At 68.1% G+C, this 115,343-nt stretch carries 92 protein-coding genes (2 of these 92 running past the window's edge); 35 read left to right on the forward strand and 57 right to left on the reverse strand.

Going from position 1 to position 115,343, the window contains the following annotated elements; all coding sequences use genetic code 11:
* On the forward strand, positions 1–169 hold the 3' portion of the coding sequence (locus P7L68_RS04090) for an SGNH/GDSL hydrolase family protein (protein WP_371999944.1). Its footprint begins 791 nt before the window's first position; only the last 169 of its 960 coding nucleotides appear in the window; its start codon lies beyond the left edge, outside the window; the stop codon is at positions 167–169.
* 16 nt (positions 170–185) lie between these two features.
* The gene (locus P7L68_RS04095) at positions 186–1,541 is read left to right on the forward strand and encodes an MBOAT family protein (RefSeq protein ID WP_371999946.1); all 1,356 of its coding nucleotides are present in this window, start codon (positions 186–188) and stop codon (positions 1,539–1,541) included.
* Here the strand turns inward: P7L68_RS04095 and P7L68_RS04100 are convergent.
* From P7L68_RS04100 to P7L68_RS04115, 4 genes are all read right to left on the reverse strand, one after another.
* Positions 1,526–2,554, reverse strand: coding sequence for a hypothetical protein (locus tag P7L68_RS04100; RefSeq protein WP_371999948.1), 1,029 nt, complete (start codon positions 2,552–2,554; stop codon positions 1,526–1,528). The two genes, P7L68_RS04095 and P7L68_RS04100, sit on opposite strands and share 16 nt — an antisense overlap.
* An 8-nt stretch (positions 2,555–2,562) precedes the next feature.
* Complete coding sequence (locus P7L68_RS04105) at positions 2,563–4,413, reverse strand: carbamoyltransferase (protein WP_371999255.1); 1,851 nt, start codon at positions 4,411–4,413, stop codon at positions 2,563–2,565.
* Between the two features lie 10 nt (positions 4,414–4,423).
* Positions 4,424–4,825 (reverse strand): SxtJ family membrane protein, encoded by a 402-nt coding sequence (locus P7L68_RS04110; protein WP_371999256.1) that lies wholly within the window; start codon positions 4,823–4,825, stop codon positions 4,424–4,426.
* A 104-nt stretch (positions 4,826–4,929) separates the two neighbouring features.
* Positions 4,930–5,961, reverse strand: coding sequence for a hypothetical protein (locus P7L68_RS04115; protein WP_371999257.1), 1,032 nt, complete (start codon positions 5,959–5,961; stop codon positions 4,930–4,932).
* Between the two features lie 108 nt (positions 5,962–6,069).
* Between P7L68_RS04115 and P7L68_RS04120 the strand changes: the two genes are divergently transcribed.
* The 4 genes from P7L68_RS04120 (at position 6,070) to P7L68_RS04135 (ending at position 7,818) form a co-directional block, all read left to right on the forward strand.
* Positions 6,070–6,261: a DUF3008 family protein gene (locus P7L68_RS04120; protein ID WP_371999258.1), complete on the forward strand. Its 192-nt coding sequence runs from the start codon at positions 6,070–6,072 to the stop codon at positions 6,259–6,261.
* 21 nt (positions 6,262–6,282) lie between these two features.
* On the forward strand, positions 6,283–6,552 hold the full coding sequence (locus P7L68_RS04125) for a hypothetical protein (RefSeq protein ID WP_371999259.1): 270 nt from the start codon (positions 6,283–6,285) through the stop codon (positions 6,550–6,552).
* 7 nt (positions 6,553–6,559) lie between these two features.
* Positions 6,560–7,072 (forward strand): CinA family protein, encoded by a 513-nt coding sequence (locus P7L68_RS04130; RefSeq protein WP_371999260.1) that lies wholly within the window; start codon positions 6,560–6,562, stop codon positions 7,070–7,072.
* Between the two features lie 134 nt (positions 7,073–7,206).
* Positions 7,207–7,818 (forward strand): gamma carbonic anhydrase family protein, encoded by a 612-nt coding sequence (locus tag P7L68_RS04135; protein ID WP_371999261.1) that lies wholly within the window; start codon positions 7,207–7,209, stop codon positions 7,816–7,818.
* 17 nt (positions 7,819–7,835) lie between these two features.
* On the opposite strand, the gene P7L68_RS04140 is transcribed toward P7L68_RS04135, so the two are convergent.
* Complete coding sequence (locus tag P7L68_RS04140; protein WP_371999262.1) at positions 7,836–9,197, reverse strand: integrase-like protein; 1,362 nt, start codon at positions 9,195–9,197, stop codon at positions 7,836–7,838.
* 221 nt (positions 9,198–9,418) lie between these two features.
* Here P7L68_RS04140 and P7L68_RS04145 point away from each other — a divergent pair, with 221 nt between their 5' ends.
* Entirely contained in the window at positions 9,419–11,662 is a 2,244-nt protein-coding gene (locus P7L68_RS04145; protein WP_371999263.1) for an ATP-binding protein, read from the forward strand.
* A gap of 42 nt (positions 11,663–11,704) precedes the next feature.
* Complete coding sequence (locus P7L68_RS04150; RefSeq protein ID WP_371999265.1) at positions 11,705–12,418, forward strand: LuxR C-terminal-related transcriptional regulator; 714 nt, start codon at positions 11,705–11,707, stop codon at positions 12,416–12,418.
* 21 nt (positions 12,419–12,439) lie between these two features.
* Here P7L68_RS04150 and P7L68_RS04155 read toward each other — a convergent pair whose 3' ends face one another.
* The 4 genes from P7L68_RS04155 to P7L68_RS04170 all read right to left on the reverse strand — a co-directional run bounded on the left by P7L68_RS04155 (position 12,440) and on the right by P7L68_RS04170 (position 16,405).
* Complete coding sequence (locus P7L68_RS04155) at positions 12,440–13,402, reverse strand: hypothetical protein (protein WP_371999267.1); 963 nt, start codon at positions 13,400–13,402, stop codon at positions 12,440–12,442.
* A 15-nt stretch (positions 13,403–13,417) separates the two neighbouring features.
* Entirely contained in the window at positions 13,418–14,710 is a 1,293-nt protein-coding gene (locus P7L68_RS04160; protein ID WP_371999269.1) for a TRAP transporter large permease, read from the reverse strand.
* A complete protein-coding gene (locus P7L68_RS04165; RefSeq protein WP_371999271.1) occupies positions 14,707–15,237 on the reverse strand; it encodes a TRAP transporter small permease subunit in 531 nt (176 codons plus the stop codon). Before P7L68_RS04165 ends, P7L68_RS04160 begins: the two co-directional genes overlap by 4 nt.
* 160 nt (positions 15,238–15,397) lie before the next feature.
* Entirely contained in the window at positions 15,398–16,405 is a 1,008-nt protein-coding gene (locus tag P7L68_RS04170) for a TRAP transporter substrate-binding protein (RefSeq protein ID WP_371999273.1), read from the reverse strand.
* Positions 16,406–16,668: 263 nt separating this feature from the next.
* Here P7L68_RS04170 and P7L68_RS04175 point away from each other — a divergent pair, with 263 nt between their 5' ends.
* Complete coding sequence (locus P7L68_RS04175) at positions 16,669–17,451, forward strand: enoyl-CoA hydratase-related protein (RefSeq protein WP_371999274.1); 783 nt, start codon at positions 16,669–16,671, stop codon at positions 17,449–17,451.
* Positions 17,452–17,577: 126 nt separating this feature from the next.
* On the forward strand, positions 17,578–20,232 hold the full coding sequence (locus P7L68_RS04180) for a M66 family metalloprotease (RefSeq protein ID WP_371999276.1): 2,655 nt from the start codon (positions 17,578–17,580) through the stop codon (positions 20,230–20,232).
* Positions 20,233–20,275: 43 nt separating this feature from the next.
* Here P7L68_RS04180 and P7L68_RS04185 read toward each other — a convergent pair whose 3' ends face one another.
* The 5 genes from P7L68_RS04185 to P7L68_RS04205 form a co-directional block, all read right to left on the reverse strand.
* Positions 20,276–21,949 (reverse strand): AMP-binding protein, encoded by a 1,674-nt coding sequence (locus P7L68_RS04185; protein ID WP_371999278.1) that lies wholly within the window; start codon positions 21,947–21,949, stop codon positions 20,276–20,278.
* A gap of 62 nt (positions 21,950–22,011) precedes the next feature.
* Positions 22,012–23,118: a tetratricopeptide repeat protein gene (locus P7L68_RS04190; RefSeq protein ID WP_371999280.1), complete on the reverse strand. Its 1,107-nt coding sequence runs from the start codon at positions 23,116–23,118 to the stop codon at positions 22,012–22,014.
* 144 nt (positions 23,119–23,262) lie between these two features.
* Entirely contained in the window at positions 23,263–23,853 is a 591-nt protein-coding gene (locus P7L68_RS04195; protein ID WP_371999282.1) for a nucleotidyltransferase family protein, read from the reverse strand.
* A 288-nt stretch (positions 23,854–24,141) separates the two neighbouring features.
* Entirely contained in the window at positions 24,142–25,011 is an 870-nt protein-coding gene (locus P7L68_RS04200; protein WP_371999284.1) for a sulfotransferase domain-containing protein, read from the reverse strand.
* A complete protein-coding gene (locus P7L68_RS04205; protein WP_371999286.1) occupies positions 25,008–25,820 on the reverse strand; it encodes an Hpr(Ser) kinase/phosphatase in 813 nt (270 codons plus the stop codon). Before P7L68_RS04205 ends, P7L68_RS04200 begins: the two co-directional genes overlap by 4 nt.
* A 138-nt stretch (positions 25,821–25,958) precedes the next feature.
* Between P7L68_RS04205 and P7L68_RS04210 the strand changes: the two genes are divergently transcribed.
* The gene (locus P7L68_RS04210) at positions 25,959–26,795 is read left to right on the forward strand and encodes a sulfotransferase (protein WP_371999288.1); all 837 of its coding nucleotides are present in this window, start codon (positions 25,959–25,961) and stop codon (positions 26,793–26,795) included.
* A gap of 1,546 nt (positions 26,796–28,341) precedes the next feature.
* Here P7L68_RS04210 and P7L68_RS04215 read toward each other — a convergent pair.
* The 6 genes from P7L68_RS04215 to P7L68_RS04240 form a co-directional block, all read right to left on the reverse strand.
* A complete protein-coding gene (locus P7L68_RS04215) occupies positions 28,342–29,463 on the reverse strand; it encodes an N-acetylglucosaminyltransferase (RefSeq protein ID WP_371999289.1) in 1,122 nt (373 codons plus the stop codon).
* A 97-nt stretch (positions 29,464–29,560) separates the two neighbouring features.
* The gene (locus P7L68_RS04220; protein ID WP_371999291.1) at positions 29,561–30,913 is read right to left on the reverse strand and encodes an MFS transporter; all 1,353 of its coding nucleotides are present in this window, start codon (positions 30,911–30,913) and stop codon (positions 29,561–29,563) included.
* 97 nt (positions 30,914–31,010) lie between these two features.
* The gene (gene gtdA / locus P7L68_RS04225; protein WP_371999293.1) at positions 31,011–32,069 is read right to left on the reverse strand and encodes a gentisate 1,2-dioxygenase; all 1,059 of its coding nucleotides are present in this window, start codon (positions 32,067–32,069) and stop codon (positions 31,011–31,013) included.
* Between the two features lie 4 nt (positions 32,070–32,073).
* Complete coding sequence (locus P7L68_RS04230) at positions 32,074–32,388, reverse strand: non-heme iron oxygenase ferredoxin subunit (RefSeq protein WP_371999295.1); 315 nt, start codon at positions 32,386–32,388, stop codon at positions 32,074–32,076.
* A 216-nt stretch (positions 32,389–32,604) separates the two neighbouring features.
* A complete protein-coding gene (locus P7L68_RS04235) occupies positions 32,605–33,090 on the reverse strand; it encodes a nuclear transport factor 2 family protein (protein ID WP_371999962.1) in 486 nt (161 codons plus the stop codon).
* Positions 33,091–33,095: 5 nt separating this feature from the next.
* Positions 33,096–34,340: an aromatic ring-hydroxylating dioxygenase subunit alpha gene (locus P7L68_RS04240; protein WP_371999296.1), complete on the reverse strand. Its 1,245-nt coding sequence runs from the start codon at positions 34,338–34,340 to the stop codon at positions 33,096–33,098.
* A 173-nt stretch (positions 34,341–34,513) separates the two neighbouring features.
* On the opposite strand from P7L68_RS04240, the gene P7L68_RS04245 reads away from it, so the two are divergent.
* The gene (locus P7L68_RS04245) at positions 34,514–35,761 is read left to right on the forward strand and encodes an NAD(P)/FAD-dependent oxidoreductase (protein ID WP_371999298.1); all 1,248 of its coding nucleotides are present in this window, start codon (positions 34,514–34,516) and stop codon (positions 35,759–35,761) included.
* On the opposite strand, the gene P7L68_RS04250 is transcribed toward P7L68_RS04245, so the two are convergent.
* Entirely contained in the window at positions 35,721–36,560 is an 840-nt protein-coding gene (locus tag P7L68_RS04250; RefSeq protein WP_371999300.1) for an IclR family transcriptional regulator, read from the reverse strand. The genes P7L68_RS04245 and P7L68_RS04250 overlap by 41 nt on opposite strands.
* 117 nt (positions 36,561–36,677) lie before the next feature.
* On the opposite strand from P7L68_RS04250, the gene maiA reads away from it, so the two are divergent.
* Positions 36,678–37,319 (forward strand): maleylacetoacetate isomerase, encoded by a 642-nt coding sequence (maiA, locus tag P7L68_RS04255; RefSeq protein WP_371999302.1) that lies wholly within the window; start codon positions 36,678–36,680, stop codon positions 37,317–37,319.
* A 38-nt stretch (positions 37,320–37,357) separates the two neighbouring features.
* Entirely contained in the window at positions 37,358–38,047 is a 690-nt protein-coding gene (locus tag P7L68_RS04260) for a fumarylacetoacetate hydrolase family protein (protein ID WP_371999304.1), read from the forward strand.
* Between the two features lie 236 nt (positions 38,048–38,283).
* Here the strand turns inward: P7L68_RS04260 and P7L68_RS04265 are convergent, their stop codons facing one another.
* A complete protein-coding gene (locus P7L68_RS04265) occupies positions 38,284–39,174 on the reverse strand; it encodes a LysR family transcriptional regulator (RefSeq protein ID WP_371999964.1) in 891 nt (296 codons plus the stop codon).
* A gap of 173 nt (positions 39,175–39,347) precedes the next feature.
* Here P7L68_RS04265 and P7L68_RS04270 point away from each other — a divergent pair, with 173 nt between their 5' ends.
* Positions 39,348–40,847 carry a CoA-acylating methylmalonate-semialdehyde dehydrogenase gene (locus P7L68_RS04270; protein ID WP_371999306.1) on the forward strand — a complete coding sequence of 500 codons (1,500 nt, stop codon included), beginning with the start codon at positions 39,348–39,350 and terminating at the stop codon, positions 40,845–40,847.
* A gap of 113 nt (positions 40,848–40,960) precedes the next feature.
* Here the strand turns inward: P7L68_RS04270 and P7L68_RS04275 are convergent, their stop codons facing one another.
* Positions 40,961–42,133, reverse strand: a complete 1,173-nt coding sequence (locus P7L68_RS04275) for a M20 aminoacylase family protein (RefSeq protein WP_371999966.1) — start codon at positions 42,131–42,133, stop codon at positions 40,961–40,963.
* A gap of 95 nt (positions 42,134–42,228) precedes the next feature.
* On the opposite strand from P7L68_RS04275, the gene P7L68_RS04280 reads away from it, so the two are divergent.
* The 8 genes from P7L68_RS04280 to P7L68_RS04315 all read left to right on the forward strand — a co-directional run bounded on the left by P7L68_RS04280 (position 42,229) and on the right by P7L68_RS04315 (position 50,362).
* Positions 42,229–42,762 (forward strand): MarR family winged helix-turn-helix transcriptional regulator, encoded by a 534-nt coding sequence (locus tag P7L68_RS04280; protein WP_371999308.1) that lies wholly within the window; start codon positions 42,229–42,231, stop codon positions 42,760–42,762.
* Positions 42,763–42,897: 135 nt separating this feature from the next.
* The gene (locus tag P7L68_RS04285; protein ID WP_371999309.1) at positions 42,898–44,046 is read left to right on the forward strand and encodes a hypothetical protein; all 1,149 of its coding nucleotides are present in this window, start codon (positions 42,898–42,900) and stop codon (positions 44,044–44,046) included.
* A 248-nt stretch (positions 44,047–44,294) separates the two neighbouring features.
* The gene (locus tag P7L68_RS04290) at positions 44,295–45,314 is read left to right on the forward strand and encodes a zinc-binding dehydrogenase (protein WP_371999310.1); all 1,020 of its coding nucleotides are present in this window, start codon (positions 44,295–44,297) and stop codon (positions 45,312–45,314) included.
* The gene (locus P7L68_RS04295) at positions 45,311–47,197 is read left to right on the forward strand and encodes an AMP-binding protein (RefSeq protein WP_371999311.1); all 1,887 of its coding nucleotides are present in this window, start codon (positions 45,311–45,313) and stop codon (positions 47,195–47,197) included. The genes P7L68_RS04290 and P7L68_RS04295 overlap by 4 nt, the downstream gene beginning before the upstream one ends.
* Positions 47,194–48,048: a VOC family protein gene (locus P7L68_RS04300; protein WP_371999313.1), complete on the forward strand. Its 855-nt coding sequence runs from the start codon at positions 47,194–47,196 to the stop codon at positions 48,046–48,048. The genes P7L68_RS04295 and P7L68_RS04300 overlap by 4 nt, the downstream gene beginning before the upstream one ends.
* Entirely contained in the window at positions 48,045–48,608 is a 564-nt protein-coding gene (locus P7L68_RS04305) for a TRAP transporter small permease subunit (RefSeq protein WP_371999314.1), read from the forward strand. Before P7L68_RS04300 ends, P7L68_RS04305 begins: the two co-directional genes overlap by 4 nt.
* Entirely contained in the window at positions 48,605–49,909 is a 1,305-nt protein-coding gene (locus tag P7L68_RS04310; protein ID WP_371999316.1) for a TRAP transporter large permease, read from the forward strand. The genes P7L68_RS04305 and P7L68_RS04310 overlap by 4 nt, the downstream gene beginning before the upstream one ends.
* Positions 49,910–49,924: 15 nt before the next feature.
* Positions 49,925–50,362, forward strand: a complete 438-nt coding sequence (locus P7L68_RS04315) for a PaaI family thioesterase (protein ID WP_371999317.1) — start codon at positions 49,925–49,927, stop codon at positions 50,360–50,362.
* On the opposite strand, the gene P7L68_RS04320 is transcribed toward P7L68_RS04315, so the two are convergent.
* The 17 genes from P7L68_RS04320 to P7L68_RS04400 all read right to left on the reverse strand — a co-directional run bounded on the left by P7L68_RS04320 (position 50,295) and on the right by P7L68_RS04400 (position 67,752).
* Positions 50,295–51,524, reverse strand: a complete 1,230-nt coding sequence (locus tag P7L68_RS04320) for an MFS transporter (RefSeq protein WP_371999319.1) — start codon at positions 51,522–51,524, stop codon at positions 50,295–50,297. The genes P7L68_RS04315 and P7L68_RS04320 overlap by 68 nt on opposite strands.
* Positions 51,525–51,527: 3 nt before the next feature.
* The gene (locus tag P7L68_RS04325) at positions 51,528–52,280 is read right to left on the reverse strand and encodes an IclR family transcriptional regulator (RefSeq protein ID WP_371999320.1); all 753 of its coding nucleotides are present in this window, start codon (positions 52,278–52,280) and stop codon (positions 51,528–51,530) included.
* 70 nt (positions 52,281–52,350) lie between these two features.
* Entirely contained in the window at positions 52,351–53,274 is a 924-nt protein-coding gene (locus tag P7L68_RS04330; RefSeq protein WP_371999321.1) for a CoA ester lyase, read from the reverse strand.
* Between the two features lie 40 nt (positions 53,275–53,314).
* A complete protein-coding gene (locus tag P7L68_RS04335; RefSeq protein WP_371999322.1) occupies positions 53,315–54,517 on the reverse strand; it encodes a CaiB/BaiF CoA transferase family protein in 1,203 nt (400 codons plus the stop codon).
* Entirely contained in the window at positions 54,514–54,996 is a 483-nt protein-coding gene (locus P7L68_RS04340; protein WP_371999324.1) for a MaoC family dehydratase, read from the reverse strand. Before P7L68_RS04340 ends, P7L68_RS04335 begins: the two co-directional genes overlap by 4 nt.
* 10 nt (positions 54,997–55,006) lie before the next feature.
* Entirely contained in the window at positions 55,007–56,152 is a 1,146-nt protein-coding gene (locus P7L68_RS04345) for an acyl-CoA dehydrogenase family protein (RefSeq protein ID WP_322108094.1), read from the reverse strand.
* Between the two features lie 26 nt (positions 56,153–56,178).
* Entirely contained in the window at positions 56,179–56,679 is a 501-nt protein-coding gene (locus tag P7L68_RS04350; protein ID WP_371999326.1) for a MaoC family dehydratase, read from the reverse strand.
* Between the two features lie 24 nt (positions 56,680–56,703).
* A complete protein-coding gene (locus P7L68_RS04355) occupies positions 56,704–58,056 on the reverse strand; it encodes an MmgE/PrpD family protein (RefSeq protein ID WP_371999328.1) in 1,353 nt (450 codons plus the stop codon).
* A 31-nt stretch (positions 58,057–58,087) separates the two neighbouring features.
* Positions 58,088–59,365: a TRAP transporter large permease gene (locus P7L68_RS04360; RefSeq protein ID WP_371999330.1), complete on the reverse strand. Its 1,278-nt coding sequence runs from the start codon at positions 59,363–59,365 to the stop codon at positions 58,088–58,090.
* Positions 59,362–59,868 (reverse strand): TRAP transporter small permease, encoded by a 507-nt coding sequence (locus tag P7L68_RS04365; protein WP_371999331.1) that lies wholly within the window; start codon positions 59,866–59,868, stop codon positions 59,362–59,364. The genes P7L68_RS04360 and P7L68_RS04365 overlap by 4 nt, the downstream gene beginning before the upstream one ends.
* Before the next feature lie 58 nt (positions 59,869–59,926).
* A complete protein-coding gene (gene dctP / locus P7L68_RS04370) occupies positions 59,927–60,949 on the reverse strand; it encodes a TRAP transporter substrate-binding protein DctP (protein WP_371999333.1) in 1,023 nt (340 codons plus the stop codon).
* Positions 60,950–61,312: 363 nt separating this feature from the next.
* Positions 61,313–62,938, reverse strand: a complete 1,626-nt coding sequence (locus P7L68_RS04375) for a GMC family oxidoreductase (protein ID WP_371999335.1) — start codon at positions 62,936–62,938, stop codon at positions 61,313–61,315.
* A gap of 216 nt (positions 62,939–63,154) precedes the next feature.
* Positions 63,155–64,651, reverse strand: a complete 1,497-nt coding sequence (locus P7L68_RS04380) for an acetyl-CoA hydrolase/transferase family protein (RefSeq protein WP_371999336.1) — start codon at positions 64,649–64,651, stop codon at positions 63,155–63,157.
* A gap of 147 nt (positions 64,652–64,798) precedes the next feature.
* On the reverse strand, positions 64,799–65,182 hold the full coding sequence (locus tag P7L68_RS04385) for an MliC family protein (protein WP_371999337.1): 384 nt from the start codon (positions 65,180–65,182) through the stop codon (positions 64,799–64,801).
* A 104-nt stretch (positions 65,183–65,286) separates the two neighbouring features.
* Entirely contained in the window at positions 65,287–65,601 is a 315-nt protein-coding gene (locus P7L68_RS04390) for a hypothetical protein (RefSeq protein ID WP_371999339.1), read from the reverse strand.
* 103 nt (positions 65,602–65,704) lie between these two features.
* Positions 65,705–66,808: an NADH:flavin oxidoreductase gene (locus tag P7L68_RS04395; RefSeq protein WP_371999341.1), complete on the reverse strand. Its 1,104-nt coding sequence runs from the start codon at positions 66,806–66,808 to the stop codon at positions 65,705–65,707.
* Between the two features lie 56 nt (positions 66,809–66,864).
* Positions 66,865–67,752, reverse strand: coding sequence for a crotonase/enoyl-CoA hydratase family protein (locus P7L68_RS04400; RefSeq protein ID WP_371999343.1), 888 nt, complete (start codon positions 67,750–67,752; stop codon positions 66,865–66,867).
* Positions 67,753–68,029: 277 nt separating this feature from the next.
* On the opposite strand from P7L68_RS04400, the gene P7L68_RS04405 reads away from it, so the two are divergent.
* Complete coding sequence (locus P7L68_RS04405) at positions 68,030–69,676, forward strand: AMP-binding protein (RefSeq protein WP_371999345.1); 1,647 nt, start codon at positions 68,030–68,032, stop codon at positions 69,674–69,676.
* A 75-nt stretch (positions 69,677–69,751) separates the two neighbouring features.
* On the opposite strand, the gene P7L68_RS04410 is transcribed toward P7L68_RS04405, so the two are convergent.
* Entirely contained in the window at positions 69,752–70,291 is a 540-nt protein-coding gene (locus tag P7L68_RS04410; protein ID WP_371999347.1) for a peroxiredoxin-like family protein, read from the reverse strand.
* Positions 70,292–70,357: 66 nt separating this feature from the next.
* Between P7L68_RS04410 and P7L68_RS04415 the strand changes: the two genes are divergently transcribed.
* Complete coding sequence (locus P7L68_RS04415; protein ID WP_371999348.1) at positions 70,358–71,161, forward strand: AraC family transcriptional regulator; 804 nt, start codon at positions 70,358–70,360, stop codon at positions 71,159–71,161.
* Here the strand turns inward: P7L68_RS04415 and P7L68_RS04420 are convergent.
* The 10 genes from P7L68_RS04420 to P7L68_RS04465 form a co-directional block, all read right to left on the reverse strand.
* Positions 71,142–72,761, reverse strand: a complete 1,620-nt coding sequence (locus P7L68_RS04420; RefSeq protein WP_371999350.1) for an O-linked N-acetylglucosamine transferase — start codon at positions 72,759–72,761, stop codon at positions 71,142–71,144. The genes P7L68_RS04415 and P7L68_RS04420 overlap by 20 nt on opposite strands.
* Complete coding sequence (locus tag P7L68_RS04425; protein ID WP_371999352.1) at positions 72,758–73,687, reverse strand: hypothetical protein; 930 nt, start codon at positions 73,685–73,687, stop codon at positions 72,758–72,760. Before P7L68_RS04425 ends, P7L68_RS04420 begins: the two co-directional genes overlap by 4 nt.
* Before the next feature lie 11 nt (positions 73,688–73,698).
* Positions 73,699–74,004 (reverse strand): PqqD family protein, encoded by a 306-nt coding sequence (locus P7L68_RS04430; RefSeq protein ID WP_371999354.1) that lies wholly within the window; start codon positions 74,002–74,004, stop codon positions 73,699–73,701.
* Between the two features lie 11 nt (positions 74,005–74,015).
* The gene (locus tag P7L68_RS04435; RefSeq protein WP_371999356.1) at positions 74,016–74,843 is read right to left on the reverse strand and encodes a TylF/MycF/NovP-related O-methyltransferase; all 828 of its coding nucleotides are present in this window, start codon (positions 74,841–74,843) and stop codon (positions 74,016–74,018) included.
* Entirely contained in the window at positions 74,843–75,511 is a 669-nt protein-coding gene (locus P7L68_RS04440) for a cephalosporin hydroxylase family protein (protein ID WP_371999358.1), read from the reverse strand. The genes P7L68_RS04435 and P7L68_RS04440 overlap by 1 nt, the downstream gene beginning before the upstream one ends.
* A gap of 25 nt (positions 75,512–75,536) precedes the next feature.
* The gene (locus P7L68_RS04445) at positions 75,537–75,686 is read right to left on the reverse strand and encodes a hypothetical protein (RefSeq protein ID WP_371999360.1); all 150 of its coding nucleotides are present in this window, start codon (positions 75,684–75,686) and stop codon (positions 75,537–75,539) included.
* Between the two features lie 162 nt (positions 75,687–75,848).
* Positions 75,849–77,030: a serine hydrolase domain-containing protein gene (locus P7L68_RS04450; protein ID WP_371999362.1), complete on the reverse strand. Its 1,182-nt coding sequence runs from the start codon at positions 77,028–77,030 to the stop codon at positions 75,849–75,851.
* Positions 77,031–77,127: 97 nt separating this feature from the next.
* Positions 77,128–78,378 (reverse strand): organoarsenical effux MFS transporter ArsJ, encoded by a 1,251-nt coding sequence (arsJ, locus tag P7L68_RS04455; protein ID WP_371999364.1) that lies wholly within the window; start codon positions 78,376–78,378, stop codon positions 77,128–77,130.
* Positions 78,372–79,400, reverse strand: coding sequence for an ArsJ-associated glyceraldehyde-3-phosphate dehydrogenase (locus P7L68_RS04460; RefSeq protein WP_371999366.1), 1,029 nt, complete (start codon positions 79,398–79,400; stop codon positions 78,372–78,374). Before P7L68_RS04460 ends, arsJ begins: the two co-directional genes overlap by 7 nt.
* Before the next feature lie 4 nt (positions 79,401–79,404).
* The gene (locus tag P7L68_RS04465) at positions 79,405–80,253 is read right to left on the reverse strand and encodes a metalloregulator ArsR/SmtB family transcription factor (protein ID WP_371999368.1); all 849 of its coding nucleotides are present in this window, start codon (positions 80,251–80,253) and stop codon (positions 79,405–79,407) included.
* Positions 80,254–80,455: 202 nt separating this feature from the next.
* On the opposite strand from P7L68_RS04465, the gene P7L68_RS04470 reads away from it, so the two are divergent.
* The 9 genes from P7L68_RS04470 to P7L68_RS04510 all read left to right on the forward strand — a co-directional run bounded on the left by P7L68_RS04470 (position 80,456) and on the right by P7L68_RS04510 (position 107,151).
* Positions 80,456–81,688, forward strand: a complete 1,233-nt coding sequence (locus tag P7L68_RS04470; protein WP_371999370.1) for an MFS transporter — start codon at positions 80,456–80,458, stop codon at positions 81,686–81,688.
* Positions 81,689–81,912: 224 nt separating this feature from the next.
* Positions 81,913–83,646 carry a Hint domain-containing protein gene (locus P7L68_RS04475; RefSeq protein WP_371999372.1) on the forward strand — a complete coding sequence of 578 codons (1,734 nt, stop codon included), beginning with the start codon at positions 81,913–81,915 and terminating at the stop codon, positions 83,644–83,646.
* A 93-nt stretch (positions 83,647–83,739) separates the two neighbouring features.
* Entirely contained in the window at positions 83,740–86,901 is a 3,162-nt protein-coding gene (locus P7L68_RS04480; protein WP_371999374.1) for a hypothetical protein, read from the forward strand.
* Positions 86,898–90,779: a hemagglutinin protein gene (locus P7L68_RS04485; RefSeq protein WP_371999376.1), complete on the forward strand. Its 3,882-nt coding sequence runs from the start codon at positions 86,898–86,900 to the stop codon at positions 90,777–90,779. Before P7L68_RS04480 ends, P7L68_RS04485 begins: the two co-directional genes overlap by 4 nt.
* On the forward strand, positions 90,776–92,179 hold the full coding sequence (locus P7L68_RS04490; RefSeq protein ID WP_371999378.1) for a hypothetical protein: 1,404 nt from the start codon (positions 90,776–90,778) through the stop codon (positions 92,177–92,179). Before P7L68_RS04485 ends, P7L68_RS04490 begins: the two co-directional genes overlap by 4 nt.
* Positions 92,170–93,552: a hypothetical protein gene (locus P7L68_RS04495; protein WP_371999379.1), complete on the forward strand. Its 1,383-nt coding sequence runs from the start codon at positions 92,170–92,172 to the stop codon at positions 93,550–93,552. Before P7L68_RS04490 ends, P7L68_RS04495 begins: the two co-directional genes overlap by 10 nt.
* Positions 93,553–93,621: 69 nt before the next feature.
* Positions 93,622–101,190 carry a hypothetical protein gene (locus tag P7L68_RS04500; protein ID WP_371999381.1) on the forward strand — a complete coding sequence of 2,523 codons (7,569 nt, stop codon included), beginning with the start codon at positions 93,622–93,624 and terminating at the stop codon, positions 101,188–101,190.
* On the forward strand, positions 101,190–105,674 hold the full coding sequence (locus P7L68_RS04505; RefSeq protein WP_371999383.1) for a hypothetical protein: 4,485 nt from the start codon (positions 101,190–101,192) through the stop codon (positions 105,672–105,674). The genes P7L68_RS04500 and P7L68_RS04505 overlap by 1 nt, the downstream gene beginning before the upstream one ends.
* Before the next feature lie 199 nt (positions 105,675–105,873).
* Positions 105,874–107,151, forward strand: coding sequence for a hypothetical protein (locus P7L68_RS04510; protein WP_371999385.1), 1,278 nt, complete (start codon positions 105,874–105,876; stop codon positions 107,149–107,151).
* 53 nt (positions 107,152–107,204) lie between these two features.
* Here P7L68_RS04510 and P7L68_RS04515 read toward each other — a convergent pair whose 3' ends face one another.
* The gene (locus P7L68_RS04515) at positions 107,205–108,209 is read right to left on the reverse strand and encodes a TauD/TfdA family dioxygenase (RefSeq protein WP_371999387.1); all 1,005 of its coding nucleotides are present in this window, start codon (positions 108,207–108,209) and stop codon (positions 107,205–107,207) included.
* Between the two features lie 110 nt (positions 108,210–108,319).
* Between P7L68_RS04515 and P7L68_RS04520 the strand changes: the two genes are divergently transcribed.
* Complete coding sequence (locus P7L68_RS04520; protein WP_371999389.1) at positions 108,320–109,150, forward strand: hypothetical protein; 831 nt, start codon at positions 108,320–108,322, stop codon at positions 109,148–109,150.
* 80 nt (positions 109,151–109,230) lie between these two features.
* Here the strand turns inward: P7L68_RS04520 and P7L68_RS04525 are convergent, their stop codons facing one another.
* The 5 genes from P7L68_RS04525 to P7L68_RS04545 form a co-directional block, all read right to left on the reverse strand.
* Positions 109,231–109,716 carry a hypothetical protein gene (locus P7L68_RS04525; RefSeq protein WP_371999391.1) on the reverse strand — a complete coding sequence of 162 codons (486 nt, stop codon included), beginning with the start codon at positions 109,714–109,716 and terminating at the stop codon, positions 109,231–109,233.
* A gap of 193 nt (positions 109,717–109,909) precedes the next feature.
* On the reverse strand, positions 109,910–110,395 hold the full coding sequence (locus P7L68_RS04530; RefSeq protein WP_371999392.1) for an SRPBCC domain-containing protein: 486 nt from the start codon (positions 110,393–110,395) through the stop codon (positions 109,910–109,912).
* Positions 110,396–110,450: 55 nt separating this feature from the next.
* A complete protein-coding gene (locus P7L68_RS04535; RefSeq protein ID WP_371999394.1) occupies positions 110,451–110,633 on the reverse strand; it encodes a CsbD family protein in 183 nt (60 codons plus the stop codon).
* Positions 110,634–110,840: 207 nt separating this feature from the next.
* The gene (locus P7L68_RS04540; RefSeq protein WP_371999395.1) at positions 110,841–111,806 is read right to left on the reverse strand and encodes a response regulator; all 966 of its coding nucleotides are present in this window, start codon (positions 111,804–111,806) and stop codon (positions 110,841–110,843) included.
* Positions 111,803–115,343, reverse strand: the 3' portion of a protein-coding gene (locus P7L68_RS04545; RefSeq protein ID WP_371999969.1) for an ATP-binding protein. The gene runs 32 nt beyond the window's last position; 3,541 of the gene's 3,573 nt are visible here — the last part of the coding sequence; its start codon lies off the right edge, out of view — the gene reads right to left on this strand; it ends in the stop codon at positions 111,803–111,805. Before P7L68_RS04545 ends, P7L68_RS04540 begins: the two co-directional genes overlap by 4 nt.

Genomic DNA, 115,343 nt, shown 5'->3' on the forward strand with positions numbered 1-115,343 from the left:
GCGCGAAGCCGCGGCGCGAGGCTGGGAGTTTGTCGATCTCTATCCTTCATTCGCCGGTGAGAATGCGTCGGAGTACTGGGTGATGTCGGGCGATATTCACCTCAACGCCCGGGCCTTTGGCCGGATCGCCGACCGGCTGGCGCCATTGCTTGCCGCACCGGCCTCGTGAGCCTCGTCCGGTCCGGATGCTTTTCCAGCTGCCGAGCTTTTTCGTCTTCCTGGCGGCCTTCGCGGCCGGGCTGGCGCTTTGTCCCAGGCGGCTGGTGCTCGCCTATGTGTTCCTGGCCAGCCTGGTGTTCTATGCCTGGTGGTATCCGCCCTATACGGCCCTGATCCTGGGCTACGTGCTGGCTGCCTGGATCGGCGGCCGGCTGGTCCGGGCGCATTCCCGGCTGCTGCCGGCAGTGGTGGTGACGGTGCTGCTGCCGCTGCTGCTGTTCAAATACACCGATTTCGTGATGACGACGCTGGAAGAGGTGACCGGTGCCGGCCTGCCGCATCTCCATTGGGGCCTGCCGCTCGGCGTGTCTTTCGTCACCTTCTCGGTGATCAGCCTGCTGGTCGATACCGCAAAGCACCCGAAACGGCCCTTCCCGGGATTCGGCATCGTGGCGGTCTATGTGACCTTCTTCCCGCATCTGATCGCCGGGCCGATCCTGCGCTTGCACAAGATGGTGCCGCGCCTGTCGAACATCCGGATCGATCGGGCGGCGTTCACGGCGAATGCCGGGCTGTTCGCCATCGGCATGATGAAGAAGGTACTGATCGCCGATCCGGTGGGGCTGTGGGTGGATGGTGCGATCGCCGATCCCGGGCAGCTGGGGGCGATCGACTCCTGGTTCGTGATGCTGGGCTTTGCCATCCAGATCTATTGCGATTTCAGCGCCTATTCCGACATGGCGATCGGGCTGGCCGGCATGTTCGGCGTCACTTTCCCCGAGAACTTCCACAAGCCTTATGCCGCGACGTCGATGACCGAAGTCTGGCAGCGCTGGCATATGACCCTCAGCTTCTGGTTGCGGGATTATGTCTACAAATACCTTCGCGAGCCGTTGGGGCGCGTGCTCGCGATCCTGGGCACGATGGCGGTGTCGGGGCTGTGGCATGGTGCGGCCTGGACCTTCGTGGTCTGGGGGCTGATCCACGGTACGATCATGATGCTGGAGAATCTGACCGGTCATGCCGACCGTGCCCGTCAGACCCGGGGCCTTGTCCGGGCGGGGTTCATCCTGGCGACCTTCGGCATCTGGACCGTGACTGCCACCTTCTTCCGGGCGCCGACGCTGGATGTGGCCTGGTCGGTGATCTCGGGCGGGTTCGGGGCCCGTGGCGCCGGTGCGTTGCCGGCAGAGGCCGCCCTGCTGACCGGCCTGATCCTGGTGACCCTGGCTCTGCATCCGCTGGATACGGTCGATCGGATCCGCCGGGCAGCTGCCCGTGTGCCGGCGGCGCTGGCCCTGCCGGTGATTGCGGTGCTGGTCGCCGGCTGCGCGATGATTGCTGCCGGTCGTCCCCAGGCTTTCTTCTATTTCGACTTCTGATCAGCCGACAGGCCGCCGGGCTCCAGCAGCTGCGCGAGCTGTGACGCCAGGAGCTGATTACCCGCATCGGAGTAGTGGCCACCCAGATCGACGAACATGCCCTTGCGGCCGCTACCGAAGGCCCGGCTCAGGTCGACGACGTCGTCCATATTGACGATACGATACCGAAACTGCGCGATGATCGGCTCCAGGGTTCGCTGATAGCTTCTGAACAGCGCCAGATCGGCAAAGCTGCCATCATCGGCCCCGGCGATGTAAGGAACCGGCGGGAGGACGACGGTGAGGGGCAGACCCCCGCGGCGGGCCATCTGTCGGACACCATCAATCTCGGCCATCAACCGCTCAAGGGCCGCGGCCTGTCCCTCGGGTGTCCCGCAGCCGTCTTCGGGCAGCGCCCGTCGGGGCGTCCTCTGGCTATCGGTCAGGCGCATCGCGATCTCGACCAGCACCGGACGGGGTCGGGCGGGGGGCGGGCTCCAGGGTGAGCAGTGATCGACCAGGTCGACGAAGCCGTTGACCACGACGACCCGGTCGATCCGGTCTCCGGCAGCGATGCGGCGCGCCAGAACCATCGCACTGGCGGAAAGATCCTGAGCGGGGCCGGCGAAGGTGCGCACCACGGTGCCTGGCATCAGCCGCTCGAGCACGGCGCCAAGGCTGTGTGCATCGTCGTTGAGGGCGCCGAAGACCTGAGAGGCGCCGAGCAGCAGAATGTGGCGGGTGGCCTGTTCGGAGGGCGTGACGTGCGGATGCAGACGCTCGCCTTCCGCGCCGATGGTGAAGCTCGGGGTCGAGGTCGGCCGATAGACATTGCCGATCCCGGGAATGAAGCGGACCGGCAGGGCCAGCATCTCGGCATGTCTACTGGCCTGCACGTCGTCATAACGGGCAGTACGGCCGTCGTCCACCCGGCTCCGGACGGCGCTCGCCAGGCCAAGACCGATATCCAGCACACCGTCTGCAAGTGCTACGAGCAGGAACAGACCGAAGAGCAGGGAGGTGAGCTTCTTCATCACGGCGATCAGTCCGGCGCAAAATGGCGGGGCACGATGCGGGCCGGATCCTGATCGGCCTTAGCCAGCAGGCAGTTGCCGATGGCGAGCAGGTCGAGGCCGCAATCCATGAAGCAGGCGAAGGCGTCGTCCGGCGTGCAGACGACCGGCTCGCCGCGGACATTGAAGCTGGTGTTGACCAGCATCGGGCAGCCGGTGCGATCGGCAAAGGCGCTGATCAGGGCATGGAAGCGAGGGTTCAGATCGCGGTGCACCGTCTGAAGCCGGGCGGAGCCGTCCAGATGGACGACCGCGGGGATTTCGGCCGAGGGGCCGGGCAGGGGGCGGAGGATGGTGTCCGGCTCCGACCCTGTTGCGGGATCGGGCAGATCGACCCGGCGCGGCCGGCCGGCGGCGATCTCTGCGGTGAACAGCATATAGGGTGAGCGGCCGGCGCCGGGGAACCAGTCCTCCGCGGCTTCGGCGAGCACGGCGGGGGCAAAGGGCCGGAAACTCTCGCGGTTCTTGATCTGGAGGTTGAGCCGGCGCTGCATGTCCGGATCGCGCGGATCGGCCAGGATCGAGCGGTTGCCGAGCGCCCGCGGCCCGTATTCCATCCGGCCCTGAAACCAGCCGACGGCGGCACCCCGGCTCAGGGCATCGGCAGCCTCGCCGGTCAGGGCATCGTCATCGACCACCCGGAAGCGGGCGCCAAGCGTCGTCAGCCGGGCCTCGATCTCCGCCTGGGTGAAGGCGGGGCCGAGCAGCGCACCCGCCATGGCGTCGCGGCCATCCGCGACCCCGGCATGGCGCGGGCCGCCCTCCTGCTGATGCCAGACTGCAAGCGCGGCACCCAGCGCCCCGCCGGCATCGCCTGCGGCCGGCTGGACCCAGATGTTCCGGAAGGCGCCGTCATCGCGCAGCCGGCGATTGGCGACGCAGTTGAGCGCCACGCCGCCGGCCAGACAGAGATTGGCGATGCCGGTCTCCGCCGCCAGATGCCGGGTGATCGCCAGCACCGCGCGTTCCAGCACGGCCTGAACCGAGGCGGCCAGATCGGCATGGAAGCGGGTGAGCGGCGCTTCGGGTGCGCGCGGCGGCTGGCCGAACAGCTCGTGAAAGCGCCGGCTGGTCATGGTCAGCCCGGTCGCGAAATCGAAGTAGTCGAGGTTCAGGTGATAGGACCCGTCGGGCTTAAGGTCGATGAGGTTCCGGAGCATGGTTTCCGCATGCACCGGCTGGCCGTAAGGGGCAAGGCCCATCAGCTTGTATTCGCCGGAATTGACCCGAAAACCGGCATATTGGGTGACCGCGGAATAAAGCAGGCCCAGCGAATGCGGAAAATCGATCTCACGCAGTGGCGTGAGGCCGGTGCCGCGCCCGATCATTGCCGAGGTGGTGGTCCATTCGCCGACCCCGTCCATGGTCAGCACCACCGCCTCGTCGAAGGGCGAAGGGTAGAAGGCCGAGGCGGCATGGCTGAGATGGTGGCGGGAGAACAGCAGGCGACTGGTGCCGCCGAAACCCGGATCGACCGCATCGAGCGCGCGGCCGATCTCTGCTTTCTGAAACAGCTTCTCCCGCAGCCAGATGGGGATGGCGGTCCGGAAGGAACGGAAGCCGCGGGGCGCCATCGCCAGATAGGTCTCAAGCAGGCGCTCGAATTTCAGGAAAGGCTTGTCGTAGAAGACCACGGCGTCGATGCCGGCGCCGGTGGTGCCGGCCGCATCCAGACAATAGCGCACGGCACGGGTCGGGAAGGCATCGTCATGGCGGATGCGGCTGAAGCGTTCCTCCTGCGCGGCGGCGACGATGCGTCCGTCCTCGATCAGGGCCGCGGCGGCATCGTGATAGAAGGCGGAAAGGCCGAGAATGTGCATGATGGTCCGTTCAGAACTGGTCGCGGAAACGGCCGGCGCCAGCTCGTTCGCCGGTGCGCCAGTAGCTGCCGGTTTCGGGGCGCCGGCGCAGGCCGAGCGGGTCGCGGCCGAACATCCGCCGCAGCAGCCAACCCCCCGGCGTGATTACACCGAAGAAGATGATGCCGAGCATGACCGGGCTGGTGATCCTGTGCAGGCGGGCACCGAAGGCCAGCCAGAGCCGGCCGGCAGGTGCCAGATGGCGCGGTACGATCATGGCCGCCAGGATGAGGGTGGCCGCCGCGGCAAGCCACCACCAGCGTGGCAGGTCGCCCGCGGTCAGCGGCCAGAGGGCGATCGCCCCGAAGACGGCGGCGAAGGCCAGGCCGAAACCGCGGCCGGTGGCCGTATCGGACGTGTTGTGTCTGGCCATTGTCCGGCGATCATCCCTTCATACCCGCACTTTCATGTCCGACAGGGGTCAGTCTGCCCGTAAGGGTCCGTCAGATCCAGTTGAAGAACCGGGTCTGCATCCGATCACCTCACCCTCTGATTCCGAGGCAGTTGCCGGTTCAGTACCTCGGCGATCATCGGCGCCAGAGCTTCGTTACCGGCATCGGTGAGGTGGCCGTGGAGATCGATGAACATGCCGCGCCGACCGGTACCGAAATACCCGGTCAGATCGACGATACCGTCCACCTCGCTGATCCGTGCCCGCAGGCTGGTGAACAGAGGATCCAGAACCCGACGGTAGTCTCGGAACTGCGGCAGATTTTCGAAAGTGCCGTCATCGGCGCCGGCTATATAGGGTGCGGGGAGCATCACCAGTCTGACGGGCAGGTTCCGGCGTTTCGCAGCGTCGAGCACTTCGTCCATATCGGCCATCAGCCGGTCGAGTACGGCCGCCTGTCCCTGGGGCGTGATGCAGGCGCTGTCGGAGCCCGGCGGATTGCCATTGGTCTGGTCTCCAGTCAGCCGGACGGCGATTTCGCCCAGAACCGGCCGCGGTCTGGGCGAGGGCGGTGTCGGCGGCAGGCAGTACCAGATGAGGTCGAGCATACCGTTGACGATCAGGACCTGATCGATCCGGTCTCCCGCGGCGATGCGCTGTTCCAGAACCATGGTGTTGCCGGCCAGGCGCTGGCCGGGGCTTGCGAAATTGCGCACCACCGTACCGGGCATCCGCCGCTCGAGCGCTGCCGCCAGGCTGGCGTCGTCGCCGTTGAGCGAGCCGAAAGCCTGAGAGGCGCCGAGCAGCAGGACATGGCGGGTGGCTTTGTCCGGCGCCGTGACATGGGTATGGAGCCTCTCCCCGTCTTCACCGATGGTCAGGCCCGGTACCGCGCCCGGTTGGTAGATGTTGCCGGTTCCCGGCACATAGCGCTGTGTCAGCGCACCCAGACGGGCCAGTGCCTCTTCTCTGATGTCGGCATATGGGTCGGCATCGCGCGCGACTTCGGCCATCCGGTTCCGCAGCCCATAGGCCAGGCCCAGCCCGATATCGAGCACGCCGTCGACCAGGGCTATGAGCAGAAACAGCCCGAAGATCAGGGAGACGAGTTTTTTCATGCGGGCTCGATCCGGTACGGGACGGGGGCTGGCCGCCATGAATACAGGGAGCAAATCCCGCCGTCGATGGTTAAGGGGGCACAGTCTTCGACGAGAGGAGCGCAGCCCATGCCCGCCAAATCCAAAGCCCAGCAGAAAGCCGCCGGTGCGGCGCTGTCCGCCAAACGCGGCGAGACGAAGATGAGCGATCTTCAGGGCGCGTCGAAATCGATGGTGAAGTCGATGAGCGAGGAGGAGCTGCACGACATGGCCGCCACCTCGCGCAAGGGCAAACCAGAGCACGCGTCGAAATCCGACTGACGAGCGAAGGACGACATCACCATGGCCAATGCGAGCAAAAAACACATCGGTATCGGATCCCAGGGCAAGGGCAGCGGCGCGGGCGGCATGACCGATCTGCCCCGGGAGGTGGAGATGGGTGACAACCAGGTGCTGTCGAACCGCGACAAGGCCCAGGGGGCGAAGACCCGCGGCTTCGACGGTAAGGCCACCCAGACCGACCAGTATCAGGATCATGAGGCCAACCGCCGGACGCGGGATGCAGGCGAGACCGGCAGCGGCCCGGGTCGCCCGCGGAGCGGCGTGAGGTGATGGTGCCATGACCGACACGCTGTCCCCCGCTTTGCCGGCCGGGCTGGACCGGCGGGTTCACGAGGTGATGGGCCGGATCTGCGCCCGTGGATACCGGCTCGCCACTGCAGAGAGTTGCACTGGAGGGTTGATCGCATCGGTGTTGACCGATGTTCCCGGTTGCGCGCACGTGTTCGAACGCGGTTTCGTGGTCTACAGCCCCGAGGCCAAGCGCGAGATCCTGGGCATATCGCAGCTGCTGCTCGACGACCCCGGCCCGGTGTCGGAACCGGTGGCCCGGGCGATGGCCGAGGGGGCGCTGGCACGGTCGATCGCCGATATGGCGATCGCCGTCACCGGCTTCGCCGGCCCGGGCGGGCCGGGGGATGAACCCGGCCTGGTCCATGTCGCGGTTGCCGGGCGCCGCCGGCCCACCCTGCACCGGATGGCCCGTTTCACGGACGGGAGCCGCGGCGCCGTGCGCTTGGGTGCGTTGGCTGTCGTGCTCGACCTGATGGCGGAGCAGCTCGAAGCTTCCTGATCGGCCGTCGCCGACTGATCCACCCGGCACCGGCGCGGCGACGTCGCCTCCCGGCTTGCAGATCATCGTCGGCACCGGCAGAGTGGCCGGCGGGGACGGAGACGGTGGCAAAGCCGAACAGGAAGGTGGACGGAATGATCAGTGGTGCGGATATCGCCGCCGGCAGGGCGGGCGGGCTCAGGATCGGGCCGGAGGTGATCGTGGATCCTTCGGCCAGGATCGATCCCTCGGCGGCGATCTTCGGCAAGGTGACCTTGAAAGCCGGCGTGTCGGTCTGGATGAATGCCGTGTTCCGGGCCGAGATGTTCGAGGTGGTGATCGGCGAGAACACCAATATTCAGGACTTCGTGATGGTCCATGTCGGCAACAATGCCGGCACCCATGTCGGCCGGAACTGCTCCATCACCCATCATGTCACCATCCATGGCTGCACGATCGGCGACAATGTGCTGGTCGGCATCGGCGCCACCATCATGGATGACTGCGTCATCGGCGAGAATTCGATCATCGCGCCGCAGAGCTGCCTGAAGGAAGGCACGGTGATCCCGCCTGATTCGATCGTGGTCGGCACGCCGGGCAAGGTGGTGCGGACCCGCAACAACGCCGCGGCCAACCGGCTGAACGCCTTCCTCTACCGCCGCAATGCTGAGGCCTATGCCGAAGGCGACGACCGTTTGTGGTCGCGCGACAGCTTCCATGCCGAGATGGAGGCCGAAATCGCGCGCATCGCCCGCGATCTCGGCTGACCGGCTGTCGCCGCCGGTCAGATATCCGACGGCTTGGACCGCCGCGGTGCGGGGGCGGGCGGATCGGCCAGCAGCCGGGCGCCACGGCCGCGGGCGGCGGCACTTTCATCGTAATAGCGGGCGGCAACCGCGATCGACCGGTGCAGCGACTGGGCCATGGCCTGCTGGATCGGCACGTCGCGGTTGGCCGCTTCGGTCATGAAGCCGGATCTCAGGCCATGGGCGCTGATCTGGCGCGGATCCAGCCCGGCCTGTGCCGCACGGGTCTTCACGATCCGCGCCACGGCCTGGCCGCTCAACCCGTCCAGGCCGCGCCGGCCGAAGCCGCGGCCGTCGGGGGTGATCCGCGGATTGCCGTGGCGATCGATCGGCACGAAAACCGCGCCCGAGCGGATGCCCGAGGCCTGAAGCCAGGCATCCAGCAGCTCCACCGGCCGGCCGATCAGCCAGACCCGGGCGCCATCCACCGCCCGGGTGGTTTTGGTGCGGGGCAGGGCGATGGTCATCGCCGGCAGCCAGCCTGCCGCCGTGCCCTCGGGCGTCAGCGCGCCATCCGGGGCGATCTCGGCCGGCTGCGGCCGTTCCCGGCGCAGATGTTCCATCCGGATCATCCCGGCCTCGCTGCGCCGCCGCCCGCCCGAGGCCCACATCACCGCCAGCAGGGCTGCATCGCGCGCCGCGCGCAGCGGCTCGCGGTCGATATCGATCTCGCAGGCCTGAAGCAGGGCCTCCAGCGTGTCGGCCAGCACCGGCGACTGTGCCTTGCGGCCGGGCATGTAGGTGGAGGCACGCATCAGCTTGCGCCGCACCTCTCGCACACCCGGATCTTCGGTCGGCGGCTTGAGCCCGCGCATGCGGTGCAGCGAGGCCCAGCTGGCCAGCCGGCGGGCGACGGTCGCGGGGGCGGCCGGCCCCGCCTCGCGCTTCAGCCCGGCGGCCACAAGCTTCTCTTCCACCGCCCGCGGCATGCCATGGTCGGGATTGCGGGCGCGTTCCTCCGCGTCATACAGGTGATGGACCATGAAGCGCACCACGGCCGATGGGGGCGCCGGCCAGGGCAGGTGCTGGCCGCCATTGGCCGCCGCCCACCAGCCGGCCAGATAGCGGGCATCCTTGATCAGCGCCAGGCGGCTGTTGGCGGCGATGCCCGCCCCCAGCAGCACATGCAGGGTCTCGCGCTCGGCCTCGTCCAGATCGCCCAGCCCGCCGGTTTCCACCGCACCCGGCAGGCCGGCCTCGACATGGTCCTGGGTTGCGACCAGCCGGGCGGCGGGCCGGATCGGCTCGTCGGTCAGCACGACCTTACGGCGGCCGCGTCGTGGCGCCGCTCCGGCCTCTGCGCCCGCACCACCCTTGCTCCGCCCGGCCCCTGCCGCCATGCCTGCCGCCTCCATCCTTATCCGCCCGCGGATCCGCCGGGCCCGTTCCGGCTTCAGGCTAGGCGTTCCGCGGCGCCCGGTCAAATCCGCGCGCCCGTGTGTGAGCGGGACAGATGGAGTGTCACGAATTGCATGGGGTTACGAAAATTGCGATGGGACGATGTAAAGATCATGTTAGTTTCCAGCCGTAGCCCGGAACATAACGGATCGGCGCACCCCCCGTGTCCAGATGGTCCCCCAGCCTCGTTATCCTTTGCGCGTTCTTCGCCGGGCTGGTCCTGGCAGGGGCGTCGGCCTTCCTTGCCGTAAACCAGCCCTGGGTCGGTCTGCGGCTGATCGATGACAGCCACGCAACCCAGGCGCGGGAGCCGGGCGTGCGCATCGATGCCGTCGCCCGCGACGGCCCCGCCGCAGCCGCCGGCGTGACGGCGGGCATGCGTCTGGTCGCGATCGAGGCGGGTGGTCGGCGCGAGGAGGTTCTGCCCGGCGATCTGATCGAAGAAAGCGACATGCTGCCGGGTTTCCCGGCGATCATCGCCTTCCAGGATCGCCAGACCCGGCTTGCCGCCATCCTGGCCGCCGACTGGGTGGAACTGCATCTGGTGGGTCCTGAGGGAGAGCCGCTCCGGCTGTGGATTTCGCCCGCCGATGCCCGACCGATCCTGGATCTGCCCCTGCTGTTCTGGGTGCAGATCATGACCGGCGTCGGCGCCATGCTGATCGGCGGCTGGGTTCTGGGGCTGCGCCGCGACGGCTCGGGGCCGCTCATGTTCTTCCTGAGCGCGCCCACGCTCGGGGTCTCGGCCTTTGCCTCGGCGGTCTACGGCACCCGGGAACTGGCGATCGACGGCACGCTGTTCCGCGTACTTTCCGCCATCAACCATTTCGGGGCGATCGGCTTCGGCGCGGCGATGATCGCGCTGTTCCTGGTCTATCCCAAGCGTCTGGTCACGAACGGCGTGCCGGTGGCGGTTGGCCTTGCCGTGACGGTGCTCTGGGTGCTCGACACCCTGCGCCTGACCCCGGGGCCCGGCTATGGCGGCTATTACGCCACCCTGATCGAGATGATCCTGATCGTCACCCTGATCGGGGTGCAGTGGCGGAAGAACCGCCACGATCCGACCGCGCGGGCGGCGCTGCGCTGGCTGGGCCTGTCGATCGTGCTGGGGGCCGGCGCCTTCACCATGGCGATGATGGTGCCGTTGACGCTGGGCACAGAGCCGCTGCTGTCCCAGGGCATGGCCTTCGGCTTCTTCCTGCTGATCTATATCGGCCTCGCCCTGGGCGTGCGCCGCTATCGGCTGTTCGAGCTGGATGAATGGGCCTTCAAGGTCATGTTCTACACCCTCGGCGCCATGCTGCTGCTGGCCATGGACGGGGTGCTGATCTGGCTGATCGGGCTTGACCAGGCGCCGTCGCTGGGGCTGTCGCTGATCGTGGTCGGCTTCGGCTATCTGCCGCTGCGCGAGATATTGTGGCGGCGCATGGTGCTGCGCCGTCCGATCGCCGATCACGAGCTGTTCCGGCAGGTGATCGAGGTCGCCTTCACCGCGCGCCCGGCCGAGCGCGCCGAACGCTGGCGTCAGCTGATCCGCACCGTTTTCGATCCGCTGTCGCTGGAACCGGCCCGGGGCGAGGTACCGGCCGCCCGCGCCGACGAGGACGGCGTGCTGCTGCTGCTGCCGCCCGCCGCCGACGCACCGGCGCTGGAGGTGCGCTATCCCTGGCGCGGCCGCGGCCTGTTCGGGCCCGCGCATCTTCAGCTGGCGCGCGAGATGACCCAGCTGATGCGCCATGCCGACGAAGGCCGCGCCGCCTATGAACGCGGCGCCACCGAGGAACGCCGCCGGATCGCCCGCGACCTGCATGACGATGTCGGCGCCCGGCTGCTCACCGGGCTGCACAAGACCGATCTGGGCGAGACCCGCAGCCTGATCCGCAGCGCGCTTGCCGATATCCGCACCATCGCCGCCGGCCTCGCCCGCGGTTCCATGCCGCTTGGCCGGGTGATCGCGGATCTGCGTCACGAAACCTCGGGCCGGCTGGAGGCGGCGGGCCTGGCGCTCGACTGGCCGCTGGACGATGGCGCCCATGACGAGCTGCCGCTCGACTACGCGGTCTACCGCAACCTGTTCGGGGCATTGCGCGAGATCATCAGCAATGTCATTCGTCATGCAGCGGCCACCACCGTCCGGATCGACCTCCGCGTCGAGGATGGCTGCCTGTATCTCTCGGTCGCCGATGACGGGATCGGTCTGATCGCAGCCGCGGCCGCGGATGCCGATCGTGACGCAGGGGCGGATGGGCAGCGGTCCTCCGGCGGTCTCGGCCTGGGCAATCTGGCGCGGCGGGTGGGGGATCTGGGCGGCCGGATCGCCTTCCCCGAACAGCCGAGGGGCACGCGGGTGGATCTTGAACTGCCGCTGGACGCTGTGGCGAGGCCCGGTCCGGCGCCGGCGGGCTGAAGGGGTTGGCCGATGGGCGAATCAGAGGTTGAGGGACAGCGAATGACCGTTACCGGTACCGAGACACGCACCGGTCTTGTGATCGAAGACCTCGCCCCCACCCGTGCCTGGCTGGTCGAGATGCTGACCTTCACCTTTCCCGGCATCCGGGTGGTCACGGCGGACAGCCTGGCATCGGCACGCACGGCCATGGCCTCGTGCTTCGGGCCGCTGGATGCGGCACGCAGCCAGCCGCATCTGGCGCTGGTCGATCTGGGCCTGCCCGACGGATCGGGCATCGAGCTGATCCGCGAACTGGCCTGCGCCCGGCCGGATGTCATGCCCATCGTCACCACCATCTACGATGATGACGGCCATCTGTTCGATGCCATCACCGCCGGTGCCCAGGGCTATCTGCTGAAGGATCAGGATGCCGGGCTGCTGGCGCAGTATCTGCGCCGGATCGAGCGCGGCGACCCGCCGCTGTCGCCCTCGATCGCGCGGCGGATCCTGGCCCGGCTGCGCAGCCCCGCCGCGCCCATACCACCCGCCCCCGGCGCCACGCTTTCCCCCGCCGATCCCGATGTCACCCTGACCCCGCGGGAGATCGAGGTGCTGTCGCTGTTGGGCCGCGGCCTGCGCAATGCCGAGGTCGCCCGGCTGCTGTCGTTGAGCGAGCACACCATCGCCGGCTATGTGAAGGCGATCTACGCCAAGCTCAGCATCTGTTCGCGGGCGGAAGCCGCGCTGGAGGCGGCGAAGCGGGGGCTGGTCTGACCGCCCGGCCCCCGAACGCAGTCAGCCCCCGGCCCGCATCCGCGCCCGCCGGTAGAGCGGCGCCACGATCAGCGGCGACAGATAGAGCGGCAGCTGGCCTGCCGCCATGATCAGCTCCAGCGGCCGGTCGCCCTGGCCGGAAATCGCCGCCAGCAGCAGGATCATGTTGCGGTTGCCCGAGACCAGCGCCGCCGACAGCCGCGCCTGCACCGGGACCGGCCCAAGGATCGCAAAGCCGAAGAGCGCGAAGCCGATGGCCTGTAGTGCCAGGTTGAGCGCCAGCGTGGACAGAATGGCGAGCGTCATGAAGCCGGGGGCCGCGACCAGCGCCGGCCCCACCCCGTGCATCACCGCCAGCCCCACTGCCGCCACCATCAGGGTGATGGCGGTGTCGATGGCGGGGGCCGCCCCCCTGATGCGCGGCCGGCCGATCAGCGCGGTGATCAGGAAGGCGCCGCCGAAACTCGCCCCGATCATCACCGCCAGACGCAGCGCCGTCACCATCGGGTCGATGGCGGCCCCGCCGCCCAGCAGCAGGGCCACCGCCGGCAGGATCACCGGCGCCAGAATATTGGTCGGCAGGCCGACCAGGGTGAGCAGGGCGACATCGGTGCCGAGCAGCACGCCATAGGCCGCCGCCGACATCATGCCCGGGGTGGCCGCGATCAGGGTCATGGCGCGCAGGAACACGTCGTCGGCCGGCAGCACCAGCCGCCCCAGGCACCAGACCAGCACCGGGCAGGCAAGCAGGATCCAGAAGATCACCACGATGCCGAGCCCCGGCCGGCGCAACACGGCGATGAAGGCGGCAGGCTCTACCCGCAGCAGCGCCAGGAACATGGTCAGGCACGACAGCGGCAGCAGCGCCGGATTGGCCGCAGCGGCCAGATCCGGCGCCAGAATGCCGAGCCCGGCCCCCGCCGCCATCAGCCAGGCGCCGTGGCGGCGGATAAGAGGGCCGATACCGGGGACGGGAAAGATCATCTGCCGCCGCAGCCTTCAGGACAGCGATCCGGGCAACGCCGTCACCACTTCAGGCACCAGCACCATCAGCACCACGAAGGCGACCATGATCAGGCAGAAGGGCAGGGCGGCGCGGGCGAGTTTCAGGATGGGCGTGCCGGTCAGGCCCTGGATCACGAACAGGTTGAAGCCGACCGGCGGGGTGATCTGGGCCATTTCCACGGTCACGATCAGGAAGACGCCGAACCAGATCGGGTCGAAACCGGCGGCCGTGACCAGCGGCAGGGTGACCGGCAGGGTCATCACGATCGCCGACAGCCCGTCCAGAATGCAGCCCAGCATCAGGTAGAAGACCAGCAGCACCGCGATCAGCATATAGGGATGCAGGCCCAGCGCCTCGATCTGGCCGGCGATTTCGACCGGCAGGCCCAGCCGGGCCATGGCCTTCGACAGGAACAGCGCGCCCGAGATGATCAGCCCGATCATCGAACAGGTGCGGACCGTGCCGAGCAGGGCGTCGAACAGCTTGCGCCAGGTGAGCGTGCGCTGGCCCAGCGCCACCAGCAGGGCGCCCAGAACGCCCATCGCCGCCGCCTCGGTGACGCTGGCGAAGCCCAGATACATCGAGCCGATGACGAACAGGATCAGGAACAGCACCGGGACCAGCGACAGCAGGGCGGCAAATTTCTGCCCCCAGCCGAGCCGCGGCTCCACCTCGGGCAGCATCGACGGGTCGAGCGAAGTTCGTACGCCCAGATAACCCATATAGAGCAGGGCCAGGATCAGCCCCGGCACGATGCCGGCCATGAAGAGTTCGAGGATCGAGACATTGGCGAGCACGCCATAGACGATCATCGGGATCGAGGGCGGGATCAGGAAGCCGAGCGTGCCGGCACCTGCAAGCGATCCCATGGCGAGGTTGCGGTCATAGCCGCGGGCCAGGAGTTCCTTGAGCGTGATCCGCCCGACGGTTGCCGTGGTGGCGGCGGACGAGCCCGAGACGGCCGCGAACAGGGTGCAGCCCAGCACGTTGACATGCAGCAGCCGGCCGGGCAGGCGCCGCGTCCAGGGGGAAAGCCCCGAGAACAGGTTCTCGGACAGGCGGGTGTGGAACAGCAGTTCACCCATCAGGATGAACAGCGGCAGGGTCACCAGTTCCGCCGAGGTCGCGGTCGACCAGAGATCGCCGGCCAGGAAGCGGTCGACCCGCATGTTGCGGAAGACTTCCAGGCTGACCAGGCCGATGGAGGTGAGGGTGATGCCGACCCAGACGCCGGCGGAGAGCAGCCCCACCAGCATGCCGAAGACCAGAAGTAGGGGCAGGCTCATTCGATCCCTCCGGCATGTTTGCCGGCATCTTCCACCGGATCGTTGACCAGCGCCCGGAGCACACGGGCGAGGAAGGCGAGGGCGAGCAGCACGAAGCCCGCGGCAAGCAGGCCCTGCGGAATGATCAGCGGCGTCGCCAGCGGATAGAAGGACCGCGAGCCGATCTCGGCCGTGCGGATCGCCTGCGATACCATGGCGACGGCGATGAAGCCGGTGACGCCCAGGCCGAAGACGCTGGCCCCCAGATCCATCAGCCGGCGTGCGGCCGGCGGCAGGGCCAGGGTCACGGCCGCGACCCGGATATGGCCGCCGGTGCGCAGCGTCCAGCCGGTGCCGCAGAACAGCACGAAGGCCAGAAGATAGGTGCTGAACTCGATCGCCCAGGGCTGCGACCAGGCGAAGGCCGAGGTGGTGATCACCTCGACGATCAGCAGCAGGGCGAGCAGGGCGGCAGCCAGGGCTGCCACGACCGCACCGATGACGTTCAGGCGGTCGATGAAGCGGGTGAGCAGGCGCAGGGCCGTCATGACGCCCCAATCCAATTTGGGTGGTGACCTGAAGGGGTGGGGGCGGGAGGTGTGGAGGTCCGTCCGCCGGCGCCCGGCCTGAAGGCCGGGGCCGCCGAGGGGGAGGCAGAGGCGATCCTGGCCCAAGGGGGAGACAGGACCCGGGCGCCGGCGGTCCGGATCAGTGGCCGACGGCCTTATGATAGGCGTCGAGCAGGGGGGCGGCGGCCGGGTTCGCCTTCACGAACTCGCCTTCCATCGAGGCGGTCGCCTCGCGCATCGCGGTCTTGAGCGCATCCGAGGCGGGCTCGACCGTCATGCCGTTGGCGCGCAGCTCATCCATGCGCTTGGCGTGTTCGGCCTTGCTGATTTCCCAGAACTGCGGCTCCAGCTTATGGGCGGTGGCTTCGATCATCTTCTGCTGCCTGGGATCGAGCCGGTTCCACTCGTCCAGGTTCACCACCATCAGGTTCGAGGCCCACATATGGTTGGTGTTGTAGGCGTGCTTCAGGAACTCCCAGTACTTCTGCGCCACGGCCGTGGTGCCCGAGGTCATGACCGCGTCGAGCTTGCCCGAGGCCAGCGCTGGCACGATGTCCGGGTTGTTCATCTGCAGGGCCACCATGCCCAGGCGGGTGACCATATCGGCCGTGACCCGGTCATAGGTGCGCATGCGCACGCCCTTCAGGTCGTCCAGGGTCGCGACCGGCGTCTTGGTGAAGAAGTTCTGGCTGGGCCAGGGCACCACGTACAGCACCTTCTGGCCGCGCTTTTCAAGCTCAGCTTCCCAGACCGGGCGCACGACCTTCATCAGTGCGGCCAGATCGCCGTAATCCGAGATCAGAAAGGGGATGCTCTCCACGCCGAGCAGCGGGATTTCGCCGACATTCTGGAAGGCGGCGTATTCCGCCATCGGCACCGCGCCGTCTTCCACCGCGCGCAGCGACTCGTTCGCCTTGATGCCCAGCGCGCCGCCGGTGTGGATGGTCATCTGGACCGCGCCGCCGGTGACCGCCTTCACCTCCTCGGCGAATTTCTGCGCATTGGTGGAATGGAATTCGGTCGGGCCCCAGGGCAGCGACACGTCCCACTTGACATCGGCCGCCTGTACGGCCTGGGGCTGGAAAAGGGTGAAGGCCGCAGCCGCGGCGATCGCCGCGAAACCGCGGCGCAGCGTCGGATGATGCATGATGGTCGGGCTCCCTGAAGCCTGGGTCTCTGCCGTCCGTGCCCGTGAGGGCGTCCCCGATAGGGCGCGCCCCGCCGGCCGGACCGACAGGTCCGGCGCGGCGGCTCCCGACACGCCGTCGCAGGTTGTTATGGCCTTGAGCAAAGCACGGCCGGGCCGGGCTGACAAGAAATATGTACGGACAAATTTCAAAATGTCTGGACAAATATCAGGGCGATCGCGCTAAGCTGCGGCCACCGCAGCTACGACACGGGAGAGGCCGAATGGAGCAGGAGATCTATCTGGAGCGGCAGGGGCCGATCGCGCGCATCGTGCTGAACCGGCCCGCGAAACGCAACGCCATGACCGCGGCCATGTGGCAGGCGATCCCGGCGCTCTGTGCAGATATCGCGGCCGATCCCGAGGCCCTGGTCGTGGTGCTGACCGGTGCCGGCGGCAAGGCGTTCAGTGCCGGTGCCGACATCGCCGAATTCCCGCTGGTCTATGAAACGCCCGAGAGCACCCGCGCCTATAACGAGGCGGTGGAGGCGGCACAGGAGGCGATCGTGGCGCTGGACCGCCCCACCATTGCCGAACTCCGCGGGGCCTGTGTGGGCGGCGGCTGCGGCCTGGCGCTGGCCTGCGATTTTCGCTTCGCCGCGGAAGACGCCCGTTTCGCCATTCCGCCGGCGACGCTGGGGCTGGCCTACAGCTTCGATGCCACGCGCCGCCTGGTGGGCAAGGTCGGCCCGTCGCGCGCCAAGGACATGCTGTTCTCGGGCCGCCTGGTGCCGGCCGATGAAGCGCTGCGCATCGGTCTGGTGGATCGCGTAGTTTCGGCCGACGTGCTCGACGAGACGGTCGCCGCCTATGCCGAACGCCTGGCCTCGGTCTCGCAATACACCATCCGCACCATGATGCGCATGGTCGATGCCATCACGCTGGGCGCCGACGCCCCCACCCCCGACCTCACCGCCGCCTGGGCCGCCTCGTTCACCGGCGAGGATTTCGCCGAAGGCTACCGGGCCTTCATGGAAAAGCGGTCCCCCGTCTTCCGCTGGCGGTGAGAAAAATCACCCACAGGTGACAAAATTCCTGGAAATCAGCAACCTGGACTCGATAGACCTGCCAAGAAGGCATAACATCGTCTCACATCTGCGCCGATCAGGCGCATGTCACCGTGGAGACATGCCATGCCCCTCGATGAACCCTCTGCTGCCGACGAGCATGACCGCATCGTCGGCGCCGCACTGGCAGACCTGAAACGCAAGGGGCTGGCGCCCGGCCATGCCGTTCTCCGGGCACTTGCCGGACCGGGGGCGGAGGCGGCGATCGCCAGGGCGCTGGCCACGGCGCCGGCCTCTGCCGCACCCGAGGCGCGGCTTGCACCGGGCACGATCGGGTTCACCGACGGCCGGGCACTGAACATCAACGTCATCGGTGCGCTGCGGGGCGAGGCGTCCTTCGTGCAGCACCACACGGTGGCGGCGCGGGACAATGCGGCCCGCGAACTGCCGACCCTGGTGACCGGCAGGGCCGGGCTGGTGCTGTTCATGCCCGAGCAGGCGGTCGGGGCCGTCAGTGTGTTCAGGACCAGCCGTCCGGATCAGGTGATTGCGCTCAACCCTCCCGGGGCGCTCGCCACCTCGGATCAGCCCGCAACGGACAGCCGCGCGCCGCTCGACTACACCACGCGCGCCTGGAGCGCACGCCTGCCGGCGGCCTGGATGGCCAAGGGGCTGGATCTCACCTTCCGCAGCAGTGACGGCAGAACGGGCAATCTGCCGGCATCGGGCATCGATTTCGACGCGCCGGCCGAACTGGTGCTTCAGAACATCCGGATCGGCATGCTGACCAATTATGCCGATCGGCACTGGTTCGAACAGGACCCGGCCCTGGCCGGGCTGGATTATTTCCAGAAGATCCCCGTGCGCCGGCTGATCGTGGCCGCCTATCTGCCGGTCCGTCTTCAGCCGATCCGGATGCCCGACGGACGGCTTTACACCACCGCCAGCACCGATCAGGGCGGGGTCTATGACGGCGACATGCGCGAGAACATCGGCAAGGCGATGATCTCCATCGGCATCAACAACGCCAATTTCGGCATCGTCGATACCGCCGGTGCCGAACAGGTGCAGCCGCAATATTACCGGCAGGTGGTCGTTCATACCAATGTCGGCGTCTACGCCAACGGCGTCCAGGTCCATGGCCTGAGCGGCGGCAACGGCATGGCGACGCTGATTTCGACCGACGGCAATGAATTCTCCCACGAGCTGGGCCATAATCACGGCCTGGGCCACTATCCCGGCGGCGGGCGCTGGTCGGCGCAGAATCCCGACAGCGGCTGGGGCTATGACGACTGGCGCAGCCGGTTCATCGGCAATCTCTGGTGGGAAGCCGCCGCCCAGAACGTGGTGATCGAAGGGGTGACCACGCCCCCCTTTGCCGGCAGCTACACCTTCAACGCCGACCCCATGGCCGGCGGCCGGCCGAGCGGTGCGATCACCCGGCTGACGCTGCATACCGGCTACAGCATCCGGCGGGTCCAGCAGGCTTTTGCGGCCACGCCGGTCTGCGATCCGTCGAGTGCGACCGGCTATCGCAAATGGAACCCCGCCAGCCACAGCATGGAGCCCTTTGCCCCGGGCGGGCCGAAACCGGCCCATTTCGGCGTGCCGGTGGTGACGCTGGTCGGCTTCTTCGACCCCGATGCCCGGTTCGACACCTTCCTCTGCCCGCTTTACGGCAATTACGGCCAGGTCTTCGACCTGCCGCCGCCGTCATCGACCAGCGGCACGGCCTGGCTCGAAATCTCGGGTCATGCCGGCACGCGGCGCATCGCGCTCAGCGCGGCGCGCCATGCGACGGGGCAGATGAACAAGTTCCACATCAATCTGCGCCAGAGCGATCTGCCGGTCACGGCGACCTTCGTGGACCGGACCGGGCGCCGGCAGTCCTTCACCGTGCCGGTCGCCCCCGCGGCCCTGCCCGACCCGGTGGTGATCGGCGGCGATGACGGCTGGGAAGCGTCGGTGGTGCCGCGCCTGCCGGATTTCACCCGCTGGGGGCCCGAACCGCCGGTGCTGGACAGCGAGCAGGAGCTGGAGCGCCAGCTGGCCGACACCTATGGGCCGGTCTATGCCTGGAGGAGCGACGCCCGCAGCGGCCGCCGACCCGGTGAACTCTATGGCTACGACAATCCCTATAACGGCCGGCGCCAGTATTTCCTGCTGAAGGCCGACACCTATTGGTATTTTCCAACCGATAGCGCCGACAACCAGTGGTGGCGGTATCTGGGCGATGCCAATGCCTTCGTCGAGCATCGGCCCAACCCCCTGCGGGCGCGTGCCCAGGCCGGCAGCGCCACGCTCGACGCCGCCCTGAAGACCTATTACGGCACCACGCAGCTGGTGACCTGCCCGACGAGCCGCGCCGAGGCGCCGTCACCCGCGGCGCGGGCCGGGGCGGTGGGGGCGCTCTGGTATGCAGCGGCCAGCCGCCGCTACTTCCTGCAGCGGGTGGCGAGCGCCGGATGCGGCGACCTGCCCGGCTCGGCCACCGACAACGCATCCTTCTGGTATGTGGGAGAGGCGGATGACCTGACGGCGCTGTTCATGCGCCCGATGGCGCGCAGCGAAGCGGATCGCCGGCAGGCGGCGTGGTACAGGGTCGACCGCTTCCTTGAATGGGGGGAGCGCGGCGAGGACACGGTCGGACGCCTGTTCCACTACGACAACCCCCACAGCAACACGCTGGACTATTTCATCCAGCAGGATGGCGGGGCTTTCTATTTCCCGACCAATCAGGCCAGTGGCGGCGGCTGGCTGTATCTCGGCAGCTTCCGCTGAACCGGCCCGACGGTGGCCCGGGCCGGGCGAGGGGGAGGGCGGCTCAGATCGCCGCCCCCTCTTCCTCGGCCTGGCGCATCAGGAATTTCTGGATCTTGCCGGTCACGGTCATCGGCATCTCGTCCACGAAGCGGATGCGGCGCGGGATCTTGAAATGGGCGATGCGGCCCTCGCAGAAGCCCAGCACAGCCGCCTCGGTCAGGCTGCTGCCGTCGGGATTGTCAGCGCGGCGGATCCAGGCGCAGACCTGTTCGCCGTATTTCGCATCGGCAATGCCGAACACCGCGACGTCCAGAATGCCCGGATGGGTGATCAGGAAGTTTTCGATCTCGACCGGGTAGATGTTCTCGCCGCCGCGCAGGATCATGTCCTTCGACCGGCCGACGATGCGGCAGCGGCCGCGGTCGTCGATCACGCCCAGATCGCCGGTGCGCATCCAGCCGCCCGGGGCGATGGCGTCGCGGGTGCGCGCCTCGTCGTTCCAATAGCCGGCCATCACGCTGTAGCCGCGGGTGTGCAACTCGCCCACCGTGCCCACCGGCACCACCCGGTCGTCGCCATCGACGATGCGGACCTCGACGAAGGGATGGATGGTGCCCACCGTCTCGGTGCGGGTTTCAAGATCGGCATCGGCACGGGTCTGGAAGCTGACCGGGCTGGTTTCGGTCATGCCATAGCAGATGGTGACCTCGCGCATGTTCATCTTCGCGATGACTTCGCGCATGGTCTCGATCGGGCAGGGGGCGCCGGCCATGATGCCGGTGCGCAGCGTCGAAAGGTCGAAGCTCTTGAAATCGGGCAGGGCCAGTTCGGTGATGAACATCGTCGGCACGCCGTGCAGGGCGGTGCAGCGCTCGGCCTGCACGGCTTCCAGCGTTGCGCGCGGCTCGAAGGCTTCCGAGGGGAAGACCATCGTCGCGCCATGGGTGATGCAGGCCAGAACCGACAGCACCATGCCGAAGCAGTGATAGAGCGGCACCGGAATGCACAGCCGGTCGGCTTCGGTGAAGCCCATGATCCGGCCGACGAAGAAGCCGTTGTTCAGGATGTTGTTGTGGGTCAGCGTGGCGCCCTTGGGCGACCCGGTGGTGCCGCTGGTGAACTGGATGTTGATCGGATCATCCGGGCGAAGCGTCGGGATGATCGCCTCCAGCTTCGCCAGCGCCGCCGCATCGGCAAAGCCGGTCAGCGTCTCGAAGCCGATCATCGCGCCCCGGCTCTCACCCAGCGGGATCACGAATTCCAGATCCGGCAGGCGTGCGGAACGGCCGCCTGCCTCGGCGAATTCCGGCGCGACTTCGAGCAGCATCTCGACATAGCGGGAGGTCTTGAAGGTTTCGGCCAGCACCAGCGCCCGGCAGCCCGCCAGCTTCAGCGCATGTTCCAGCTCGAAGGTCCGGTAGGCGGGGTTGATGTTGACCAGGATCAGCCCGGCGCGTGCGGTGGCGAACTGGATCAGCACCCATTCCACACGGTTGGGTGACCAGATGCCGATCCGGTCGCCCGGCTCCAGCCCCAGCCCGATCAGCCCGGCGGCGAGATCGGTGACCCGCCGGTCGAACTCCGCCCAATTCCAGCGGATATTCTGATGCACCACCACCAGCGCATCGCCCTCGGGCCAGGTTTCGGCGGTGCGGGCAAGGGCGGTGCCGATGGTCTCGTAGCGCAGCGGCACATCGCTGGTGCCGCAGACATAGCTCATGGTCAGCTCGGACATGGGGGATGCCGTCTCGATTTCGGGAAGCGGAATGATGTGACGACGAAAGGGGCGGGCGGCGCTCAGCTCACCATGCCGAGGGCGATCATGCCGCCCAGGGTTTCGGGCCAGCTGCGCGTGCGGCCGGCCTGCAGCAGCACCCGCGCCCAGGCCACCCAGCCCGACCAGGCGATGCGCTTGTCCCAGGCCGTGCCCCAGGCCGACAGAATGTCGAGCCCGATCCGGGCATGGGTGGCGGCGGTGTCGTAATCGCCCTGGGTCAGCGCGATCTGCGCCAGAACCAGATGCGGTTCCGCGATGTCGGGATTGTGCGCGATGGCGGTTTTCAGCAGGGAAACCGCCGCGACCGGGGTCGAGATCGCATGGGCGCGGGTGACGACCTGCCAGTAGAGCGCCACCGCCGCCATTTCGTCGGCCTGGGTCAGGATGCGGCGGCAGCGGTCGAAGACCGGCGGCACGGGCAGGCCCAGATCGGCCGGCAGGTTGCGCAGCGGCCGGGCCATGCGCGAGGCCAGGCTCCAAGCCTCGTTGCTCGGCATCAGCTGGCCGGGCCAGAGGGAGGCCGCCCAGTTCTCCTTCACCGGCTGGCGGGTCTGCCAGGGGAAGCCCTGGAACACGTCGTCCACCCAGCTGTGCCACTGTTCGGTCAGATCGGCGATCGAGACGATCGCGAAGATCGCCGCGTCCTTCTGCGACAGATGCAGCATGCTGCCGTCTGATTTTTCAAGATCGAGCCCCTCGGCCGGGATGGCGTCGATCTCGGTCAGCTTCTGCACAAAGCGGGTGCGGGGCATCACGCAGAAGGTGTGGATCAGCCGTTCGGCTTCCTCCCCCACCGCGGCTGCCAGCTCGGCCCGTTTCGCCGAGGCGTCGAACAGCTTCAGGGCGACGAATTCATTGGAATAGACGCTGTGGAACAGGCCCAGCACCCGCACGTCGCGCGGCTGATCCCAGAGAGCCAGGGTGCGATAGACGTCCAGCAGATGGTTTTTGAAGGTGCCGGCCTTGTGCCAGGCCTCGCCGGCGCTGCGCGAGAACAGAAGGTCGAGCAGGGCGGGCAGCTCGGCATCCACCTTCTCCCAGTCGTCGGCCAGCAGGGCCGGCAGCAGCGGGTGCAGGTCGGTGCCGGCCGGTTCAGAGGCAGGGGCGGGGGCAGTCTGGGCGGTCATCGGTCATTCCCTCCGGCGCCGCGTGCCGGCTTCGGGCCGCGGTCGTCTGTTCTTCCACCGACAGGCCCCTTCCCCAGAGACCTGTCTGCGTCGGGTATGACACACCCATTGGCGTTCCGCTGCAAGAGATGTTTGAAAAGGCAATCAATTCACTGGTGCAGAACCCTCCCCCTGGTCGCCCGCAATCCGCAGCAACGGCCAGCGGTCGCGCCATCCCTTGTCCTTCACCCGCTGGAGATGAACCGCATGGCGTGCACCGGTCATGAAACCGGGCGTTGGCCGGGCGATGATCGCGAACAGATCCGCCAGCCCATGCGGGGCTGCCACCCGCAGCTGCCCGCCGGCTGCCAGCTGCACCGCAACGGCGGTTGCCGTCTCGGGCCAATGGCGCATTGCATCCACCGCCGAAGCATAGGGCGGGTCGTCATTGCGCAGATGCATACGCGCCTGATTGTCGACCGACCAGCGCACATCAGGCCGTATGGCGGACAACTGCGCCTCCAATGCCTTGTCCTGCGCGCTGTCGGGCCGTGCGGCATCAAACCAGATGACATCGATGTCATTGCGCGGCAGTTCTGGTGTCCGGCCATGCAGATGATCCCACACCAGATCCCGTACGAAGCCGGCCGCAACCCAGCAATCGGGGAGGCCGCATGCGGCAACCTCGCCCAGGATCGACAGATGGGCGGGGGATGCGGTTACAATGGTGATCAGGCGCCGTTCCAGCGTGTCCATGCCGCCCTTTTCTCCGTCCGTCTCGATTTTTCGTTCCAGATCAATGTGTTGGTGGCCGAGATATGCGCGGCTGCCACACGGCCGGACTGCCCTGCCCTTGGCAACGATCATTGCATGATCGCCGGCCCTTCGACAGCCTGAAATCCCCCCAATAAAGTCGATAAGATATAGTTATCGTACTTTGAGACGAAAAATTACAGAAACGCTGCCGCCTGAAGAAATTGCAGCTCCACCTCCACATAATCACCAAAGGACCAGCCTGGCCCCATTGCCAACCAGAGCAAGGGGTCAGCCCTCCCACCCGCCATCAGCCCGATAGTCGAAGCGCTGCATCATATCTGCCGAGCGCTCCACCAGTTCCCGCAGCAGCACCGGATCTGCGTCCTGCCAGCCGATGCCGCTCCGTCCCGCGCGGAAAAACACCGGCGAGGCGGCCGGCCGTTCGCGGAACCCGACCTCGCGTTCCTCGGCTTGCAGGCGGTCGAAGCGGCAGAACTCGACCGCCCGTGCGACCAGCCCGGCATCTTCCGACAGCCCGGCCATTGCGGCGGCCCGGGTGAAGCCGGCGATCGCATCCGCGCGCAGATCCTCGTATCGCAGGCTGATCACCGGCCAGGGCAGATCATCGGCGGTCCACGAGGCCGTATGACCGGCCCAGCTGCCGACGGTTTCAGGCATCGGCAGTTGCAGCCGGTCCATGTCTCCGCCGATGCGGTGTGCCGGGTCCAGCAGCGCGCGGATGGTGTCGTCGATCGTCCAGCCCCGATGATGGGCATAGGATGCCGCCACATCGAAGGGATGTCGCACCAGATGGATCACGCCGCGCACGATCTCGGGCGGATAGAGCCAGGCGCCGGCATCCGTGCGTCGGGCCGCCTCATGGGTTTTCAGAACCAGCGGCACATCCGCCGGCTGCCCCTTCGCGAAACTCCGAAACACCTCGGGCCAGTAGCGGTCGATTTCGGTGACGGTCAGATCCGATGCTTCGACCGGTCCGAAACGGTCGAAAATCATCCGGCGCTGCACATAAAGGCCGGTTTCGATGTCGTTGATCGAGATCGGCGCCCGGGCGCGGCGAATCACATGATCCAGCACCAGCCTCGTCCAGGTGTTGCCGGATTTGGGATAGCTCGCAATCAGCACCAGCGCGGCCGTCAACGCCCGGCCTCCGCAACCCGTTCGGCCAGGCGTTCGTAAAGTTCGTCTGGCGAAGGCCTGTGCGAAATGCCCAGGCGACACACCCGCAGCTGTGCCGCAAGCCGTGTCATCATCGCCATATGCGTTGCCTGCCGGCCCATCGCCCGCACCTGCCCGGGGCGGAAGACCTCGGCGGCCAGGGCTTCGAGCCGGTCGACCCCGCTCAGCATAACCGTCTCCCCGCCCCGGTGCAGATCAAGCAGCACCACATGCCCCAGCGCCACCGGCCCCGGCATTTGTATCACCCGGTGCAACACCCGGCCATGCTGCGGCCGCGCCATGGGCAGCGCCGCGGGGATGATGCCCAGCATCCGGGCGGCATCCGGCCAGAGTGCCACGACCGGCGTGCCCGGCCAGGCAAGCGGCCGTCCCTCGGCGTCCAGTGTCACCCGAACCACCTCGTCAGCCACGAACCGCCAGCCGCGCCCCAACAGCATTGCCGCCAGCGTCGACTTGCCGGCCCCCGATGCCCCGCTGATGGCCACTGCCGCCTTGCCCCCGGGCGGCAGCAGACAGGCCGCATGCAATGGCAGCTCCCCCCGCTGATGGATCAACCCGGCAAGCGGGGTGCGGACGGCGAAATAATTCAGATCCGCGTCGGACACCCCGGCCTCGCCGGCGATCAGAAGCCGCCGCCCCTCCTCGGCCAGAAACCGGCCGATGCCGGGCATGCGGATCAGCAACCGGTCAGACGTCGCCTCGACGAACCCGTTCACCGGCACCGCCCCGGCGAGATGGTCGGGAAGGGCCGCGACGCGGTGGATGTCCACATCCGGAAGGTCTGGACAGGATGTGATCAGCGACGTCGACGAGGCGGGCATAACGATCCTGAGCTGACTGGCTGCGATTCTGCCGTTATACAATGACGTCCGCCCTGTGGTACAGCCGCCGCCAGAAGCGAAGTTGCCATGTTTACAATCCGCAATTTTATGCGCCCCCGGACGCTTCCTGACCTGCTGATTCTTGGTGCCCAGCGATCTGGCACGACCTGGCTGTACAGTATTCTTGCCTCGCATCCTGAGGTTGCCGTCGGCCAGGTCAAAGAGCCACAGGCTCTTACCTTGTTCTGGCCAGAGGCATATGACGTCTGGTCCCGCCTGCTGCCGCCACGCCGCGGCCGCCACGACCGGCGGTTGCGGATCGATGCCAGCCCCTACATGCTCGCCCATCCGCTGGCCCCGGCCCGTGCGGCGCAGATCTTCCCCAAGCCGCCGAAGATGATCGTGCTCCTGCGCGATCCGGTCGCCCGCGCCTGGTCACATTACTGTCATGAATTGGCTGCCGGCCGCGAGTTTCTGGGGTTTACGGAGGCGTTGCAGGCGGAGGCGGAGCGGCTTTCAGGCGAGGCTGAACGCTTCGACCGGATCGTTCGTGGTCTTGAGCGCGACAGGCCGGGTATGCCGCATCAATGCTGGTCCTATACCGAAAGAGGCCGCTACGCCCAGCAACTGGATCGATGGCGCCGTCATTTCCCGCCAGCAGCCTTGCTGATCCTACGATCGGAAGATCTGTTCAAATCTCCAGGGCCTACCCTTGCCACAGTTGGCGCCTTTCTTGGTCTTGAAGGGCTTTCACTTCCCGCAACCGAACTCAGGCGCAATGCCGGACCCGCCCATTCGATGCCTGATGCAGCTCAAGCCCTGCTTCGGCAATACCTGCCCGACGGCCCGGCATGGCATGATGCCTACAATAATATGACGACGCCACTCCCTGATGGACAGGCCGGGAGCGTCCACTTACTCTGACGGAGATTTGCCCATGATTTGCGAAGGAGCATAACCGAATGACTGATCAGATTTCTCCGTCCTCGCACACGAATGCCGCGGACCACACCTCACAGGGGCAAGCGGTCTGGGCGCGCCCGGTATTGCGGCCCCTGACGATCGCCTCCGAGACGCTCGGTGGCATTCGCGGTACCTCTGATGGCTATTGTGTTTCTTGATTGAAGAACAGACGCCATCGCCGCCGGAACTGTGTTCAGGCACCCTGAGATAGCCTGTACGCAGGCCGGTGCGGCCGAGGACATGCCCCCGCCTCGTTCCACCTCTCCAGCACCAAAGCCGGCAATACGAGTCCGGGACGGCCATCGATCCGGGTAGCCGGGTTCCTGGCGCAATGCCCGGCCTCGTCGGCGCCCGGCCTCGTCGATGTCTGGCTTCCAAGGGCGCGCTGGCCTCAAACTGCATTAAAGTTTCGCTTATTCGGTGCACACCTGTACCCGTCAGCCGATCCGTCCGGCCCGGAAGAACGCCGGTGACTTGCCCGGGCGTTCCCGAAAACCCACACGCCGTTCCTCTGCCTGCAGGCGGTCGAAGCGGCAGAACTCGACGGCCCGTGCGACCAGCCCGGCATCTTCCGTCAGCCTGGCTGCCGGCCGCGAGTTTCCGGGGTTTACGGAGGCGTTGCAGGCGGAGGCAGAGCGGCTTTCAGGCGAGGCTGGACACTACGCCCAGCAACTTGATCGATGGCGCCGTCATGGTCATTTCCCGCCATCAGCCTTGCTGATCCTGCGATCGGAAGATCTATTTAAAGCTCCAGGGCCTACCCTGGCCACAGTTGGTGCCTTTCTTGGTCTTGAAGGGCTTTCACCTCCCACAACCGAACTCGGGCGCAATGCCGGGCCCGTCCATTCGATGCCTGACGCAGCTCAAGCCCTGCTTCGGCAATACCTGCCCGACGGCCCGGCATGGCATGGCATGACGCAGTAATATAACGACGCCCACTCCCTGATGGACAGGCCAGGAGCGTTCACCTATTCTGGCCGGGACTTGTCCATGACTTGCGCAGGAGCACAACCGAATGACTGATCAGATTTCTCCGTCCTCGCACACGAATGCCGCGGACTGCACCTCAGAGGTGCGATCGGCCTGGGCGCGTCCGGTATTGCGGCCCCTGATGATCGCCTCCGAGACGCTGGGTGGCGTTCTTAATGGCTATGATGGCTATTGCGGGTCTTGATGAAGAACAGGCGCCATCGCTCGCCGGAACTGTGTACAGGCACCATCAGAGTGGCTGTACGAAGGACGGTGCGGCCGAGGACGTGCCCCCGCCTCGTTCCACCTCTCCAGCATCAAAGCCGGCAATACGCGTCCGGGACGGCCATCGATCCGGGTAGCCGGGTTCCTGGCGCAATGCCTGGCCTCGTCGGCGCCCGGCCTCGTCAATGTCTGGCCTCCAAGAGCGCGCTGGCCCCAAACTGCATTAACGTTTCGCTTATTCGGTGGACACCTGTACCCGTCCGCCGATACAGGGACATTTTATGCGGGCCCGCCCCTCAGGCATGATCTGCCCTCAGACGTGATGTGACTGCCCGATCGGCGCTGCCCCCGCCGCCTCGCGGTGCATGACCAGCCGTCGGACCCGTCGGCCCACCGCCTCCAGCGCCAGAACCGGCAGCAGAAGCGGCAGCACGCGCCCGAAACGGCGATCGATCCAGGCGATCCGGTCATCCGGATACCGGCTGGTTGATCGCCGGGCGGCGTGATTGCGCAGGATGCCGCGTGCCAGCCGGCTGCGGCCAACCGCCGGTTCCGCCGGCGCTCCCGTTTCGGCCAGGCGGGTCATCAGCCGGCCGATATCCGCCGGCACCGGCCCTTTCGGTACCTCGGCATACCACCAGCCCTTGTGATGCACGCCATGGCTGCGGCACCGTTCCAGATGTCGCGGATCGGTGCTCCGGTTTGTGGCCAGATCGGCATGGGCGAACCGGCGGAATTTCCAGGCCGGACGCGCCGCCGGATCGACATACGAGAAATGCCGGCCGGCGCCCGGAATGACCGGCGCCGCGTGCAACCCCCGGCGCAGGGCCTGCATCGATCGCGGCGGCAGGCCGCGGGCCGGATCGCCCAGAATATCCATCACCCGCACGACCACGCCCGGCGCACAGAACCAGATCGGGTCCAGCGCCTCCCAGGGCCCCGGCTTCAGGCGTGGCAGTGCCGTGGCAAAGGGTAGTGCCGGATCGGCGCAGCAGGGCGACCGCGGCCCCAGGCGCAGCGGATGTTCGTAATGCCGGGTCATGCCCAGCCGCATCGGCCGCTCCAGCCCGTCGCGCTTCAGCCGGCGCAGCAGCTCCGGATCGGGAATCTCGTCCACATCCAGGATCAGGACCAGATCATCGGGGCGGGCGTCCTGAAGCGCGAACACCGCCGCATTGCGCTGGAAGGCCTCGCGATCCCAGCCCGAACTATCGGCCGGCCCAAGCCGGGGCAGGCTGATATGTCGGATGCGGGCGGCCAGATCCGGCCGCGACGCCCGCGCCTCTGCCCAGGCGAGCGGCTTGGGCGCGCCCTGCATGGTCTGCGCGCCCTCGACCAGAACATGCTGGTCGACCACGCCATCGAGTTCCGCGATGCGATGCGCCAGCATGACGAATTCGCCGTCGAACAGGAAGCAGTCATAGATGCGGCGCATGGGGCGATCCCTCGCAACACGGCGGGACCCTTGGAACACGACAGGGCCGGCCCGTCATCCGGGCCGGCCCATTCTTATCCGATCATCCGGCGGCCGATCAATGTGCCAGCGTCGGTGCCGCCGCCGGCGCGCCTGCACGGCCATGCCGGCGCAGTGCGAAGACCGCCGCCGAGGCGAGCAGGGCCGGCACCACGGCGGCCATCACCACCCATTCGGTGCTCCAGCCCGCGCCGATCAGCAGGCCGCCGGCCACCGGGCCGATGATCGATCCGATCCGGCCGACCCCCAGCGCCCAGCCGACACCGGTGGAGCGGATCGCGGTCGGGTAGACGCCGGCCGTCAGCGCGTTCATGCCGATCTGCGCGCCGACCACGCCATAGCCCGCCAGGAAGGTGGCCGGCATCAGGATCCAGAGATCCGAAGCACCGAGTGCGACCAGCGCGATGAAGCCGGCCGAGGCGGCATAGGCCGAACCCAGAACCAGATGCGGGTTCAGCCGGTCGATCATCCGGCCGAGGGTGATGGCGCCGACCACGCCGCCGAAATTCAGGATCGCGGTCGACAGAATGGCGATCTGGAGCGGCAGACCGGCGCCGCGCAGCAGCGAAGGCAGCCAGTTGACCAGGAAATACATCACCAGCAGGTTCATGAAGAAGGCGACCCAGAGCAGAAGGGTCACCCGGGCGCGGCCGTCCTCGAACAGCTTGCGGACCGGGAAGCCCTTGGCCTTCGGCTCGTTCAGCACATAGCTCCGGGGGCCGCCGGCCGCGATCGCGGGGTCGAGCCGGCGCATGATCCGGTCGATCTTCTCGGCCGGCGCCCCGCGCGCGACCAGATAGCGCACCGATTCCGGCAGCATCGCAATCAGCACCAGCAGCACCACCAGCGGCGCGATGCCGCCCAGGATGAACACCGACTGCCAGCCGAAAGCCGCGATCATCGGCGCCGAGAGCACGCCGCCGATGGTGGAGCCAAGCGGAAAGCCGCAGAACATCACCGTCACCAGCGTGGCGCGCAGCCGTGCCGGGGCATATTCCGAGGTCAGTGCGATGATGTTGGGCATCGCCCCGCCCAGGCCCAGCCCGGTGAGGAAACGATAGAGCAGCAGCTCGTTCATCGTGCCGGCCCAGGCGGTGATCAGCGAGAACACGCCGAAAATCGCCATCGACACCAGGATCACGCTTTTGCGCCCGAAACGGTCGGCGGCGGGGCTGAGCACGAAGGCGCCGACGGTCAGCCCGGCGAGGCCCGCCCCGAAGATCGGGCCGAAACTCGCCATGTTCATCTGCCATGCGTCAGCGATCACCGGCGCGACATAGGCGATCGCCTGAGTGTCGAAGCCGTCAAGAAGTGCGATCAGCGCACAAAGTGCCGTGATGGCGAATTGGAACCTGCCGAACCGCGCGCGTTCGATCACCGCGGTCACGTCTATGGTCTCTGGCCGGGCCATAGCCCCCCTCCTCCCATGTCTACCCACGTCTCTGATTTTTCGGCCCGGTTCCGGGGCGCCCTGGCCGGCGCCCGTCCCGGGTCTTTGCCTGTCCGTCTCAGGCGTTTGCGACCGCCTCGCGGTAAAGGCCGAGCTTTTCCTGCGCGGCCCGGTCGGAATAGCCGAACAGCACCAGCCGGCTGTCGGCCCTGATCGTCAGTTCGCGCCAGGACGGCACGACCAGCAGGTCGCGTTCCGCCAGCGAGAACACCTCGTCGCCCACCTTCGCCTCGCCCCGACCTTCGACCACCACATAGACCGTGCCGTCGGAAGACCGCCGCGGCCGGGTCTCGAAACCGGCCGGCAGCAGCCGGACATGGGCGGCGATGGTCGGCATCACCGGCCCGCCGGTGGCCGGATTCAGGAATTCGAGCGCATGGCCCAGCACCGGATCCGGCGCCTCGGCCGCCGCCAGATCGGCAAGCGCCGCCGACCAGTCGGCATGGGGGTAGTGGAACAACGGCTGCGCCGCCGGCCGGCGATCGGCGCTGCTGCCGCGCAGCGGCCGCAGATTGCGGCCATAGCGGCGCGTGCTGTCGCCCGGCGCCACGGTCTCGGGGTGTTCCGCGGCCTCCAGCCGTTCGGCGAAGCTGGCATCGAAATGGCGCACGGTCGGGATGTCGAGCCCGTCGAGCCAGATCATCGGCTGACCGGAATGATTGCCGTGATCATGCCACTGCCAGTTCGGCGTCAGCACCAGATCGAAGGGCCGCATCACCGCCTTTTCGCCGTCGACCGCGGTATAGGCGCCGTCGCCTTCCATCACGAAGCGCAGCGCCGACTGGCTGTGGCGATGACAGGGCGCCACCTCGCCCGGCAGGATCAGCTGCAACCCGGCATAGAGGCTGGGCGTGATGCCGGAAGAGCCGGGCAGGCCAGGGTTTTCCAGGATCAGCACCCGGCGTTCGGCCTGTTCGGCGCTGATCAGATCACCCGCCCGCAGCAGATGGTCGCGGGCCGAGGCATAGTCCCATTTCCAGGCCTGCGCCGGCGAGCGCGGCGTGGGTGTCACCAGCGCCGAGAGCACCTCCCACAAGGGATACAGGCTCTTCGGCCGCATCTCCTCGTAGAGCCGTTCCAGCTGGGCGCGGGCGTCATTGGGCAGGGGTGCGGACATCGGATCAGCCCTCGTCGACCATCACATGGAGCACGCCGTCTTCGACCCGCACCGGATAGGTGCGCACCGGTTCCGTACAGGGGGCGCCACACGGCGCGCCCGTGCGCACATCGAACAATCCCTGATGCAGCGGACATTCGATCAGATGTCCGTCCAGATAGCCGTCGGACAGGAAAGCGCGGCCATGGGTGCAGAGATCGTCGGTGGCGAAAAACGCGCCCTCCACCTCGTAAAAGGCGATGCGGCGACCGGCCGCTTCGGCGCAGGCCACGCCTTCATCGGCGAGGCGCGCGGTCTCGATGGTCTTGATCCAGCTCATTCTGGCTCGTCCTTGTCTGCAGGCGTGGCGGGCGAGGGAGGGCCTTGGGGTACACGGCCGACGATGTCCGGCATAAGGCTGCAAGCCCTTGCCACAACAGCTATACCGTCATCCCGGCCTTCGCCGGGATGACGGTAGAATTGTTGTACAGAAATGAGCAACGACAGCCCCGGACATCGCACTCCGGCATCATTAGCGCCTCGATTACCCCTTCCCTTACGCCGGATAAATCAGGCTGTTCGGGATCATCTCGCTGTCGATCACCACGATCCGCTCGGCGAAGTACAGCCGGCCGTCCTGGTCGACGATCCGGTCGTGGCAGACCGCCGAAAGCACGATTTCCGACTGCCTGTCGATCAGCGTCTGCACGATCAGCAGATTGTGGCGGGTGCGGATGCCGTCTGCCGTGGCGCTGATCCTGAGCGGCCCCGGAAAGCGCCGGTAATAGCGCGGCGCATACATCTGGGTGGTGGTCAGCCCGGTCACGCGGTCCTGAAGCATGCCGCGGCTTTCGGCCTGCATGGTCGACAGCGTATAGCCCCGCTCGAAATTTTCCCGCGGGATCACCCGGTAGAGGCAGTCGGGCAGGAAGAAATCCGGCCAATCCGCCAGCCGCACATCGTCCAGCGTGTCGTAATAGGCGTCGTAGAGGTCGCGGACCCGCCCGCGCAGGGCGGTATCGGTCTCAGCGGTTCTGATCATCGTGGTCACAGCCCCATCACCTCCCGCCAGTAGCGGTACATCGACCGGATCGCGGTTTCAGTGACCATGTAGTCGGTGGGGGCGATCTCGCGGCCGCCCATCATCACCAGCGCCTCTTCCATGTCGGAGGGAGAGAACCCCTGCTGGCTCATCTCGATGATCTCGCCGTCATCGGCCGAGACGAAACCGGCCGGGCCGAAAAGATTGGCCTGGCGGGTCCGGCGCAGCTTCATTTCGGGCGTGTCGTCGGCATAGCACCAGTGGGTCCAGTGGAAATCGAACCCGGCCGGGCCCTTGGGCACGATCTGGCGCGAGGTCAGGGAATTGACCTGCTGCTGCAGGATGACGCTGGGGAAGACGGTGATCATGCCCACCGTGTCCTCGCCCGGGAATTCCTTCACGACATCCAGGATGCGCGGATCGGCCAGCTTCAGATCGCCCTGGAAATTGCGCAGATCCGCGGTGACGTCGTTCACCTCCTGCTCACCCTTGCGGCTGATCAGGATGCCGTGGCGGCCGGTCTCGTCGATATCGACCGCGGATTTCTGGTCGGCGCGGAACAGGCCGAAGGTCACGAAGAACACATGCAGCAGGCCCGCATGATACGGGTCCTTGATGTTCTCCATCATCAGCTTCCAGTTCGCCGGAATATGCTGGCGGTTATAGCCCAGCACCTCCAGCTTGCGGCCGTCATAGACCCGGGTGTAGTGGGCCCAGAACTTCTCGCCCAGATACGCCCGGAAGGGCGGCGTTTCGTCAGAGAAGGTGGCCCAGACCACGCCGTTCACCACCTCGACCCTCAGCCGGTTCAGGCCGTGATTGCCGGGGTCGAAATCGCGCGGCATGCCGCCCTGGCGCTTCACCCCGCGGCGGAAGGGAACGCCCACCAGGTTGCCCTTCAGATCATAGGCCCATTGGTGATAGGGGCAGAGCAGATCCTTTGTGTGGCCCTGGCGCGCCTGGCAGAACTTCACGCCGCGATGCGCACAGCGGTTCTCCACCACGCTGATCTCGTCTTCGGCCGACCGCACCACGATCACCGGGCGTTCGCCCAGCGTGGTGGTCTTGAAGTCGCCGACATTGGGGATCTCGCACTCCAGCGCGCAATAGAGCCAGTGCGGCCCGTACCAGATGCGCTGAAGTTCCCGCTGATAGACGTCCTGATCGGTATAGACCCAGTAGGGCACCTTGCCGGCATCGCCGGTTTCCCACACACGGCCATTCCGGGCGCAAGCGCTGGTCTCAGCCATTCCCGCCTCCCTGGGCGGCCCCTTCGCGTCCGGGTGCCGCCTGTTGTATTGCATATCGTGTGAGCCTTAGTATGATATGCAACAACGCGACGTCAAGACGGTTCGTCGGAAATGGAATGCCGGCCATGCCGGATCGTCATGAACCGGCACCGTCCTTCAGGGAGTTGAATGGAATGAGCGGAGGCGTGGTCATCATCGGTGCCGGCCAGGCCGGCGGCCGGGCGGCACTGACGCTCAGGGAAAAGGGCTATGCCGGGCCGGTAACCCTGATCGGCGACGAACCGGTCCCGCCTTACGAGCGCCCGCCCCTGTCCAAGGACATGCTGCTCGACCCGGCGACCAGCCCGACCTGGCTGGTGCCCGAGGACGCCTGGGCCGCCGGGGATATCCGGCTGATCACCGGCCGCGCCGCGGCCGCCGTCGACCGCGCGGCCCGCCGTGTCCGCCTCGATGACGGCACGGTGCTGGATTACGACCATCTGATCTTCGCAACCGGCAGCCGGCCACGCCGCCTGCCGTTTCAGGTCTCGCGCCTGGCGGAACTGCGCCGGCTGGAGGATGTCGAGGCGCTGTCGGTGCGCGCGGTCGATGCCCGGTCGGTTCTGGTGATCGGCGGCGGGGTGATCGGGCTCGAAGTCGCGGCGACGCTGGTGCAGAAAGGGCTGGGCGTCACCGTGATCGAAATCGGCTCACGCCTGCTGGGCCGCAACTTCCCGGCGCCGGTGGCGGCCGCCCTGGCCGAACGTCACGCAGCCGAAGGCGTCATCCTGCTCACCGGCGTGCGGATCCGCGATCTGAGCGACACGGCAGACGGCGTCAGTGCCGTGCTGTCGGACGGCCGGGTGATCACCGCCGATTTCGCCGTCGCCGGCATCGGCGTGGTGCCCGAAACCGGCCTCGCCCAGGCGGCGGGGCTGGTGATCGACGACGGCATCGTGGTCGATCACGACATGCGCACCGCCGATCCCGCCGTCTTCGCCATCGGCGACGTCGCCGCCTGGCCCGGGCCGGATGGCCGGCCGCTGCGGTGCGAAACCTGGCAGAATGCCAACATCACGGCTGAACGCGCGGTGGCGGCGATTCTGGGCAACCCCCTGCCCGCGCCCGAGACGCCGTGGTTTTGGACCGATCAGTACAATCTGAACGTCCAGCTTGCCGGCGTCACCGGGCCGGAGGCCGATGGCGCGCGGATCGTCAGCCAGGCCGCCGGCGCCGGCCGGCTGTTTCTGGTGCTGGACGGCGACCGGCTGATCGGGGCGGCAGGCATCAATGCCGGCCGCGACATGGCCGCCTGCCGGCGGCTGATCACCGCCGGGGCCCGGCTGCCGGCCGGGATGATCGCAGCCGGAAGCTTCGATGCGAAGGCGGCGCGCGACCTGCTCAGGCCGGCTGCGGCCAGCGCCCGCCCAGCCTATGCGTAACCTCGCGCGCGGTGGCAATCAGCATCTCGCGGGCGGCGGCATCGCCGTCGCGGCCGAAACCGGGCGAGGCGATGATCGACAGGGCCAGCACCAGCTGGCCCTGAAGATTGAACACCGGCGCCGCAAAGGCACGCAGCCCCGGCGCGGTGGTGCCGTCCACCGCGGCCGACATCTCGCGCCGGATCCGGGCGCGCATCGCATCGATATCGACCGGGCCTTCGGAACGATCCTGCGCCAGTTCGCGCTGCAACAGGTCCGATACGAAGCCCTCGTTCAGGAAGGCGAGAAAGATCCGGCCGGTGGCCGACCAGGTCAGCGACAGATGCGAGCCGATGGTGAGCATGGTGTAGACCGGCGGATTGCCGGGATACCAGCGGATGATGGTGGGGCCGGTTTCGGCCCAGACCGCGATCAGCACGGTGCGGCCGCTGGCGGCGACCAGCTCCTGCGCGGCCCGGCTCGCCTCTTCGAACATGTCGAGCCGGCCCATGGCGGCAAGGCCGAGGCGGAGCGCACCGGTATGCAGATCATACAGCGCCGTCGCCGGGTCCTGGCGCAGGAAGCCGGTGTTCACGAAGCTCGCCAGATAGCGATGCGCCTGGCTGACCGACTGGCCGCTGGCGCGGGCGATATCGGTCAGCGAGCTGGGCCGGCCCAGCCGGACCAGGGCATCGAGCACGCCGATGCCGATCTCCACCGACTGGATGCCCTTGCGCCGCGTCTCGCTGCCGGCGCCGCGCCGGCCGCCCGCCTTCACGCTCCCCTCCGGCTTCGCGCCCCCCTCGTGCTTCGCCTCCATCGCCCGCCCGTTCTCCTGCTGACGGCTGCCGCCTGATGCAGCGCACCATAGCCCCCGTGCCCCTGCCCGGCAACGGGGCCCGACACACTGAGATCCGATGACATCCCGAGGTGCATCTTGAAGGTCTACGGCTATTTCCGCTCCTCCGCCTCGTACCGGCTGCGCATCGCCCTCAATCTGAAGGGGCTGGCGCCGGATCAGGCCTTTGTGCATCTGCGTCGGGCCGAACAGCGGGCGCCGGACTATCTGGCGCTCAACCCGGAAGGTCTGGTGCCGGCGCTGGTCACCGATGACGGCCAGGTGCTGACCCAGTCCCTGGCCATCATCGAATGGCTGGACGAGCGCTTCCCCCTGCCCCGGCTGCTGCCCGAAGATGCCGACGGCCGCGTCCGGGTGCGCTCGATCGCCCTTGCCATCGCCTGCGACATCCACCCGATCGACAATCTGCGCGTGCTGGCCTATCTCCGCGACCGGCTGGGGCTGGATCAGGCGGCGCGCGACGCCTGGTATGCCCATTGGGTGACCGAGGGGTTGACCGCGCTGGAGACCCGCCTCGCCCGCGATCCGGCAACCGGCCGCTTCTGCCATGGCGATGCCCCGACGCTTGCCGATATCTGCCTGGTGCCGCAGCTGGCCAATGCCGCCCGCATGGGCTGCCCGCTCGACGCCTACCCGACGCTCACCCGCATCACCGCCGCCGCCGACACCCTCCCCGCCTTCGCCGCTGCGGCGCCGGGGCGGCAGCCGGATGCGGAATGATGCGGCCCGGCCCGATAAACGACCCCAAGGAAACCCCGATGACCACCTGCCTGTTCGACCCCGCCCCCACCCCGCTTGCCGAAGTCAAGGGCACCGGGGCGCGCTATCCCATCCGCCGGATCTTTTGCGTCGGCCGCAATTATGAAGCCCATGCCCGCGAGATGGGCGTGGTGGTCGATCGCGAGGCGCCGTTCTATTTCACCAAATCGGCCCTCGCTTACGTGCCGTCAGGATCCACCATTCCCTACCCGCCCGGCACCGGGAATTATCACTACGAGATGGAGCTGGTGGTCGCCATCGGCAAAGCCGGTTTCGAGATTCCGGCCGGGGACGCCCTCTCCCATGTCTTCGGCTATGCCTGCGGTCTGGACATGACCCGGCGCGACCTGCAGCTGGCGGCGCGCGCGAAGCAGCGGCCCTGGGATCTGGGCAAGGATTTCGAGCAGTCGGCCGTGCTGTCGCCGATCGTGCCGGTGGCCGAAAGCGGCCATCCTGACCGGGGGCTGCTGGAATTGCGGGTGGATGGCGAGACCCGCCAGTCGACCGATCTGTCGTTGCTGGTCTGGTCGGTGGCCGAGCTGATCGCCCATCTGTCGCGCTTCTATCACCTGGAGCCGGGCGACCTGATCTATACCGGCACACCGGAAGGTGTCGGCCCGGTGGTGGCGGGCCAGACGATCGAGGGGTCGATCGCCGGCCTCGGCGGCATTTCGCTGACCATCGCCTGAACGCGTCGCAGGGCCTGCGGGGGTGGCACGGGGCTTGCCACCCCCCTGCGCCTGGCTGGCAGACCGGCGGTGAATGACAGGTAATGCATCAGATGCCGGGCCGTTCCCGTGGTTTGGTCTTTCCTGTCAAAGGCCGATAATGTTGCCGCAAGCTGCCGCATCGGCGGCGCTTGACCAGAAGTTCGTAATTTTTCGCCAGATTATTCTTGATTGCGCAATCAGGATATCCGACCGGCTCAGCCGCCGCGCACGAAGCGGTCGCGGGTTTCGCGGAAGCGCCGGACCAGAAAATCGCGGCAGACCGCGATCCGCGCCAGATGATGGGTGTCCGGATGGGTCAGCAGGTGATAGCGGCGGCGGAAGGTCAGCCCGGGCAGGATCGGCACCAGATCGGGCGCGTCGCGCACCGCGAAATCATGCAGGATGCCGACGCCCACCCCGGCGCGGATCGCCGCCATCTGCCCGACCACGCCGGCACAGCGGAACTCGCGCTGTCCATACCGCGTCAATGCCTGGCCGTAATCCAGCGACGAGGCATAGGCATAATCCTCCACCCCCGTCACCACCACATGGCCGGCCAGATCTTCGGGCGTCATGGGCACGCCCGCGCGGTCCAGATAGGACCGGGCGGCATAAACCCCCAAGGTGTAATCGCCAAGCGCCGTCACCAGCAGCCGCCCTTCGGCCGGCGGGTCCAGGCAGACCGCCAGATCCGCCTCGCGCCGCGACAGCGAGAAGGTGCGCGGCAGCGGCACCAGCTCCACCACCAGATCCGGATGCATGGCCCCCAGCCGGCCGAGTTCCGCCGCCAGGAACCAGGTGCCGAGCCCGTCGGGCGCCCCCACCCGCACCACGCCCGAGGGCGCGGCCCCCTGGGCGCGGGTCTCTTCGGCGATGCCGAAAATCTCGGTTTCCACCCGCTCCGCCGCCGCCAGCAACCGTTCGCCGGCCTCGGTGAGCGTGGCACCCGAGGGCCGGCGTTCGAACAGCGGCTGGCCGAGCGAGGCTTCCAGCGCATCCAGCCTGCGGGCCACGGTCGCATGGTTCAGCCCCAACCCCCGTGCCGCGGCCAGAATCTGGCCACGCCGGGCGATGGCGAGGAAGACGCGGAGATGGTCCCAGTTCATCGCGTGGTGCACGTCATGGGGCATGAACCTTCTTTCAGGATCGGGCTTCAAATATCGCACAACGGCTTCTCGATATCTCCGGTTTCTGTGCATCGGATCGTCGACCATCATCACCGCCATCAGAGGACACCGCCGCCCCCCGGCCGGTGTCATCCTTGCGAAGGTGAGCGGAGATGGTCAGGAAGATCGGGCACTATATCGGCGGCCGTCAGGTGCCGGGTGCGGCTGAGCGGACGGTGGCGTCGTTCAACCCCGCGACCGGCGAGCAGAGCGGCGAAGTGGCGCTGGCCTCTGCCGCCGAAGTCCGCGCCGCGGTCGAGGCCGCGAAGGCGGCCGCCCCCGACTGGGCCGAGACCACGCCGCTGCGCCGCGCACGCATCCTGAACCGCTTCCTGCACATTCTGGAAGAGCGCATCGACGAGCTGGCCGCGGTGATCACCGCCGAGCACGGCAAGGTGCTTTCGGATGCGAAGGGCGAGATTCAGCGCGGCATGGAGGTGGTCGAATTCGCGACCGCCGCCCCCCAGCTGCTGAAGAGCGAGATGACCGAGAATGTCGGCACGAAGGTCGACAGCCATGCGCTGCGCCAGCCGCTGGGTGTCGTGGCCGGCATCACGCCGTTCAACTTCCCGGCCATGGTGCCGATGTGGATGTTCCCCGTGGCGCTGGCCTGCGGCAACACCTTCATCCTGAAGCCGTCGGAGCGCGACCCCTCGGCCGCCCTGCTGCTGGCCGAATGGCTGACCGAGGCGGGCCTGCCGGCCGGCGTGTTCAACGTCGTCCAGGGCGACAAGGAAGCGGTCGACGCCATCCTGACCGATCCGGATATCGAAGCGGTCAGCTTCGTGGGTTCCACCCCCATCGCCCGCTACATCTACCAGACCGCCACCGCAGCCGGTAAGCGCTGCCAGGCGCTGGGTGGCGCCAAGAACCATATGATCATCATGCCCGATGCCGATATGGACCAGGCGGTCGATGCCCTGATGGGTGCGGCCTATGGCTCGGCCGGCGAGCGCTGCATGGCGATTTCGGTGGCGGTGCCGGTGGGCGAGGCAACGGCCGATGCGCTGGTCGAAAGGCTGGTGCCGCGCATCCAGTCGCTGAAGGTCGGCCCCGGCACCGATCCCGAGGCCGAGATGGGCCCGCTGGTCACCCGCGCCCATCGCGACAAGGTGGAGAACTACATCGATCAGGGCGTCGCCGAAGGCGCCGAACTGGTGGTCGACGGCCGCAATCTGCGCCTGCAGGGCTATGAGGACGGCTATTTCACCGGCGCCACCCTGTTCGACCGCGTCACCACCGATATGACCATCTACAAGGAAGAGATCTTCGGACCCGTCCTGTCGGTGGTCCGCGCCGAAAGCTACGAGCAGGCGGCCGGCTGGATCAACGCCCATGAATACGGCAACGGCACCGCGATCTTCACCCGCGACGGCGATGCGGCGCGTGAATTCGCCCACCGGATCAAGGTCGGCATGGTCGGCGTGAACGTGCCGATCCCGGTGCCGATGGCGTTCCATTCCTTCGGCGGCTGGAAGGCCTCGCTGTTCGGCGACCACCACATGCATGGCCCCGAAGGCGTGCGCTTCTACACCCGCCTTAAGACCATCACCACCCGCTGGCCGACGGGCATCCGCGCCGGCGCCGAATTCGCCATGCCGACCATGAAGTAACCGCGGCACGGCACATCCGACCCCGGGCAGCGGCCGCACCCCCCGCACCTCCCCCCTGCGGTCCGCCCGGACCATGGACGGCCCCCGGCTCCCGACCGGGGGCCGTTCGTCGTTCAGGCAGACCGGGGCAGCCGGCTTTCGACCAGGCGCACCAGAGTTGTTGCAACCATTGGAATCAGTCTGTCATCAAAATCGTAATTAGGGTTGTGGACCATGCAGCCCCCCTCCCCGCCCTGCCCGAAGAGCAGATAGGCGCCGGGGCGCTTCTGCAGCATGAAGGCAAAATCCTCGGCCGCCATGAGCGGCGGGAAATCGGGGCGGAAATTCGCACCGTAGAGATCGGCCAGAACCGCGGCCGCCCGCGCGGTTTCGGCCGGATCATTGACCAGCACCGGATAGCCGCGGCGATAGTCGACCGCCGCAGTCACCCCGCGCGCCGCCGCCACACCGGCAACCGTGCGGCCAAGCCCGGCCTCGACGATCGCGCGGGCCTCTTCATCCAGCGCCCGCACCGTGCCGCCCAGCCAGCCCTGATCGGCGACCACGTTATGGGTGGTGCCGACATGGATCTGGGTCACCGACAGCACGGCGGCACTGTTCGCGTTCACTTCGCGTGACACCAGGCCCTGAAGGCTGCAGGTCGCCTCGGCAAGCGCCAGGGCGGGATCACGGGTGGTATGCGGCATGCCGGCATGGCCGCCTTGCCCGGTCATCACCACCTTGAATTCATCGAACGACGCCATGGCCGGCCCCGGCCGGACGCTGGCGGTGCCGAACGGCAGCAGCGGCATGTTGTGGAAGCCGAACACCGCGTCGCAGGGAAACCGCTCGAACAGCCCCTCTTCCACCATCCTGGCACCGCCGCCCAGCCCCTCTTCGGCCGGCTGGAAAATCACGGTCAAGCTGCCCTGAAAGCTGCGGCTCCGGGCCAGATGCCGGGCCGCCGCCAACAGGCAGATGGTGTGGCCGTCATGGCCGCAGCCATGGAACAGCCCGGGATGACGCGACGCCCAGGGCCGTTCCTCGGGTCCCGGCGCCTCGTCCATCGGCAGGGCGTCCATATCGGCCCGCAGCCCGATCGACCCGCCCTCGCCGGTGCTGATCCGGCCGACCACGCCGGTGCCGGCAATGCCGGTGGTCACCTCGAACCCCGCCTCGGCCAGACGCGCAGCCACGAAGGCCGCCGTGCGATGTTCCTCGAAGCCGATTTCGGGATGTGCGTGCAGATCGCGCCGCCATGCGGTATGCGTCTCGTTCAGGTCGGCCAGGTCGCGGATGATCTGCATGGCCAAGGGAATGTCCTCCGTTGCGGGCTCCGTTGCGGGCATGGCATATCGTCAATATAGTTTACTATCTTGCGGCAAGGGACAAGACGGGAAACATGGCGAGCGGACGGAATGGCGAGCGTGAAGAGCGCGTGGTGCTGCGCGGCGAAGAGCTGGAAAGCTTCCGGCAGATGAATCTGGGCCGGCTGCTCGACGAGGTGCATATGGGCTTCGACCGCCGCGCGCTGCACTATCTGCGTGAGAGCGGCTATCCGATGCTGAACGCCGCCCATACCCATGTGCTGCGCACCATGCGCTTCGAGGGATCGACCATCACCGACATGGCGGCCCGCGCCGGCATTTCCAAACAGGCGATGAGCAAGCTGGTCGCGGCTTTCGAGGAACAGGGCTTCGTCGCCCTCGCCCCCGATCCGGCCGATGCCCGCAGCCGCATCGTCACCGTCACCGAAGACGGCCGCCGGCTGCTGTCGCTGGGCATTCAGGCCCTGAAGCGGGCAGAGGCCGATATCGCCCGGGTGATCGGCGCCGCGCGCCTCGACCAGTTGATCGAGCTGCTCGCCGCTGCCCGCGAGGTCGGCTCTCCCGACGGCGAAGCCCCGGCTTCGGCATACAGGCGCCGGCGGAGCTGAGGCGGGCGCCGCCGCGGCACGACCGGCGCACCGTCACAAGATAGTCAATATTGTTGACTTCCTTCCCGCACCCACGCAGACTGATCTCACGAGCCGGAGGGAACCGGCCGCTCTCCTCGACAGGGAAGATCAAACATGCGCCGACATGCATTTGCACCGCGCAGGGCGACGCGCGCCCTGATTTCGGGCGCGACCCTGGCCGTGCTGTCCCTGGGCCTGCCCGCCGCGGGCCCCGCCACGGCCGCCACACTCACCTACGGATCGGGCGTGCCGGAACGGTCCAGCGCCAACCAGCAGGGCGTCCTGCCGATCCTGGCCGACATCACCCGGGTGACCGATGGCCGGGTCGCCTTCACGCCGATCCTGGGTGGGCAGCTGGTCTCGATCGCCAACGGCTTCGACGGCATCCGCGACGGCGTGGTCGATGCCGGTTTCTTCATCGGTCAGCTGACCGGCAGCCAGCTGCCCTATTCCTCGCTGATCGCCGAGATGACCGGGCTTGGCGGCAACCCCTATGCCACCATGGGCGCCATCAACGAAATCTTCTTCGTCGGCTGCCAGAACTGCCGCGACGAGGTGAAGATGGCCGGGATCGTGCCGATCCTGATGCAGTCGGCCTCGCCGCTCGCCATGATGTGCACCAGACCCGCCGCCACCGCCGCCGATCTCGCCGGCCGCCGGGTCAGCGTGGTCGGCTCTCCCGAGGCACGCTGGGCGACCGCGCTCGGCATGACGCCGGTGCGCAGCACCATCACCGACATCCTGCCGGCGCTCCAGCTGGGCCAGAGCGACTGCACCCTTCTGGGCCTTGCCTGGATCCGCAGCTACGGCCTTCAGGACACGGTGAAATCGGTGATCGAGATGCCCCAGGGCATCATCGCCGGCGCGGTGCCGATCGCCTTCAACCGCAAATCCTGGGAGAAGATCTCGAAAGAGGACCGGGCGGCGATCGTGAAGCTGATGCCGGCCGCGGTCTGGAATTACGTCACCGATGCCTACGTCACCCCGGATACCCAGGTGAAGGCATCGCTTGCCGACAAGGTGACCTTCAGCCCCGGTGACGAGGCGATGAAGAGCCGCTGGGCCGGTTTCCAGGATGGCGAGGTCGCGGCCCTGAAGGCGCTGGCCCGCGATCGCGGCCTTGCCGACGGCGACGCGGTGGTCGACCGCATGGTTGCCACCTTCCGGATCTGGCACGAGCGGCTGCTGCCCGAGTTCCAGGGCGACCGCGCGAAATTCGAGCAGATCCTGACCGAGCGCGTCTTCTCCAAATACCCCTTCTGATCACCCCCCCTTGGCGGTGCACCAGGCCCGGGCCATCCTCCCCTCCTGACGGCCCGGGCCCGCCCGCCGGCGTCCGGATCCAGCACCCTGGTGGCGCTGCCGGATCCTCCTCCCCCCGTGCGACACGACCTTCTGGCCAGGTCTCCGGCATCCCCCTGCCGGCGGCGCACGGCCGGTTGTGCCCGATTGTGCGGGATCCGGACGCCTTTTTCGTTTTGCGTACAGTCCCCTGCCCGGAGTTGTCTGCCATGAAAGCCGTGTATTTCGATGCCCATGGATCGCTGGACGCCCTCACCTATGGCGAGATCGCCGATCCCGTGGTGCCCGCAGGCTGGGTCAAGGTGAAGGTGGGCGCCTGCGCGCTCAACTATCTGGATGTTTTCTCCCGCCGCGGGATGCCGGGGATCAAGGTGGAGCTGCCCGGCATCACCGGCGGCGACTGCGCCGGCACGGTGGCCGAGACCGGCGACGGCGTCACCGGCTGGGCGCCGGGCGACCGGGTGCTGATCAACCCGGCCTTCGTCGACGATCGCAACGGCCATTTCGAGATGATGGGCGAAACCCGGCGCGGGGCCATGGCCGAATACTGCATCTGCCGCGCGGATCAGCTGATCCCTGTGCCGGATCACGTCTCCGACGAGGCCGCCGCCGCCCTGCCGGTCGCCTATGGTACGGCCTATCGCATGCTGTTCACCCGCGGCGGGCTGAAGGCGGGGGAAACCGTGCTGATCCTCGGCGCCTCGGGCGGTGTCGGCACCGCCTGCCTGCTGCTGGCGAAGATGGCCGGCGCCCATGTCGTCGCGGCCGCGGGCTCGCCCGACAAATGCCGGCGGCTGGCGGAGCTTGGCGCCGACGAGACCATCGACTATTCGGCCGAGGCGATCGACGCCTATACCCGCAAGCGCACCGGCTCTCTGTTCCGGGGCGGTGGCTGGGATGTCGTGGTCAACTTCACCGGCGGCGACAGCTGGGTGCCGTCGCTGCGCGCGGTGAAGCGCGGCGGCCGGCTGCTGACCTGCGGCGCCACGGCCGGCTTCGACCCCAAAACCGACATCCGCTTCATCTTCATGGCCGAGATGTCGATCCTGGGCTCGACCGGTTTCACCAAGGAAGACATCGCCGCCTGTCTGGATCTGGTGGCCGCGGGCCGTCTCGATCCGGTGATCGACAAGGTCCTGCCGCTGTCGGAAGGCCGCGAGGGCGTGCGTCTGCTGGAAGACCGCGAGGTCTTCGGCAAGGTGATCGTCAAGCCGGGGCTGGATGCATGACTGCCGACAGCCATGCCGGGCGGCCGCGCCATCTGCCGCCCTTCCGGACCCTCGCCGATGTCGAGGCGCTGGAACGCGACCCGATCGACGATCATCTGACCGGCCGCACCATGACCGCGGTGCTGGCCCATGCCGCCCGGACCCATGGCACGCAGGTCGCCGCCTGCCATCTGCCCGATCCCGCCGATCCGGACGGGGTGGCGGAAGAGATCGGCTTCGCCGCCTTCTTCGACCGCGCGATGCGCGCCGCCGCCCTGTTCCGCCGCCTGGGCGTGACGCGCCGGGATGCCGTCGCCTGCCTGCTGCCGGCCCTGCCGCAGACGGTGGAAATCGGCTGGGGGGCGGCCCATGCCGGCATCACCATGCCGGTGAACCCCTTTCTGGAACCGGCGATCATCGGCGCCATGCTGAGCCGGGCGGGGGCCTGCATCCTGTGCATCGAGGGCCCGTCGGGCCACGACGGCACCTGGGAGAAGCTGCCCGCCATCCTGGCCGCCGCACCGGGCATCCGCCATGTGCTGGTGGTGGGCGAGCCGGGGCCGGTCGGGCATGACGTTCTCCATTACGAAACGCTGCGCGATGCCGCCGACCCGGCCGATGCCGGCCCCGACCCGATGCCGGGCGACATCGCCGCCTGCTTCCACACCGGCGGCACCACCGGCCTGCCCAAGATCGCCCCGCTCACCCATTACAACCTGGCCTGCATGAGCCTGATCGCCGGCTTCGGCGCCGGGCTGCGGGCCGGCGATACGCTGACCAACGGCATGCCGCTGTTTCATGTCGGTGCGCTGGTGATGGGGGCGCTGGCCCCCTTCGCCCATGGCTGCCGGGTGGTTCAGCTGGGCCGGCGCGGCTATCGTGATCCGGCGGTGATGGCCGGGCTCTGGAACATCTTCGGCCGGGTGCGGCCGGATATCGCCATCGGCCCGCCCACGGTGGTCGCCGCCGCGACCCAGAGCTTTTCCGGTACCGCCGGCAAGACCGGGCTGCGGGCCTGGATCTCGTCGGCCTCGTCGCTGCCGGCCGAGGTTCACCGGCGCTTCACCGACCGCACCGGCGTGCCGATCAAGGAAGCCTGGGGGCTGACCGAGGCGACGCTGGTGCTGACCTATATGCCGCCCGACGGCGAAAGCCGCCCGGGCTCGGTGGGTCTGCGCCTGCCCTGGTGCGCGCTTGAGGTGGCGCGGGTGGCCGATGGCCGGGTGATGGCATTTCTGCCCCGCGGCACCGCCGGATCGATCATCGCCCGCTCGCCCTCGGTCTTCCCCGGCTATCTCGATCCCGCCGCCAACCGGGGCGTGCTGCTCGACGACGGCTGGCTCGACACCGGCGACATCGGTGTCATGGATGCCGACGGCTTCCTGACCATCACCGGCCGGGCCAAGGATGTGATCATCCGCGGCGGCCACAATATCGACCCGGCGCTGATCGAGGAACCGCTCAACGCCCATCCCGATGTGGCGCTGGGGGCCGCGGTCGGTCTGCCCGATGCCCGGCTGGGCGAGGTGCCGGTCGCCTTCGTGATGCTCAAGCGCGGCAGCAGCCGCAGCGGTGCGGAGATTCTGGCCGAGATCGCCCCGACCATCGCCGAACGCGCCGCGGTTCCGCGCTGGATCGAGGTTCTGCCCGGCCTGCCGATGACGGCGGTGGGCAAGGTCCACAAGCCGGGGCTGCGCCGCGAAGCCTGCCGCCGCGCCGCCGCCGCCTGTCTGGGGCTCGATCCCGACCGGATCGGTGCGGAAGACCTGCCCGGCGGACGCATTGCCGTGATCCTGCCCTTCGCCGCCGGCACGACGGCGTTCGATCAGGCGGCCGCCACCCTTGCCGGCCTCGGCCTCGACGCCCGGCCCGATGCCACCGCTTCCGGGGAACCCCGTCCTTGAGCATTCTCGATATCGACCATCTGATGATCAGGACCGGCGATCTTGCGGTCGCCGGCGACCGCTTCGCCGAACTGGGCTTCACCGTCACCGCCCGATCCGACATGCCGGGGCTGGCCAACCGGCTGATCTGCTTCGACGCCATGATCCCGGGCGCCTGCAACTACATCGAAATCATGCAGCTGACCGACCCGGCGGCGGCACCGCCGCCGATGCCCCGGGTGCTGGATGCGCCCGACGGCCCGGTCTCCACCGTCACCGCCACCAGCGATGCCGATGCGACCGCCGCGGCGCTGAACGCCGCCGGCATCCGGGTGCCGCCGCCGGTATCGATCCGCCGCGACTGGCCGCTTGGCACGGGCGAGGTCATCTCCCCCGCCTTCCGGGTCGCCATCCCGCTGACCGGCCAGACGCCGTTCTACTGGAATGCCTGCCAGCATCACACGCCGCAGCACTACACCCGGCCGGAATTCATCCGCCATGCCAACCATGCCCGGCAGATGATCGCGGTGATTGCCCTGGCCCCCGATCCGCACGCGGTGGCCGACGCCTATCGGGGACCGTGGGCGGCGCGGATCGACGGCACCGATCCGGTCTCGGTGACCGCCGGCCCCGGCCGGGTCGCGCTCAGGATCTACACCGCCGACCGGCTGGTCCAGGCCTGCCCGGGCATGGTCGCCGGGCCGCAGGAGCGGCGCCTGGCGGGCATGGTCTTCGCCACCGCCGACATCGACGCCGCTTTCGCCCGCATCGATGCCACCGACGCCCGGCCGGTGCGCACGGCACCGGGCCGCTTCCATGTCCTGCCGCAGCATGCCAATGGCTGCCTGATGATCTTCGAGGGGATGGTATGACAGCGACGCCCGACCGCCTGAATGATCCGCCGGCGCCGGCGGTACCGCCGCTGCACGGTCTGCGCCGTCTGGTCGACGGCATCGGCATTGCGGGCGGGATCGCCGTCGCCCTGATGGCCCTGCATGTGGTTCTGGACGTGGTGGCCCGCAATCTGGCCGGGCTGGCCTTGTCGGGCACCACGGAATTCGTCGCCGGCTGGTACATGGTGGCGATCGTGTTCTGCACGCTGGGCAGCGTTCATGCCCGCGGCGACCATATCCGGGTCGATCTGATCGACATGATCGCCGGCCCCCGGCTCGACGGGCTGCTCACCGTCTTCACCAGCCTGATCTTCCTGGCGGTGGCGGTGGCGATGGTCCTGTGGGGGATCGACGATGCGCTCAACGCCACGCTGAGGGGGGAACGGGTGGAATTCACCGCCTGGGCACTGCCGGTCTGGCCGGGCCGCTGGCTGGTGCCGCTCGGTTTCGCGCTGACCGGTCTCGTCGCCCTGCTCGATCTGGGCCGGGGGGTCGGTCGTCTGATCCAGAGCCATTCTGTTCCCGGAGATGGCGCATGAGCCCGGTGCTTCAGGGATGCATCACCCTTGCCGCCATCCTGCTGCTGATCGGCCTGCGCGTGCCGGTGGGCCTGGCACTCGGTGTCGCCGCCTTCATCGGCACCACCGCCCTGCTGCCGCTGCCGGCGGCGATCAGCGTGATGGCGCGGGTGCCCTATGAATTCTCCGCCAGCTGGGAATTCTCGGCCGTGCCGCTCTTCCTGCTGATGGGCAATGTCGCCTGGCGGGCAGGCATGACCGACGGTCTGTTCCGCATGGCCGAGCTGGGCCTCGCCCGCCTGCCCGGCGGGCTGGCCGTCGCCACCAATTTCGCCGCCGCGGGCTTCGGCGCCGCCTCGGGCTCCAGCCTCGCCACCACCGTCTCCATGGGCCGGATCGCGATCCCCGAGATGCTGCGGGCGGGTTATCACCCGTCGCTCGCCACCGCGGTCTGCGCCTGCGCCGGCACGCTCGCCGCCCTGATCCCCCCCTCCATCCCGCTGATCGTCTACGGCATTCTGGCCGAACAGTCGGTGGCGAAGCTGTTCTTCGCCGGCGTCGTGCCGGGCGTGCTCACCGCCATCGCCTATACGGTGATGATCGTGCTCCGCTGCCATTTCAACCCGGCGCTGGCGCCCCGGGTCGAGGTGAAGGCCGCCCCCGGCGAATGGCGGCACCTGCTTACCACCTCGTGGCCGCTGCCGCTGCTGGCGCTGGTGGTGCTGGGCGGCATCTATGGCGGCTGGTTCTCCCCCATCGAGGCCGGCGGCATCGGGGCGCTCGCCAGCATCGCCTTCGCCGCCCTTCAGGGCCGGATCGGGCCGCGCCGGCTGTGGCAGGTCTGTCTCGATGCCGCGCGCACCACGGCCGCGATCCTGTTCATCGCCATCGGCGCCTTCATGCTCACCCGCTACATGACCCTGACCGGCCTGCCGGCGGCGGTGGCGACGGGGGTTGCGGCGCTCGACCTGCCGCCGGTGCTGATGATGGCGGCGATGGCGGTGGTCTTCCTGGTGCTCGGCATGTTCCTCGACCCGTTCGGGGTGATGCTGATCTCGATCTCGGTGCTGCTGCCGCTGTTCGAACGCATGGGCTACGACCTGATCTGGGTCGGCATCATCGTGGTCAAATACATCGAAATCGGCCTGATGACCCCGCCGGTCGGGCTCAATGTCTTCGCCGTCAAATCGATCACCCCGGACATCGGCCTGCCGACCATTTTCCGCGGCGCGCTCTGGTTCCTGCTCGCCGAAGCGGTGGTGATGGTGCTGCTGCTGGCCTTCCCCGAACTCACCCTCTGGCTGCCCGCGCAGCTGCTTTGAAGGATGTGACCCCCGATGACCTTCGATGATCTGAAATCCCTGGTCGCCTCGGCCGAATACCACAAATTCCTGAAGGTGGAGCCGGTGGAGGCCGACGCGGAAAAGGGCGTGGTGGTGCTGAAACTGGCCTTCGATCCGGCCTATACCATCTTCGCGAAAGCCGGCAACTATCACGGCGGCGTCACCGCGGCGCTGATCGATGTCGCCGGTGCCATGGCCTGTTCGGTGATGACCGGCTATCCGACGCCGACCATCAACCTTCGGGTGGACTATATGCAGGCACCGCGCAGGACCGGCCTGACCGCCCGCGGCGAGGTGCGCCGGCTGGGCAAGGCGATCGGCGTCGCCGACGTCACCATCACCGATGATGCGGGCGAGGTCTGCGTCATCGGTCGCGGCACCTTTTCGACCGTCGATCCGCGACCGAAGCTGATGACCCCCGGTACAGAATGACCAGCCCGGCGAGCGCCGCAATCCCGGCCACGGTGGCAAAGGCGGCGGCGAAGCCCGCCGCCTCCAGCACCAGGGCGAAGAGGCCGGGGCCGGCGACCGCGCCGGCATAGGCGACCGCGGTGGAGGCGCCGGAGATTTCCGCCGCCCGGTCCCGGGGCGCCGCCTGGGCGAGCGCCGCCAGCACCACCCCGTTCCAGCCCAGCGCCGAGGCACCGTAGAGCAGGACGACCGCGGTCACGATGATCCCCGGCCAGCCGGGGGACATCGCGGCGGTCAGCCCGGCGGCCAGCGCGATCACCAGCCCGATCAGCCCCACCATCGCCAGTCGCGACGGCAGACGATCGGATATCGTGCCCAGCACCAGCCGGGCGCCGATGCCGACCGCCTGGGCGGCGGCGAGCAGGGCCCCCGCCTCTACCGCGCCCATCCCCATCGGTCCCATCAGGAAGGCGACCAGGAAGGCCGCAAGGCAGCTCTGCGCCCCCAGATAGACCACAGAGGCGAGCGAGAGCGGGGCCACCGCCCGATCGGTCAGGACATGGACCAGATTGGCGGCCAGGCCAGAGACAAGAGACCGTCCCGTCCGCTGTCCGGAGGGGGGCGGACGGCGGATGGGACGGTCGAGGAACCGCCCTGCCCCAAGGGCCAGGGCGGCTGCCAGGGCGGTGCCGGCGATGCCGGCCAGCGACAGATGCCAGCCGAAGGCCTGGCCGGTCCGGGGGAGGATGAGACCGGCCAGCGCAATGCCGCCCGGCACACCGGTGCGGTTGATGGAAAAGGCGAGCCCGAAACGGCGCACGGGCACGGTGAAACTCAGCAGCAAGGATCCGGCCGGCGTGACGGGCCCGTAGCCGATGCCGATCAGCACCGCCCCGCCGATCAGCGCCGGCAGGCTGCCGATCTGGCAGAGCAGCACGCCGGCGGCACAGGCGAAGAGCGCCATCTGAATGGCGGCGACCGGCCCGATGCGCTGGATCAGATGGCCGGTCGCAAGCGAGGTGAAGGCCGCGCTGGCATAGAGCACGGCGGTGAACGAGCCGATCGCCGCCGCGGCATCGGTGCCGGCGATCATCGGCATCAGCACCGGCACGGAAGCCGCCGACAGCGACAGCACGGTATGGGCGATCAGGGTCACCAGCAGCGGCGGCAGCAGCGCGGGCAAGGCTCAGCCCCCCAGATACTGCGACAGCAGCCGGCGCATTTCGGCCAGGATCATCTCCCGCCCGCGCACCAGCCGGTCGGTCGGGCCGCCGATGCCGATCGCCATCGGCTTGTAGCCGGCCGGAACCGGCATCGGCAGCGCGATGACGCTGGCCCCGGACGAGATCAGGTTATGGGCGAAGGAATAGCCGTCGCGCCGGATCCCGTGCACGGCCTCCAGCGTTGCGGCGATGTCGAACCGACGATCGCCCGCCGCCGCCTCGGCATTGATCCGGCGCACGATCCGCTCAATCTCGTCATCGGGCTTGGCCGCCAGCAGCACCCGGCCCAGATTGGTCGCGGGCAAGGGCCGCCTCGTGCCCGGCCGCAGCGCATAGCGCAGGTCCTGCTCGGACTGCACCACATGGATGTATTCCGACCAGACCCCGTTCTCCACCGCCAGGATCGCCGAATCGGCCGTGGCGCGGACCATCTCGACCATCATCTCGTCGACGCTGCCTTCGGTCGCGAACTCTTCGTTCAGCCAGGCGCCGAGCAGGGCCACACGCAGGGTCGGCCGGAAGGCCTTGGCCTCGGCATCGAAGCTGACATAGCCCATGGCGGTCAGCGTCTTCAGCAGCATCGAGGTGCTGGATTGCGGGATGCCCATGGCCTGGGCGATCTCCGACACCCGCATCGGCCGGCGATGTTCGGCGAAGACCTGAAGCAGGCCCAGCACCCGGCCCGCGGATTTGACGACACCATCGCCTTCGGCCATGGAGGGTTCTCCCCTTCAAGATGAGACGGCCAGGTGGCGGGGCATGCCGGCCGGCATGCCCCTGCCCGCATCACATCCCGATCATTTCCGCCTTGTCGATGACGTTCTGCAGGATACGGATCGAGGCGACGTCGACCATCACGCCGTCCACCTGCACCGCCCCCTCTCCGCGGGCCTGGGCCTCGGCATAGGCGGCGGCCAGCTTGCGCGCGCGGGAGACCGCATCGGCCGAGGGCGAGAACACCTCCAGCGCCGGCTCGATCTGGGCCGGATGGATCGCCCATTTGCCCACGCAGCCCAGGGTCATCGCCCGACGGCATTCCTCGCGATAGGCGTCCGGGTTGCGGAAATCGGCAAAGGGACCGTCGACCGCATCCAGCCCATGGGCGCGGGCCGCGATCGCCAGGCGGTAGCGCGGATAATGCCAGATGTCGCCCGGATAACCCGACGGGCCGAAGGCGCTGCCGATGTCGATGCCCTGCGAGGCCGAATAATCGCCCATGCCGAAGATCAGGCATTCCAGCCTGGGCGAGGCAGCGGCGATGGCATCGATGTTCATCATGCCCTCCACCTCTTCGATCAGCACTTCGACACCGATGCGGCGGGCAAGGCCCAGCTTGCGCTCGATCTGGCCGAGCAGGATGTCGATCCACATCACGTCATGGGCGGTCTTCACCTTCGGCACCATGATGGTGTCGAGATGCGCGCCCGCGCCCTCGACCACGGTGATCACGTCCTCATAGGCGTATGCGGTGCCGAGATCGTTGATCCGCACGCAGCGGGTCTTGTTCCCCCAGTCGAGTTCGCGGAGCGCGGTGACGATCTTCGACCGTGCCGCCACCTTGGCATTCGGGGCCACCGCATCTTCCAGGTCGAGAAAGACATGGTCTGCGGCCGAGCCCGCCGCCTTGGCCATCATCTTCTCGCTACTGCCGGGCACGCTCAGCTGGCTGCGGCGCAGGCGGCGGGGGCGGGTCGTCAGGCTGTCGGTCATTGTGTCAGGTCCTGGTTCTGGGTCGTCGGAACGAAGGGCGTCACGACAGGGCCGCAAGGCCGAATTCGGTGCGGATATCGCCCGCATGTTCGTCGAGCAGCGGTGCACGGGCGCGCACCCGGCCCTGGGTCAGGGTCATGCGCAGCGGCACACCGGCGATCATGCCCTGGCGGGCGGATCCCGGATGGTCGACCGGCTGGAGCATTTCGCGGACCGCCACATGCGGGTCGGCGAAGATGTCGGCGGCATCATTGACCGGGCCGAAGGGCACCAGCCCGCCGAGCGCCGCCCCAAGCTCGGCCTTGCTGCGGGTGGTGGTCCAGGCGGTCACCGCCTCGATCACCTCGGCGCGGTGAACCACCCGGTCGTTGTTCAGCGCATAGCGCGGATCGCTGCCAAGCTCCGGTCGGCCCATGGCGGTGCAGAGATCGCGCCAGAACCGGTCCTGCGGGCAGGCGATCGACACCCAGCCGTCGGCGGCGCGGAACAGGCCGAAGGGACAGAGCAGCGGATGGCCGTTGCCCTCGGGATGCGGCACCACGCCGGCATAGGAATGCTGGAAGGCGATGCGCTCGCAGAGCGCCAGGATGGCGTCGTACATGGCGATGTCGACGAACTGGCCCCGGCCGGTGCGGTCGGCATGGCGCACCGCCGCCAGGATGCCGAAGGCGAGCATGGTGGCCGGCACCGTGTCGCCGATGCCCGGCCCCACCTTCAGCGGCTGGTCGGGCGCCGGTCCCGTAATGCCCATCACCCCGCCCATCGCCTGGGCGACCACGTCATAGGCCGGCCAGTCGACATAGGGGCTGGCGCCGGTGCGCGGATCGCCGAAACCGCGCAGGCAGGCATAGACCAGCCGGGGGTTGACGGCGGCCAGCGTCTCGTAGCCGAGGCCCAGCCGGTCCATCACGCCGGTGCGGAAATTCTCCACCACCACATCGGCGCCTGCGACCAGCTTCAGGAAATCGGCCCGGCCGGCCGCGCTCTTCAGGTCCAGCGCGATGCTGCGCTTGTTGCGGTTGACGCTCTGGAAATAGCCGCCGAAGGCGCGCAGCCCGTCATCGGGCATGAAGGGGCCGACGGTGCGGGTATGGTCGCCCTCGGGTGGTTCCACCTTGATCACATCGGCGCCCTGATCGGCCAGCAGCATGGTGCAGAACGGCCCCGCCAGCATCACCGTCAGGTCGATGACCTTGAGCCCGGCAAGCGCGCCCGCAAGGCCGGCCTCCGGAGCGGCGTTCATTTCTCCCCCCAATGGCTGCGGCGCTTGATCAGCACCCGCCGCTCCCCCTGGAAGACCAGCCTGTCGTCCTGGTTGACGCCCCAGTGGCGGAAGGTCACCACCCCGGCATCCTCGCGGTCGGCGGCGGCTTCGGCCGACAGCACCTCGCTATAGGCATAGAGCGTGTCGCCATGCACGACCGGATGGCGCAGACGGATCTTGTCCATGCCGAGTTCGGCGATGGCATTTGCGGCGGTGTCCTGGGCGGCGAGGCCGATCACCATCGAGATGTTGATGCCGCCGAACACCACCCGCTGGCCGAAGATCTCGCTGCCCTTCATCAGGTGTTCGTTGAAATGGCCCTCGGCGGTGTTCATCACCATGTTGGTGATCATCACGTTGTCCATCTCGGTGACGGTCTTGCCGCGGGCATGGCGGTAGACCTCGCCGGGGGTGAAGTCCTCGAAATATTTCGACGATGCGGTGAGCGTGCTCAACATGTCCGCCTCCTCAGCGTCCGAGCAGATGGTCGGAAATGATGCGCTGCTGGATCTCGGAGGTGCCCTCGAAGATCTTGGTCAGCCGCGCGTCGCGCCAGTGGCGCTCCATGGCATGCAGCTTGGTGTAGCCGGCGCCGCCCAGGATCTGCAGGCCCTGGCTGGTGACCCGCTCGGCCATTTCCGAGGCGAAATACTTCACCATCGCCGCCTCCTTGTCGCAGCGCCGGCCGCTGTCGATCTCGGTGCAGACGAAATACATCAGCTGCCGGGCGGCCTCGATCTCGGTCGCCATGGTGGCGAGCTTGAAGCGGATCGCCTGAAAATCGCCGATCGGCCGGCCGAACTGGATGCGCTCCTGCGCATAGGCGGTGGCATCCTCCAGCGCCGCGCGGGCCAGCCCGATGGCGCGGGCGGCGGTATGGGCGCGTGCCTTTTCAAGCCCGTGGGTCACGGCATAGAAGGCCTTGCCCTCTTCCCCCACCATGGCCGAGGCCGGCACCCGGCAGTCGTCGAAGGCCAGTTCCCAGGTCTTCCAGCCGAAATAGCCGATCTTCGGGATCGGGCTGCCCTGGCAGCCCGGCGGCAGCTGGCCGCGCGGCTTGTCGACCAGGAAGATCGACAACCCCTTGTGGCGGCGCTTCGGGTCGACATCGGGGTCGGTGCGGGCGATCACGATGATGTAATCGGCACCATCGGCGAAGGTGCACCAGTATTTATTGCCGGTGATCAGCCAGTCGTCGCCGTCGCGCCGCGCCCGGCAGCTGATATTGGCGACGTCGGACCCTGCATTGGGTTCCGACATCGAGAAGGCGCCGAGATACTGCCCCGATGCGACCCGGGGCATGATCTCCGCCCGCTGGGCCTCGCTCATCGCATCGAAGCCGATCATGCCGTTGCCGCGGGCGATGATGCTGGCGACGCTCATCCAGGCGCGCGCCAGTTCCTCGGCCACCAGGCAGTATTCAAAACAGCCGAGGCCCAGACCGCCGTATTTCTCGTCGATGGTGATGCCGAAATAGCCCATCTCGGCCATCTTGTCGCGCAGCGCCATGGGGATGTCGCCCTGCTCGGGATCCAGCCGGTTGGCGACCGGCAGCACCTCGCGCATCGCGAAATCGCGGGCCGACTGCTGGATCATCCGGCGATCCTCGGTCATGTAGCCGCCGGTTTCGGGATGCGTGTTCACTGCCGGTACCTCACGAGATTGGAACGCTGGAAGGTGACGACGGTCTCGCCCTCGGGCGTGAAGCCCTCGGTCGCCCAGGTCACGATGCCGTAGCCCTTGAACTTGTCCGACTGGCGGCGGTCCAGCACGCGGCTGCGCGCAAGCAGCGTCTCGCCGACCCGGACGGGGCGCCGGAAGCTCAGCTCGTCGACGCCGAGGAACGGCCCGCCGCCCTCGCTCAGATCCTCGACCGACAGGCCGAAGACGATGTTGAAGACCAGCAGCGGGTTGGCCACCAGCCCGTCATGGCCATGGGCGCGGGCGAAGGCGTCGTTGAAATAGAGCGGGTTGTAATGAAGCGTCAGCGTGGTGAAGGCGATGTTGTCGCCCTCGGTCAGCGTGCGCCCCAGATGATGCTCGAACACCCGCCCCGGCTCGAAATCCTCGTAGCGGTTGCCGCGGGCGAGCAGGATCGCCCGCTCCCGGAAATCCCCGCTCTTGTCTTTGATGTCGCTCATGTCGTTCGGTACTCCTTGGGGAGGTCAGGACGCGGCCAGAAGCCCGGCCAGTGCGGCAAGATCCGTGCGGGCATCCAGCCTCTGCACCCGGCCCAGCACCTCGCGGCTGCGGTCTTCGCCCAGCACCGGCCGGGCAAGGCCGAGGAATTTCGCGGACAGCCGCTGCCATTGCCGGTCGAGATCCGCCGCCGGCACGCCGACATCGAAAGCCGCACGGCGGATGGCCCCATCGGCAAGCTCGACCTCGACTTCGGACAATGTGCTGCTCGGGGCCGCGCGGGGCTCGACCGTCACCGCATCGCGCAGCCGGACGAGATCGGGCCGGGCGGCGGTCGCATCGGCAAACAGCGCCTCGCGCGCGGTGTCCTCGCCGGCAAGGGCGAGCGCCGCGGTCATGCGCAGCGAGAACTTCATCTCCAGCCCCGTGGTCGGGGCGGGGATGTTGCAGACCTTCAGATGGCCGGGGTCGACCCGGACCACGACGCGGCGCACCGCATCGGGGTGGATCCGCCCCAGGCTGTGCACCGCCTCGATCGCCGAATGGGTCAGGTAGCAGGCGGCGTGGTACTTGAAGAGCGTGTCGCGGATCATGAAGCCCGGCGCGGGGGCAAGCGCCGCCTCGGCGTTCAGCCCGTCGGACTGGGTGTCGCCGAAGCCCTGGGCCGCGCCCAGGATATCGGGATGGCTGGTGAAGCCGCGGGCAGCGAGACGGGCCGCGGTCAGCCCGTTCGCCGCGGCGCGGCCGGCATGGAGCGGCTTGCTCATGGTGCCGAACACCGCCTTCAGCCCGGCGGCCTGGGTGCCGGCGATGCCGAAGCCATGGGCGATGCGGTCCTCGTCCAGCCCCAGCAGCAGGGCCGAAGCCGCCATGGCCCCGAAGGTGCCGACCGTGCCGGTGGCATGCCAGCCGCGGGCATAATGCGACGGCCCCACCAGCAGGCCCACCCGGCAGGCAATCTCGAACCCGCCGACGATGGCACGGATGAGGGCGGCGCCGTCCCGGCCCTCTGCCAGCGCCAGCGCCCAGGCCGCCGGAATCACCGCCACACCCGGATGGCCCTGCATCGCCAGATGCACGTCGTCATAATCCAGCGCATGGGACATTGCACCGATCACCGTCACCGCCTGGGTCAGCGGCAGGGTCTCGGGCCGCCCGGGCAGCGGCAGACCGCCACCGCCGCCCTCCTCGCGGGCCGTCTCGACCAGGATGTCGACCAGCGGCTCGTGCCGGGCGGCCAGGGACACGCCGATCCAGTCGAGCAGGCAGTGCCGGGCCACCGTCATCGCCTCTTCGTCGATCGCCTTCGTGCCGAGCCCGGCAAGCAGGTGGGTAAACGCCCCGGTGATGCCGCCGGCACCGTCGATCGCGATCATCATCTCGTCTCCTCGACAGGGAATGGGATGGAACTCAGCCGCCATAGACCAGGGCCGGCAGCCAGAGCGACAGGGCGGGCACATAGGTGATCAGCGCCAGATAGGCCGCGAACAGGGCGATGAACGGCCAGATGCCGCGGATCACCTCGCCGATCGGCACCTTGGAAATGCTGGAGAGGACGTAGAGATTGAGCCCGACTGGCGGGGTGAGCAGCGCGATCTCCATGTTCACCACGATCACGATCGCGAAATGGATCGGGTCGATGCCCAGCGCCGCCACCACCGGCATCAGGATCGGCACCGCGATCAGGATGATCGAGGCCACCTCCAGGAACATGCCCAGCACCAGCAGCAGCAGGTTGATCGCCAGCAGGAACTGCCAGGCCGAAAGGTCGTTGCGGGTGACGAAATCCACCACCGCCGCCGGCACGCCGCTTTCGGTCACCCAATGGCCGAAGGCGAGCGCCATGGCGATGATCACCATGATGCTGGCGGCAGACCGGACCGCCTGGCCCATCACGGCGGGCGCCTGGGCAAGGGTGAAGCCGCGATAGACGGTCATGCCCACCAGCATCGCCACCAGCGCCGCCAGCACCGCCGCCTCGGTGACGGTGACGAAGCCGCCATAGATGCCGACCGCCACGATCACCGGCACCGCGAAGGCCGGCAGGGCCTTCAGATTGACCCGGACGAATTCCGCCCGGCTCATCCGCGGCTCGGGCGGGTATCCCTTGCGGCGGGCGGTCCAGATCACGAACAGGATCAGCATCAGCGCCTGAAGCAGGCCCGGCACCACGCCGGCCAGGAACAGACGCGGCACCGATTGCTCGGCGATGATCGCGAACAGGATCAGCGGCAGGCTGGGCGGGATCAGGATACCGAGCGTGCCGCCGGTGCCGATCAGCGCGGTGGAGAACGAGGCCGGATAGCCCCGCTGGATCATCGCCGGCACCAGGATCGTGCCCATGGCGAGCGCCGTCGCCACGCTCGATCCCGCAATCGCGGCGAAGATGGTGCAACCGGCCACCGCCACCACACCCAGGCCGCCGGGCAGGCGACCCATCCAGGCGGCGGAGACGTCGATCAGGGCGCGGGCGATGCCGCCGCGCTGCATGAACACCGCCGCCATGCCGAAAAAGGGCAGCGCCATCAGCAGCTCGGAATTCAGCTCGTCCAGCACCTTCTGGGCAAGCAGCAGCAGAGAGGATCCGTCGGCCGCCAGCAGCACCGCGGCGGTCAGCCCCAGCACCACGAAGATCGGCATGCCGGCGCCGAGGAAGACGAAGAACAGTCCGAACAGCGCCTGGCTCACAGATGGCCTCCCCCGTCGAGCACGTCCTGTCCGGCGATGCTGCCGGTGATGAGGCCGACGAAGCGGGCGAGATAGCGCAGCGCCATCAGCGCCGCCCCCACCGGCAGGGCCAGGTAGTAGATCCACATCGGGAACTGCAGTTCGCTGAGGCTGGTCTCGCCGATATCCCAGGCGTCGAACACGATCCGGCCGCCGAACCAGACCAGCAGGCCGCACAGGACCAGTGCCGCCAGCGTGTTGAAGCCCTCCACCACCCGCTGCATCCGCGGCGGCAGCAGGCGCAGCACCAGATCGGCACGGACATGGGCATTGCTCGCCACCAGCCCGCTGAAGCTCAGGCACGAGGCCCAGATGATCAGGTAGATGACCACCTCGTCGATCCAGTGGGTCGAGGCGGGCGGGTAGAGATAGCGGCTGAGCAGCTGCCAGGTCGCAAGCAGCATCGCGATGGTCGCGACGAGCCCGACCAGCTCGTGTTCCACGAGCTTCAGAACGCGGTTCAAGGGCGCCTCCGGGCTGACGGTCGTCTCTCGGTGCGGGTGCGGGGGCGAGAGGCGGGGGTCAGTCGGGCGGCAGGGTGTCCTGGACGATCTTCACGAAATCGGCCGGGATGCCGATCGATTTCGCGATCTCGTCCTGCGCCTGCATCATCTGCCGGCGGATGTCGGCGCGTTCTTCAGGGGTGGGGGTGATGAAGATCACGCCCTGGCGCTTCGCCTCTTCCCCCGCCTCTTCCTGGGCGGCAAGGGCGGCGGCGCGTTCCTCGGTCGCGACCTCGTCCCACAGCCGGGTCATCAGCTGCTGCTGATCCGGGGTCAGCGTCTTCCAGAAGCCGCCGGCCACCATCGGGATGTACTGGCCGAAGGTCTGATAGTCCTCGAAGACGTATTTGAGGCCGGATTCCCAAAGCTTGGCGCTCTTCACGCTTTCATTGGTGGTGATCAGCCCGTCGAAATTGCCGCGCGACATCGCCAGCGGCACATCGGGCCAGGGCACCAGAACCGGGGTGGCGCCCAGATATTCCAGCCGGGCCGACAGCCCGGCACCGCCGGGGAAGCGGATCTTGGCCCCCTTCATGTCGGCATAGGTCCCGACCTTGCGGCTGGCGAAATAGGTATGGCTGGCGCCCAGGTCGAACCACTTGCCCAGCACCTTGACGTCCAGCTTCTCCTCAAGCCCCTCGGCGATCAGCCGGCCGGGCTCGCCATCGGAAATGGCGTGATAGTCGTCAGGGCCGCGGCCATAGAGCATCGGCAGGGTGGCGGTGTCGAAACGGCGCTCGAAGCCGCCCAGCACCCAGCTGCCCGGCACGGCCATCTCGACACTGCCCTGACGCAGGGCCTTGGCCACGTTCACGTCCTTGAACAGCTGGCCGCTGTGATAGACCGTGGCATTGAGCGTGCTGCCGGACTGCTCTTTCAGCCGCTCGGCGAATTCCTGCACCCAGACCGTGCGGACATGGGTGGGCGAGGTGTCGAGCGAAATCCGGAAGTCGACGGTATCCGCCGCATATGCGGCCCCCATGGCAACCGTCCAGGCGAGCACGGCGCCGGCACCGGCCGCTCCCCAGCGTGAAAACGTCATCATTTCCTCCTGGCATGACCGCGCCGTGAACCGGCGTCTGGTACCGATGCGGATCGCATCCCATCATGGGTGCCTCACATGCACAGGCATGATCTCCCCCTGCCCGGCCGTTGGCGCGACCGGGTTGATATCTGTCGTATTTTCAGGGAGATGCCTGCCAGTGACGCATCGCTGCGGCACCCGCATCGTTCAGAAAGAACTGTAGGCGCCGCCATGCCGGGGCGTCCAGATGTTCATCGTGGATGTGAAGACGGTATCATATACGTGATGGAATGGCGGGCGGACGAAACGCAACGACCCGCCGCGGCAGCGCCGGGGCGGGTCGTAAGGACAGTCGGTCGGTCTCGGGTCAGAGGCGGTGGATCACACCCCGGCGCGTATCCACTCCGCCGCCTTCTCGGCCATCATCAGGGTCGGCGAGTTGGTGTTGCCGCTGGTGATGGTCGGCATGGCGCCGGCATCCACCACGCGCAGGCCGCGCATGCCGCGGAGCTGGAAATGCGGGTCGAGCACGGCATCCGGATCGTCGGCCCGGCCCATGCGGGTGGTGCCGACGGGGTGGAAGATGGTCGAGGCGATGTCGCCGGCCAGCTTCGCCAGCTGCTCGTCGGTCTGGTACTGCACGCCCGGCTTCCATTCTTCCGGCTGGAAGCGCGCCAGCGCCGACTGGCCGCAGATCCGGCGGGTGACGCGCAGGGAATCCGCCGCCACCTTGCGGTCCTCTTCGGTCGACAGGTAATTGGGCGCGATCAGCGGCGCGTCCTCGAACCGGCCGCTGCGGATGGTGACCGAGCCGCGGCTTGTGGGGTTCAGGTTGCAGACGCTGGCGGTGAAGGCGTCGAAATCGTGCAGCGGCTCGCCGAAAGCATCCAGGCTGAGCGGCTGGACATGGAACTGGATGTTGGCGGCGTTCTTCTCAGGGGACGAGCGGGTAAAGGCGCCCAGCTGCGAAGGCGCCATGCTCATCGGCCCGGTGCGCTTCAGCGCGTATTCAAGCCCGATGCTGGCCTTGCCGATCAGATTGCCGGCGATGGTGTTGAGCGTGCGCGTGCCCTTCACCTTGAACACCGAGCGGATCTGCAGATGGTCTTGCAGATTGGCGCCGACGCCCGGCAGATCATGCACCACCTCGATGCCGTGGCGGGCCAGCAGGGCCGCAGGCCCGATGCCCGACAGCTGCAGGATCTGCGGCGAACCGATGGCCCCCGAGGACAGCACCACCTCGGATTTCGCCGTCACGGTCTTGCGCTGGCCGTCCTGGACCAGCTCCACCCCGGTGCAGCGCAGATGGCCGTCGGCATCGCGGCCGGTCAGCAGCCGTGCCACCTGGGCCTTGGTCCAGACCGTCAGATTGGGCCGGTTCAGCGCCGGGCGCAGAAAGGCCTTGGCGGCGTTCCAGCGCCAGCCATTGCGCTGGTTGACCTCGAAATAGCCGACGCCTTCATTGTCGCCGCGATTGAAATCCCCGGTCGCCGGCAGCCCGGCCTGCACCGCCGCTTCCGCCCAGGCGTCCAGAATGTCCCAGCGCAGGCGCTGGCGTTCCACCCGCCATTCGCCGCCATGGCCGTGCAACTCGTCGCCACCCTTGTGGTGATCCTCGTGGCGCTTGAAATAGGGCAGCACCTGATCCCAGTCCCAGGCCTCCTCGCCGGTGATTTCCGACCACTGGCGATAGTCGCGGGCCTGGCCGCGCATATAGATCATGCCGTTGATGCTGGAACAGCCGCCCAGCACCTTGCCGCGCGGATAGCGCAGCACCCGGCCGTTCAGCCCGGCATCCGGCTCGGTCTGGAAGCACCAGTCGGTGCGCTTGTTGCCGATGCAGTACAGATAGCCGACCGGCACATGGATCCAGATATAGTCGTCCTTGCCGCCGGCCTCGATCAGCAGCACGCGGCGGCCGGGATCGGCGCTCAGCCGGTTGGCGAGCAGGCAGCCGGCCGTTCCGGCACCGACGATGATCGTGTCGAAGGCGGGGGTGGTGGTCATGCGTTTCTTTCCGGCCTGACGTTCTTAGGGGGCGTGTCACTCCTGACCCAGGAATAGTCCCCCCGGGCATGGTTTTCCAGATGAGTATTGCAACATCCGGACCCTGCAAAGCCGCACAGCGATCGCGAAACATGCGCGGTTGGTCCTCTTCACGCACGAAAACGCCCGGATGCCGCGCGACATCCGGGCGATTCTTAGTCCGCCGCCCTGGCCGCGTCAGCCGCGCGGCGCCAGCATCCGGAAAGCCTCGTCCAGAAGATGCGGCGTGTGCTGGCCGGCGGCACCCGCCCGCGCGCGGGCGAAGTAGTCATTCAGCGCCGGGCGGAAGCCGGGATGGGCGCAGTTGTCGATGATCACCCGTGCCCGCTGCTTGGGCGACAGGCCGCGCAGATCCGCCAGCCCCTGTTCGGTGACGATCACCTGAACATCGTGTTCAGTATGGTCGACATGGGTCGCCATCGGCACGATCGCCGACAGCGTGCCGCCCTTGGCCGTGGACGGGGTCATGAAGATCGACAGATAGCCGTTGCGGGCGAAATCGCCCGAGCCGCCGATGCCGTTCATGATCCGGGTGCCGCGGATATGGGTGGAGTTGACGTTGCCGTAGATATCGGCCTCGATCATGCCGTTCATGGCGATCACGCCCAGCCGGCGGATGACCTCGGGGTGGTTGGAGATTTCCTGCGGGCGCAGCACGACATGCCGCTTCAGCGCCTCGGCTTCGTCGTTGAAGATCCGGGTCGCCTCGGGGCTGAGCGACAGGCCGGTGGCCGAGGCCAGCGTCATCCTGCCAGATCGGATCAGCTCCAGCATGCCGTCCTGCAGCACCTCGGTATAGGCGGTCAGCCCCTCGAAGGGGCCCGATCCCAGCCCCGCCATCACCGCATTGGCGACATTGCCCACGCCCGACTGCAACGGCAGCAGGCCGCGCGGCAGGCGGCCGCGGGCGATTTCGTGTTCGAAGAATTCCAGGATATGGCCGGCGATCGCCTGCGAGGTGGCATCGGGCGGGGAGAAGGCGGTGTTGCGGTCGGGGCCGTGGGTTTCCACCACCGCCACCACCTTGGCCGGATCCACCGAAAACACCGGCTGGCCGATCCGGTCGCCGGCGGCCAGGATCGGGATCGGCATGCGGTGCGGCGGCAGGCGGGTGCCGTAATAGATGTCGTGCATGCCCCGAAGCGCGGGGTTCTGCCAGGCATTGACCTCGATGATCACCTTGTCGGCCAGGTCGATCCAGGTCTTGTTGTTGCCGATGGAGGTGGAGGGCACCAGCGTGCCGTCCTCCAGAATTTCCGTCACCTCGATGACGGCCACATCCAGCTTGCCCAGAAAGCCGAACCAGACGAACTGGGCCACATGGCTCAGATGGATGTCGATATACTCCATCCGCCCGCTATTGATCTCTTCCCGGCAGACCGGATCGGACTGATAGGGCAGGCGCAGCTCGATCCCCCTGGCCTTGGCCAGTGCGCCATCCAGCTCGGGCGCGGTCGAGGCACCGGTCCAGACCCCGATCCTGAACGGCCGGCCGGCGGCATGCTCGGCCTCGATCCGCCGCGCCAGTGCCTGGGGCACCGCCTTGGGATAGCCGGACCCGGTAAAACCGCTCATGCCGACATTGGCGCCGGGCGGCACCAGCGCCGCGGCATCATCGGCCGACATGATCTTCGAACGGAAGGCGGCGGCGCGGATGGTCTGCTCAGTGCTCACGGGTATTGTCCGTCTGCGGGTGGGGCGAATTCCGCAGAACGGTATATCAACCGGGGGAACCCCGGTCCATGGTCGTTATGCCGCAGGGTCGGTACGCCAGCCGCACCGCCTTCGCACCCGCCGCCCCGGTAAGACATGACACCCGGATCACTCCGTCGCCCGGCATTGCACGGCCGCACGGCGGTCGGCCGTCCAGGTGGCATCACGGCCCTTGCCGCGGAGTTCGTGCCGGGGAGTGGCATACCAGATGCCCGAAGCCGCGACCTTCTGCGGCAGGACCAGAGGCGCGCCGTCGCCGGCGGACACGACCGCGCGGCTGTCCTCAAGCGTCGGCCCGTTCATGAAGCGCACGTTGAGACGGGCACCATCATCGCACACATAAGTCGTCGTGTAGATGCTGTGTGCATCTTTAGAGGGTTCGCTCGCCACCAGCGGCAGAGGTGGCGGCAGGTCGCGTTCAGCAGCACAACCGGCAGTCATACCGATCAGAATGACGAGCAGGGCCGAGCGGCCGCAGATCAGGGATGACATGAACGGAAGCCTCTTTTGCGATCCCCGGTCAGCAGACCCGGTCCGGGGCACGGACGCAGGCGCAGCCCTGAAATGCTCACCGAGATGGATCGATCGCGGGATGATCAGGCCGCAGTGCAGTCGGTCACCCGCCCCGCGACCATCCAGGCCGCCCCCTTGCCCCTGAGCAGCAGGGCGTTGCGGTTGGTCTCATAGCGGCCGGCCTCCACCGCCGGCAGGATCAGCGCTTCGCCGTCACTGGTGCGGATGACGGCATGATCGGGTTCATAGCGAACCTTCAGAGCCGAGCCGTCGGCGCAGGTGAATTGCGCCGACCATGGGCCGGACATCTGCGCGAAAGAGGATGTGTCGGAACGGCCCCCTCCGCAGCCGGCCAGAAGAATACAGGACGTGACGGCGAAGACGGTGGTCCTGAGCACGGACAACCTCCGATCAGCGGTGGGAGAAGCATAGGGACCCCACCAGCAAAACGGTTTTCCGCCGCCACCGCCAGCATCCTTTACGGGAAAGAAACGTGACAGATCAATAAAGCGTGCCGAGCGCCTCCCGCGTGAAGGCCTGAAGTTCGGTCGTGCGGCCGTCGCGGATCTTGGCGACCCAGTCCGGATCCTTCAGCAGCGCCCGGCCGACCGCGACCAGATCGAACTCGTCGCGCTCGAAACGTTCGACCAGCCCGTCGAGGGAGGCAGGCTCCGAGCCCTCGCCGCGGAAGGCGGCGACGAATTCGCCCGAGAGGCCGACGGAACCCACGGTGATGGTGGGTTTGCCGGTCAGCTTGCGTGCCCAGCCGGCGAAATTCAGGTCGGAGCCTTCGAATTCCGGCTCCCAGAAACGGCGCTGCGAGCAGTGGAAGACATCGGCGCCGGCATCGGCCATCGGCTCCAGCCAGGCGGCCATCTCGTCGGGGGTGGCGGCAAGACGCGCGGTGAAATCCTGCTGCTTCCACTGCGACAGGCGGATGATCACCGGATAATCGGGGCCGACCGCGGCGCGCACCGCCTTCAGGATCTCGACCGCAAAACGGCTGCGCTCAGGCAGCGTGGCGCCGCCCCAGCCGTCGCTGCGCTCGTTGGTGCCCGACCAGAAGAACTGGTCGATCAGATAGCCATGGGCGCCGTGCAGTTCGATCGCATCGAAGCCCAGGCGCTGCGCATCGGCGGCGGCCTGCGCGAAGGCCGCGATGGTGTCGGCGATCGCCGCCTCGGTCATCGGCTCGGTGAAGCGCTTGCCGGGGGAAGACAGGCCCGAGGGGCTGTCGATCGGCCCGGGGGCCTTCCAGTCGGTCATCGGGTTGCGGGCCGAGCCCACATGCCAGAGCTGCGGCGCCATCAACCCGCCCGCGGCATGGACCTCGTCGATCACCCGCTTCCAGCCGGCCAGCTCTGCCTCACCCCAGAAGCGCGGCACGTTGGGATCGTTGAGCGAGGCCGGCCGGGCGACGCCGGTGCCTTCCGAAATGATCAACCCCACCCCGCCTTCGGCGCGACGGCGGTAATAGGCCGCCACATCCTCGTTGACGATGCCGCCCGGCGAGAAGGACCGGGTCATCGGCGCCATGACGATGCGGTTGGGCAGATGCAGGGGCCCCAGATCGAAGGGGCGGAACAGGATTTCGGTATCGGCCATCGGGCGGGCGTCGCTCTTGTCTGAGGTGAGGCGTGAGGCGTAAGGCGGCGAGCGGATCAGCGAAACCGGGGATCTGGCCACCAGGGATAGAAATCGGGCATGTCGGTGGAGACCTTCGCCGGGAAGGCGGCGGGGCGCTTTTCCAGGAAGGCGGTCACGCCCTCGGTCACGTCTTCCGTCTTGCCGCGCGAAACGATGGCGCGGCTGTCGACGCGGTGCGCCTCCATCGGATGATCGGCGGTGTGCAGACGCCACATCATCTGGCGGGCCAGCGCCACCGAAACCGGGGCGGTGTTGTCGGCAATCTCGCGCGCCAGCGCGCGGGCGGCGGGCATCAGATCGTCGGGCGCGTGCAGCGAGCGCACCAGCCCGCGGCTCAGCGCCTCGTCGGCACCGAAGACCCGGCCGGTATAAACCCATTCCAGCGCGGTCTGCATGCCGACCAGCCGGGGCAGGAACCAGGACGAGCACGCCTCGGGCGTGATGCCGCGGCGGGCGAAGACGAAGCCGAAACGCGCGGCGGTCGAGGCAAGCCGGATGTCCATGGCCAGCTGCATGGTGGCGCCCACGCCCACCGCGGCGCCGTTCACCGCCGAGATGACCGGTTTCAGGCTGTCATAGATGCGCAGCGTCACCTGGCCGCCGCCATCGCGATGCACGCCGGCGATCTGGTTCTTGCGCCCGGCATGGCGATCGAAATCGAAGGTATCGCCGCCGCTGTCCAGATCGGCACCGGCACAGAAAGCCCGGCCCGATCCGGTCACGATCACCGCCCGCACATCGTCGTCGGCATCGGTCACGTCGAAGAGGTGCAGCAGGTCGTACATCATGGCCGAGGTGAAGGTGTTCATCTTCTCGGGCCGGTTAAAGGTCGCGATCGCGACCCCGTCCTCGACCGCATAATCGAGGGTCCGGAACTCGGGCAGCTTCGGCGAAGCGGACATCGGGCGCAATCCTCCGGTCTGTTTCTTGTCGTGGCGCATATCCTCGCCCGCGACGCCGGCCGCGGCAACATAATTCGAACGGTCGTTTCATGGCCGCGGAGCGGAGCAGACCCCGCAGCCCGCGCCCCCCGACCAAGGTCCATATGACGCAACAGATCGCGTGGCGTGACCCGAACGGCCATTGCCGACTGGGGGCCCGGTGCATACCTTCGGCCGGAACGTCACGCTGCGGAACAAGCGGCGGACCGTCACTCGTGAACCGGGGGAGACATAACCGATGACCCAGTCCTGGGCCGATGCGGCTGCGGGCTTCGATTTCGAAGCGATGCTGCGCCAGTCGCTGGCCGGCGATCTTGCCGCGATGAATGCCTGCGTGGAATGCTGCGACGCCCATGCCGCCGCAGATCCCGACCGCGTGGCGCTGCGCTATGAAAGCCGCGATGGTCATGGCGGCACCATGACCTTCGGTGCGCTGAAGGAGGCCGCCGGCCGCTTCGCCAATCTGCTGGCGGCGCATGGCATCGGTGCCGGCGACCGGGTGGGCGGGCTGCTGCCGCGGGTGCCGGAACTGCTGGTCACCATTCTGGGCACCTGGCGGGCGGGTGCGGTTTATCAGCCGCTGTTCACCGCCTTCGGCCCCAAGGCCATCGAGCACCGCACGGCCACCGCCGGCACGAAGCTGATCGTCACCGACGCCCAGAACCGCGACAAGCTGAACGAGCTGAGCGTGCCCGCGACCATCGCGGTCATCCGCGGCGGCGCCGGCGCCGGCGATCTGGATTTCGACGCGGAACTCGCCGCACAGAGCCCGGATTTCGCGCCGGTCATGCGCCAGGGCGAAGATCCCTTCCTGATCATGTTCACCTCGGGCACCACCGGCCCGGCCAAGCCGGTGATGGTGCCGCTGCGCGCGATCGCCGCCTTCAAGGGCTATATGCAGCTGGCGGTGGGGCTGCGCGCCGACGACGTGTTCTGGAACATCGCCGATCCGGGCTGGGCCTATGGCCTGTATTACGCCGTCACCGGCCCGCTCTCGCTCGGCATCGCCACCACCTTCTATGACGGGCCGTTCACGGCCGAGAGCACCTATGGGCTGATCGCGAAGCTGGGCGTCACCAATCTGGCTGGCGCCCCCACCGCCTATCGCCTGCTGCTGGCGGCGGGGCCAGAGCTGGCGGCACCGGTGAAGGGCCGGCTGCGCGCCGTCTCCAGCGCCGGCGAGCCGCTGAACCCCGAGGTGATCCGCTGGTTCGCCGAACATCTGGGCACGGTGATCCACGATCATTACGGCCAGACCGAACTCGGCATGGTGCTGTGCAACCATCATGATCTGGACCATCCGGTCCAGGCCGGCGCCGCGGGCTTCGCCGTGCCCGGCCACCGCATCGTGGTGGTGGACGAAGACACGCTGGAAGAACTGCCCGTGGGCCAGCCCGGCATCCTGGCGGTCGACCGCGAAAACTCGCCGCAATTCTGGTTCCAGGGCTATTGGAACATGCCGACCAGGTCGCTGCGCGGCCGCTATTACCTGTCAGGTGATACGGTGGAGCTGAACGAAGACGGCAGCATCGCCTTCGTCGGCCGGTCGGACGACGTCATCACCTCGTCGGGCTATCGCATCGGGCCCTTCGATGTGGAAAGCGCGCTGATCGAGCACAAGGCGGTGGTGGAGACCGCCGTGGTCGGCAAGCCCGATCCGGAACGCACCGAGATCGTGAAAGCCTTCGTGGTGCTGAAGCCGGCTTACGAGCCGACGCCCGAGCTTGCCGAGGAACTGCGCCGCCATGTCCGCGCCCGGCTGTCGGCCCATGCCTATCCGCGCGAGATCGAATTCGTCGACGAGCTGCCCAAAACGCCGAGCGGCAAGCTGCAGCGCTTCATCCTGCGCAACCAGGAAAAGGCGAAGGCGGAGGCCGGCGCCTGACGGCAGCGTCGCATCCATGACCCGGCCCGGCTCCTTATTCAGGGGCCGGGCCGCTTCCGTTCAGACCGCTTCCGTTCAGAGCGCGCCCTGATACTCGCCCCGGGCCGGATAATCGGCCTTGATCACGAAATCGAGTGCCGCCAGCAGTTCTTTCGCCGGCGGCCGGGCGAAGGGCATGGTCTGGACCGACATGTAATAGAGCGTGCCGTCGGCGCGGACCAGGAACAGGCCCGGTTCCGAGAACAGCGCCGGTTCCTCGATGCCGATCGAGGTGGTGCCGCGGCCGGCGGAGATATAGAGCCCCCAGGCCCGGGCGGTGGCAAGGTCCAGCCCATGGCCCAGACGCAGGGCCGAAACGCCCGCGCGTTCGGCCATCTGCCGGGCGCGATCGGCATCATCGGACGAGATCGCGATCAGCTCCACCCCGCGGGCGGCGAAATCGGGCACCAGCCGCTCCAGCTCTTTCAGCTGGGTGATGCAGATCGGGCAGTGCAGGCCGCGATAGAAGGCGATCAGGGTCATGCGCTCCGGCCGGGCGGTGGCGATGTCGAAACGGCCATGGGCCAGCGTGTCGACGGCCAGCGCCGGCACCGGCGCGCGGGGGGTGAGCGGCATGGGGCAATCTCCTTGGATGGACAGGATGTCTTGACGAGGTGAAATCATCCTTCCAGAATTCAGGACATGAATGGTCCTGAAAATCTGACCCAAAGTCTGAAAGACACCACAGCCGCGGGCGCCCTGCGCATCGACCGGCTGTCGGCCTTTCTGCGGCGCTTTCCGCTGCGGGTCACGGCGCTGCGCGACGGTGGCCGGCCGGGCCCCGCGGCACAGTTCGCGCTGGCCGGCGACGCCGCCGCACCGGTGGCGCTGTTCGATGCCGCGGATATCGGCCCCGCCCTCGCCGATCGCCCCGCATTGCTGCTGGCCGAAATTGCCTTCGGCAGCGCCGGCAATCCGCTGCTGGCCGCCCTCGATCACACGATCGAGCTGCCGGCCGGCCATGATCCGCGGCTGGCGGCGGTTCTGGGCGCCCTGATCGCCGAATGGCAGGACCCCCATTGCGGGGCCGTCGGCATGATCGAGCGGCTGATCGAAGCCGCGGTCATCCGGCTGCTGCGCACCGCGGTCGCCGACGGCGCCACTGCCCCGGGCCTGCTCGCCGGCCTGTCCCACCCCCGCCTGCATCGCACGCTCGCGGCCCTGCACGAGGCGCCGGAGCGGGTCTGGCGGGTGGAAGAGATGGCGGAGATCGCCGGCATGTCGCGCAGCGCCTTCATGGCGGCCTTCCGCGCCGTGCTCGGCACCAGCCCCGCCGCCTGGCTGACGGCCTGGCGGCTGGCCGAGGCCCGCCGCCATCTGGATGCCGGCCATACGGTAAAGGAAGCCGCGCGCCTGGTCGGCTTCGGCAGCGCCGAGGCTCTGGCCCATGCCCATCGCCGCCGGATGGGACGCGCCGCGCCGCCGCTCAGCCGCCGGCCAGGCTGAGGAGCTGTGCCTCGACGGCACGGATGGTGGCGGGGCTGGCCGCGGCCAGCCGGGGGATGTGGGTCGCGCGGAGTTCGGCCCTGAGCGCGCGCCGGGCCTCTGCATCGTCGATCAGGGCCAGCACACGGCCGATCCAGGCATCGCGCCCCTCTGCCACCAGACCGTCGGGGCCCAGGCAGGCAAGAATTGAGGCGGTGGTGCGCGAACAGGCCTGGCCACCGCCCATGGTGACCACCGGCACGCCCTGGGACAGCAGATCCAGCGTCACCACCCCGCCGGAATAGGGGCTGGTGTCGAGCGCCAGATCCAGGCTGCGGATCACCGTGAGATAATCGGGCACGCCCCGCGCCAGCCGTTCGACCCGCCCGGGCGCCAGCCGATGGCGATCCTGCCAGCGGTCCAGCCGGGCGCCGATGGCCGGGTCATGGACAAGATCGTCCTGTAACACCAGCACGGTGGCGGGCCGGGCGTCGAGGATGGCTGCGAAGGCCTCCAGCAGGCTGTCGGGCAGCTTCTCCAGCCGCGCGGGACAGCCCAGACGCACGACATCGGCGCCGATCCGCGGATCGGCATCGGGCGGGGCGGCAAGCGGGCTGCCGAGTGTCGGGCAGGGCACGTCCAGCGTGGCAAGCGACGCGGGCAGATCGGCCCGTTCGGCCGGCGGCAGCAGGACAGGGTCGGTCACCAGCCCGTCCATCACCGGCAGGCCGGTGCCCGGCAGATAGCCCCAGGCCTGGATCTGAAGGGCGGCCGGCCGGCGGGCGAAGATCCCGATGCGGTTGCCGCCGACATGGCCGTCAAGATCGACCAGGACATCGATGCCATCGGCCCGGATCAGATCCGCCGCCGCAGCATCGTCCAGCCCGGCGAGGCCCCGCCAGCCGTCGACCGCCAGGCGCAGCTGCAACAGCCGCGGATCGACGGGGGCCGGCAGGGTGGGATAGCAGGTGATGCGGAAGCGGCTGCGGTCATGGCCCATGATCATCGGCAGCACCACGCGCGCCGCGGCATGGTTGGTGAAACAGCCGCCGACATAGCCGATATGCAGCCGGCCATCGGCGGCCCGCGGCCGCGGCGCCGGCCGGCGCGGCCAGGACATGCCGGCGAAGACCGCATCCTGACGCCGGCGCAGCCCGGCGGTGGTCATGGCCGGATCGCAATTGGCGGCATAGAGGATATTGCCCGCCAGCCGCCAGTCGGCCGGATCAAGCCTTCGTCCCCGTTCCCAGGCCACCACCGCACCGGCAGGATCGGTCAGCAGCAGCCGGGCGCTGCCGGCGATGCGCCACAGATCCGCCGTCATCGCCGATGCCGCCGCGACATGGGCCGCGGCCTCGGTCGGGCGGCGCCGGCGCAGGGCCCCCTCCCCCGCCAGCGCCCGAAGGCCCGGATGATCCGGCCGGTCGGCAAGCCCCGCCGCCAGCACCGCATCGGCCTCGTCGAAGCGCCGCGACCAGCGCAGGATGCGTGTCAGCGTCTCGCGGATCTCGGGCGCCGGATCAAGCGCCAGCGCCCGATGCAGCAGATGAACGCCCTCGTCCAGCCCGCCCGACAGCGCGCGGCGCCGGCCTTCGGCCATCAACCCTGCCGCCGTGGTCATGACGCCTCTCCACCCCGGTCGATCATCCCCGGCAGGGCGCGGGCGACCTCGCCCAGCCGGTCGAGCCCCTGGGGAAGAGACAGGGTCAGCACCGGCATGTGGCGGGCAAGATCGAGCATCGCCTGCGAGACGGTGGCGGTCGCGCCGTAAAGCGGCAGCGTCTGGGGGCCGCCGGTGATCTGGCTGCGGATATCCTGAAGTGCCGCAAGGGCGGCGCGGCGGGTCAGCCGGGCCGGGCCGTCGGTCCGCTGGCCCAGCAGAACCATCCCGGCGACCGGCACCGGATCGGGCACCGGATCGGCCGCGGGCGCGACCAGGATCTTGCCATCCGGCGCCGGCGGCCCGGTGAAGCCCAGGGCCTGCGCCGCATCCGCCATCAGCCGCAGCCGCGGCAGAACCGGGGTGACGGTCACCCGCCCGTCGGCGACCACGGGCGAGGCCATGTCGTCGGCGATCACCTGCCCGCCGGCCCCGACGAGTGCCGCGGCCAGGGTCGATTTCCCGCGGCCGCTGGCGCCGGCGATCAGGATCGCCCGCCCCGCCACCACCACGGCGGCGGCATGCAGCGGCAGCCGGCCGCGGACCAGCAGGGCCGCGACAAGGCCCGAACTGGCGGCGGTCGTCCAGGCCAGCTCCCGCAAGACCCGGTCGGGCGCATAAACGTTCAGCCGGTCCGGACGCGTCATCCACACCGCCCGGCCGTCGGGCTCGCGGATCATCCAGAGCCCGCGATCCCCGCGCCAGCGGCGGATGCACCAGTTCGGCCCGGATGCATCCCCGTCGCTCCCGATATCGGGCGGATCGGCCGCATCGGCGATGACGACATCGGCGGTGGGAGGCCAGGGCACGGCCGGTGCCGCGGCCACCACCGGCAGGGGGCGGTCGGATGCGATCACCAGCCCGGCGGCGGTGTGGAACCAGGCCATGCGGGGCCGGCTCAGCCGGCGATGTCGACCAGCCCGTCGCCGATCAGCCCTTCAAGGAAGGGGGTGACATCGGCCAGGCAGGTTTCGGGGTCGACGGCATAGATCGCGGTCAGCCGGCGGCAGAGTTCCCCCAGCGAGACCGGCTCGGCGATCATCGCCGCGATCCGGCTGCCGGTGCTGCCGAGTGCCGAATAGGCGCCGCTCTCGGCATCGAGCAGAACCGTCTCGCCATCCATCTCGGCGGTCAGGATGCCGGGGCGGATGCGGACCAGGGTTTCGGGCGACAGAACCGACGAGGCGGGGGCAGGCTGGGTCATGATGGTTCCGTTCAGCTCTTGCGCCAGGCGACGCAGGTCCAGTCGACCCGGTCGAGCGGCGTGGTGATGCCGCGGACATGCCGGAACATGTCGGTGGCGATCCGGCAGCCCTGCACGGCGCCGTAATCGTCGATGATGATCCACCCGCCCGGCACCACGCGGTCGTACAGCGCCTCCAGGGCGGCGCGGGTGGAGGTAAAGAGATCCCCATCCAGGCGCAGCAGGGCGAGCGGCCCGGTTTCCAGCCCGGGCAGCGTCTCTTCGAACAACCCCTCGACGAAGCGGACCCGATCATCGAGCAGATCGAAGCGGCGGAAGGCGTCTTCGACCAGCGGCCGCGAGATCGCGAGCAGATCATCCTGCCGGAACAGGGTATCACCGGCATCGATGGCATGCGACGGCGCCGGCACGCCGGCAAAGCTGTCGGCCAGCCAGACCCGGCGGTCGGCCATGGCATGCACCGCCAGATAGCCGCGCAAGAAGATGCCGCACCCGCCCCGCCAGACCCCGGTTTCGATCAGATCCCCCGGCACGCCCTCGGTGCGGATGTCATCCAGGCAGGCTTCCAGATGATCCAGCCGCCGACGGCCGGTCATGGTATAGGCAAGCCCCAGGCCCGGGCGATCGGCCGCCGTCCAGCGCCCGTCATCGCGCCGCGCGGCTGCCGCCGCAAAAGCCTCCGCCTCGGCGAGGCGGATGTCGCGCAGATGATACGGGTCGGGTTCGGTCCCGGCCGCATGGCAGGCCGCGACATGGGCAAGGCGCAGCTCCGCCTCAAGCCCCGTCTGATTGAGCAGCACCTGCTTCAGCAGATCCAGATACAGCCGGGTCGGGCTCATCAGGCCGGGTCGTCGCGGCGGCGGAGATAGCCGCCGGGGTTGAGCGTCATCATGAAGCGCTCGCAGGCCGGGTCGACCTCGAATTCCGGATGCCGGGGCAGGAAGAAGGCGATCGCCTCGCTCGGCCCCGGCCCGTAATCGGGCCAGTTGGGCCGGCCGTTGACATGGCCGTCCTCGACGATCAGATAGCCGCCCGGCCGGACCAGCCCGGCATAGGCCTCCAGCTCCGCCAGCACATGCAGCAGCCGGTGGTCGCTGTCCAGGATCACCATCACCTCGGCATCGGGGCCGAGGGCGGCGGCGCGGTCGTAAACCGCCCGGACCATCTCGGGCGCGGTGGAACTGCCCGACAGAAAGCTGAGGCGCGGATGAACCGGCAGATCCGCCCGCCGGTCGTCATTGCGCAGATCGATGCTGACCACCTCGCCCGCCCCGATCAGATCGCAGATCGAGGCCAGGAACAGCCCGCTGCCGCCCCTGAAACTGCCGGTCTCCACGATCAGCGCCGGCCGGCGGCGGCAGATCAGCTCCTGATACATCATCAGGTCGGTGGGGTATTTGATCGTATCATGACCCAGCCAGGACACATGATAAGTGCCCCGGCCGGCCATGAAGCCGTCGAAACTGGCGCGCATGAACTGCACGGTCGCGTCGTTGCGATCGGTCATGACAGCAGTCTTAGGAATCTGTCCGTCAAGAACCCATACACGGACCATCGCCACTCAGGGACGGACCACTCTGCGCCGTCTCCAGATTCCGGGTCCGCGCCACCGGCCTCACCCAGATCTCGCGATCCTCGGCGGACACATCCTCGACGTCGGAAACGATCATGCGGTCGGCCATCTTCGCAGTCTCCCTGCCAGGGGGGGGCCGGCACAGATGCGGCCGGCGGGCAGCCAGCTTCAGACTGCCCGCCTCTTCATACCAAAGGACGGCACAAAGAACATAATTGTTTATCTTCGACCTTATCCGCCCGCCACGCACCCTCGTCAGGAAGGTGCCCCGTCACCGCCCGTAAACCGCCCCCTCCACCGCCAGATAAAGCGGCAGCGATTTCACATCCGCGAAGGGCAGGATCTGGGTCGCATAGACCCCGGCGAGGCCGGTCTTCGGGTCGATCCAGTAATAGCTGTTGGCGAGCCCCGCCCAGGCGAGGGAGCCGGCCGGGCGGCCGGTGGGCGCGTCCTCTTCGTTGATCATGAAGCTGAGGCCCCAGCTTTTGGGCAGGCCGGGGAAGAACTCGGCATCATTGGTCAGGTCGTGGAGCACGGCCTTGAGCGGGCGGACGCGGAGATCGCCCATGGCGTTGCGGCTCATCTGCGCGACGGTTTCGGGCTTCAGAACCTGGCCCCCGCCATCGGCGCGGCCCTGGTTCAGGAACAGGCGGCAGAAGCGCAGATAGTCGCGCACCGTGCCGTAAAGCCCGCCGCCGCCCATTTCGAATTCGGGATCCTGCGGGATTTCCAGATCGGTGGCGGCGAGCCCGCCATCGATGCCGCGGGCATGGATCGGCGCCAGCCGGGCGCGCATGTCGTCGCGGATCCGGAAGGCGGTATCGGTCATGCCCAGCGGCCCCAGCACCTCTTCGGCCAGATACTCGCCCAGCCGTCGGCCGGTCACCGCCTCGATCATCCGGCCGGTATGATCGATGCCGATACCGTATTCCCAGCGCTCCCCCGGATCGAAGATCAGCGGCGTGTTCAATGCCGCCACCTGGCAGCTGACCATCGGCGGCAGGCCCATCACCTCCTGGCAGCGCACGATGTCGGCGTTCCAGAAGTCATAAGAGAAACCCGCCGTATGGGTCAGCAGCTGGCGAAGCGTGATCTGGCCGCGCGGGGCACGGAGCCGGGGATTGCCGGCCTCGTCGAAACCGTCCAGCACCTGGACCCGGCCGAGTTCGGGCAGCACCTCGGCGGCAGGCCCGTCGAGAGACAGCCGGCCGCGCTCCACCAGCTGCATGGCGGCGGTGCCGGTGATCGCCTTGGTCATGGAGGCGATCCAGACCACGGTATCGGGCGTCATCGCCTGGTCACCGCCCATGGTGCGGGTGCCGGCCGCCGCCTCGAAAATCTGGCCATCGGCGTCGCCGATCGCCACCGCCACCCCCGGCACATCGCCGGCCGCCACCGCCTGGTCCAGCAGGGCCTGCACCCTGGGGCCGAATTCCTGTGCGTTCATGCTCATCTGACGTTCCTCCGGTGATCCCGGCCGTGTTGCCCGGCCGTTGTCATGGCGCAAGTCTAGCACGCTGCATAACGCAACATGGAGGCCCGGTTTTGCGTCAGAGCCGCCGGGCGGCAAGCCAGCTGAACAGAGCCATGAGGCCTGCGGTCGCAAGGCAGAGGCCGAGCCCGCCCAGCTGATAGCTCACCCCCGAGAGCAGGGTGCCGATCAGCCGGCCGGCGGCATTGGCCATGTAATAGAAGCCGACATCGCGGGTGATCCGCCCGGCATCGCCGAAGGCCAGGATCAGATAGGAATGGACCGAGGAATTGACTGCGAAGACGAAGCCGAAGAGCAGCAGCCCCGCGACCAGCAGAGCCGTCAGCCAGAGGGCCGGGCCGCCCGCCAGCCAGACGGCGGCGGCGAGGGCAAACGGGATCGGCACCAGCGCCCCCGCCCAGAGGATCGCCTTGCGCACCGTCGCCGCCTCGGCCTCGCCTCGGGCCTTCAGGATGCGTGGCGCCAGCGCCTGGACCAGGCCATAGGCGATGATCCAGAGCGCCATGAACCCGCCGACGATGAAAAACGCCTCGCGCCGCCCCTCGGCGGTGCCGTCGGACAGCACCGCCTGGAAATAGACCGGAATGCCGACCACGAACCAGACGTCGCGGGCGCCGAACAGGAACATCCGCGCCAGCGACAGCCGGTTCACCCGCGCATCTTTCGACCGCCAGCCGGACCAGCTTTCGGAAGCCTTCATGCGGCCGGGCAGCCCCGCGGGCAGGAACAGGATCACGGCCGCCAGGATCACGGCCAGGACCGCGGCCATGCCCCAGATCGCCGCCTGGAACCCCGCCAGCGCCAGCAGGGCGGCCCCCAGGAAGAAGCCCAGCCCCTTGACCGCGTTCTTCGAGCCCGTCAGCAGCGCCACCCAGCGGAACAGCCCGCCACCCGTCGCGGGTGCCAGCAGCTTGACCGCGGATTTGGACGACATCTTGGCGAGGTCCTTGGCAACCCCCGAAACCCCCTGCACCGCCATCACGAAGGCGACCGAAGCGGCCAGGCTCCAGCCCGGATCGAGCCGGGCGAGGGCTGCCAGCGCCGCGATCTGCAGGCCCAGCCCGCCATAGAGCGTCGCCGCCAGGCCGAACCGCGCCGCCAGCCAGCCAGCGGCCAGATTGGTGGCGATGCCCGCCAGTTCATAGAGCAGAAACAGCCAGGCCAGCTGCACCGGCGTGAAGCCCAGCGCGTTGAAATGCAGCAGCACCAGCATGCGCAGCGCGCCATCGGACAGCATGAAGGCCCAATAGGCGGCGGTGACGGCGGCATAGGCGCGCACGGGGTTCGCGGGGGCGGCCTGTCTCAGCATGCCGATGCCACCATGCGCACGATATCGGCCAGACGGCAGGCATAGGCCCATTCATTGTCGTACCAGGCATAGATCTTCACCTGGGTGCCGCCGACCACCAGGGTCGAGGGGGCATCGATGATCGCCGAGCGCGGATCGTTGACGAAATCGGCCGAAACCAGCGGCCGGGTCTCGTAGCCCAGGATGCCGGTAAGCGGGCCTGCGGCCGCCGCCTCGAACAGGGCATTCACCTCGGCGACGCTCGTCTCCCGCGCCACCTCGAAAACGCAATCGGTGATCGAGGCGTTGAGCAGCGGTACCCGTACCGCATGACCGTTCAGCCTGCCGGCGAGTTCGGGGTAGATCAGCCCGATCGCGGTGGCGCTGCCGGTCGTGGTCGGGATCAGGTTCATCAGCGCCGATCGTGCCCGGCGCATATCCTTTGCCGGCCGGTCGACCATGGTCTGGGTGTTGGTCACGTCGTGGATGGTGGTGATGGAGCCGTGGCGGATGCCGATGCCCTCGTGGATCACCTTCACGACCGGCGCCAGGCAGTTGGTAGTGCAGGACGCGGCCGTCACCAGGCGGTGCGTGGCCGGATCATAGAGCTCGTGATTGACCCCGTAGACCAGGTTGAGCGCGCCGCCATCCTTCACCGGCGCGCTGACCACCACCGTCTTGACCCCGGCGGCGTAATAGGGGGCGAGTGCCGCCGCCGTCTTGAAGACGCCGGTGCAGTCGATCACCAGATCGATGCCGGCCTCTTCAAGCGGCAGGGCCGCGATGGTCTTCTCGCGGGTGAGACGGATATGCCGCCCGTCCAGAACCAGCCCGTCTCCGGCGGCCGCAACCGGTGTCTGCCAGCGGCCGTGGACGCTGTCGAATTCCATCAGCAGCGCATGCTGGGCGGCATCGCCCGCGGCATCGTTCAGAAGCACGATGCCGCCGCCGGCGCCGGTATCGATCAGGCGGCGGAGGACCAGCTTGCCGATCCGGCCAAGGCCGTTGAGCGCGATGCGGGGCGCGGTACCAGAGCGGGCCATGCGATCAGACCTCTGCCGATGATGCGGCCTCGGTGGCGATGCGGTCGACCCGGCCCTGCAGGGCCAGGCGATCGAGCGCCGCGAAGGGCAGTTCGGTGAAGATGGCGATCCGGCGGCGCAGGGCACCATAGGTGCGGGCAAAGGCCAGCGCCTTCTCGCTCTCGGTGCCCTGAACCTTTACCGGATCGGGCAGGCCCCAATGGCCGGTGATCGGCCGGCCCGGCCAGGGCGGGCATTCTTCGGCGGCCGCGGTGTCGCAGACCGTGAAGACGAAATCCATCACCGGGGCCTCCGGCGTCTGGAATTCGGAAAGACGTTTCGACCGCAGCCCCGAAACGTCGTGGCCGTTGCGCGCCAGAACCTCCAGCGCAAAGGGGTTCAGCCGGCCGTCGCCGCCGGTGCCGGCAGAGAAGGCGTTGAACCGGCCGCCCCCCAGATCACGCAGCAGCGCCTCGGCGAAGATCGACCGGGCGGAATTGGCCGAACAGATGAACAGCACGTTGAAACCGGTGTCGCGCATGGCGGGGGCATCCTTTTGGGGGCCGAGAACGGGGGCGAGCAGGTCGGGGCGGCCCCGGCCCAGATCGAGCGCCAGATAGCCGATCAGTCGTTCCGTCGCCTCAAGATCGACCGCATAGAGCAGCGACCGGCCCTGACGTTCGGCCGTGATCAGCCCGACACCCGCCAGATCGGCCAGGTGGTGGGAAAGCGTGTTCTGCTTCAGATCCAGCGCGGCCGCGATCTCGGTCGGCCGCACCCCCTGCGGTGCGAAGCGCATCAGCAGGCGGAAGACCGCGAGCCGTCCGGGATGGCCGAGCGTGGCGAAGGCATAGGCGGCAAGTTCGTTTTCCATATTTCCGGAATACAGGAAATATATGGCCGCCGCTCGTGAAACCTTTGTGACAGCAGCCGCTTTGGCGGATAGCCTGACCCGGCTGCGACGGCCGCAGGGCACCCCTGCGTGGGAAGGCGGCCGGCCCGGCCGATAAGTCTTGGACCGGGGCGATAATTTGTCCGTACAATTTGCCGCAGCGCAGTCAGAATGGAACCGTCCCATGGCCCGACCCCAGGATACCCGCCTTTCCACGCCCGCCGACGCACCGGCGCAGCCGCGGCTTCTGACCGCGCTGCTGGTGACCATGGCGGTGCAGATGGTTTCAACCGGCGGGGCGCTGGCGCTGTCGACCATCGCACCGATCGCGGGTGCCGCCCTGAACGTCGCCCCATCCCTGGTCGGATTTCAGGTCAGCCTGGTCTATCTGGCCGCCGCCATCACCTCGGTCATGGCCGGGGGCATCGTGCGGCGCTTCGGCCCGGCCCGGGCGTCGCAGATCAGCATGGCCACCTTCGTGATCGCGCTGCCGGCCTTCGGGTCGGGCAGCCTGCCGCTGATGGCCGCCGCCGCGCTGGTCGCCGGTTTCGGCTACGGGCTCAACAACCCGGCCGCCTCTCAGATCCTGGTCCGGGTGACCCCCGAAGGGCGGCGCAACACGGTGTTCTCGCTCAAACAGGCGGGAGTGCCGCTGGGTGGGGTGACGGCGGGGCTCGCCTTCCCGGCGATGGCGGTGGCACTGGGCTGGCAGACGGGGCTGTGGCTGGCCACGCTGGCGCCGCTCGCGCTCATCCTGGTGCTCCAGCGCCTGCGCCCGGCCTGGGATGCCGATCGCGAGCCGGGGGCCCGGATCGCGCAGGACTGGATGCAGGGGCCGCGCCTGACGCTGCGCGAGGCGCCGCTCAGGGCGCTGGGCCTGCTGGGCCTGCTCTATTCCATGCTCCAGCTGTCGCTCTCCACCTTCACCGTGGTGATGCTGGTCACCGAACATGGCTGGTCGCCGGTGGCGGCGGGCAGCGCGCTGGCGCTGATCCAGGCCTCGGGCGCCCTCGGCCGGGTGATCTGGGGCTTCCTGGCCGACCGGCTGGGGGCGGGGTTCCTGGTTCTGGCGATCGTGGGCGCGATCTCGGGCGCCGGCGCCCTCGCCATCGGGCCGGCGGCGGCGGCCGGCCCGGCGGTGCAGCTGGCCCTGCTCTGCCTGATCGGCAACACCACCAATGGCTGGAACGGCGTGATGCTGGCCGAAACCGCCCGCCGGGCGCCCGCCGGGCTGGTCGGCACCGTGACCGGGGGCGTGCTGATCCTCACCTTCGGGGGCGTGGTGATCGGACCCGCCGGCTTCAGCGCGGTTCAGGGACTGGCCGGCAGCTATGCCGCCACTTTCGCCCTGTTCGGCCTGATTTCCATCGCCGGCGCGGCTTTCGCCTTTCGCGAGCATCTGCACAACCGGCGCTGAATCGCCACACCCTCGACCGTCATTTTTCCATCGCATTCTGCAATAAATAAACCACTGTTGGTTTTTCAAGAAGGGCGATTGACACCCTTTCGGCTCAAATCTAACCTTTCACGCAATAATCCTATAAGTGGGAACGAGCCTGCCGACAGACACGCCCGCCTTTCGGGCGTGAACGGGTATGCTCGCTCCCGATTTCGGGACAACAGGGGGAAGGGGATCGGATCATGACCATGCGGATGGCGCCGGTCGGCGTGGACCGTTTCGGCCGCACGGCCGAAGCTATGACGGCAGAACAGGCAGATGTCTTCCAGACGGTGACGCGCGAAGCCGCGGCCACCCCCAACGGCGTCATGTCGCTGGACATGCGCAACGAAACCCACCGCCGCTTCATCCTCGACCGCTTCGGCGGCGACGAGTATCTGGAAAAGTACTTCCCCAGCACGCGCCAGCTGATCGAGGCCACCCGCCTTGCACATGACAGCCTGGGCGGGCCGCAGCCGAAGACGCTGCTGGAAACGGGCGGCGCACAGGACGGCGTCTGGGTGCCGGCGGTTGCGATCACCTATCTGGGTGTCGAGCCGAACAGCAACCAGGTCTCCACCCAGGGCATCGTCACCCTGACCGGGCTTGCGACGGTGACGGCGCTGAACATCGTGCTCACCGACAACCATACCGGCCAGCCGATCGGCTCCAGCACCATCCCGCAGCAGTACAACAGCACCACCCAGGTGGTGGAGCTGACCTCCGCCGCCTCGGTGGTCGACGGCAAGATCGACGTCACTGCAACCATGTCGGCGGCCTATCTGCCCGCCGGTGCCACCATGGCCGATATGGTGGTCGCCACGGCCGATCTGACCGGTGTCGATGCCATCGACACGCTGACCGTGATCGACCCCAACCACAACGCGCATCCCACCCGCGATTACATCAAGGTCGGCCTGAACCGCACCGACAACCAGGTCGCGGATTGCGACTATTACTACCAGTACGGCAATGACGGCTCGAAGCCGATCGTGGGCCTTGCGGTCAACGGCTCGGCGACCCTGCTTCAGGGTTATACCGTCGCCCAGAACCCGAATTTCAACGGCAACTGCATCCTGTTCCGCCGCTCGGGCCAGGGTGACGGCGCCACCCTCGCCTTCCCGTCCTCGGACATCCCCGGCCTGTGCTCGGGCGCGGGCGGCGCCATCAGCTGGGCGATCGGCCCCGACTGGCTGAACGGCGCCCCCTGGGATCAGGGCCAGACCATCGATCTCGACTTCCTGCTGAATTTCAGCCTGTCGACCGGCGAAACCGCTTTCATCCGGGTGACCAGCGTGCCGCTGGGCGTCTCCACCCCGCCGGCCAATATCGGCATGGTCGCGCCGATCCAGTTCGTCTGGGGCTGTGTCGCCGCCGGCAGCCTGGTGCGGATGGCCGACGGCACGACCCGGCGGATCGAGACGCTGGCCGCGGGTGAACGGGTGGCCGACGGCATGGGCGGCAGCCTGCGCATCGCCGAGGTCTGGCGTGGCACCGAAGACAAGCCCATGGTCCGGGTCGGCACCGCCAACGGGGCGGATGTGCTGCTGACCCACAACCACCCGGTGCCGACGGCGACCGGCGTGGTTCTGGCCGAAGCGCTGGAGATCGGCGCCCTGGTCACCACCGATCAGGGCCCGTCCGCGGTGACGCTGATCGAGCGGGCATCCCATGATGGCGAGGTCTTCAATCTGGACCTGCTGCCCGACGGCGCCGCAAGCCTGGCCGATATCGACGACGACGCGATCACCGGCTTCATCGCCGGCGGCATTCTGGTCGGCGACAACCGCATGCAGGCGGTCCATGCCGCGCGGGCGGCGCTGCCTGCCGACCTGCCCGACCCGGTCGAGATCCTGGGCGAAGGCTGGCGGCTGGACGTCACCAATGCCCGCCGGATCGCGGCGGGTCTGGCCCCGATCGCCCGCATCGGCGGCTGATCCCAACCAACAGATCACGACGGACGACGACGCATCCCGCCGGCCCCATGGGGCCTGCGGGGTGCGCGGGCTTCTGCATCGGGGGAAGAGCGCATGTCCACCGCCACCACGCCGGCCGCGCCGGTCATCTCGTCGGTTTCCTGCACCACCGGCGGCACCCGCCCGGTCTTCTCCCTGGCCTGGATCATCCAGCAGGGATACACCGGCCCGTTCACGATCATCGTGACGACCGCCGGCGGCACCGTCATCAACGGCACCGCATCGGGCATGACGCCCAATGGCGGCGTCTGGACGGCGGGCGAGGACATGAACGCCCAGACCACGATGTATTACATCCAGGTCGCCGTTCAGAGTGACCCGACCATCATCTCCGACCGGGTGCCCCTGCTTTTCGCACCGGTCACCAACATCACCACCGCCTATGACGGCGTCACCCTGTCGGTCGGCTGGACGGCGGCCGCCTCGGCCATGCCGGCCGGCCAGACCCAGATCCGGCTGACCACCGGCGGCGGCTCGCAGGTCGCCTCGGTCACCTCGGGCACGGTCGCGCAATTCGTCGTCGCCCCCAATCTGCGCAAGGCCGGCGGCAGCTGGACCGTGAAGGTGACGCCGGTCTTCGACGTGTCGAACGGCCCGGTCAGCGACCCTGCCACGGTGCTCTACGCCCGGCCCGACGTCACCGCGGTTGCGGTCGTCATCCCGCTTGAGACGGTCAACACCACCATCACGGTGTCGGGCACCGGCCTGCCGGACAGCGGCGATGTCTGGTTCATCGCCAGTCTGCTGCAGGACGGGCGGACGATCACCACCACCGCGCCGATCGCCGGCACCCGGATCGGCACGCGCACCTGGCAGTTCCCCGCCGGTTTCGGCATCGCGGCCGATCTGGCCCATGACTATGCCGTCACCGCGGCGCTGTCCTCCGCCACCGCCGGCACCGCCACCGGTCCCGACGGCAGTGCCATGGGGCTGGTGCTGCTGACGCCCATGATCGATGTCGTGACCACGGCCTCGGGCACCGACCGCACGGTCACGGTCACCGTGCTGCCACCGGCCGGCGACTGGCGGATCAGCGGCTCGGCGATCAGCGTGCTCGCCCCCGACGGCCAGCCGGTGACGGGTGGCCAGGCGTCGGGGACGGGCCTCACCCACAGCGTCACCCTGGCGGGCCTGACCATCGGTGGCGCCTATACGGTGATCGCCGCCGCCTGCCGGGGCTCGTCCACCGGCCCCTATACCACCACCCGCCTGCCGCTGCTGACCTCAGCGCCCGCCCTTACCACCGCCAGCCTGGATGGCGGCGTGGTCACTGCCGCCTGGAACACCGTCGCCGATGCCGGTGTCACCGGCTACCGGCTCGACCTGGTCTCGGGCACCGGGGTGATGGCCTCGGGCAGCTTTAGCGGCGGATCGGGCAGCCTGACCGTGCCGCAGCTGCCGGCCGGCGACCAGGGGGCCGCCCCCTCTCTGGTGGTCACCGCGACGGGCAGCGGCACCACCGGCCGCACCACCGGCCCGGCCTCGGCCGCGCTGGCCCTGATCAGCGAGGCGGTGGCGGTAACCGGCATCGCCTTCCCGGCCGCCGGAGGCGACGTCACCGCCACCCTCAGCGCCGCCGGCCAGGGCGAGGACGGCTATGCGCTGGAACTCTGGAAGAACGGCACCCGCACGCAGGCACTGAGCAGCGCCACCACCGCCGTGACCGTGCCCGCCGCCGCCCTCACCGATCCGGCGAGCTATACCGTCCGCGGCCGGGCGACGCGGTCCAATGCCGCGGTCAAGGGGCCGTGGAGCGCGTTCACCCCGCTCGGCAACATCGCGCCGGCAGGCCTTGCCATCGCCTATGACGGCGCCACCGCCACCCTGTCCTGGCGGGCGGTGGAGGGGGCATCGGCCTATCTGGTGACCGGCATCCCGGGCTCTGGCGGCGTGCTGACCACGGCGCCGGCGCTCACCGCCGCCATCACCTATGCCAGCGACCAGAACCCGACCCTCAGCGTTCAGGCGATCACCGGCGTCACCACCGGCCCCGCCACCTCGGCCCAGGTCTTCGCCGCCGGCCTCTATCCGACCTTCGCCCAGGATACCGCCGCCGCGATCATTCCGGCGACCACGCCGGCGATGACCGCCTATCAGATCACCATCGGCCTGCCGCAGCTGTTCACCACCCCGCCGGCCGCGGCGGATCTGCCGGCGGTCGCCCCCTTCGCGATCGTCGAGGGCACGGCCCCCTACACCTATGCCCTGACCATCGCCGGTGATCCGGAGGCCCTGCCCTGGACCTTCACCGCCGATGCCGTGCGCCCGGATCTGGTGACCGCCTGGAACGGCTTTCTGACGGCGCTGGAAACGGCCACCGCCACGCCGCTCGCCATCCAGACGGTGCAGGCGGCGATCGCCCGGTCCATGCCCCAGACCTTCGTGGAAACCCTGTTCTTCGGCTACAGCTTCAACCCCGATAAGGGCTATGTCGATCTGCTGCCGGGCATGGTTCTGAGGGTGGAGTTCGAGGCCTATACCAGCATGCCGGCCGGCTCCACCGACCAGAATTATCTCAACGGCTTCGTGACCTCTGCGGTCGCCCGCTGGCAGGTGGGGCGGATGGTCAAGAACGGCGTCACCTGCACGGTGCTGGATGAATTCGTGGGCCTGGTCACCGGCCAGGGCGGCACGGCGGTGCCGCGGCCGGTGCCCGCCAACCGCAAGGTCGCCGGTGCCGGCGGCCTGATCGATACCGGCTGGTCGACCATGCAGCAGCCGCTGCTCCGCCTGGTCTATCCGCAGGCCTTCCCGTCCTGCGCCCAGCCGGGCACGCCCTATCCGGAACTGAATGCGGTGCTGCTCGCCGCCTCGAAACTGTCGGATCTGGAGGCGGCGACCCAGGCCGCGCATAACGGCACCGATGCCAGCGCCCGGGCGGCGGTGCTCTATTTCCGCGGCCGCACCACGCTGGTGGCCGAGATCCGCATCCTGGTCAACGGGGTGGAACAGCTGGTGCCGCTGGGCACCACGCTGGGCGATGTGCTGGCGGCGCGCGCGCAGGAGCCGTCGGCGGCCGGCCTGCCGCTGACCGGCATCCGGCTGACCCGCGGCACCGGCCCGGCACCGGCCGGCACGCCCGCCAGCTACAATGCCGGCGGCGGCCAGCCGCTCCGGGTCGACTGGGCGCCCGCGGCCAATGCGGCAATGACCGCCCTGCCGCTGATGGCCGGCGACCGGATCGAGATCGGCACCCCGCCCGCAGGTGCCGCATGAGCGGCGGGGCCGAGCCCGCCTTCAACCGTGCGGCTCAGGGCTCGCCGCTCTACTGGCTGACGGATGGCGGCAACCGGGCGGGCTTCCTCGCCTCGGATGCCGCCGCCTTCGGCGATACGATCACGCTGTCCACCAGCTGGACCGATGCCGGGGGGCTCTGGTTCTGGCTGGATCAGGCGCCGGCCGATCCCGCCGGTTTCGCCGGCAGCCTTCAGGCTTTCCTCAACCTGCTGCCTCCCGCCCGCGGCCCGCGCTTTCTGTGGATCGCGGGCATCGCCGCCGGCGTCAACGGCTGGACGGGCTCTGCGATCGACATGACCCGCAGCGGCGGGACGACGACCGTCACCGGCGGCCAGACCTTCAATGCCGGCGGCATCGTGGTGCTGGCGTCGGCCGGCGGACAGGTGATGGTGGAGCAGGCCTCCAGCGATCAGAGCTGGCTGTTCCGGGTCCATGACGGCGGCGCGCTCACCCTGCTGGCGGGCGATGCCAGCCTTGCCGCCAGTCAGAACCTCTGGGGCGTCAGCTACAATCCGCTCCGGCCCGGTGCGCTGGTCTGGACGCTGAACCTGCCCGCCCCGGGCGAGGGCGAGGTGCCGGTGCTGACCGGGATGGGCGCCAGCCTGCGCTTTTTTGCGCCCGACATGGACCCGTTCCTGACGCTGGACGAACCCGCGGTTGCGACCGGCGGCATCCGTAGCCTGCAGGTGGTGCCGCTGCGCCAGCGCGCGGCGGTGGCGCTCTATTGCGCCTTCGACCCGCTGGCGCCACTCGATCCCACCCGCACCCGGTTCGGCCTTGCCCCTTTCGGCGCCGCGGCCTCGGGCGATGCGCCGGTTTTCGACAGCGGCTATGTCACGGCGCTCGGCTATGGCGTGCAGCTGAGGCCGGTGCGGATGGCAAGCCAGACCCAGCCGGGTTTCGTGCTGGCGGTGCAGCCGATGACCACGGGGGCCATCGGCGACGGCCCGACCGATGTGCCGGTCTCGTATTACCTCACGCCCGATGGCGATTTCACCCTGCTCGGGCTCGACCAGGGCGGCCAGCTGGCGACGGCACAGGTGGCACCCGAGATTGCGGCGGCCGCCCCGGCCGTGCGGGTGCTCTGCGGCACCACCGGCCTCGATTACGTCGGGCTCAACGCCGCCGACGGCAATGTTCTGAGCTTCCGCGCCGGACGGGCCGCCTATGCCCCGCCCACCCCGGCCGAGGGCGAAGGTCCGATCGTCAGCGCCGGAGACGGCGCTGCGGCACCGCCCTCGCTCACCGGTCTCGGCACCACCGCCTGGAGCTGGATTTCGGCCGGCAGCGCGCCCCGCTACTACGCCCAGCCCGAGGACGCGCCCTTCTATGCCGGCGGCTATTCGGGCTTCCTGTCCTATCTGGAAATGGCCGCCACCGATCTGGTGACCGACGATCCCGCCCCCGCCTTCCCGATGGTCGGTTATGCCGGTCTCGCCCCGGAAGACGCCGTCTTCGCGCGCGAGATCGAGGCCCGCGGCATCGCGCCCGAGCGCCGGCGGCGGATCGGGCTCGCCACCGGCATGCAATGGGATGTCGCCAGGGCTGAAGACGCATCGGCGGTCCAGGCCGGCACGGTGACCCCGGCCGTCTCCCCGCCCGGCGTCGCCATCGGCTATGCCGGCGACAACCAGCCCTGGGCCTGGCTCGGCATCGGCAATATGGGCAGCGCCGACGGGCTGCCGGATCTGCGCTTCACCGCCGTCGACGGCGCCTTCCGTCAGGCGCTGCTGTCCAACCGCCTGTTCATGGTGCTGGGCTCGGCCGCGACCGTGATGCAATCGGGCTCGGTCGCCTATCAGCTGACCCAGGCGTCGATGAACCTGATCAAGGCCCTGCCGCCCGGCAAGGGCGTGTCGGACACGGTGTGGAACCAGGTCTCGGCCGCGGTTTCCAGCGCCGGCTATCCGGTCTACGACACCGAAACCGCCTTCGACCAGATGCTGACCCAGGCGACATCGGGCACGATCACCGCCGAGGAAACCCTGGTCTTCCAGCGCTTCGCCGGGCTGCTGACCCCGGTGATCGGCGACTGGCTGTTCCGGATGAGCCCGCGCAACTGGGCCGCCCCCGATCGCCAGGGGCCGAAAAACGCGCGGCTGATCTTCAAATTCATCAGTGGCCGCACGCTGGCCGATCTGGTTTCCGACACCGCCGCCTGGAACTGGCCCGAGGCATCGTCGGATGACGGCAAGGCCGAAACCGCGCGCAGCGACATCCAGGCGATCATCCGCACCGCCCGCGAAAGCGTCGCCACCGCACGGCTGAAGAACACCGCCTCGCCCTATGACCGTTTCGTGCAGGTGATCGACGATCCCGACTGGGCGGGCGTGCTGGCGCTGTCGGTGGAGGTGCCGCTCGACACCCTGCCGGAGCCGCTGCAACCGCTGGCCGCCGGCATCGACCCGTCCGGGTTCTACGCCCACCATCTGGGGCTGACCGCCACCTCGTTCACCTCGGACAACGGCACGCTCACCTTCGACACCACCTCCACCTTCGGCCTGATCGACTATCAGGATCCGATCGACCAGTATTTCTCCAGCGACATCGCCTTCGCCTTCAAGGTCCAGCAGCTGACGGTCGGCTTCGAGAACGGCCGGCTGGCGAGTTTCACCAGTTCGGCGCAGCTGATGGTGAACCGGGTGTTCGGCGCCCAGACCCGGCTTTTCCCCACCGGCCACGGCAATAATCTGATCCTGGACGGCGTCTATCAGTCGGAAGCGGCCGATGGCGGCGGCCGGCGCGACACCTATGTCTTCGCGATGCGCGAGGCGGGGGCGTTTCAGCTGCAGCTGGGTCAGCTGTCGGAAATGGCCGTGGACCAGACCCGGATGGTCACCGTGCGTGCCGCCGATCCCGAGACCGGCAACACCACGGTCACCGCCGCCTTCCAGATGGCCGGCCGGTTGCGCTTTGCCGAGCCTGAGAAATTCGATCCCTTCTGCTGGGGCCCGCCGCTGACCGCGGCCGGAACGATTGTCGACGGCGGGATCGACCTGCTGGCGGAAACCGGCACGGACGATGCCGCGGTCGCCGCCGGCCTCGCCTACACCAACTATGCCATCACCATGAGCTTCTCGTTGTCGGATCCGGCGAAGGTGACCTTCACCGTCCAGGATGCCGATCTCACCCTGAATGCGGCGAACAGCCGGGCGCGGCCGAATTCGCTCTTCGCCCGCTTCCCTCTGAGGCTCGCGGGACTGACCGGCACCCCCGACCCGGCGGTGACCGGCCAGGCATCCACCCGCACACCTGAAGCCGCCGGTTTCGTATCGATCTCGGCGCCCCTTCAGCAGGCGAAACTCACCCAGCCCTGGTACGGGCTGGTTTACGAGGTCGATCTCGGCACGCTCGGTGCACTGGCGGGATCGGTGGGCATCACCGTGCGCCTGCTGGCGGCCTGGAGTGCCGGCGGCGGCGACAAGGGCAATCCCGGCATCTATTTCGGCGTGGCCCTGCCGGGGATCGAGAACATGCTGGGGGTCAGTCTGCCGCTGCAGGGCATTCTGGATATCGGCTTCCGGACCATCCAGTTCACCACCTATGAAGACGAGCAGCACGGCCGGCAATATCTCATGCGGCTCAGGGATTTCGGGCTGCATGTGCTGGGCCTCTCCTTCCCGCCGGGTAAGAACGACATCACCGTCTTCGGCAATCCCGACCAGACCTCGAACACCAAGCTCGGCTGGTATGCCGCCTATGACGACGGCAAGGAGGTGCCCGCGAACAAGTCTGCCGCCGCCGGGGACCGTCTCGCCGCCCCCCATCGCAAGATCGCGCCGGCACACCGGACCGGGGCGGCGATACGTGCGGCGCGTGGTGCCAGGATCCGGCCGGATGGCGGGGAGGGTGCATGACCGATACGCCGGACATCACCCTCGCCCATCTGTTCCGGATCGAGAAGGCCGCGCGGATGACGATGGCCTGTCTGTGGTGCGATCAGGGCATGGCCAACATGCTCACGGCGAACGAATATGAAGACGACTACATTCCGGATGTCGTCGCCCTGTTCGACTACGGCGCAACCCTCAACTTCATTACAAGAACCCTGAAACCGGCCCTCGCTGCACCGGCGGTGGAGAAAGTCTGCGAAGTCCTGGTTGCGCAGCAGGAGGCGGGCAAGACGCCCCGTATCGATCTGGTGGTCATCAGTCACCAGGACGACGATCATTGGCGGCTTCTGGAATATCTCATCGCCGCAGTGCGCGAGCGCAGCATACCGCTGGAGGTCGGCCGGATCATCTATGCGGGGAGCGACTGGGGAAAGACCGCGCTCAGCGTCATAGATGATCTTGGAACGTTCACGGCTGATCCCGACAAAGACGTCAACTACTTTGACACAATGGTGTGTGATTACGAGACGGCCGACAGCCCGCCGACACAGGCGGATTCACTCGGCGACATCGTCATCCGCACCCTGATGGCCAATGCCCCGAGTTCATTTCCGAAAAAATCCAAGGAGCGCAAGAACGGTACGTCGGCCGTTATGGTCATCGACTATGCGGGCGAGCGGATCATCCTGCCTGGTGACGCGACCTACGAAACGCTGAATAAGATCAATGAATATCTGCTCACCTGGACGACCAGCCCGCTTCAGCCCGTCTCTCTGATGTCGGCGCCTCACCATGGCTCCCTCGCCACCATGACACGCAGCTCGGAGACATCCAACGACGCGGATCTCAGCGAGCTCATCCTCTTTACGGATCTGACGCGTCCAGACAGCGTCATTACCAGTGCCGGTTTTCAGAACAGCCACTTTCATCCTCATGCAATCATTCTCAAGAAATTGATCAAGTATGCCGGCTCGGGTTCTTTCTATGTCCACCCGGTCGTCTACTACGATCTGGTGAGCAAGACCTTCAAAGTGCAGAACGAGGTCATGGCGAATCTGTATACCACAGTGCTCGGCCTCGATACGCCGGTACCGGTGGCGGACTGGTATTACACATTCACCCCCACAGAACCGATGGTGACCAATGTCAAGACGTTCTATGGCGCCTCCAAGGCATTGATCAGCGTCCCCAACACCTCTCCGGATGTGTTCGGGCTGGAAATGGAACTCAGCGAGGATGATGGCGGCAAAGAAGACGACGTGACGGCCCTTGCGGTCACCTCTTTGCAGGCGCCCTCCGCCCCGATCCGCTTTCTTTCCCGGCCGGTCAGCCGCACCCATGTGCCGGCCCCGGTCAAGCGCACCACCGTCCTGGTCCGCTCCGGGCGTGACCGGGATAACGAAAGGGCCCCCGCATGCCCATAGAACTCGCCTATATGGACGGCATGTGGTGCGGCCAGGGCATGGCGCATCTGCTGCGCCTTTACACCAATCGCTACGCACAGCCCGACAAGGACGCGGCCGAGATGATGGCCCTGTTCGATTTCGGCAATTCCGGTGGCGGTCTCAGCCAGTCGAAAGCCGTTCTCGGCGTCACCCCTCCGGTCCGTACGATGATCGATGCACTTAAGCTGCAGATAGCACAGGGCAAGTCGCCGAAGCTGGATCTGGTGCTGTTCAGCCATCAGGACACCGACCATTGGACGCTGACGAAGGAATTCCTGGATCAGGTCGCGGCGAACAGTATTCCACTGGAGGTCGGTCGCATCCAGCTCGGCGGCACGAACTGGGGCTCGCAGGCCAAAGCAACCATCGGCCGTCTCGCAAAATTCCTTCCAGACGGCGAGGAACCCGTTTCCTACCTCACCAATGCCAGCGACTATGGCAATGCAAATGGAGAGGTCACGGAGACTATGGCACTCGGCCCGGTGTCGATCCGGACCATCGTGTCAAATGTGCCGAGTGCGACCAAATCCGAAGCGCTGATCAAGAACGGCAGTTCGGCCGTGGCGGTCATTCAGTACGGCCAGACGGCTTTCATCCTGCCGGGCGATGCCACCTACGAGACCCTGGATTTCGCCAACGGTCTTCTGCGGGCTTGGACAAAGTCGCCGCTGCCCAACATCTACATGATGTCGGCACCGCATCATGGTTCTCTCGACACCATGACGCGCAAGAATATCGGCGACAAGAGCGATCTCGCAGAGCTGAGGACATTCGTCGACCTGACGGTACCCTATTCGATATTTGCCAGCGCCGGCTATTACAGTCACCACAAGCATCCCTATCTGGCCATTCTGGTCGCCTTGTCCAAACATACAGGCTCCCATGAATATCCCGACCCTCATGACGTGGTCGTCTACGAAGCCGATACCGCGCGCTGGAGCCTGATCCCCAATGTCGAGCGGAACGTCTACACCACGGTGCTCGACCTCGACCCCGACGAACCGCTGAAATCGGCCGACTGGCTGTTCTGGCTCAATGACCTCGGCCATTTCGGCACCCAGGCGCGGTTCTTCGAAGGCGGTGCCCGGCAGATGATCGGCGTGCCGCAGACCGAGTCGACCGAGATGGTCCTGGAGGAGGACGGTAGCGGCGGCGGCGGCGGAGACGGTCTTTCCGCGTTTGCCACCGTCGCACCCGGTCCGCTGCGCGTCACCGATGTCCTGCCGGGCCTTGAGCGGGGCCATCTCGTCCGGTCTCGCCGGATCCTCGACGGCGGGCGCACCGCATCGATGGTCAGATCCCCGCAGCCGATCCCGCCACCTCGTCGGGTGAGGCCGCGCATCGCGGGTTGATCCGCCGTCACCCGCCGTCCACGCCTTCGTCGATCTGCACCGTCCCGCTGATGCCAGGAGATCCGCATCATGTCCGTCGCAACCCTCTATGACGCCTTCGTGCGTGCCGCGGCTCAGGGCAGGCTCGACGCGGCGATCCTGCCGTTGATGGGCAAGCTGGTGGCGGTTCTGGGGGTCGACGTCCTGCCGGTCACGGGCGGGCGGGCCGAACGCCTGCCTGCGACCGCACGGCTGACAGGCACATCCAGCTGGGCCAACGGTACCGGCTGGACGCTCGTACTCACCGGCACGGTCGATGATGCGGGCCGTGACCAGCTGGACCTGTCTCTTGAAGCGAGAACCAGCGACGGCTTCGTCGATCTGGCGACACTGGTCCCCGATCTGCCGTCATCCCGCGTACCGGTGCCGGGATCGAACGGCACCGTCATGCTCGGCACCTCGGTGCTGGCGGGTCTCGGGCCACAGCAGGCCACGGTCACGGCGACGGCAGTCGACGACGAGGCGGTCACAGCGCCGCGCCCCGGCCTTGCGGGCACGCTCGTCCTGACCGGCACCGCACTCGCCCCCTATGCCCAGGTCCTGGGCAGCACCCGGCTGGCGCTGTCCGGCGTGTTCGACCCGCGGGCAGATGCCGCCATTGCCGACAAGGTCGATCTTCAGGCGGAGGCACCAGATGCCGATACCGCCTGGGCGAAGATGAATGTCGAATCTCTCGACCTGGTGCTGACGACCAATTACGTCGACGTCTACAGCCTTGAAGAACCACAGGCGCTGATCTCGGCGGTGCTGCTGCGCCTGATCCTGCAGGTCAATACCGGCACCCGTCATGACGTGGCCGTCACCGTGCCGCTGCTTCAGGCGGAGACGCTCTGGGACATCGACGGCACCATCGATCCGCCGCTGACCCTGTCGGACGGTATCGTCGCGCTGCTGCAGCTGTTCCCGGGCACCACGCCCGACACCTTCTCGCTGCCCCCGGGTGTGGCCGCGCTCGATGCGTTCGGTCTGTCCGCGCTCCGGTTCGGAATCCCCAACACCGGCGGCACCTTCCCGATGCCGACGGGCATTTCCTTCACCGGCGCCACGATGGTCTCGACCACGGCCTGGGATGTGCCGATCCCCTTCATGCGCATCGATCAGGTCGGTGCGAGCTGGCTGGTGATGTGGGGCGGCGGCCGCCCCAACTGGACCGCGAGCCTGTTCGGAACCATGCGGTTCGGCTCCAAGACCGGTGACGGCAACGTGCCGCCGGGCGACGAGGTGACCGGCAGCAATGGCGAACCGGTCTATCTGGACGTGGTCGCCAGCCTGCCGAACCTGGCGGTCAACGCCGCGACCCGCGGTGCCATCGAAATCGACCTCGCCTCGGCGATGTCAGTGTTCTTCCCGGGCACGCAGCCCGATGTCGACGCATCGCTGATCGTCGACCGGATCACGATGAGCGCCAACCTGCCGACCCAGACCTATGGCGCCACGCTCACGGCCCATGGCACCTGGGAAATCCCGATCGGCAACGTCGCTTTCACGCTGGAAAACGTCACCTTCGAGGTATCGGTCTCCCAGGCGAAGATCTGGGGCGGCCTCTCGGGCATGATCGGCGTCAACGTCAACGGAGAACAGGCCACCATCCTCTCCGCCGGCGCCTATTATCCGGGCGACGGCAGCTGGAGTTTCCAGGGTGGTCTGGCCGTCGGCGAACTCAATCTCGGCGAGTTCGTCTACGCCTTCCTCGGCGAAACCCCGCCGGATTGGCTGCCCGACCTGCTGCTCACCCGGCTCTGGGCCGCCTATTCGACCGGCACCGGCAACCCCTATTCGGTCTCTGCCGCAGTGGCCCTGCGCTGGGACCCCGAAGTCCTGGGCGTGAAGCTGTCGCTGATTGCCGAGGCCGATATCCGCCGCCGCCCCAAGGCCGGCACCGGCCTGACCGCCATCAGCGACCGCCTCCGCCTCGACGCGCTCTCTCGTGCGCGGCCGCAGCTGCATGCGGTGGTCCTGCGCGACGCCGCGGTGGGCGATGCGCCCGAGATGATCTACGAAGGCAATGTCAAAGGCGCCTTCGAGATCAACAATCTGATCGTCACGCTGGGCTTCTCGTTCCTCGCCCAGGAACTCACCTGGCTGTTCCGGCTGGATCTCGACCGCTTCTCGCTGGAGGCCCGCACCTCGTGGACCGGCGAGGGGGCGAAGCGCCATCAGGTGCTGACGGTGGAGATGAAGGGCGTCACGCTGGGCGCGATGATCGAAAGCTTCGCGGCGCTGGCCAACCCCAATGCCAATTACCGGCTGTCGGCGCCCTGGACCTTCCTGAACGACATCAATCTGGGCAGTTTCACGCTGATCATCGATCCGACCGAACAGTCGGTGACGCTCAACTACGCCATCAACCTGACGCTCGGCTTCATCACCATCAAGACGGTCGGCATCCGCTACGATCGCAAGACCGGCGAGCCGCAGGTCAATATCGAGATCACCGGCAACTTCCTCGGCAAGGATTACGGCCGCGAGCCGGGCATGGCGCCGCTGGCCTGGGATGCCCTGAACGACAGCCCGCCGGCCGTGCCGGGCAAGGGCAATTCGCTGGTCGATCTGCGCTATCTGGGCTTCGGCCAGCATGTGACGCTCGACGGGCTGACCCGGCCGGATTCGCTCGCCGACGTCATCCGGCTGATGCGCGCCCAGCTCCGGCCGGTGGATGATCCGAACCGCAACCCGCTCGACCAGCCGAGCGGCAACAAGCTGCATTTCCAGGAATCCAGCCAGTGGCTGATCGGTCTGGACGTGACCCTGATGGGCACGGCGACCGTCAAGCTGGTGATGAACGACCCCATCCTCTATGGCGTGCTGATCGCGCTGCAGGGGCCCGAGGCCGGCACGCTGTCGGGCTTCAGCTTCGAGCTGCTCTACAAGAAGGTCACCGACGATATCGGCGTGTTCCATGCCCGGCTGCAGGTGCCGGACATGTTCCGCCAGCTGGATTTCGGCGCGGTGGCGATCACGCTCGGCATCATCACCGTCGACGTCTTCACCAACGGCAATTTCAAGGTCGATCTGGGCTTCCCGCACAAGCGGGATTTCTCGGTTTCCTTCGGCCTGCAATACGGCCCGTTCCTGGGCAAGGGCGGCATCTATTTCGGCCTGCTCGACGGCGCCACCTCCACCCGTGTGCCGGCGATCACCAACGGCACCTTCTCGCCCGTGCTGGAACTGGGGCTCGGGCTTGCGGTCGGCGTCGGCCGCGAGTTCAACAAGGGCCCCCTCAAGGCCGGGCTCTATCTCCAGGTCGAGGTGGTGTTCGAAGGCGTGCTCGCCTGGTTCCACCCCGACGACGCCGCCGGATCGAAGGCGATGTACTACTGGGCCCAGGGCACGGCGGCACTGGTCGGCAAGGTTTATGGCAAGGTCGATTTCAAGGTCATCGCGGTCGATGTCAGTTTCGAGGCCTATGCGGCGGCAACCCTGACGCTTGCCGCCTATCGGCCGACGGTGATCGCGATGAGCGTGGGCGTGCGGGTTCATGCCTCGATCAAGATCGTGTTCGTCAAATTCTCCTTCTCCTTCTCCACCAGCCTCGACGTCTCGTTCACCATCGGTTCGGCCTCGACCACGCCCTGGATCCTCTCGGCCGACCAGTCCGGGCGAAGCCTGGATCAGCGGAATTCCGCGGCTCTGGGCGGCGCAGCCCTGGGCCGCTATGCCGCGATCGGCGTGGTGCCGCTCGCCAATGCCTCGCGCGGCCAGGGCCAGCGGCTGCGCCGCCGGCCCGGCGACATGGCGCGCATGACCCGGATGCTGACCCGCGCCCGGCTGCGCAGCGAGGCGGCGCATGGCCTCACCCATCCGATCGCACGCCAGATGGCGGTGCTGGCCGAGACCACGGCCGCAGTGGCCGACCCCTGTGCCGAGGGCGTCTACCGGCTGAACTTCGCAGCCGATGCGAAGGTCTTCGCAAACCCACACACGCTGGATCTGCGCATGGTGCCGGGCTTCACCATCGCCGATATGGCGGTGGCCTGGCCCGGCGGCAGCACCCCGCCTGCGGCCGATCCGGCCCGGCGGATGGTGATGATGCTGGCGATCGACGGCCCGGTGCCGGTGGAGGCCGAAACGCTGGAGGCCCGCCGCAACGCCGCCTTCACCGCCACGGCGCGGGCAGAGGATCAGGCGGAAACGCCCTTCGCCCTGCTGGCAGAGGCGATGTTCCGCTGGGCGGTCTCGGCGCTGGGGCTGGATCCGGTCACCGCCACGCTCACCGCCGGCGATCTGGCCGAGCTGGCAGCACAGATGGATTGCCCGCAGACCTTTGCCGAGGGCTTCCGCTTCGACAATCTGAGCGGCTTCCTGGGCGGCAATGTCGATCTGCACCTCTCGGGCCCGCCGGCGGGGAATGATGATGACGGCGATACCCTGTCGGGTGTCGCCTTCCCGATGCCGCCGGTGCTGGGCTGGACCAGCCCTGATCTGCAACCGCCGGAAAATGACCGCAACTTCGCGGTGTATCAGCCGGTCGACAATGCCTATGCCGACCGGATCGCGGCCTATTTCCGCCAGCTCTCGCCGCAGCCGATCGGCGATGGCGGGACGCCGTCGAGCGGCATCCAGCCGGAGGAATCGCTCGCCTCGGTGGTGTTCCGCGAATACATGCTGCTGGTCACCAAATACATGGTCCAGGCGGCCGAAGGGCTGTTCGCCCGCTTCCCCGTCGAAATCGACGCCGACACCACGCTCGCCGGCCTTGCCGGCGGCTTCCCGACCGTGACGATGCCCTATGTGGTGCATCTGGGCGATACCGTCGCCCAGCTTGCCGCCACCTTCGGCTACGACACGGCCGAGATCGTGGCGCTCAACCCCGGTATCACCGAAGAACTGGCCGCCGCGGCGCCGGGCACGGTGCTGAACGTGACACTGGGTGTCACCCCTGAGGCGATCGCCGCCGCCAACCCCGAGCGTCTGCTGACCGCGGGCAAGACCATAGAGGCCGCCGCCCTGGAGACCCAGATCCTGACCGGCGAAACCCCGGCCGCGCTCTGCGCCCGGGTGGGGGCCGCGGTCGATGCCTGGCTGCAGACGGCCGCCGCCCTGGACGTGCCGGCGATCACCCGCGCCACGGCACCCCTCGCCCTGCCCCAGGGGGCCGGGGTGGCGCTTCAGGGCCTGACCATCACCCAGGCGGCTGCGCTCTATTACGTCCGGCTGAATGCCGGCACCCCCGCCGTCACCCTGCTGCCCGAAACCGGCTGGTATGCCGAAGCGATCACCAGCCTGAACGGCGAGACGATCGGCGCCGACGGCAGCCTGCCGGCGGTGGTGAAACTGCCCTCGGCCTATGACGTGCTGACCGCTCCGGTCGACTGGACCCGGCTGGCCGGCGACAGCCTGCCGCTGCTCGCGGCCGTCACCATGCTGTGGCAGAACCCCGATGCCGATCCGGCCTTCGCCAGCTGGGCCGACGCCGTCGCGGCGCTGAACCCCGGCTATGCCGGCGGCCCGGTGACCCTGCCCGCCACCGGCACGGCCGTGCTGCCCGATGAAAGCCTGCGCGCGCTCGCCGCCCGCCTGCTGATGGTGACGGATGCAACCTCAATCCCAGCCGAACCCTCTGTCAACTTCCGTATGGTTGTGGCCAACACCGATCTGCTGGCACCGCTGGCGCCGGTGGTGGTGACCGATTGCCGGCTGACGACCGGCAGCGACCAGACCCTGCGCGATTTCGCGACGCTCTACGATCTGGCGATCGAAACCGTGGGCATGGTCGCGGCCGATGTCCCGGGGCTGTTCGTCGTGGATGCAACCCTGCCGCTGATCGTGCCCGATCTGGCCGCCATCGGCCTGGACCGGCTGATGCCGGCGCTGACCGGCGATGCGCCGGTGCGCGATGTCGCGGGCCAGGTTTCGCGCTTCATGCTCCATGGCCAGCGCCTGCCCGCCCCGACCGGCAGCGACGAGCAGTTGAGCGGCCTTTACGACCTGATCGGCCAGCAGGTCACCGGCCCCGCCCCCGACACCGACCAGCCGCCCGAGACGGTGCGCCTGACCCTGACCGTCACCGAAACCGTCGAGGTGCCCTGGCTGACCCTGGTTGCGACCGAGATCGCGCCGCCCGCAGAGGGGCTTGCCGCCTATACCGCCCGCAACACCGGTCTTGCGGCCCGCAATCCGGCCGCCGCCGCCGGCCGCATCCGCCCGGGCATGATCCTGGAGGTGGACGACGTCCCCGAGCTGGTGATCCAGGTCACCGAGAAGATGCTCGAAGAGGGCTATCCGGCCGACACCCTGACACCGGTGCTGAGTTCGCCGCCGGCGCCGCTGCAGCTCTGGGAAGACGTGCCCGTGCGCCACGGCCTGTCGCAGATGGTGATCTGGCAGGTGGCCAGCCGGCCCGACCTGCCCAGCGTCGGCACGGCGGCAGAGGCACCCGCCGTGGGCATGCCATCCTTCTGGCCCTTCGGCAGCGACCTTGCCGCCATCGCGGCGGCGGGCGATGGCGGCGCATGGCAGCTTTACCGCACCGATCCGGAAAAGGGCCCCGATGCGCCGGCCCTGCCGATCAACCGCTTCGCCTGGGCCAGCCTGATCGACATCGGCATCAGCCGCATTCCCGGCCGGCCGCACACGGCCAGCGTCACCGGCGCCGATACCGCGGGGCGCCAGCTGCTGCTGGAACTCTGGCGCTATCTGGAATCCCATCCCGACGACGATGCCACGCTGTTCTTCGGCTTCCGCCTGTCGCCGGCCGCCGGCCTGCCGGGCGGGCTCGCCTCCACCGGTATCGATCGCACCGCCAGCTATATCGTGCGCACCAATCTTTCGACCGAAACCCGCTCGGGCAATCTCTCCGCCAACCGGCTGGCCCGGGCGGGCGACGACCTGCCGCCCTCCAGCCCGTATTTCGCCCCGGTCGCCGATGCCGAAATGTTCCTGAAACTGCTGTGGGAGGCGAGCGTGGTCGGCGGCGGCGGCTATTGGCTGGAGCTGACCGACAGCGACGGCCAGGGCTATGGCGACGAGATCTGGAGCCAGGAAGGCAGCGCCACCATCACCCTGGTCGCCGTGCTCGCCAGCCAGGCCGCGGCCGATCCGGACCGGCAGCTGCACGGTTTCAACACCGCGGCCCTGGTGGGCGACCCGATCGACACCGCCTCCACCGCCCTTTTCGTGGCGGCGCCCGATGATCGCGACCAGACCCGCCAGGCAACCGTCGCCCAGGGCAATGTCGGCTTCACCATGGGGCTGGTGAACCCGCCCGATACCGGCGACGACCCGGATCTGCGCGCCCGCCGGCTCTACAATCTGGCCGGCTATCAGCTGTCGGACACCGACGTCTTCGCCGCCAGCAATGCCGGCAGCCCGGTGGGCCCCAGGGTCGACGGCAGCGCGGCGGCGATGGCGCGGATGCGCATGGCGCCCGCGCCCGAAACCGACGCGGTCGACGAGAACGACCAGACCCTGTCGCAGGTGATCCCCATCTATCGTTATGCGAAGACGGCGACGGTGCCGGCCATTCCGGGCCTGCCGCCCCAGGCGGGCGACCCTTACGCCGGCATCTCGGCAAGCGGCCGCACGGCACCGCCGGTCGCGACCGTGGTGCTGGGCTTCCACGACGTCTACGGCAACGCCACCGCCGAAGGAGACGCATGATGAGCGCCGCAGTTTCGTTCGACGCCGCCTCCGGCACCGTGGACATGGTGGTCGGCTATACCGACCCGGTGATCGGCGTCACCTCCTGGCCGGTGACCAGCGTCGCCTGGGGGGTGACGTCGGCGGCGGACGGGCAGCCGGGCGCCCGGCTGCAGCTGCGCATCGCCATGCAGCCGGGCGGCCTCACCGCCGGCGGCACGGTGGCGGGCGATGACGCAACCGCGACCGCCGCCGATATCGGCGCGCGCTTCGGCGCGGTCTGGTACCAGATCATGCAGCCCGACGTGACCGCGGCACTCTCCACCTCGCTGGATCAGCCGGCGGGCGGCAGCCCCACGGCGCTGCCGGTGCCGATGGACGGGCTGCGCGCGCATGTCTCGGCCTGCTATGCCTTCTCCACCGCCGCCGCCCTGTTGGGCGCCAGCCTGGCCGACCCGTCGGTCACCCCGACGCTGGCCGATGTGGTGACGCGCTACGGGCTGGACTGGCAGGCGCTGGGGCTGGCGGCCGGGGATCGGCCGCTCGGCCGGCTGGTCGCCCTGCCCGAGACGGGGCTGGCGGTGCCGGACTACGCCGTCTTCACCGCCGGCAGCACGGTGGCGGAGCTGGTGCCGCAGGGGCTGGACCCGGCCACGGTGCTGGGCGATGCCGACAACATCGTGCTGCCGCTGCTGCCCGGCACCGAACTGGTGGTGCCGGCGGCGGAACATGCCCAGCCGGCAGATGGTCTGTCGGCCGGTGAGCTGGCCGAGGCCTTCAGCGTAACCCTCGCCAGCCTGACCACCGCCAACAAGGACCGCCCGGCCCTGCTCGCCCCCGGCTTCGTGTTCAGCGCCCAGGGCATCGAGGTCGAGGTGCCGGCGACGGGGGAGCCCGGCGCCGACGCCACCCTCGACGACATCGCCGGCACCTTCCGCGACAATGGCGTGCCCTATGATGCGGTGATGACGGTCGGCGCCAATGCCGAGGCCAGGGGCATGTTCCGTACGGGCGTGACGCTGACGGTGGACCGCAGGCTGATCGAGGACGGCTGGACGCTCGACGACAACGACACCGGCCAGACCGCCGCGACGCTGGCCGGGCTCAACACCGCCACCGTCGATCTCTTCCCCGCCGGGGCGCCGCTGTTCCTGACGACCAATGCGGTCACCGGCCTCGACAATGCGCCGCTCGGCGCCACCGCCCGCGCCTATGGCGTGGAGCCGGGCGACCTGCTGCGCCACAATGCCGGGCTGGCACCGCAGGCCCCGGCAAACGGCGCCGGCCTGCCCGTCCCTGGTCTGCCCATTCCCGGCCTTTCGGCCTGGCCCGAGGACGCCACCACCATCCGCATTCCCTGGCGGATCCTGGGTGGTACCACCATGTCGGCGATCGCGGCGCGTTTCGTGGCGCTCGGCACCGATGCGGAAGTGGCCCTTACCCAGGCGAACCGCGCCATGCCCGGCACTGTGGCCGGCGGGCGCACCATCACCGTCGACGGCCAGGCGCTGGCGACCCAGGCGGGGGACAGTTTCGATGCGGTGATCGCCCGCGCCGATCCGCCGGTGACGATCGACGCCTTCGCCGTCGCCATCGCCGATGATCCCGACGCGCTGGCCACCGGCGGGCTGCTGCTCTGCGGCCCGGCGCTGACGGGAGATGCGGCCCTCACCCCGGCCGATCTGGGCGCGCGCTACGGTCTGGACCCGACCCTGATCCTGTCGGCCAATGCCGCGACGCCGGGGGTGATCGTGCCCGGCCTCACGCTCCGCCCCTCGGCCGTCGCCGCCACCCCCACCATCACCACGGCGGCGGACGACAGCCTGAACGCCATCATCCGGCGCTTCGCCGCGGCGGGCATCGCGGTCACCATCGGCGATGTGGTGACCGGCAACCCCGATCAGGCCTGGATCGCGGCCGCGGCGAAGCTGCTGCTGCCGCCGGCCGATACCCGGCTGGAGGCCGCGTTCGGCACGGCCGGCTGGCAGTTTCCCGACGTCATCTTCCCGCTCAGGACCTGGATCACGCTGGCGCGCGATCCGCGGCTGGTCGATCCGGCCTTCATCCGCGATGGTGCCGATCCGGGGCCGGTGGTGCAGGTGGCAAGCCCGATCGCGGTGACCCGCAGCGCCACGCCCGACCGCGAGGAAGACGGCGCCGTCACCCTCGACGTCTTCGCAGCCGCGATGGAGGCCGCCATCCAGGGCCTCAAGATCGCCACCGGCAAGGTGCTCTCGGCCGAGCGCGACCCGGCACCGACCGATGTCTGGGCGGTATCCTTCGTCGATCCGGGCGGCATCACCAAGGTCGATCTGGCGCCGCCGCTGACGGTCGACTGGAACCCGTCCCCCCAGCCCTGGAGCTTCGGCCTCCGCCCGTTGTCCAACACGCTGGAGGCGGAAAGCGGCGTCACCATCAGCACCCTGGATCCCGCAACCGGGACTTGGGGAAAATCTCAAACCTACGACTTTCAGGGCATAGACCTGGAGGTCTGGGCCCGGTCGTGGCTGGCGGGGCTCGATCTGATCTGCACCGCCCCCTATGCCGCTCCGGCCTATCGGGTGAACCCGTCGGCCCTGCAGTCGATCCTGGCCGCCAAGAAGCTGACCGCCTGTGCGGTGGCCGACGGGCTGTCGGCGATCCTGGCCGATCAGGACACAGGCGCCGGCGCGATCGGCGGCGGTGCCTGGACGGCCGCGCGCGAGGTGCTCTATCAGCGCCTGTTGCGCACGCTGGGCGCCGGCTACGACACCACCGCCGTGCTGCAATTCGCAGCCGAGGTCACGGCCCCCGTATCGGCCGCGACCGCACGGCTGTCGGGCGCCGGCAAACTGGCCGAGGTACCGGTTGAAGGCGGCGGCAACGGCGAACCCGGCGAAGGCGATCCGAATGCCTGGAAGGTCTCGCAGCTGGGCAATGCCAAGCTGCCGCTGAAGGCCGCACCGGCGGATGCGAAGGCGCCGGTGTCGTTCACGCTGGACGTCTCGCAGCCGGCGCTGCACCGCTCGGTGCGGCTGAAGCCGGTCTATGCGGTCAACGAGATCGAATTCGGCATCACCCCGATCGACAGCGGTTACGACGCCTCGGACTGGCTGACCTTCGTTCTGCCGTTCCAGACCGCGGCCCCGCCGGCCTTCACCGCCGATCTGGGCACGCCCCAGGTGCCGGTGCCGCTGCGCGCCTATCCCGACCTGCCGGCCCTGATCTCGCAATCGGCCACCACGCCCGATGATCCGCAGAGCGTGGCCGAGGCGGTGCACTGGGCCTATGTCTTCACCTACACCCATCAGAGCGCGGATCAGGACCAGATCCGCATCGAGCTGGAATTCAACCGCCAGCCGGATCCGGCCCTGCGCGCGATGCTCGACGAGGATGAAAGCCTCTTCGCGCTGCTTGCGCAGTATGCATCGGCGTCGGATACGTTCTGGCAGATCCTGGCCGGGCTTCAGGCGCCGACCGCCGGGCCGGACGACACGGTGCTGGCCGCCACCCTCGACACCTATGCGACGCTGGCCGGCAAGGTGGCGACGCGCTGGTCGGCCTGGTGGGGGGTGGGCAGCTGCGACGAGACGGTCGCCGCCCGCAACCAGGCCCGCCCCGCCCATGAAGGGCTGGTGCCCGCGCATCGCACCACCAGAGGTCGCGCGGCCCTGCTCGGCCGGTCGATGGACGGGTCCGACGGGCCGGTGCACAGCTTCTTCCACTATCTCGCCACCCTGGGCATCACCATGATCGGCGATACCGATCCGGTGCCGGTCTACGGAACCCTCACCCTTCAGCAATTGACCGAGGACGTCGAGGCGGCCCCGTTCGACTGGCCCGGAATCGTGGTGATCCGCGATGACGGCGCCACCGCCGAACTCACCGGCCGCCCCCCTGAGGGCCGGATGCGGATCTATGATTTCCCGCTGGGCGAAGGGGCGCATCTGATGCCCGCCTTCTCGCGGCTCTCGTTCCGCTACACCATCGGCGGGCTGCACATCGCCGCCTTCCAGAATGCCACCGCCGGCGTTTCGGTGATCCGCAACGCCCGGCTGCTGGGTGCCGAGGGGCCCGAGACCAGCTCCGCCTTCGTCTACCGCACCCCGCAGCTGGGCTTCCCGGAACCGCTGGTGCCGCTGATCACCGTGCAGGACCGGATCGATATCGGCCCCTGGACCACCGACCCCGCCACCAACCCGCTGACGGCGGTGTTCAACGAAATGTTCGACGGCCAGCCCGATGGCCAGCAGATCGCAGTGTCGATCCGCTATGGCTATACGCTGGTGCAGGCCGGCGCCGATTCGATCGAAACCCTGCTGCCGGTGCTGCTGCACCCGCGCTACGACTATACCAACAGCACGGTGTCGGGGATCATCCAGGCCGTCGGCCAGTGGCAGCAGGCGACGCAGCCGGTCACCACCGGCGCGGTCTGGGGCTTCTCGATCAGCCTCTATTCCACCACCGACCCGGATCTGGACCGGCCGCTGCTGGAACTGCAGAAGCTGGTTTCGGCGATCGGGTAGGGGCGTGACCAAAACAACACCCCCCACCCGAGGATCGCTTCATCGTCGAACATGACTACACGCCAGAACCTCATCGTCCGGCGTGCCGATCTCAATACCGTCATCGCGGTGCGGAAATCGGGTCTCAAGCGTGAGAGATACCCGGCCGGCATCTGAAGACACCCCTTTGATCACCAGTGATTTGAGGAGAAATAACGCGATGACGTCCGATGCAACGGCAATCGATCCGGCTCTCATTGCAGAGGTGGAGAGCTTTCAGCATCGACTGTTGATTCGCGCTGGATTCGATCCCGAAACATTTGCTCAGCGCTCGGACGCTGACGAAGTCACCTTGCCAATCCGGATCGCTTCACGTGGTTTGCGACTGATCTTCCGGATCACTGGGCATCGCGATCGTGCAGAGGAGATCGGTTCCTTCATCGAGTACGCGCGCGAACGGTCGCGCGAGGCGCCGCTGCTGCGTAAGCTGACAGCGGAACGAACCGCTCGCGACCCCGCACCCGTCTCGCGCTACCAGCGTCGCGACGACCATAGCTTCCTGCTCGAGATACGCTCTCTCATACGTGCTGCGCTTGATAAATTGCCCGCAGGTGATCCACTTCGCGACATGATCCAGACGATCGACAGGACCCTGCTCGCCACCGCCCCGCTCGGGAGATGCGACGCCTGGATCAGGGCGAGTGCAGACCGCCGTAGTTTCGCGATCACGATCGACGATGAAATCGTGCGGCTCGCGTCGCAGATGGGATTTCTATTTGCAGAGATCATCGGCGAGCACCGCAACACGATGATCCTCGACTCGCACCGCGCCGAGGAATTGCTGACCAAGGCGGATGGTCCGATCACTCAATTCGGCAAGATCGTCCGCGGCTTCATCATTGATGGCTCAAGCCTAATGGCGATCCCGCCTGCCCGGCCAAGCCGGTTCTCGCGCGACGTGATGGCGACCTTTGTCCAATTGGCGGCCATCTTCATCCTTGCGCATGAATACTCTCATGCGCACCTTGGTCATTTCGACGATCACGGTCAATTTCTTCGAATGATGGAAGAATGCGAGGACGATGATGAAGAGGCAGCCAGATATCAAAAAGCGCGAACCGATTCAATCGAAGCCGAGGCGGATGCAAATGCGCGTGCGGTGGTCCTTTGCGTTTGCCGCTTCTGGAACTATGATCCGAGTCTCATGGGGCCGGCCGCGGTCTCGATCCTGTCGGTCTATGATGCGGTATATCGCTCGATCGCGGCCAGCGCCGGGTTTGATGAGTCCCGTGCCGATGCAATCGTGAGCAGGCTGTTTGATCATCCGTCACCCTCCGAGCGGCTGCGCCGACTGATCAATCCCTCTGCACCGTCGGACGTCTGGGCACATTATGTGGCCAAGGGTCTGGCACAGCATCGATTCGAGGTGCGGCCCGATCGGATCCACCGGCGGTGGTCCGGTCTTCTGACGGCACTATCCCGCGTCGCTACGTCATAGACGAAAGGACGGGCCCTTCAGCCCGTCCCTCTTGAACAGCAGTCGACGCAAGATCACGGTTCCCGCAAGGTATCGATCAGGTGATCTCCCGCCTGCCAGCCGCCGAACTGATCCAGCGCATCAGTCCAGAACAGCCGCTGCAGCCAGCGATACGGAGCGCCATCGCGGGTGAAGGTCGCGGCATAGCCGCAGCGACCGTGCAGCATGCAGCGATTGTCGATGAGGATGAGCCGGCCAGGGTCGATCACCACACCGACCGCGACCGTCTGCAGCGCCCGGATGAAAGCCTGCAGCGCCACCGCGGCACGGTCGTCGTCAGCCCGAATCATATCGCCATAGGTGGCGATGATGAGGGCAATGCGGTCCCCGGGGCCCGGGACGACAACCGCAGTGCGCCGTTCGGCCGGCATGTCCGTTCGCCGCCAACGCTCGGGCCGACGGATCCAGAAGCGCTCTTCGAACAGGATCGCCCGGTCCTCCTCGCTCAGCATATCGAGCGCGATCCGCCCATCGGCCACATAAGTTGCGGGCGACCCGCCAGGCTCGCGGCATACACCGATCAGAGCGAGCCCTGCCGGCGAACGGTCCCGCCGGAAGGTCCGGCCAAAGGCGTTCTCGATATGCGGATTCAAGTGGACCGCCCCCAGACCCGTCAGCGTCTTCGTACGGCCAAGCTTGGCCGCGACGTTGCTGACCAGGCTGCGGCCCTCCTGGACGATCGCATAGGGCACGCCGCACTGGGCGACAAAGCCGGTGAGAACAGCCTCGCTGATACCGGTCGGCTTCGCACGGATCGGCGCTTCCGGGTCGATCGGCCCCGAGAGAACATTCGCATCGACTGGCACATTGTCGATAACCAGTGCGCCGAGATGGGGAAGATCGGCCAGCATGCGGCGCTGGCCGTCCTCCAAAACCGCGGAAACTGCTGCGCCGGTGCGCGCGATATAAGGTGCGAAGGGGCCGTTGAGAGGGTACGTCTCTGCAGCGATCCGGGCACTCAGCTCGTTGCGCTGCGCGTCCGCCAGCATTATCGTCGGGAGTGGAAAGGTATTCATCATCTGGTGCCTCCTTCTATTCGAGCACCAGCAATCATTGATCTCAGGTGGTCCGGAAGGGCGGGGACCAAAAGGCGGGCAAAGTTCGCCTGGGGGACTCGGGAAGGAGTTTGATGGCTCTGGTTTCTTGCACGGCCTTACCATTAAAATTGCATCATTTTTTTGAGTTCGCCGGTCAGGCGATCGGCGGGCCATTCCCCATCAAAGACAAGGCAGCGATCGCCCGTCACCTCAACATCCCGCGCGCACGCGTCACCGAATGGACCCAGGCCGACGACGACAAGAACCGGCCTGTCAACAGCGTCCAGAACGCACATGTCGAGGAGTTGGCGCGGCTTTATGCTTTACTTGCGCCCGGCCCGATTCTTGCTGAGGAGGCGTATCGCTACTGGCGCTATGTTTCAGCGGAGGTGTTTCGGGACGGGCTGTTTCCGCGTCCGGACTGGCGCAACTTGTGTCCCCTGCTCAAGAGCCGTGAGCCAAAGGTCAAGATCACATTGAACCCGGCGCAGGATGCGCTCGGCATGATGGACGAGATGGTCGAGCCGGTGCCCGGAACACACTGTCTCAAGCTCGGCCAGCACTTTTCAGTTTACGTGGAGCGCATCCGGGGTAAGTCGATGTACCTGCTGGTAGACGCTCCCGAAGGCCTGTTCCTCCATGTTCCAGGAGCCACCTTCGACGGAATATTTCGACAGAATCCGCAGAGATTACCCCCTGAACGGCGGTGGCGGTTCACGACCAACGGCCCCCACCGCATCATTGTGATCGAACTCAGCGCCGACGCGCCGCCCTTTGTCCGCCACCTGTCCACCAGGGGGGCGCTCAGCGAGCGCGAGATCGATACAATGGTCTCGGCGCTGGAGGATCCTGGTCGAGTGCCAGTCTGGAACTGGGGCGCATGCGCCATCCATGTCGGCGACATGAGCGCGGACCAAGAGTGACGACTGAGAATGACCCGTCCGGCGATCGGCTGACCACTTACTCCTTTGATGCGGCACGCATGCTGGCCCCGGATGGCCGTTCACCGCCAGGGGGCAGCGCCCCGCACGGGCGGACGATGGGCCAGGCAGGTGGCCACGACCAGCATCTGAAACAGCTGGACCGGCAGGCTGCCGCCGGTCTGCCAGGCGAAGCCGCCGGGCAGAAGAGCGCAGATCAGGATGGCGATCGGGAAGCTGCCATGCAGCCGCACCAGCGGCAGCCGGCCCGCCACCACCTGGCGGTGGCTGCGCAGGGCCGGCGGCATGCTGCGGCTGCCGAACAGGGCCCCGTTGAGGGCGGTGGAAAAACCGCCCGCGACGCCGATCCAGAGCGCCACCGCGGCCAGCTTCCACCACAGGCCGTCGCCCGCCGCCACACTACCGGCGGCCGAGGCCAGCTCCAGTGCGGCGGCGGCCAGGCAGATCGCGGCCAGCCAGACCGTCAGGCGCCGGGTGATGTCCCGGTCGAGACGGGCCGGCAGGGCGGAATCGGCGGGAAGATCGGCAGAAGCGTGGTGCTGGGCCATCGGCGCGCGTCCCCGGCTGATCGGAAGTCTTGCCCGAGGAGGATAATCCCGGCGGGTCCATGTCACCACAGGTTTTCAGTGTGGGGCGGCCGGCCAAAGGATCCGGCCCGTCCGAACGCACACCGCCGCCGCAACCCTTGAATGTGGGGCGGCGGCGGCGCGTCGTCTTTTAGATGCAGGTCGGGGTCGTGCCCTACCAGGCACGTGCCCCGCCGCTCTGGGCCTGGGAAACCGTGCCTGCGATGTCGCCGGCGCGGAGATAGTCTTCCAACCGTTCCAGCCGGGCGGTCCAGTCGCGTTCTGCGGCCTGCATCAGATGCAGGCGGGCCTTTTCCTCGAAACCCGACCAGCCGACATGGTCCAGCTGAAGGCGGGTGTCGCCGTCGGGGGTCGGCGTCAGGCGGAGATTGACCCGCGTCTCGGCGGGCCAGGCGGCATCCGCCCAGGCCAGCTCAAGTGCGGAAGGCGGCGACCAGCGGAGCACGCGGCCGCGCACCTGGCGCGACTGCTCCCGCCCGTCGCCCCGGACGAGCAGCGTGCCCCCGGCGCGGGGGGTGAGGGAGACATGCCTCCCCCACCACGCCTGAACATGCTGCACGCCGGTCAGGGCCTCCCACACGGTCTGCCGGTCCGCGGCCAGATCGACCTTCAGGCGGATGATCCTGTCGGTAGCATTCATGATGCGTCTCCGGGAGAGCGTGGGATAAGTCATCAGTCATCAGGCGGGCGCCGGGTCACTTCTTCAGGGCGTCGCGGACCTCATCCTTGGCCTTGCCGTATTCCTTCTGCACCTTGCCGGCGGTCTTCTCGGTGCGGCCTTCGGCTTCGGTGGCGCGGTCGCCGGTCGTGCGGCCCGCGACTTCCTTGATCTTGCCGGTGACCTGGCGGGTGGTGCCTTCAACGCGATCCTTGTCCATCTTCGGTCTCCATTGCAGTCGATGCGGCGGAGGCTCGTATCCGCCGTCCTGGTCCAGACATCGGTATGGAGAGGAGATTGAACAAGCGGATGGCAGAGGAAGCCACGAAGCGCTCCCCATCAGGTCACAGCCCGCCGCAGATAAGGACACAGGATCCGGTTTCGGTCACGGATCGGTGCCGACCCTATCGGTTCCGGCTGGGGCGGATCACCGCCCGGCAAGGACTTTCAGCGCCGCCGCCGCTGCCGCGGTGCGGTTCTCGACGCCCAGTTTGGCGAAGATGCGCTCGACATGTTTGTCGACGGTGCGCGGCCCCAGTTCCAGGATTTCGGCGATCATCCGGTTGGGCTTGCCGTTGGCGACCCAGAGCAGCACCTCGGCTTCGCGCGCCGTCAGGCCGAAGGCATCCCGCAGGAGATCCTCGTCCCGGACCTCCCGGCCTTCGGTGAGGCGCAGCAGAATCTCGTCCGGCCCCAGCCGGCCGATCAGCGCCAGGCAGAGCGGCAGCCCCACCTCCACGGCCAGGGTCAGCGGCCCCGCCTCGGCAGCCCCCGGCACCGCAAGCCAGGCCGTCACCTCACCGCCCAGCCGGAAGCCCGCCGGCAGGCTCCCACCAGGCTGGCCCCCACCCGGCAGCCCCGCCCCGCCCCCGCTGCAGCGCGAGGGGAAGGCCGCCGCCAGCCGGGCCTCGGCCTGGGGCGTCGACCAGAGCAGACGGCCGGCCCCATCCACCGCCAGCAGATGGCGGCCGGTGGCATCCAGGGCGGCCCGCGCACTCTGCGCCAGCCGGGCATTGGCCAGATGGGTGCGGATGCGCGCGATCAGCTCGTCGGGCACGATCGGCTTCGGCACGTAATCCACCCCGCCTGCGGCGAAACCCCGCACCACATGCTCGGTCTCGGCCAGCCCGGTCATGAAGATCACCGGCACATGGGCGATATGGGGCCGGGTCTTCAGCCGGCGGCAGGTTTCGAACCCGTCCATGCCGGGCATCACCGCATCCATCAGCACGATGTCGGGCGTCACCCGCTCCACCAGATCGAGCGCGCGGGCGCCCTCTGCCGCGACCAGCACGGTCAACCCCGCCGCCTCGATCGCATCGGTCAGCAGGGCGAGCGTCTCCGCCCGGTCGTCCACCACCAGCACGATATCGCGCGGCCTGGTCATCATCATCCCCCGCTCTCCCGTTGGCTTTCCGCACGGCCGGTCTCTTGATCCCAGCCGTCGAGCACCGCATCGAACCCCGCCAGTTCGAACCGCTGCAGCATGGCGATCAGCCGCCCGGCCGTCGCTGCGTGTTCAGGCATATCCGCCGCCGCACTCTCCAGCCTCTGGATCAGGCCGCGGACATAGCCGATGCCGGCCAGCCGCCGCAGATCCTGAACCAGCGCCGCCGGCAGCGGCGCCAGGGGTGCGGATACCGCGGGGGCGGCCGTCTCCACCACCGCCCCCGCCTCGACCTCGGGCGCCGCATGCAGCCAGCGCAACCCCAGCAGCCGGCCCACCGTCTCCACCAGCCGGTCCAGATCCACCGGCTTCGGCACGAAGGCGTCATGGGGCGGCGGCTGGCCATCCGTCGCAACGCCGACGCGACGATCCAGCCGCGCCCGATCGATCAGCGCCCGGTCGATCTGGGCATCGGCAGAGACCATGACGATGGCGGTGTGGTCCAACCCCGCCCGGCGCATCTCCCGCGCGGCCGTCCAGCCATCCATATCGGGCATCGAGACGTCGAGCAGCACGAGATCGGGCCGGAAGCGTTCGGCCAGCGCCAGCGCGGTTTCCCCATCGGCCGCGAACAGCAGGGTGAAATCGAGCGGCGCCAGAACATCGGCGATCATGGCGCGGTGCGACGGATCGTCGTCGGCCACCAGCACCATCCGCCGCCGGCCGGCATAGCCGGTCACGTCGCGGGCGGGCCTGGGCGGCGCTGCCGGCTCGCCCGTGTCGTGCACCCCGGCATCGGACAGGAACAGCCGGATGCGGAAGCGGCTGCCCTGGCCGGGGGTGCTGGTGACGGAAATCTCGCCGCCCAGAATCTCGGTCAGCAGCTTCGCGATGGTCAGGCCCAGCCCGGTGCCGGGCAGTTCCCGCGCCCGGACCGAACCGCCGCGCTCGAAGGGCTCGAAGATTTTCGCAAGATCGGCCGGCGCGATGCCGATGCCGGTGTCGATCACCTCGAATTCCGCGACCTGGCTGCGGCGGCGGACCCGGAAGGTCACCTGGCCGCGATCGGTGAACTTCACCGCATTGGACAGAAGATTGATCAGGATCTGGCGCAGCCGCTTCTCGTCGGTCCAGACCTCGACCGGGGCGCCTTTGGCCTGGATGGTGGCGATGTCGGGGGCGGCGTCGTAGACGAAGCCGATGCCCTTCTCGGCGGCGGCGAGCGAAAACATGCCCACCAGCTGGTCCAGGAAATCGCCCAGGCGGATGCGCTCCCGCGCCAGCGTCACATGCCCTGCCTCGATCCGCGAGATGTCGAGCAGCCCGTCGATCAGCCCGGCCAGATGCTCGGCGCTGCGCCGCACCACACGCACGGCATCCCGCCGGGCCGGGGGCATGCCGGCATCGCGTTCCAGGATCTGGGCATAGCCGAAAATGGCGTTCAAAGGCGCCCGCAATTCATGGCTGATGCCCACCACATAGCGGGTCTTGGCGAGGTTCGCGGCCTCTGCCGCCTCCTTGGCGCGCTGAAGCTCGGCATCGGTCGCCTTGTGGGCCTCGATCTCTTCCAGCAGCAGCCGGGTCTGGCGGTTGCTTTCGGCCTGGGCGACCCGGCGGCTTTCGCGCGCCAGCACGAACAGCCAGGCGGCGACGGCGGCAATGATCGCCATCGCCGCAAAGGCCTTCCACAGCGTGGCCCCCGACCCCGGCCCCGGGGCGCCGGCATCCAGATGCGCCTGCACCCCCACCAGCGCCAGGGCTGCGCCGATCACGCCCAGGGACACGGTCAGGATGGTGAGATAGAGGCCCAGAGGATGCAGCGTGCGGCTGCGCGCCGCCGCCGGCATCACCCGGCGCAGCAGGCCGGCGAACTGGTCGGTCAGCCGGGCATCGGTTTTGCAGACATCGTGACAGCGGGCATCGAGCGAGCAGCACAGCGAGCAGATCCGCCCGCCATAGGCCGGGCAATGCGCCATGTCTTCGGGCTCGAAACTGTATTCGCAGATCACGCAGGGCTCGGGTGCCGCCCCGCCCCCATCTGCCCCCTCTCCGCCCATTTCTTCCATCACCGGCGCCGGCTGGCGCGCCAGATAGAAGCGGTGGCCGCCGGCCGCCGCGATGGCGGGGGCGGCGATCATCGGCACGCCCAGCGCGATGAAGGCCGCGAAGGGCTGGATGCCGCCGCCGAAGGCACCGAAATGGCAGAGCATCGCCGCCCCCGCCGCCAGCCCCATGGCGCCGAGACCCACCGGATTGACGTCGTAGAGATGCGCCCGGCGGAATTCGATGCGCTGCGGCGCCAGGCCCAGGGGCCGGTTGATCACCAGATCGGCGGTGATCGCCCCCACCCAGGCGATGGCGACGATCGAATACAACCCCAGGATGTGCTCCAACCCTTCATAGATGCCGAAGGACATCAGCAGCACGGCGATGGCGACGTTGAAGATCAGCCAGACCACCCGGCCCGGATGGCTGTGGGTCAGGCGCGAGAAGAAATTCGACCAGGCGATGGAGCCGGCATAGGCGTTGGTGACGTTGATCTTCACCTGGGCGAGCAGCACGAACACCCCGGTCAGCCCCAGCGCCAGCGCCGCCTGATCGGTGCCCACCATCTGGCCGAAGGCGACCAGATACATCCGGGTCGGCTCGTCGGCATGGGCGACCGGAACCCCCGCCTCCAGCGCCAGCACCGCCAGCAGCGACCCGCCCAGCAGCTTCAGCGCGCCGGGGATGATCCAGCCCGGCCCGGCCGCGGTCATCGCCGCCCACCAGCGCAGATCCCGCCGGCCCCGGCGGCGGGGCAGGAAGCGCAGGAAATCCACCTGCTCGCCGATCTGGCCCACCAGGGCGAACAGCACGCCCGATGCCGCCCCGAAGGCCATCAGATCGAAACCGCCCGCCGGGGCGCCGCCGCCACCCGACAGCCCGGCGCCGCCACCGGTCTGGCTGCCCGCAAAGCCCTGCCAGCGGGTGAAGATGTCGGGATCGGCCAGGGCCAGCGCGATGAAGGGCAGCAGCTGGAGCACGATCCAGACCGGCTGGGTCAGGTTCTGCACCCGGTTGATCAGGGTGATGCCGTGGGTGACGATCGGGATGATCGCCAGCGACGAGGCGATGGTGCCGATCCAGAACGGCACCCCGAACAGATCCTTCAGCGCCATGGCCAGAATGGCGGCTTCGATCGCGAAGAAGATGAAGGTGAAACTGGCATAGATCAGCGAGGTGATGGTCGAGCCGATATAGCCGAAGCCGGCGCCGCGGGTGAGCAGATCGATATCCACCCCCCATCGGGCGGCGGAGGCGGCGATGGGCAGGCCGGTCAGGAAGATCAGCGCCGAGACGGTCAGGATCGCCGCCACCGCATTGTCGAACCCGTAGGCGAGCGTGATCGCGCCGCCGATCGCCTCCAGCGCCAGGAACGAGATCGACCCCAGCGCCGTGTTCGCCACCCGCCAGGGCGACCAGCGCCGCGCGCTCTTGGCGGTGAAGCGCAACGCATAATCTTCCAGCGTCTGGTTCGCGACCCACTGATTGTACTGCCGT

Source organism: Tistrella mobilis (genome assembly GCF_041468085.1).
Lineage (GTDB): Bacteria > Pseudomonadota > Alphaproteobacteria > Tistrellales > Tistrellaceae > Tistrella > Tistrella mobilis_A.

Coding starts and splice junctions, on each gene's coding strand:
- P7L68_RS04095 (WP_371999946.1), top strand. CDS start 186: ATGCTTTTCCAGCTGCCGAGCTTTTTCGTCTTCCTGGCGGCCTTCGCG.
- P7L68_RS04100 (WP_371999948.1), bottom strand. CDS start 2,554: ATGAAGAAGCTCACCTCCCTGCTCTTCGGTCTGTTCCTGCTCGTAGCA.
- P7L68_RS04105 (WP_371999255.1), bottom strand. CDS start 4,413: ATGCACATTCTCGGCCTTTCCGCCTTCTATCACGATGCCGCCGCGGCC.
- P7L68_RS04110 (WP_371999256.1), bottom strand. CDS start 4,825: ATGGCCAGACACAACACGTCCGATACGGCCACCGGCCGCGGTTTCGGC.
- P7L68_RS04115 (WP_371999257.1), bottom strand. CDS start 5,961: ATGAAAAAACTCGTCTCCCTGATCTTCGGGCTGTTTCTGCTCATAGCC.
- P7L68_RS04120 (WP_371999258.1), top strand. CDS start 6,070: ATGCCCGCCAAATCCAAAGCCCAGCAGAAAGCCGCCGGTGCGGCGCTG.
- P7L68_RS04125 (WP_371999259.1), top strand. CDS start 6,283: ATGGCCAATGCGAGCAAAAAACACATCGGTATCGGATCCCAGGGCAAG.
- P7L68_RS04130 (WP_371999260.1), top strand. CDS start 6,560: ATGACCGACACGCTGTCCCCCGCTTTGCCGGCCGGGCTGGACCGGCGG.
- P7L68_RS04135 (WP_371999261.1), top strand. CDS start 7,207: ATGATCAGTGGTGCGGATATCGCCGCCGGCAGGGCGGGCGGGCTCAGG.
- P7L68_RS04140 (WP_371999262.1), bottom strand. CDS start 9,197: ATGGCGGCAGGGGCCGGGCGGAGCAAGGGTGGTGCGGGCGCAGAGGCC.
- P7L68_RS04150 (WP_371999265.1), top strand. CDS start 11,705: ATGACCGTTACCGGTACCGAGACACGCACCGGTCTTGTGATCGAAGAC.
- P7L68_RS04155 (WP_371999267.1), bottom strand. CDS start 13,402: ATGATCTTTCCCGTCCCCGGTATCGGCCCTCTTATCCGCCGCCACGGC.
- P7L68_RS04160 (WP_371999269.1), bottom strand. CDS start 14,710: ATGAGCCTGCCCCTACTTCTGGTCTTCGGCATGCTGGTGGGGCTGCTC.
- P7L68_RS04165 (WP_371999271.1), bottom strand. CDS start 15,237: ATGACGGCCCTGCGCCTGCTCACCCGCTTCATCGACCGCCTGAACGTC.
- P7L68_RS04170 (WP_371999273.1), bottom strand. CDS start 16,405: ATGCATCATCCGACGCTGCGCCGCGGTTTCGCGGCGATCGCCGCGGCT.
- P7L68_RS04175 (WP_371999274.1), top strand. CDS start 16,669: ATGGAGCAGGAGATCTATCTGGAGCGGCAGGGGCCGATCGCGCGCATC.
- P7L68_RS04180 (WP_371999276.1), top strand. CDS start 17,578: ATGCCCCTCGATGAACCCTCTGCTGCCGACGAGCATGACCGCATCGTC.
- P7L68_RS04185 (WP_371999278.1), bottom strand. CDS start 21,949: ATGTCCGAGCTGACCATGAGCTATGTCTGCGGCACCAGCGATGTGCCG.
- P7L68_RS04190 (WP_371999280.1), bottom strand. CDS start 23,118: ATGACCGCCCAGACTGCCCCCGCCCCTGCCTCTGAACCGGCCGGCACC.
- P7L68_RS04195 (WP_371999282.1), bottom strand. CDS start 23,853: ATGGACACGCTGGAACGGCGCCTGATCACCATTGTAACCGCATCCCCC.
- P7L68_RS04210 (WP_371999288.1), top strand. CDS start 25,959: ATGTTTACAATCCGCAATTTTATGCGCCCCCGGACGCTTCCTGACCTG.
- P7L68_RS04215 (WP_371999289.1), bottom strand. CDS start 29,463: ATGCGCCGCATCTATGACTGCTTCCTGTTCGACGGCGAATTCGTCATG.
- P7L68_RS04220 (WP_371999291.1), bottom strand. CDS start 30,913: ATGGCCCGGCCAGAGACCATAGACGTGACCGCGGTGATCGAACGCGCG.
- gtdA (WP_371999293.1), bottom strand. CDS start 32,069: ATGTCCGCACCCCTGCCCAATGACGCCCGCGCCCAGCTGGAACGGCTC.
- P7L68_RS04230 (WP_371999295.1), bottom strand. CDS start 32,388: ATGAGCTGGATCAAGACCATCGAGACCGCGCGCCTCGCCGATGAAGGC.
- P7L68_RS04235 (WP_371999962.1), bottom strand. CDS start 33,090: ATGATCAGAACCGCTGAGACCGATACCGCCCTGCGCGGGCGGGTCCGC.
- P7L68_RS04240 (WP_371999296.1), bottom strand. CDS start 34,340: ATGGCTGAGACCAGCGCTTGCGCCCGGAATGGCCGTGTGTGGGAAACC.
- P7L68_RS04245 (WP_371999298.1), top strand. CDS start 34,514: ATGAGCGGAGGCGTGGTCATCATCGGTGCCGGCCAGGCCGGCGGCCGG.
- P7L68_RS04250 (WP_371999300.1), bottom strand. CDS start 36,560: ATGGAGGCGAAGCACGAGGGGGGCGCGAAGCCGGAGGGGAGCGTGAAG.
- P7L68_RS04260 (WP_371999304.1), top strand. CDS start 37,358: ATGACCACCTGCCTGTTCGACCCCGCCCCCACCCCGCTTGCCGAAGTC.
- P7L68_RS04265 (WP_371999964.1), bottom strand. CDS start 39,174: ATGAACTGGGACCATCTCCGCGTCTTCCTCGCCATCGCCCGGCGTGGC.
- P7L68_RS04270 (WP_371999306.1), top strand. CDS start 39,348: ATGGTCAGGAAGATCGGGCACTATATCGGCGGCCGTCAGGTGCCGGGT.
- P7L68_RS04275 (WP_371999966.1), bottom strand. CDS start 42,133: ATGCAGATCATCCGCGACCTGGCCGACCTGAACGAGACGCATACCGCA.
- P7L68_RS04280 (WP_371999308.1), top strand. CDS start 42,229: ATGGCGAGCGGACGGAATGGCGAGCGTGAAGAGCGCGTGGTGCTGCGC.
- P7L68_RS04285 (WP_371999309.1), top strand. CDS start 42,898: ATGCGCCGACATGCATTTGCACCGCGCAGGGCGACGCGCGCCCTGATT.
- P7L68_RS04290 (WP_371999310.1), top strand. CDS start 44,295: ATGAAAGCCGTGTATTTCGATGCCCATGGATCGCTGGACGCCCTCACC.
- P7L68_RS04295 (WP_371999311.1), top strand. CDS start 45,311: ATGACTGCCGACAGCCATGCCGGGCGGCCGCGCCATCTGCCGCCCTTC.
- P7L68_RS04305 (WP_371999314.1), top strand. CDS start 48,045: ATGACAGCGACGCCCGACCGCCTGAATGATCCGCCGGCGCCGGCGGTA.
- P7L68_RS04310 (WP_371999316.1), top strand. CDS start 48,605: ATGAGCCCGGTGCTTCAGGGATGCATCACCCTTGCCGCCATCCTGCTG.
- P7L68_RS04315 (WP_371999317.1), top strand. CDS start 49,925: ATGACCTTCGATGATCTGAAATCCCTGGTCGCCTCGGCCGAATACCAC.
- P7L68_RS04325 (WP_371999320.1), bottom strand. CDS start 52,280: ATGGCCGAAGGCGATGGTGTCGTCAAATCCGCGGGCCGGGTGCTGGGC.
- P7L68_RS04330 (WP_371999321.1), bottom strand. CDS start 53,274: ATGACCGACAGCCTGACGACCCGCCCCCGCCGCCTGCGCCGCAGCCAG.
- P7L68_RS04335 (WP_371999322.1), bottom strand. CDS start 54,517: ATGAACGCCGCTCCGGAGGCCGGCCTTGCGGGCGCGCTTGCCGGGCTC.
- P7L68_RS04340 (WP_371999324.1), bottom strand. CDS start 54,996: ATGTTGAGCACGCTCACCGCATCGTCGAAATATTTCGAGGACTTCACC.
- P7L68_RS04345 (WP_322108094.1), bottom strand. CDS start 56,152: ATGACCGAGGATCGCCGGATGATCCAGCAGTCGGCCCGCGATTTCGCG.
- P7L68_RS04350 (WP_371999326.1), bottom strand. CDS start 56,679: ATGAGCGACATCAAAGACAAGAGCGGGGATTTCCGGGAGCGGGCGATC.
- P7L68_RS04355 (WP_371999328.1), bottom strand. CDS start 58,056: ATGATGATCGCGATCGACGGTGCCGGCGGCATCACCGGGGCGTTTACC.
- dctP (WP_371999333.1), bottom strand. CDS start 60,949: ATGACGTTTTCACGCTGGGGAGCGGCCGGTGCCGGCGCCGTGCTCGCC.
- P7L68_RS04375 (WP_371999335.1), bottom strand. CDS start 62,938: ATGACCACCACCCCCGCCTTCGACACGATCATCGTCGGTGCCGGAACG.
- P7L68_RS04385 (WP_371999337.1), bottom strand. CDS start 65,182: ATGTCATCCCTGATCTGCGGCCGCTCGGCCCTGCTCGTCATTCTGATC.
- P7L68_RS04395 (WP_371999341.1), bottom strand. CDS start 66,808: ATGGCCGATACCGAAATCCTGTTCCGCCCCTTCGATCTGGGGCCCCTG.
- P7L68_RS04400 (WP_371999343.1), bottom strand. CDS start 67,752: ATGTCCGCTTCGCCGAAGCTGCCCGAGTTCCGGACCCTCGATTATGCG.
- P7L68_RS04405 (WP_371999345.1), top strand. CDS start 68,030: ATGACCCAGTCCTGGGCCGATGCGGCTGCGGGCTTCGATTTCGAAGCG.
- P7L68_RS04410 (WP_371999347.1), bottom strand. CDS start 70,291: ATGCCGCTCACCCCCCGCGCGCCGGTGCCGGCGCTGGCCGTCGACACG.
- P7L68_RS04415 (WP_371999348.1), top strand. CDS start 70,358: ATGAATGGTCCTGAAAATCTGACCCAAAGTCTGAAAGACACCACAGCC.
- P7L68_RS04420 (WP_371999350.1), bottom strand. CDS start 72,761: ATGACCACGGCGGCAGGGTTGATGGCCGAAGGCCGGCGCCGCGCGCTG.
- P7L68_RS04425 (WP_371999352.1), bottom strand. CDS start 73,687: ATGGCCTGGTTCCACACCGCCGCCGGGCTGGTGATCGCATCCGACCGC.
- P7L68_RS04430 (WP_371999354.1), bottom strand. CDS start 74,004: ATGACCCAGCCTGCCCCCGCCTCGTCGGTTCTGTCGCCCGAAACCCTG.
- P7L68_RS04435 (WP_371999356.1), bottom strand. CDS start 74,843: ATGAGCCCGACCCGGCTGTATCTGGATCTGCTGAAGCAGGTGCTGCTC.
- P7L68_RS04440 (WP_371999358.1), bottom strand. CDS start 75,511: ATGACCGATCGCAACGACGCGACCGTGCAGTTCATGCGCGCCAGTTTC.
- P7L68_RS04445 (WP_371999360.1), bottom strand. CDS start 75,686: ATGGCCGACCGCATGATCGTTTCCGACGTCGAGGATGTGTCCGCCGAG.
- P7L68_RS04450 (WP_371999362.1), bottom strand. CDS start 77,030: ATGAGCATGAACGCACAGGAATTCGGCCCCAGGGTGCAGGCCCTGCTG.
- arsJ (WP_371999364.1), bottom strand. CDS start 78,378: ATGCTGAGACAGGCCGCCCCCGCGAACCCCGTGCGCGCCTATGCCGCC.
- P7L68_RS04460 (WP_371999366.1), bottom strand. CDS start 79,400: ATGGCCCGCTCTGGTACCGCGCCCCGCATCGCGCTCAACGGCCTTGGC.
- P7L68_RS04465 (WP_371999368.1), bottom strand. CDS start 80,253: ATGGAAAACGAACTTGCCGCCTATGCCTTCGCCACGCTCGGCCATCCC.
- P7L68_RS04470 (WP_371999370.1), top strand. CDS start 80,456: ATGGCCCGACCCCAGGATACCCGCCTTTCCACGCCCGCCGACGCACCG.
- P7L68_RS04475 (WP_371999372.1), top strand. CDS start 81,913: ATGACCATGCGGATGGCGCCGGTCGGCGTGGACCGTTTCGGCCGCACG.
- P7L68_RS04480 (WP_371999374.1), top strand. CDS start 83,740: ATGTCCACCGCCACCACGCCGGCCGCGCCGGTCATCTCGTCGGTTTCC.
- P7L68_RS04485 (WP_371999376.1), top strand. CDS start 86,898: ATGAGCGGCGGGGCCGAGCCCGCCTTCAACCGTGCGGCTCAGGGCTCG.
- P7L68_RS04490 (WP_371999378.1), top strand. CDS start 90,776: ATGACCGATACGCCGGACATCACCCTCGCCCATCTGTTCCGGATCGAG.
- P7L68_RS04495 (WP_371999379.1), top strand. CDS start 92,170: ATGCCCATAGAACTCGCCTATATGGACGGCATGTGGTGCGGCCAGGGC.
- P7L68_RS04500 (WP_371999381.1), top strand. CDS start 93,622: ATGTCCGTCGCAACCCTCTATGACGCCTTCGTGCGTGCCGCGGCTCAG.
- P7L68_RS04505 (WP_371999383.1), top strand. CDS start 101,190: ATGAGCGCCGCAGTTTCGTTCGACGCCGCCTCCGGCACCGTGGACATG.
- P7L68_RS04510 (WP_371999385.1), top strand. CDS start 105,874: ATGACGTCCGATGCAACGGCAATCGATCCGGCTCTCATTGCAGAGGTG.
- P7L68_RS04515 (WP_371999387.1), bottom strand. CDS start 108,209: ATGATGAATACCTTTCCACTCCCGACGATAATGCTGGCGGACGCGCAG.
- P7L68_RS04520 (WP_371999389.1), top strand. CDS start 108,320: ATGGCTCTGGTTTCTTGCACGGCCTTACCATTAAAATTGCATCATTTT.
- P7L68_RS04525 (WP_371999391.1), bottom strand. CDS start 109,716: ATGGCCCAGCACCACGCTTCTGCCGATCTTCCCGCCGATTCCGCCCTG.
- P7L68_RS04530 (WP_371999392.1), bottom strand. CDS start 110,395: ATGAATGCTACCGACAGGATCATCCGCCTGAAGGTCGATCTGGCCGCG.
- P7L68_RS04535 (WP_371999394.1), bottom strand. CDS start 110,633: ATGGACAAGGATCGCGTTGAAGGCACCACCCGCCAGGTCACCGGCAAG.
- P7L68_RS04540 (WP_371999395.1), bottom strand. CDS start 111,806: ATGATGATGACCAGGCCGCGCGATATCGTGCTGGTGGTGGACGACCGG.